The sequence below is a fragment of the Sphingomonas sp. HITSZ_GF genome, from assembly GCF_029543155.1.
In the GTDB taxonomy this organism is placed as follows: Bacteria; Pseudomonadota; Alphaproteobacteria; order Sphingomonadales; family Sphingomonadaceae; genus Sphingomonas.
In genome coordinates this window covers 518,395-629,762 of record NZ_JARQXA010000003.1, presented here as the reverse complement: position 1 = coordinate 629,762, position 111,368 = coordinate 518,395, and the positions used below count along the sequence as shown (strand labels likewise).

The window sequence follows — 111,368 nt, the reverse complement described above, 5'->3', positions numbered from 1 at the left end:
CGGATACTGCGCCGCGAGATATTCGGCGACCAGGCGGCCGGTGAAGCCGGTGGCGCCATAGACGATGATATCGAATTCGCGGTCTGCCATCTGCCGTTTTCCTGCTCCCGACGTTCAACCGACTGGTTGAGCGATTCATTGACTCCGTTGACTCGCTTTTACGTGTGCGCGGGAGAGCGGCAGAACACCGTTCCCGAAGCGACGCGCGTCGCGAGCTGAAACACTGAAGCAGGGAAAATCCAACATTGGAAGAGGCGGTATGGAGATTGGGCGCGATAGCCCGGTAGTTCGGCTGTTCCTCGTCATGCTGAACTGGTTTCAGCATCCAAGGCGCCGCGAGGGGTGGCACCTGGGGAGAGTTGGACCCTGAAACAAGTTCAGGGTGACGAAGGAAATGAGGCTGGCGGCATCCGCTCCCCCGATCAGTCCTTCGGCTCGCGCAGGGCGTTCCACAGCGCCTGGGCCTCGCGGTGGAGAGTGTGGAGACGCTCGACGCTCATCCCCGAGCGGGTGAAGACCTCTTCGCCCAGGCAGCCGCATTCCTCACGCATGGCGCGCCCGCGCTCGGTCAGGCGGACCTGGACCTGGCGCTCGTCCTCCGGGTTGCGTGCGCGGGTGACGAAGCCCGCCGCCTCCAGCCGCTTCACCAGCGGGGTGACCGTGCTCGATTCGAGCGCCAGCCGATCGGCGATCGCGCCGACGGTGCGGCCGTCCTCCTCCCACAACGCATGCAGGACGAGATATTGCGGATAGGTGATCCCCAACCGATCGAGCATCGGCTTGTAGGTGCGCGTGATCGCCATGCTCGCGGCATAGAGCGAGAAGCAGAGCTGATAATCGAGCGGCAGCGCGGCGGACATGGGGTGTTCTCCTTGGCCGAAGCCAATATCATCAAAATCTATATCGCGATAACGAATCTGCTGGACAAGTCCCGGCTCCGTGCTTAGCTAATTAATTATCGCGATAAAGATTATCGCAGAATGAATATGGAGATCGAGCATGTCGGTTGATGTGAAGTACAGCACCCGCGCCACCGCCACGGGCGGCCGCGACGGCGAGGCGCGCAGCGAGGACGGCCGCATCGCGGTGAAGCTTTCGACGCCAAAGGAACTGGGCGGCGCCGGCGGCGAGGGCACCAATCCCGAGCAGCTGTTCGCCGCGGGCTATTCGGCCTGCTTCATCGGCGCGCTGAAGGTTGCCGGCATGCAGCTGAAGATCAAGGTTCCGGCCGAGACGAGCGTGACTGCCACCGTGGGTATCGGCCCGCGTGCCGAAGGCGGCTTCGGCATCGCCGCGGACCTGGAAGTCAGCCTGCCGGGCGTCGATCGCGCCGAGGCCGAGCAGCTTGTCGCCGCCGCGCACCAGATCTGCCCCTATTCGAACGCCACCCGCAACAATGTCGATGTCGGGCTGCGCGTCGCCTGAAACCGCTGCCGCGAAAATGTGCCACTGACCCGTAAAATACGGAACCTCCGCATTTTTCCGGGCTGGTGGTGCATTTGCGCGAGCGTGCAGGGAAGGTGGATGTGGTACATCGCAACGAGCGACTCGGCATGACGGGGGGGACCCGTGGGCTCGGCCGCGGGAAGGAAGCGATGGCCATCGCGATGCGGGAAGGGGGCGAAGCCGAGGACCAGCTTGCCTATCGCTGGGCGACCTGGCTGCTCGTGCTGTCGACCGCGCTTCCCGTCATTCCGCTGATCGGCTGGGTGCTGCAGATTCCGGTCGTACGCGGGATGGGCAATCCCAGCTATGCCATCTCGCCCTTCGCCACCGCGATCTTCCTGCTGATCGCGATCGGCGCGCTGTTCGCCCATCGCTATCGCTACGTACCGGCGCGCGCCTTTGTCGGCGTGGCGATGGTGCCGCTTCTGCTGCTGGCTGTGCAATTCGCCACCGGCCATGACTTCCACCTGGGGCGGCTGCTGTTCGGCCGGCAGGTGGAGGCGCTCCACGTGTTCAACCACGGCGTGCCGGGGACCGGCGCGGTGAGCGTGATGCTGCTCGACTGCGTGGCGATCCTGTTGATGACCATTGCCAGGCCGCTGCCGCGCACCTGGGCAGTGATCCTCGCCAGCACCAGCATCGGCCTGTCGGTGCTGACCGTGACGATGATGCTGATCACGCCGCCCGCGGCGTTCGCGCCGACCTTTATCGGGCGCTCGATCATCTCGTCGCTGCCCAATTTCCTGATGGCGGGGGCGATCCTGCTCCACCTGTTCAACGACCGGCCCGAAGGCGATCTCGGCTTCGAATACCGGCTGCTCCGGCGCCTCTCGCCGGCGATCATCGTGCTGCCGGTCTTTCCCTCGCTGCTGGCGCTGGCGACGGTGGGCGGCGAACTGCTGAACCTCAACGAGGCGCAGTTCATGGTGGTGGCGTGCAACATCCTGATCGTCTCGCTGCTGCTGACCATCGGGCTGCGCAGCGCCCGCCAGCAGAACGAAGTGGTGCGGCTGCGCGAGGACCAGCTGCGCGCGATCCTGGCTGGCGTGCCCGACGCGGTGATCGTCGTCGACCGCACCGGGCTGGTCACCGATTTCAGCCTGGCCGCGGCGCATCTATGGGCCGTGCCGCTCGATGCCCAGGGCTGCAACATGGCCACCTATCTGGGCGAGCGGGAGAAGGCGAAACTCGCTCGCCTGCTCGACGCGGCGGAGCCCGAATTCATGCTGACCGGCGAAGGGGTGCGCACCGACGGATCGCGCTTCCCGCTCGAGCTGCGCGGCGCGGCGTTCCAGGGGATCGACGGCGCGACCTGCTTCACGCTGTTCGCCCGCGACCTTTCCGAGAAGCTCGCCGCCGAGCAGCATGTCGCCCGGCTGGGCGAGCAGCTCGCCCATGTCTCGCGGCACAATGCGATGGGCGAGCTGGCCACCGACCTGGCGCATGAGCTCAACCAGCCGCTGACCGCGGCGAGCAACTATCTCTCGACCGTGGGCTATATGCTCGACCAGCGCGGCGATGACAGCGACGCGCCCGAGCTGGTGGGGCATGCGCGCAACCAGGTGGCGCGGGCGGGCGAGATCATCCGCCGGATGCGCGAGTTCGCCCAGCACCGCGAAGTGGAGAAGCGCGCCGAGCCGCTGGTGCCGATGATCGAGGATGCGATGCAGCTCGTGCTGGCCGGCACCGGTGGGCACGACGTGGAGATCGAGCTGGCGGTGGAGCCGCGCGACGTGCGCGTGTTCGTCGACCGCATCCAGTTCCAGCAAGTGGCGGTGAACCTGCTGCGCAACGCCGTCGAGGCGATCCGCCACTCCGAGCGCGGGCGCGGCAAGATCCTGATCGCGGCGAGCCAGGTCGAGCCCGAATGGGTGGAGCTGCAGTTCATCGACGACGGCCCCGGCGTGCCCGAGCCGATCCTCGACCAGCTGTTCGAGCGCTTTACCTCGACCAAGGCGGGGGTGGGGATGGGGATCGGCCTGTCGATCTCGCGCCGCATCATCGAGGCGCATGGCGGCACGATGAGCGTGGTGAACGGCACAGTGGCGGGCGCGACCTTCCGCTTCACCCTGCCGGCGGTGACGAAGAGCGTGTTCGACTAGGGGGGCATTGCAAGCCCTCCCCCTTGATGGGGGAGGGTTGGGTGGGGGTGACCTATCCGCGAACGACGTCGCTTGAGGCGCGCTCACCCTCATCCTTCCCACCCGCTTCGCGGGCGGGCCCATCATCGGGTAAACAGCGCCCCGCGCTGTTTAGGCTATGCCGGGGGTATAGCCGACCCGATGATCTTCTCCCATCAAGGGAGAAGGGGAGAATGAAGTTACACTACGTCGTGGAACTGCAGCGAGGCGAGGCGGGCGTAGAGGCCGCCGGCGGCGACCAGCTCGGCATGGGTGCCGGTCTCGACGATGCGGCCCTCATCCATCACGATGATCCGGCCGGCGGCGCGCACGGTGGCGAGGCGGTGGGCGATCACCAGCGTGGTGCGGTTCTCCATCAGCCGCTCGAGCGCGTCCTGAACGAGGCGCTCGCTCTCGGCGTCGAGCGCGGAGGTTGCCTCGTCGAGCAGCAGGATCGGCGCATCGCGCAGCAGCGCCCGGGCAATGGCGATGCGCTGGCGCTGGCCGCCGGACAGGCGCGCGCCGCCTTCGCCGAGGAACGTGTCCAGGCCCTGGGGCAGCTCGCGGAGGAACTCGGCGGCGTTGGCGGCTTCGGCGGCGGCCCAGATCTGCGCCTCGCTGGCGTCCCAGGCGCCGTAGCGCAGATTGTCGCGGGCCGAGGCGCCGAAGATCACCGTTTCCTGCGGCACCATTGCCATGCGGGCGCGAATCGCCGCCGGATCGGCGGTCTTGACGGGCACGCCGTCGATGCGGACTTCGCCGGCATCGGGATCGTAGAAGCGCTGGAGCAGCTGGAACAGCGTCGACTTGCCGGCGCCCGAGGGGCCGACCACCGCCACCGTCTCGCCCGGGCGGACGTCGAGCGAGAAATCGCCGAGCGCCGAGACTTCGGGGCGAGTGGGGTAGCGGAAGGTGACATGGTCGAAGGTCAAGGCCCCCTGGGGCGGCTCGGGCAGCGCGGCCGGGTTTTCGGGCGCGGCGATATCCGGCTGCTCCTGGAGCAGCTCGGCAAGGCGGCTGGCGGCGCCCGAGGCGCGCAGCAGGTCGCCATAGACCTCGGTGAGCGTGCTGAACGACCCGGTGACCAGGCCGGCGGTGAGCACGAACGCCATGATCGAGCCACCCGAGGTGTGGCCGGCGGCGACGTCGGCGACCGCGGCCCAGACGATGAGGACGATCGCGGAGAACAGCACGCCGATCACCAGCGCGGTCATGATCGCGCGCAGCCCGAAGCGGCGCTTGCCGGCCTCGAAGGTGCGGATGACGGCGCCTTCGAAGCGCCCGGCTTCGCGCCGTTCCTGTCCGAAGGCCTGGACGATGCGCATCGCGCCCAGCGTCTCGCTGGCGATCGAGCCGACATCGGCGACGCGGTCCTGGCTGGTGCGCGAAAGCTGGCGGACGCGGCTGCCCAGCCAGACGATCGGCAGGACCGCGAGCGGGATGCCGATGATGAGATAGGCGGCGATCTTGGGCGAGAGCGCGAACAGATAGATCACGCCGCCGGTGCCGGTGAGCAGGTTGCGCAGCGCCATCGAGATGGTGGAGCCGACCACCTGCTCGACGATCGCGGTGTCCGCGGTCAGGCGCGAGGCGATTTCGGACGGGCGGTTCTCCTCGAACCATTTGGGCGGCAGGCGCAGCAGGTTGCGGTGCACCGCGACGCGGAGATCGGCGACGGTGCGTTCGGCCAGCCAGGAGACGAAATAGAAGCGCACCGCGGTGAAGATCGCGAGCGCGAGGACGACGAGCAGCAGCCCCTCGAAATAGCCGTTGATCCGGCTGGTGTCGGTGTCGGCGCCGAAGCCCTTGTCGACGATCAGCTGGAGCGTGCGCGGGATCAGCAGCGTCGTCGCCGACGAGCCGATCAGCGCGACGATCGCGATGATCAGCTGCAGCCGGTAGCGCCGGGTGAAGCTCCACACCACGAGCAGGTTCGAGAGCTTGCGCTTCTGCGGCGCATCCGGTGCGGCAGCGGGCGGCGTGGGCGCAGGCGGGACGGGTTCGGCCATGCGCGGCGGACTAGCGCGATTGCGCGGGCAGGGGAACAGGTCCTTTGGTCCAACCCGGCACGCGCAGATTCACCCTAATCCCAGCATGGCGGGTTAATCGAGCAGGCAGAGTGGCTTAGCGGGATTTCAGGGGCGAATTCGTAAACCGGGTATGGCAGTTGCTACTCATTCTGTCGCATTACGCGATATGCCGACGTTGCACCGCAGCACGGGCCGACTATAACGCTGACAAGAGCCGCCGCCATAGGGGAGGGGGACGGCGGAAGGGACGCAATGCTGTACGACGCTTATGAGATTCAGCGCTCGCTTCTCGCAGGTGCGAGCGCGCTGGCCAATTTCTCCGCAGGCCTCCTCAACAATCCGGCCAATCCGTTCGCCTATTTCGGGGGCGGGCCGGTGCTCGCCTCGGCGCTCGAAGTGTTCGCGCACGCCTCCGCCCCGCGCGGCAAGCCCGATTTCGCGCTCGACCATACCGAGATCGACGGCAAGACGATCGACGTCCATGAGGAAGTGGTGCTGCGCAAGCCGTTCGGCCAGCTCAAGCGCTTCGTGCGCGTCAAGGAAGACGGGACGGCCGTGGAGGGCGGCCCCAAGCTGCTGATCGTCGCGCCGATGTCCGGCCATTACGCCACGCTGCTGCGCGGCACGGTCGAGCGGATGCTGCCGGTGGCGGACGTCTATATCACCGACTGGCGCGACGCGAAGCTGGTGCCGCTGGCGGACGGGCGCTTCGACCTGGACGATTATATCGACTATCTGGTCGAGTTCCTGGCGTTCATCGGCAAGGACGGCGAACCGCGCCCGCACGTGCTGGCGGTCTGCCAGCCCTCGGTGCCGGCCTATGCCGCGGTGGCGCTGATGAGCGCCGACAACCACCCCAACCGCCCGGCGACGCTGACCATGATGGGCGGCCCGATCGACACGCGCGAGGCGCCGACCGCGGTCAACACGCTCGCCACCGAGCGCCCGTTCAGCTGGTTCGAGCAGAACGTCATCGCCACCGTTCCGATGACCTATGCCGGCGCTGGCCGGAAGGTCTATCCGGGCTTCCTGCAGCTTGCGGGTTTCATGACGATGAACCTCGGCAACCACATGATCAGCCACTGGGAGATGTTCAAGCATCTCGTCCAGGGCGATGGCGAGGGCGCCGAATCGACGATGAAGTTCTATGAGGAATATCGCTCGGTCTGCGACATGACCGCCGAATTCTACCTGCAGACGATCGACACGGTGTTTCAGGCGCATGCGCTGCCCAAGGGCACGATGGCGCATCGCGGCCGCAAGGTGGACCCCGCGGCGATCAAGGACGTCGCCATCCTCGCGATCGAAGGCGAGAAGGACGACATCTCGGGCATCGGCCAGACCAAGGCGGCGCTGACCATCGCCACCGCGTTGCCCGACGCGATGAAGCAGTATCACCTCGCCGAGAGCGTGGGCCATTACGGCATCTTCAACGGCTCGAAGTGGCGCACCCGCATCGCGCCGATCGTGGAGCAGTGGATGGCGACGCATAGCGGCTGAGCGTCATCCCGGCGAAAGCCGGGATCTCGTGCGGCTCCTGTCCCGCGCCTTCGCCTGAGACCCCGGCTTTCGCCGGGGTGACGGCGTAGCGGTCAATTATACTCGCTGGTGGCGACCACGCCCCAGATCAGCCAGGCGAGGCCGGCCCAGATCGCGAGAATGAGGATCACCCCCGGCCAGCTCACCGGGCGCTGCGTCTCGATCTCGGCGCGGGCGCGGTGCTCGGCGAAGAGCGCGGGCGGGATCAGCTTCTCGAACAGCCAGATGCCGATCGGGATCATGATCGCGTCGTCGACCAGGCCGAGCACCGGGATGAAATCCGGGATCAGGTCGATCGGCGAGAGCGCATAGGCGGCGACGAGCAGGCCGACCAGCTTGGCGAGCAGCGGCGTGCGCGGATCGCGCACCGCGAACCACACGGCGTGCGCTTCGGTGCGGATGCGGTGGGCGAGCGAGGGGCCGGTCATGGCCTTTGGGTGGCGCGGGCGGGCGTGGCGGTCAAGCCCAACCCGGAGCCGCCATCCCGGCGGAAGCTGCGATCTCGTGCGACTCTTGTCCCGCGCCATCGCCTGAGATCCCGGCTTTCGCCGGGATGACGGTGTGGGGCGACGCTGAACTTGGCAGGCCTAGGTCGCGGTCGTCTCGACCACGGCGTGGCTGCCTTCCTGGTCGCCGCGGATCTTGCCGCCGAACAGCAGCTTGACCATGCCGGTGATCGACATGTCGGCCTCCCACAGCTCGGCGCTGTCGATGTCGAAGCGGAGCAGCGCGAGATTGGGATCGTCCTTGCCGCCTGGAAACCAGGCCGCGACATGGCGATTCCACAGCTTGTCGATCATCGCGAAGTCGTTGTCGACGCGGACGGTGCCGTCGAGGCAGGCGAAATAGTCATGCCCCTTGGCGACGAAATGCGCCATCGCCCGGCCGCCTGAGGCAAGGCGATTGTCCTTGCCCGCGAAGAAGAACAGCGTGTCGACCTGATCGGGATCGAGCTGCGCGGTGAGCGGGATATGGTGCTGATCGCTGTCCGTCAGCCCGATCATCAGGAACGGGCTTTCGGCGAGCTTCTTCCAGAGATGCTGCTTGAGTTGGGCGGTGTCGGTCATGGGCTCTCTCCCGGGGCTTGTGGGAGAAGAACAAGCCGGTGGGGTCCGGCGTTCCCGCGGGAGCGGGAGGCGTGTTCAGGCAGGTTCAGACACCTCACGGCCCATGCGCGGATCGGGGCCATATCGGTTGGTGCCGATTGCGCCGGGAATGAGCATCAGGGCAAATGTGCAGAGCAGCCCGAGCAGGTCGAGCGCGACCAGTGCGGCGAGCGTCGGCGTCCAATGCACATCGCCATGCAGATGGACCGACAGGAAGTTTGCCGTCACCCCGGCATCCGGGTGGGCATCGGCATAATAATGGATGCCGGTGACGCTGGCGATCAGCACGCCCAAGAGCAAGGCCATCCACCAGCCACTGTGCCCGATATCGTGCAGGCGGCGCACGAGCAGCGCGATCGTAGCAAGGCCGATGATCAGGTTCGGGATTGCCTCGAGCCAGATCGCTTCCGCAAACATATGGGTGATCGCGGCCAGCAGGCCAAAGAGCACGCCGCCGAGCAGCCACCAGCCAAGCACGTCGGAGCGGGTGGCGCGCCCGGTGAAGACCAGCGCCATGCGCAGCGGATTGAAGATCAGACCCCAGCCCGACCGGCTGCGATACCCTTGCGACATGATGCGAGACTGCGGCTTCGTGCAGGTGCCCGTCAAGATCGCGCTATTGGTGGAGCGAATGGTCGTCGCGGAGATAGCGGGCGAGGAAATCGTCGAAACTGTCGGCGACATAGTGATCGGGGTGGCGATCGCTCCCGGCGATCAGCGCGACCTTGCCGCGGTTTTCGGTGTCGGAGCAGTCGACCGCCCAGGCGTAGCACCACATCAGGAAGTCGGCGAAGACGAGGAGCTTGTCGTTGTCGAGCGTCGACTTGGTTTCCCAACTCGTGGTTTCGTCACCCAGCGACTTGATGTCGGCCAACGGGAACCAGCGCGTGCCCTCGTCATCCCATTCGTTGCCCTGGGGCATGGTGGCCATCAGATAGGCGCGGAAATCATCGGGCAGGCGCAGCGCATAGCGCACTTCGAGCGCGCGGATTTCCGGTTCGGGAGGGCTGGCTACCGGCGGCTGGCCCCACCAGGTCAACAGTGCCGCAAGCGGGGACAATGTGGGGTCGGCAAACGCCCGGGCGCGCCGGGCCTGTGCTGCCTCGACCGCCGCGCGGGTCTCGGGGCTGATATGCGCGCCGAGAAACTCGGATTGCCGGCGCCGGTTGGCGGCCCGTCTGGACAACCAACCGGCGAACCAGCCCATTCAGAGGACCTCGAACAGGCCCGCCGCGCCCATGCCGCCGCCGATGCACATCGTCACGACGACGTACTTGGCGCCGCGGCGCTTGCCTTCGATCAGCGCGTGGCCGGTCATGCGCGCGCCCGACATGCCGTACGGGTGGCCGATCGAGATCGCGCCGCCGTTGACGTTGAGCAGCTCGTTCGGGATGCCGAGCTGGTCCTGGCAATAGAGGACCTGCACCGCAAACGCCTCGTTCAGCTCCCACAGGCCGATATCGTCCATCTTGAGGTTGAAGCGCTCGAGCAGCTTCGGGATGGCATAGACCGGGCCGATGCCCATCTCGTCGGGCTTGGTGCCGGCCACTGCCATGCCGACATAACGGCCGAGCGGCTGGAGGCCGCGCTTCTCGGCGACCTTCTCTTCCATCAGCACGCTGGCCGAGCTGCCGTCCGACAGCTGCGAGGCGTTGCCGGCGGTGACGGTGCCGTTCGGCAGCACCGGGTTGAGCGACTGCAGGCCCTCGAGCGTGGTGTCGGCGCGGTTGCCCTCGTCCTTGGCGAGCGTGATCTCCTTCTGCGAGACTTCCTTGGTCTCCTTGTTGACGACGTTCATCGTCGCAGTGACCGGCACGATCTCGTCATCGAACTTGCCCGCGGCCTGGGCGGCGGCAGTGCGCTGCTGCGACTGGAGGGCATAGGCGTCGCAGCGATCGCGGCCGATGCCGTAGCGCGCGGCGACGACTTCGGCGGTCTGCAGCATCGGCATGTAGATATCGCCGTGCATCGCGAGCAACTCGCGATCGGGCTCGACGCGCAGCGCCGGGGTCTGCACCAGCGAGATCGACTCGACGCCGCCGCCCAGCGCGATGTCCATATTGTCGACGATGATCTCCTTGGCCGCCGTGGCGATCGCCATCAGGCCCGAGGCGCACTGGCGATCGACCGACATGCCGGCGACAGTGACCGGCAGGCCGGCGCGGAGCAGCGCAGTGCGGGCGATGTTACCCGCCTGGCTGCCCTGCTGGAGCGCGGCGCCGAACACCACGTCCTGCACTTCGGCCGGATCGATGCCGGCGCGCTCGACCGCAGCCTTGATCGAATGGGCGCCGAGCGTCGGCGCCGGGGTGGCGTTGAACGCGCCGCGATAGGCGCGGCCGATGCCGGTGCGGGCAGTGGAGACGATGACTGCGGAGCGAGACATGGTGTTTCCTTCCTTCTTGTTCTTCTCCCCTCCCGCTTGCGGGAGGGGTCGGGGGAGGGGCAGGAGCCGCTCCCGGATCGTTTCGAGGGTCTGACAGCCCCTCCCCTAACCCCTCCCGCAAGCGGGAGGGGGATGTGCGTCAAACATAGACCAGCGCGATCCACTCGGCGATCAGCGCGGGCTTTTCCTCGCCCTCGATCTCGAGGGTATATTCCTGGACCTGTTCCCACACGCCGGGCTTGCGCTCGGTGAACTTGAGCAATTTGAAGCGGCCGCGGACGCGCTTGCCCGAGCGGACCGGCTGCATGAAGCGGACTTTGTTGCCGCCGTAATTGACGCCCATCTTCGCGCCCTCGATCGCCGGGGCTCCGGCACGGGCGCCGAGCATCGGCATCAGCGAGAGCGACAGGAAGCCATGCGCGATCGTGCCGCCGAACGGCGTCTGCGCCGCACGGACGGGATCGACATGGATGAATTGGTGATCGCCGGTCGCCTCGGCGAACTGGTCGATCATCGACTGGGTGACCTCGACCCAGTCGGACACGCGCTCGGTGCCGATGCTCTCGGCCATCTGCTGCACCGTAATCGTCGCCAAGGGGCCGTCCTCTCGCCTGTTCTGGCCCCATCTAGTGAACCGGGAGGGGCTACCGCAAGCCTTGGCCGACCGGAAATTTGAAAGACGTGGCAGACGTAGCGTCAGCCTTGGAGATGCGGAGGGCGAATCGACCGAACCCGATGTTCGAAAAGCGCGACTCAGGCCGGTCCGCCGGTCAGGGGTTTGCCGCCACGGCGTTCGAGATCCGCGAGCAGGGTCTCGATCGCCCAGCGACAGGCGGCAGCGGCCTCCGGGCCATCCATGTCCCACTGGTCGCGCATCTCGCGCCAGGCAAAGCCGCTGCCGAGCAGCTGGATGGCGGCGATCGCGCGGGTGCGGTCGGGCTCGGCCAGCGCCTCGACATTCGGCGCCAGCATGGCGCGAAAGGCAGTGACGCGCTCGGGCTTCATCACATTGCGGATGGCGCGGCCTTCGGCGCTGGCCATCACCACGGTCATCGCATCGGCCTTGTCGTCGAAATTGGCGAAGCGCCCGGCCATGTCGCCGACGAACGCGTCGAGCGTCGTCGGGATGCCACCGGCAGGACCGACGCGGGCCCAGGCGGCGGCGCGCAACGCGGCCTGATCGGGATAATAGCGATAGACCGTGCGCCGCGAGACGCCCGAGCGCTCGGCGACCTGATCATGGTTGAGCCGGTCGCCCTCCGCCATCAGCGCCAGGATCGCATCGGCGATCTTCGCGCGGGTATGGGGATTGTCGGAGCCTTCGGGCTTGGCAGGATCGGCGAGCAGGAAATTCCGTTTGGGCATGGTCTTCCCAATAAACGCGACACATTCTGTGTCAAATCTCGATTGACACAGAATGTGCCAAGTGTATTGGAGGTGTCATACACGAGATTCCAGGGAGTGCGCATATGTTATTCCATGTTTCGATCGACGCGGACGATCCGCAGCATGTCGCCGAAGTGATCGCCGAGCTGTGGGGCGGGGTGGCATTGCCCTTTCCCCCGGTGATCGCGGGAAGCTGGATGGCGATGGCGGGCGACGATCGCCGCACCACGGTGGAAGTCTATCCGCGCGGCACCGAGCTGGTCGAGGCGGAGGGCGATGCCGACGCATTCGGCATCATCGGTTTCAACGGCAACCGCTCGGCGACGCATCTGGCGATCGCCACCGACAAGGGCGTGGAAGACGTGCTGGCACTGGCGAAGCGCGAGGGCTGGCCGATCAAGTACCGTAACCGCGGCGGCGTGTTCGGCGTGCTCGAGCTGTGGGTGGAGGGCACGCGGATGATCGAGGTGCTCACCCCCGAGATGCAGGCCGAATATCATGCCGGGCTGACGGTGGAGAACTGGCAGGGGTTCCTGAGCGCGGTCGGCATGGCGCCGGCCTGAGCGGTCAGGCCTCCGGCTCGAGATCGAGCATCGCCTTGCCGCTGCCGTCCATCGCGAAGGGGACGGAGGTGTGGATGTGCGCGATCTTCCACGCGCCATCGATCAGCCGCGCGGCCAGCGTGGTGCGGAACCACAGGCTGGTCCGGCCTTCGCCCTTCTTGGTGCCGTGCATATGCTGGAGGCACCACAGCACCGCCAGATCGCCGTTCTGCACCACCGTCGGCGGACGGTGATCGACACGCAGATCGTCTTCCCAGGTCTCGAACCAGGCATCGAGCTCCGCAAGGTCGACCGTCGCGGCGGCATCGTGCTGGAGCGGCGGCGCAAGGTCATAGGCGAGCGCGCCCGGGGCATAGTCCGCCGCGATCATTCGCGCGTCGCGGGTGCGGATCGCTTCCGAGTAGCGCGACAGCAGGTCCTCGGGCCGAGTGCTCATGCGCCCGCCTCGACCGAATAGGGCATGATCAGCTCGCCGCTTGGATTGGCGGTGAAGGTGGTCTGGGTCGGGTAGGGAATCGAAATGCCCTCCGCGGCGAACTTGCGCAGAACGGCGAAGATGATCTTGTCGCGCACGATCTGGGCATGCGGCACGTCGTCGCCGGCCACGTCGAACTCGATCATGAAATCGATCGAGCTGGCGCCGAAGCCTTCGGTGCTGGCGCGCGAAAGCGTGCCGCCGGCCTGCTCGACGATCTCCTTGAACATCGCGGGCAGCGCCTCGAGCTTTTCGACCGGGGTTTCATAGGCGACGCCGATCGGCAGCTTGGTGCGCGTATGGTGGCGCAGCGACAGGTTCTCGATCAGCTTGTCGAGCAGCTGCTTGTTCGAGAAGACCAGCTCCTCGCCGATGAACGAGCGGATGCGCGTGCTCATCAGTCCGATCGACTGGACGATGCCGCTGTTCTTGTCGAAGCGGATCTTGTCGCCGACGCGGAAGGGGCGATCGAACAGGATGGTCAGCGCGGCGAAGAGATTGGCGAAGATGCCCTGCGCCGCGAGACCGATGGCGATGCCGCCGACGCCGAGGCCGGCGATCAGACCGGTGACGTTCACCCCGAGATTGCCGAGCACCATCACCGCGGCGATCGCGAACAGCACCACGGTGATCAGGATGCGGATGATGCCGAGCGCGCTGGCCAGGCCCGAGCCGTGATAATTGTCGGCGCTGGTCTTGTGCTCGATCGCGCCGAAGATCAGCTCGCGCAGCCAGATCGCGCACTGGAAGGCGGCGGAGATGGTGAAGAGGAACTCTACCGTGCTCTCGACCATGGCGGGAGGGCCGGCATAGCCGGTGACCAGCCGGATCGACGTCATCAGGATGAAGAAATTGCCGGTCTTCGCCACCGCGCGGCCGATGATCGCATACCAGTTGGCGACGCCTTCGCCCTTCTTGCACAGGCGCGCGCCCCAGCCCTTGATCGCGTGGAGCAGGAAGAACACCGCGATGGCGACGCCGGCGGCGATCAGGATCTGGAGCCAGTGGGACTGGGCCCAGGCCCAGCTGTCATTGGCGAAGGTCTCGGCCTGGACCTGGAGGTCCTCGCTCTTGGGGAAGCCGGCGGCGGTGCGATTGGTCGGTGTCGTCATGCAGCTTTCTTGGGTTGGCAGGCGGCAAGGGCTTCGAGATAGCCGATCAGGCCGCGTTCGTAACGATTGAGCCAGCGCGTGGCGCGCGGCAAGTGGAGATCCGTGCGCCACGCCGCCTGGGCGTCGCGATCCTTGGCGAGATCGATCAGCGCGGGGTGGACATAGGATTTGCGGGCGATGGCGGGGGTGTTGCCCAGCGCCTCGGTCACCGGCTCGAGCATTGCCTTGAGCCCGAGATGGCCATCGGCTTCGGCGAGCGCGCGGAAGGCAAGGACACTGGCGCCCCAGGTGCGGAAATGCTTGGCAGTGAAATCCTCGCCCATCGCCTCGCGGATGTAGCAATTGACGTCGGACGAGGTGACCGGATGCGCCTCGCCGGTATCGTCGATCCAGCGAAACAGGTGCTGGCCCGGCAGGTCCTGGCACTTCTTGACGAAGCGGCTGAGCGAGCCGTCGGTGATCGTCATCACGCGCAGCTTGCCCGACTTGGCGCGGAACTGGAGGCGCAGCGTCTGGCCCTTCACCACCACATGGCGCTTGCGCAGCGTGGTCGCGCCGAAGCTCTTGTTCGCCTGGGCATATTGCTCGTTGCCGACGCGGATGCTGCCGAGGTCGAGCAGGCGGACGACCGCGGCGACGGCCTTTTCCTTGCACAGGCCACGCAGCTTCAGATCCTGCTCGACCCTGGCCCGGAGCTTCGCCAGATGCTCGCCGAAATCGGCGCAGCGATCATATTTCGCCGCTTCCTGGGCCTCGCGGAAGGCGGTGTGGTAGCGATATTGCTTGCGGCCCTTCTCGTCATAGCCGGTCGCCTGGATATGCCCGCGCGGATCGGGGCAGAACCAGGCGTTCACATAGGCAGGCGGCAGGCCGATCGCGTTGAGCCGGTCGATCGCATCGCGGTCCTTGATCCGTGCGCCCTCCGCATCCCAATAGCCCCAGCCATGCCGCACCTTGCGGCGGGTGATGCCGGGCTGCTGATCGTCGACATAGACGATGTCGGGACAGGAACTCGTCTGGGACACAGGGCCTCCTCGCTACGCCCCGGTCAATGCGCGGCCCACCGCTTCGTTCCGGAACCGGCGTTGGGGCGACCGGTTGAACCGGCGCAATCCGAGGAGCTTGGCCATGACTTCGACCTCCCCCGATCTTTCCCATGTCCGCGTGCTGATGATGGCGACCAACGGCTTCGAGCAGGACGAACTGATGCTGCCGCGCCAGGCGCTGATCGATGCCGGCGCGCAGGTGACGCTGGCGGCGCTCGATACCGATCCGATCACCGGGGAGAAGGGCGGCGAGAAGGGCGAGAGCATCACCCCGGACACCACGGTGGACGAAGTAGAGACCGAGAATTACGACGCGCTGGTGCTGCCCGGCGGCGTCGCCAATCCGGACAAGCTGAGGATGAACGAGCGTGCGGTGGAGATCGTCGGCGAGTTCATGGACGACGAGAAGATCGTCGCGGCGATCTGCCACGGGCCGTGGCTGCTGGTCGAGGCCGATGTCGTCGACGGGCGCGAAGTGACGAGCTGGCCCTCGATCCGCACCGACCTGGAGAATGCCGGCGCCGACGTGGTCGATCGCGAAGTGGTGGTCGACGAGAATTTGATCACCAGCCGCAAGCCCGACGATATTCCCGCGTTCAATCGCGCGGTGATCGAAGCGCTTCAGAAGGTGCCGTACGAGATCTGAACAAATTCCTCCCCGGAACGGGGAGGGGGACCATCGCGTCAGCGATGGTGGAGGGGGCCCGCTCTCCTCAGATCATGTCGCTGGTGGAGGGTGGGCCCCCTCCACCACGCCGCTGAAGCGGCGCGGTCCCCCTCCCCGTTCCGGGGAGGAGTTTAAGGGCGTTCACCCATTTCTGCGCCGGGCGCTCGACCAGATGGTAGAGCGCCACCGACGCCAGCAGCACGAGCAGCAGGAAGCCGGCGACCATCGGCCAGGGCACGGCATGCTCGTTCTCGACGAACGCCAGCTTGAAGGCGAACCACAGCAGATAGTGGGAGAGATAGGTCGCGTAGCTGATCTCGCCGAGATAGTGGAGCGGCGCGATCTCCAGCGGGTTGCCGCGCTTGGCCGAGGTGAGCGCCAGGCCGAGCAGGAGCGCGGCGAAGGTGGCGGGCGCGGCGAGGGTCTCGGGCAGGCCGAGCGCCCAGCCCGCAGCAAAAGCTAAGGCGAGACCGAAACTCAGCAGCGCGGGCAGGCGCCAATGCTCCCGCCAGCGCAGCCAGAGCGCGCCGATCGCGGTGCCGGCGGCGAACTCGATCAGGCAGCGGATCAGGCCCAGTTGCAGGATCTCCTGGCCCAGCGCCCAGGCACCGCGGCTGGCGAAGATCGCATGGAGCAAAGCGAGCAGCGCGGCGACGGCGGCGATCAGGCCCCAGCTCGGCACCCGGCGCCAGTCCATGGCCAGAGCGAGCAGCGGGAAGAGCAGATAGGCAGCGAGTTCGCACGAGATCGACCAGGCCGGGTCGTTCCAGGTGAGATGCTCGGTGAAGCCCCAGTTCTGGAGCAGCAGGATGTGAAGCGGCAGCTCGTGCCAGGGGAACTGGTCGCTGCCGCGGCCGGTCAGCTCGAGCGTGGCGGCGATCGCCACGCCGAAGGCCAGCAGGACGAGGTGCAGCGGCCAGACCCGGGCGATCCGGCGCCGCAGGAAACCGGGGACCACGGAAAGGCCGCCGGTGCGGATGCGATCGCCCCAGGTCATCCAGATGACGAAGCCCGAGAGCAGGAAGAAGAAGTCGACCGCGAGATAGCCCTTGGCGAGCAGGTGCATCTCGGGATCGGGCAGGCCCAGCGCGAAGCGGATGTGGAAGAGCACGACGAACCAGGCCGCGATGCCGCGGACGCTGGTGAGCGCCTTCAGTTCGGGGCCCCTCATGCCAGCGCCGGCCTGGCCTTGCGGAGTGGCCGCCAGGCGGATTCCTCGCGCTTGCGGGCCATATAGGTGTCGAGCCCGATCTGCGCGCCGATCAGCATATAGACGAAAGGCTGGAAGGCGATCGCGATGAAGGTGGCGCCCAGCATATAGACGATGTGCGCAGTCTGCAGCGCCGAGGCGAGCGGGGCGACCCATTCCTGCCCCGGCTCGGGCTTCCGGTAGCGCTGGCGCAGCACTTCCATGCGGAAGATGCCGAGGATGTTGATCGTCAGCCACAGCGCCAGGCCCGGATAACCCTGCTCGCCGAGCATCTCGAAATAGGCGCTGTGATAGGCGCGCGCCTTGTCGACTTCGAGGCTGCGATCGACCTTTTGCTGGCCGTCGCCTTCGCCTTCGACCGCGACCTTCTCATAGCGGATCTGGTTCTGGCGATAGGCTTCGAAGCCGCCGCCCATCGGATGCGTCTTGGCGTATTCCATCGTCCACTGCCACACCGCTAGGCGGGTGGAGGCCGAGGCATCGGCCTTGTAGGTCTTGATCGTCCCCATGCGCTCGGTGAACGAGGAGGGCAGGAAAGGCACGGCGGCGAGGCCGAGGCAGCCAAGCGCGGTGAGATAGACGACCTTGCGCTTGGTATCGCGGATCATCAGCAGCGCGACCAGGCCGATGCAGAGCAGGCCGGTGCGCGTCGAGGTGCCGACCGGGATGAGCAGGCAGGCGAAGATCAGCGCTAGGCAGAAGCACTTCACCTTCCAGTCGGGCGGGAAGATCGTGCCGAAGCGCATGAACCAGACGATCAGCGGGACAATCGCGATCGCCACGGTGGAGATGGTCGAGCCTTCGTAGAGGCCGGAATTGTTGGCGACCATCAGGTTGAGCTCGCCGTAACCGCCGCCCGAGCCGAGCGTCTTGATCCCGCCGACGATGATGATCGACGAGGCCGAGAGGATCATGAAGAGCAGCAGGCTCTCGATGCGCAGCTTGGTGCGCAAGGTCAGCGGCAGGAAGGCGGCGAAGGCGAGCGCCTTCCAGACCCAGTCCCACTTGTCGAGTGCCTCGACTTTGAAGTCGGCATTGATCGTCGTGTAGAAGCAATAGCCGAGCAGGGCGATGATCATCAGCTGGCGCGGGGCGACGCGGACGTCCTTCTTGTCGTCCATCGCCAGCCAGCCGAGCACCGAGAGGCCGACTGCGATCAGCGAGATCGGGACGGAGTTCAACAGCAGATAGGTCAGCCGCTGCGGCGAGACGATGTCGATATAGGCATAGACCAGCACGAAGATGAACGGCTTGCGGAAGCCCATCCCGAAAAAGGCCAGCAGGAAAGCGACGAAGACGAGATCACGCACCGGGCTTGCCCCATCGGCTGGGCTTGGCCTTGGACTCGGTGTCGTTCGGGCCGGGCTCGGAATCGAGATCGGGACGGCGCAGCAGTAGGAAGGCCGCGAGCAGCATCAGCCCGTGCGAGATCGCGAGCGATAGATTGTCGATCATGGGCCCGTGCCGCTCCTGCTTACGAAGGCCGGTGTAGCGGGATGCGGTTGACGTGGCGTTAAGTGCTCCTGTGCCAATTGGGCGGGCATGCGGATTCTCCACATCCTCGATCACGGCCTGCCGCTGCATAGCGGCTATACCTTCCGTACGCGGGCGATCCTGAAGGCGCAGATGGCGCGGGGGTGGGAAGTCGCGGCGGTGACCAGCCCGCGCCACGGCAAGTTCGACACCGACGAAGAGACGATCGACGGCATCCGCTTCTACCGGACGCCGCGAGTCAATTCCGGGCCGCCGGTGATCGGCGAGCTGCGCGAGGTTTCGGCCTTTGCGAAGCGGATCGAGGCGGTGGCGCGGCAGTGGCAGCCGGACGTGCTCCACGCCCATTCGCCCGTGCTCGGCGCGATGGCGGCACAGCGGGTGGCGAACAAGCTTGGCCTGCCGCTGATCTACGAGATCCGTGCCTTCTGGGAAGACGCCGCCGTGGGCAACGGCACCGGCACCGAGGGCAGCTGGAAATACCGGGCGACGCGCTGGCTGGAGACGCGGGCGGTGCGCAAGGCGGATGCCGTGGCGGTGATCTGCGAAGGGCTGAAGGGCGACCTGGTGGCGCGTGGCGGGATCGATGCGGGCAAGATCATGATCTCGCCCAACGGCGTCGACCTTGGCCTGTTCGGCGCGCCGCTGGCCCATGACGGGGCGCTGGCCAGCGAGCTGGGGATCGAGGGGGCCGAGACGATCGGCTTCATCGGCAGCTTCTACGATTATGAAGGGCTCGACGTGCTGATCGAGGCGATGCCGGGGCTGGTCGCGCTGCGCCCCAAGATGCACCTGGTGCTGGTCGGCGGCGGGCCGTGCGACGCGGCGCTGATGGCGCAGGCGGCGGCATCGCCGGTGGCGGACCGCATCCACTTTGTCGGCCGCGTGCCGCACCAGCAGGTCGAGCGCTACTACAGCGTGATCGACGTGCTGGTCTATCCGCGCAAGCACATGCGGCTGACCGACCTGGTGACGCCCCTCAAGCCGCTGGAGGCGATGGCGCAGCGCCGGCTGGTCGCCGCCTCGGACGTGGGCGGGCACCGCGAGCTGATCCGCGACGGCGACACCGGCACGCTGTTCAGGCCCGACGATCCGCAGGCGCTGGCCGAGGCGGTGGCGCAGCTCTTCGCCGAGCGCGACGGCTGGGATGCGCGGCGCGAGCGCGGCCGGGCGTTCGTCGAGGCCGAGCGGAGCTGGGCGACAAATGTCGGTCGTTATGACTCCGTTTACCAAAGACTCGCCAAAATCGCGGGCATGGAAGACTCGCGGACCCCCGACGCGATGGTGCGTGCATGAACCTGCCGCTGGCGCCCCTGATCGCGCTGGTCGCGGGTGGCCTCGCTGCGCTTGGCGTGGCGATGATCCCCGTGCCTGCGCTCGAGGCGCTGGTGATGGATAGCGGGCTTCCCTCCATTCTCGCCGCGGCCGAACCGCCGCTGGGCATCACCGCCCGGCTGGGCGTGGCGCTGGGCGCGGGCGTGTTTGTCGGCGCCTTCATGTGGCTTTCGGCGTTCATCCTGCTGGGCAGCCGCGGGCTGACGATCGGCGGCGAAGTTGCGCCGACCGACCCCGAGGAAGTCGCCGTGCCGGTGCTGCGCCGCGCCGATGCCCATCCCGATGCGCCGCCGCGTCCGCCGCTCCTCGCCACCCGCGACCTGGGCAGGCCGTTCCTCGAAGTCCGCGCCGCCGCGCCGGTTGCGGAGGCCGAGGAGGAAAAGGTCGATTTCGACGCGATCTTCCCGCCGCGCCCGATGCCGGTGCCGGTCGAAGCGGCGCCCAAAGTACACGAAGTACACGCCCAGGAAGCTATCGAGGCCGAGGCGGAAGCGCCGGAAAGTCACGAAAGTCACGACAGCTACGCGCGCGAGGCCCATGCGCGCGCACCCCTGCCGCCCGTCGAGCAGGACCTGCCGACCGATTTCGACCAGCCGCTCTCGGCCTTCGACCCGCAGGCGATCCCGGCGGTGCCCAAGCCCGCGCCGGTGCCGCTGGCGCCGCTGCGCCGCCAGCCGCGCCCGTCGATCTTCGACGAGGGCGAGCGCTTCGAGATCTTCGAGCTGACGCCGCCGGTGCGCGCGCACGTGCCGCCGCCGGTGGCCGAGCCCGTGCCCGAGCGGATGGTCCGCCGCGATACCGACGCATCGATCCATGCGCTGCTCGACCGGCTCGAGCGCGGCGTCGCCGACAAGACGATCGGCGCGACCCAGACCCCGGCCAAGGCGCAGGAGCGCGGGCTGGAGGAGGCGCTGGTCACGCTGCGCAACCTGGCGCGGCGGACGGCGTAACCCACCCTTCGTCATTCCCGCACAGGCGGGAATCCATTCTTCCTGACCGTCGGAAAGAGCCGCATCGGCAGCGCCAATGGGTCCCCGCCTGTGCGGGGATGACGCTCCTGGTTGCGTTCACTCCCGCTGCTCCACCGTCAGCACCTCCAGCGACACCCGGACGCTATCGCCGGCGCGGCGGACATGTTCGACCACCAGATCCGCGACGAGATGGCCGCGCAGCCGCAGCTCCGCCTCGGGCAGGGCGGCGATCCAGGCATCGAGCGCCGGCGAGGGCGGGGCAGTGAGTGCGAGCAGGTGGCGTGCGCCGGTGAAGGTCGCGCTCGCCCAGCGCGCCCAGTCCGACTCGGCGAGTGTCACCGGGCAACCGGCGGCCTCTGCGCTGGCCTCGAGGGCGCGGCGGAGCAGCGTTTCGGCGTCTGGGCCCCGGCTCATCGGACAGACTCCTGCTGGCGGATGCGCTTCTGCTCGGCGAGGAACGCCTCGACTCGCGCAGTGATCTGCGGGCCCGGCTCGCGGCCGAGGCGCAGGTCGAGCACGAAGCGCGGGTCGCGCACCGCCAGCCGGCCGAACTTGGTGGGCGGCATGCGCGTCGCCCGGAGGAATTTCTCGATCTTGCGATGCACCGTCATGTGCCGTCTCCCGTTCCGAGTCGCTGAAGATCGTTCCTAATTTGTTCCATATTTCCTACTTGTCTAGGAAAATTCCTAGATGTATTGCTCCACTATGGATCCGGATGCGCAACGGGCCGCGCTGGAAGCGCTGATCGCCGAGACGGGCGCGAACCTCTCCGAGCTGTCGCGGCTGCTCGGGCGCAACCTGGCCTATCTCCAGCAATATCTGGTGCGGGGCACGCCGCGGCTGCTGGCCGAGGCCGATCGTGCGCTGCTCGCGCGCTATTTCGGGGTGCCCGAGGCGCAGCTGGGTGGCCCTGAGCCTGACGGGCTGGTCGATGTACCGCGGCTCGATGTCGGGGCTTCGGCGGGGCCGGGCGGGCTGGTCGAAGGCGAGACGCGGCGGCGGCGCGGGATGCAGTTCTCGCCCGAGCTGCTGCGTGCGCTGGGCGTGCGGGCCGAAGCGGCCTCGATGATCCGGGTGAAGGGCGATTCGATGCTGCCGACGCTGGCGGACGGCGACGAGATCCTGGTCGATCGCGACCGGCGCAGCGTCGAGCGGCGCGGCGGGGTGTTCGTGATCCGGCTGGACGGCGAGCTGATGGTCAAGCGGCTGCGCGCCGGGGTGGGCGGGATCGAGGTGATCTCGGACAATCCGGACTGGGAGACGCGGGTGGTTTCCGCGCAGGCGCTGGACGTGGTGGGAAAGGTCGCCTGGCTGGGGCGGGCGATTTGAAAACATAGAATCCTCTCCCGGAGGGAGAGGGGGACCGCCGCCGAAGGCGGTGGTGGAGAGGGGATGCGGCAGGCGGTGTCGCCCGTGGCAGGCCCCCTCCACCAGCTTCGCTGGCCCCCTTCCCCCTTCGGGGGAGGAATTGGAATCAGCGCCCCACGCGGATCCGGTCGATGATCCACACCAGCAGGAGCAGCGCCACGCCCACGCCGAGTCCGACCACGAAGCCGAACGAAGCTTCGCCCCGGGCGATGCCGACGAATACGCCGACGATCAGGCTGAGCGCGAGCAGGAAGCCGCCGGCGACCGGGGTCTTGGAAGGGGTCTTGGTCATGGATGCTGCTCTGCCACGTCCCGGGCCGGGACGCTACCTGTGCCAGGCTGGGTCAGGCGGTACGCGCCGAACGGGATGGTTAGCGGAAATTCAGCATCGTGTGGCGCCGAAACCATTGAATCGCAGCGAGTTGGCACGAAGCGTGGATCATGCGCGCGCATGGATATGATGCCCTATCTCGGCGATCGCCGCGAAATCACCGATGCCAACGAACTCATCGCGCTGTTCGGCGAACTGGCCGGCAGCGAAGCGGCGGCGCGCGCCGACCGCAGCCGCGACCTGGGCGACCACGTGCATTTCTGCCGCTGGCGCCAGATCGAGCGGCTGATCGTGCTTATGTCGGTCGGGCGCGCGGTGGGGACGGTGCACTGACTTCCAGTTCCTCCCCGAGCAAGCTGGGGGAGGAATTAGAAGGGCACGGACCCGAAACCATCCCCTCGCGTTTTCCCCGCGATGAACACGCCCCAATTGCTTTCCGTCGGCGTGCTCGCCGGCATGATGCTGCTCTTCATCTGGGGACGTTTCCGCTACGACATGGTCGCGGTGATCGCGCTGCTTGCGGCGCTGGCGCTGGGCATCGTGAAGCCGAAAGAGGCATTCACCGGCTTTTCCGACGACATCGTGATCATCGTGGCATCGGCGCTGGTGCTGTCCGGCGCGGTGCAGCGCTCCGGCGTGATCGAGCGGGCGATGCTGATGCTGCAGAAGCGCGTGACGCATGTCCGCTCGCAACTGCTGCTGCTCAGCGCCTCGGTCGGCTTCGCCTCGGCGCTGGTCAAGAATATCGGCGCGCTGGCGATGATGATCCCGGTGGCACTGCAGATGGGCAAGAAGGCGGGAGTCTCGCCCGCGGCCTATCTGATGCCGATGAGCTTCGCCTCGCTGCTCGGCGGGCTGATCACGCTGATCGGCACCTCGCCCAACATCATCGTCAGCCGGGTGCGCGAGGAGATGACCGGCGTGCCGTTCGGCATGTTCGACTATGCGCCGGTCGGGCTGGGGCTGACGCTGGTGGGGCTCGTCTTCCTGCGCTTCGGCTACCGGCTGCTGCCGCGCGACCGGCGGGCGGCGCCGACGCTGGGCGAGGCGATCGACATCCAGGACTATGTGACCGAAGCCGAGATCCCCGCCGGATCGCCGGCAGTCGACGAGACGGTGGCGGCGTTCCGCGAGCGGCACGACGGCGAAGTGATGGTCACCGCGATCCTGCGTGCGGGCATTCGCTCGACGCCGTTCCCCGATGCGATCCTGAAGCCCGAAGACGTGCTGATCCTCGCGGGATCGCCCGACAGCCTGGAGCGGGTGATCGCGCGCGACCGGCTCGAGCTCGAAGGCGCGCACCGCGAGGCACCCGAGGGCGCCGAGGGCGAGGTGGGGGTGATCGAGGCAGTGATCGGCACCGAGAGCCCGCTGATCGGGCGCACGGCCGGGCGGCTGGGGCTGCACGAGCGCTTCGGCGTCAACCTGATCGCAGTGTCGCGCCGCGGCGACCGGCTGGCGCGGCGGCTGGGCAACATCGTGCTCGAGGCAGGCGACGTGATCGTGCTGCAGGGGCCGCTCGACCTGCTGTTCGAGCGGCTGGGCGAGCTGGGCTGCCTGCCGCTCGCCGAGCGGACATTGCGGCTGGGCAGCGCGCGCAAGGGGTTGTTGCCGCTCGCCATCCTGGCCGCGGCGATGACCTGCACCGCGCTGGGGCTGGTGCCGGTGGCCGTGGCATTCTTCGCGGCGGCGGGGCTGGTGATCCTCACCGGCGCGCTGCCGGTGCGCGAGGCCTATGACCATATCGAATGGCCGATCCTGGTGATGCTGGGCGCACTGATCCCGGTATCCGATTCGCTGCGGACCACCGGCGCCAGCCAGATCATCGGCGACTCGCTGGGACATCTCGCCGCGACGCTGCCGCCCTGGGGGGCGGTGGCGCTGATCCTGGCGGCGGCGATGGGGGTGACGCCCTTCCTCAACAATGCCGCGACCGTGCTGGTGATGGCGCCGATCGCGGCGACCTTTGCCGGCGAGCTGGGCTATCGGCCCGAGGCGTTCCTGATGGCGACTGCGGTGGGCGCGGGCTGCGACTTCCTCACGCCGATCGGCCACCAATGCAACACGCTGGTGATGGGGCCCGGCGGCTATAAGTTCGGCGACTATGCGCGGCTGGGCGCGCCGCTATCGGTGATCGTGCTGGTGGTGGGAACGCCGCTGATCCTGTGGGTGTGGCCGGTGCATTGAGCTCTAAGCCCTCTCCCCTTTGGGGAGAGGGTTGGGAGAGGGGCAGAACTGGCCGGACGCGCTATCGCCGTCGATTCAGGACACACTGCCCCTCTCCCCGGCCCTCTCCCCAAAGGGGAGAGGGAGAAGGGGGCCGCCCTACCGGCTCGAAAGCACGAAGCTGTTGCCGTCCGGATCGCGGAACTTGGCGAAGTTGCCCCAGGGCTGCTTTTCGGGCGGCCCTTCGAACTCCACGCCGCGCGCGCTGAGCTGGCGCCAGGTATAGTCGACATCGTCGCAGGCGAAGGAGCCGTTGAAGAAGCTGCCGATCCGGTCTTCCTGGCCATCGGGGGTGAACAGCACCACACCGGTCTCGGCACCGGGGATGCCAAGCTCGATCCAGCGCTTGCCGGGGCCCATCGGCTGATCGGTGACGATGCGGAAGCCCATCTTCTCGGTCCAGAAGGCGAGCGCGCGGTCCTGGTCCGAGGTGGGGATGGTCACGAATTTGAGCTGCTTGATCATGGCGCGAGCGTAGCGCGGGGCATTGCGGCGCGGGAGCATGGCAGCTATTGCTATGGTAATGGCTGCGCCGCTCCTTCTCGATCCCTATGTGGTCGACGTGCTGATGCCCGATCTGGTCGGGCATGACCGCAAGCCTTCGGCCTTCCTCATCTATCTGCTCGTCGAGGCGATGGAGACGGCGCGGGTGCCGCTCGGCTATTCGGCGATCGCGGAGCGCACCGGGCTGTCGCGCCGGACCTGCCAGGACGCTATCGCGCATCTCGAGCGGCGCGGTCTGATCGCAGTCGAGCGGCGCGCGGACAATGAAGCGGCGCGGCTGCGGCCGCTGAGACCCTGGATACGGAGGCAATGATGGAACGGATGGCGCGGATCGAGGCAGTGGGCGGGCCCGAGGTCATCCAGTGGGTCGATATCGACCTGCCGCCGCCGGGGCCGGGCGAAGTCCGCATGCGCAACACCGCGGTGGGGCTGAACTTCATCGACACCTATCATCGCTCGGGGCTGTACCCGGTGCCGCTGCCGAGCGGGCTGGGCGGCGAGGCGGCCGGCGTGGTGGAAGCGGTAGGCGAAGGCGTGGACGGCTTCGCGGTCGGCGATCGGGTGGCGACCTTCGGGCCCGGGCTCGGCGCCTATTCGACTGCGCGCAACGTGCCCGCGGCGAACCTGTTCGTGCTGCCCGACGACATCAGCGACGAGACCGCGGCGGCGGCCCTGCTCAAGGGCGGGACGGTGGAATTCCTGGTCGAGCGCTGCGCCCGGGTGGAGCCGGGCTGGACGGTGCTGGTCCATGCCGCGGCGGGCGGCGTCGGCCAGATCGCGGTGCGCTGGCTGAAGGCGATCGGCGCGACGGTGCTGGCGACGGTGGGCAGCGCGGACAAGGTGGCGCTGGCGCGCGAGGCCGGGGCGGACGAGGTGCTGGTTTCGCGCGGCGCGGGCGTGGCCGAATGGGTGCGCGGGCTGACCGGCGGCGCCGGGGTGCAGGTGGTGTTCGACGGCGTCGGCAAGGCGACCTGGGAGGCGTCGCTGGCGAGCGTGCGGCGGCGCGGGCTGGTGGTGAGCTTCGGCAATGCCAGCGGGCCGGTGGAAGGCGTGGCGCTGGGCGCGCTGGCGCGGGCCGGATCGGTCTATGTCACCCGGCCGACGATGTTCGATTACTATGTGACGCCCGAGGAGCGCGCCGCGGGCAGCGCGCGGCTGTTCCAGATGCTGCGATCGGCCGCGGTGCGGGCGGATATCGGGCAGCGCTTTGCACTGGAGGATGCCGCCGATGCGCATCGGGCGCTGGAGGCGGGGAAGACGACGGGATCGACGGTACTGGTGCCCTAGACGCTGAGGGCGAAGATCCAGAACAGCTGATATACGGCGTAGAAGGATACGGCCGTTGCCGCGCTGAGCATGAGGCCCTGGCGCGGATATCCCGTTGCGAAACGCCCGACGAACAGCGTCAGGGCGATCATGCCGAGCGGGATGCCGATCAGGTAATAGAGGTCGGGATAGAAGCCGTCGCGCACCAGGCTCCAGGCGCTCAGGACGAGCACCGGCATCCAGAACAGGCAGAGGAGGAGCGTGAGCCAGCGCGGCATGCAGGGCCTCCTAGATGCTGTTCGGATCGACGCGCTGCTGGATCGGGCGGCGCTCGACCATCTCGGTGGTGGTGCGCGTCTCGGCCTGGTCGCCCTTGCCCAGCGTCAGCGTGGCGATGCGGGTGCGGCGGCGGACCTGGCCGGCGGAATCGGTGTCGATCGTCACCTTGATCGTGCCCGCGATCTGATCCGCGGCATGCGCCTTGCGCGCCGCTTCGAGGCTGAGCTTCTGGCGGTTGATCTGCGCGACGGCGAGATCGGCCTGGGCCAGCTCCTCGCGGACGATCCTGGGATCGATCGCCAGCTCGACCGTGAAGCCCTTGCCCTCGGGACGGGCCTTGAGTGGGGCCGGACGTGCGGCCTGCGGATCGGCATAGGGGGCGCCCTCGGTCGGCTTGAGCGATCCGATCGCGAAGGGCTGGACGGCGGTCAGCGCGCTTTCCGGGTCGCAATCGATGCGGAAGGCATTCCAGGTGAAGATCCACTGGCCGCAGGCGGCGCGCGTCAGCCGGGCGTCCTTGAGCCAGGTGTCGATCCGCGCCTCCAGCTCGGCGCGGTTGCGCAGCTGGAGCGGCCCGGTCGGCGGTTGGAGCACGCGCAGGGGGAAGGTCCAGCCGGCGGACTGGCTGCCGGGCGGCAGGCTGTATTCGAGCTCGACCCCGGCGGGGGTGACCGCGACGACGCGCTCGACCAGGGCATCGCTGTTCTGCGAGTTGCTCATCGAGCCTGCACTGCGCTGCTCGGTGCGGGTGGTGCGCAGGAGCTGGGCCTGGTCGCCCACCGCCTGCGCCGATGCGAGCGACGGCGCCAGCAGCGCGGCGGCGAGGAGCGTGACCCGGATCACGCCAGCGCGCCCACCACCGCCTTCACCTCCATAAACTCGGCCAGGCCGAACTTGCCGTGCTCGCGGCCGTTGCCCGACTGCTTGTAGCCGCCGAAGGGCAGGTTGGGATCGGGCTGGCCGCCATTCACATAGACCATGCCGGCGCGCAGCCGCGGGGCGACGCGCTTGATCGCCGCGGCATCGCCGAACACCACGGCAGAGAGGCCGTAATCGGTGTCGTTGGCGATGCGCACCGCGTCTTCCTCGTCCTGATAGGGGATGATCGTGACGACCGGGCCGAAGATCTCCTCGCGGGCGATCGTCATGTCGTTGGTGACGCCCGAGAAGAGCGTGGGCTTGACGAAATAGCCGGTCTCGACGCCGTCCGGCCGGCCCGGGCCGCCTGCCTCCAGCCTGGCGCCTTCCTCCATGCCCTTGGCGATCAGGCCCTGGACCTTCTCCCACTGAGTCTTGTTGACCAGCGGGCCGATATGGCGACCTTCCTCGGCCGGATCGCCGGTGTGGGTGGCCTTCATCACTTCGGCGGCGGCGGCGGCGACCTGATCCTGCAGCCCCAAGGGGACGAGCAGGCGGGTGGGGGCGATGCAGCTCTGGCCCGAGTTCATCAGCACGCTGAACAAGGTGGTCTGGACCGCGCGGCCGAGATCGGCACCTTCGAGCATCAGCGCGGGCGATTTCCCGCCCAGCTCCTGGTGGACGCGCTTCACCGTCTCCGCGGCATTCTTGGCGACGAGCACGCCGGCGCGGGTGGAGCCAGTGAAGCTCACCATGTCGACGCCCTTGTGGCTGGAGAGCGCGGTGCCGACGCCGGGGCCGTCGCCATTGACCAGGTTGAACACGCCGGCAGGCACGCCCGCGGCGGCGAGCACCTCGGCGAAGATCATCGCGCAGCCGGGCGCCTCTTCGGACGGCTTGAGGATCATCGTGCAGCCGGCGGCGAGCGCGGGGGCGACCTTCGAGACGATCTGGTTGAGCGGCCAGTTCCACGGGGTGATCATCGCGACGACGCCGATCGGCTCGTGCACGACCAGGCTATTGCCGACCTGCTCCTCGAACGCGAAATCCTTGAGCGCCTTGGCCGCGGAGAGGAAATGGCCGATGCCCGAGCCGACCTGCGCAGTCTTGGCCAGGCTGATCGGGGCGCCCATCTCGAGGCTGATCGCCTCGGCCATGTCGGCGGCGCGGGCCTTGTATTCGGTCAGGATGCGCTCGATCAGCCGGGTGCGCTCGTCGACGCTGGTGCGCGAGAAGCTTTCGAACGCGGTGCGCGCGGCGGCGACGGCCTTGTCGACATCAGCCTGCGAGCCCAGCGTGATCTCGGTGACGGCTTCCTCGGTGGCGGGGTTGATCACCTCGTGGCGGGTGCCGCCTTCGCTCTCGACCCACGCTCCGTCGATGAACTGCTTGAGGTAGCTGCGCATCCTTCTCGCCTCTCCGATTCTCGAAAATCCGGTATGGAGGCTAGATGGACAGTTGCCTTTCGCAACGCAAGTTCAGCCCGGCTGGATCATGAAGATTTCGCCGTCCAGATCGACCAGATAGACATTGCCAGCGCCATCCCTGCCGAACGAGGCGAGCTGGTTGATCGTGCCGGCATCGGGCGTGAAATCGAGATTGCGGCGCTCATAGTTGGCATTGGAATAGAGCTGGCCCTGGACGAGCGCGGCATAGGGGACCGTCCAGATGTTGCCGCTGACGAAATCGCCGAAGATGTAGCTGCCCTGGAGCGAGGCGACCGGCCCGCGATAGACATAGCCGCCGATGATCGAGGCGCCCTGCTTGGGGCCGGAGCCATGGTCATATTGGCTGACCGGGGCGGTGAGCCCGGCCGGCGCGGTGCCGCTATAGGCCTGGGTGCCTTCGAGGAAGCGCCAGCCGAAATTGAGCCCGGGGCTGCCGATCGGCGCGAGATCGATCTCCTCGATCGCGCCCTGGCCGACATCGGCGATGACCAGCGTGTTGCCGTCGAAGCTGTTGCGGAACGGGTTCCGCAGGCCATAGGCGAAGATATAGGGATCGCCGCCGCCGCCCGCGAAGGGATTGGCGGGCGCGGGCGCAAAGGGCGTGGCCGAGCCGGGCGTGGTATCGATCCGCAGCCGCAGGATCTTGCCGAGCCGCGAATTGACGTTCTGCGCATTGTTGCTCGGATCGCCGCCGCCCCCGCCATCGCCGGTGGCGTCATAGAGCAGCCCGTCGGGCCCGAAGGCGATCCAGCCGCCATTATGGTTGTCGGCACCCGGATGCGGAGTGGACAGCGCAGTGCGATAGGCGGCGCTGCCGATCGTGTATTCGCGGATCTCGAGCGCGCCATCGGGCGCGACGGCATGGACGAAGACCACGTTGGACGTGGCGAAATCGGGCCGCGGCGCGATGCCGAGCAGGCCGCGCTCGCCGCTGGTCGAGAGGTTGCCGGCCGTGAAGGCGAGCGTCTTGGCGCCCGTCGACGGCGTGAGGAAATAGACGCCGCCGCCCTTCTCGACGACGAAGACGCGGCTATTGTCACCCGGCACCGCGGCGACGAACAGCGGCTGGCTGAAGCCGGTCCCGACGCGCTTCACCGCGATGCCCTCCTTGCTGTCGGTGACGGTGATCGCCACGTCGCGCGTGCTGTTCAGGCTGGCGTCGCTGGCGCGAAGCTGGACCTGATAGACATTGTTGCCGTCCGCATCCCGGGGCGTCTCGAAGCTCGGCGCGGCGAGAAAGCTGAGCGCCCCGCCGGGCGTGATCGCGAACAGCGCAGCATCGGCACCGCCGGCGATCGAGAAGGTGATCGGATTGGCTTCCGCATCGGTGGCGGTCGCCTGATAGGCGAGCGCGGTGTTCTCCGCGACGCTGGCGGCGGTGCCCGAGGTGAATGCGGGCGCGGTGTTCGCCGCAGTGGGGGTGGGCGTCGGGGTGGGCGAGGGGCTGCCCCCCGAACCCTCCGAGCCGGAACAGGCGGCAAGCAGCAACAGGCCGGCGAGCGGGGACGCGATACGCATGGCGGGCTCTCCCAACGAACCACAGCCGCAACGCGGCGCCGGGCAGGCCGTTCCGCTTAACCAACAATGTTTGCAGTCACGCGGAATTCGCTGCATCGCAACATGGCTGTCACGATCCGGGGCCACGGGCGACAGCAAGGGGGTGCGGGATACGCTCCCCCCAAGCAAACAGGGAGCTCATCAATGTCCATCCGCACTGCGCTGCTGGCGCTCGCCAGCCCGATCGCCTTGCTCGCCGCCACCGATGCCGCCGCGCAGGAAGCGGCGCCGGCCCCGGCCGAAGCGCCCGCGGACGGCAAGGACAATGGCGAGATCGTCGTCACTGCGCAGCTGGTCGAGCAGAAGCCGATGGACGTGCCGTTCGCGCTCACCGCGCTGCAGGGCCAGTTCCTCGACGACCTGGGCATCACCGAGTTCGACAAGCTCGGCCAGTTCGTGCCGGGTTTCGACGTACAGAACCAGTCGCCGAACAACCCCGGCTTCGTGATGCGCGGAATTACATCCGATTCGGGCGCGGCGTTCAACGAGCCGCGGGTCTCGGTCTTCCAGGACGGCGTCTCGATCTCGAAGTCGCGCGGTTCCTATGTCGAGCTGTTCGACATGGAGCGTGTCGAGATCGCCAAGGGCCCGCAGTCGACGCTGTACGGCCGCGGCGCGCTGATCGGTGCGGTCAACCTGGTCCAGGCCAAGGCCGATCCGAGCGGCGGCTATGGCTATGTCTATGGCCAGTACGGCAATTACGGCAGCTACCGGATCGACGAGACGGTCAACCTGCCGCTGAGCGACACGCTGGCGGTGCGCGTCGCCAGCCGCTTCAAGGAGCGCCAGGGCACGATCGAGAACCTGCTGGGCGGCGAGGACTATAACGGCGTCAAGTCCGAAGCGGTGCGCGGCTCGCTGCGCTGGGCGCCGGGCGCCTTCACCTTCGACCTGATCGGCAACTATCAGCACGACAAGGCGAGCGGCACCTCGTTCAAGTCGATCGCCTATAACCCGACCGACCCGACCACCGGCGCGGTGATCGGGGACCGGGACCGCAACAGCGGCGCGGCGCTGGCCAGCCCCTCGACCTTCGAGCGCGGCCGGGCGCTGGGCCTCGATCGCGACGTGTGGGGCGTGACCGGCATCGCCAACTACGACTTCTCGCCCAACCTCTCGCTCAACGCGATCGGATCGTACCGCGAGTTCGCCGGCATCGAAGTGTTCGACGCCGACGGCATCTCGCTGCCGGCGCTGACCGCCGCGGAGGACGCGCAGGGCGACCAGACGATGGGCACGCTGCGCCTGACCTGGAAGAACGATCGCTTCACGGCGTTCGCGGGCGGCACCTATTTCCGCGAGAACGGTTTCCAGCGCACTCCGTCGCAGTTCGACGAGCGGGTGGCGCTGGCCCGGCTGACCAACACGCTGAACGGCGGCGGCGCGATCCCGGGCCGCGCCGCGACCGATCCGGCGCCGCTGGCGCTGTTCTCGAACACCGCCTTTACCGGCCAGCTGCTCCAGGGGGTGGCGGGCGCATACGGCGTGGCGCTGTCGAGCGCGCAGGCCCAGGCGATCGCCGCCAACCTGAAGTCAGCGCAGCAGGAGACCAGCACCAATTACGGCCGCACCGAGAGCTGGGACCTGTTCGCCGATGCGACCTTCCACGTCACCGACCGCTTCGAGATCGGCGGCGGCATCCGCTGGAGCCATGACGCGAAGACCACGGGCTTCTCCTCGGCGGTGAGCAACGGCCGCTCGATCCTGGGCGGGTTCATCGGCGCGCTCAGCCAGCCGGCGGCAACCCGCACCGCGCTGCTGACCGCGCTGGCGGTGCCCGGCGCGGCGAACATCCCGACCTCGGCGCTCTATCCGGTGCCGCTGTTCGGCCTGGGCGTGCAGCCGACGGGCACCAACGGCCAGCTCTACAGCGCCGATCACGACGACAGCGGCTTCACCTGGCGTGCCACCGCGAAGTACGCGCTCTCGCCCCAGGCGAACCTCTACGCCACCTATGCGCGCGGCCGCCGCCCCGAGATCCTGAGCGTCAGCGGCCCGGCGGCGCCGGGCGGCGCGGCGCGGTTCAGCGTGCTGCCGTCGGAGACGGTGGACAGCTATGAGGCGGGCGTGAAGACCGCGCTGGCCGATCGCACGCTCTTCGTCGACGGATCGGTGTTCTACTATCGCTACAAGAATTTCCAGACGACCGAGCAGCAGGGCACGACCTTCGTCACGGTCAATGCCGGCCGCGCCGAGAGCTATGGCTTCGAGGGGCAGCTGCGCTGGACGCCGGCCGAATGGATCAACGTGTTCGGCAGCTACGCCTATAATCACAGCCGCTTCGCCAGCGGCGCGCGTGAGGGCAACCAGTTCCGCCTCTCGCCCGATCACAGCGCCGCGCTGGCGGTCCAGCTCAAGGCGCCGGCGGGCCCGGTGAAGATCGACTTCACCCCCAGCGTCACCTGGCAGTCCAAGGTGTTCTTCGACGACGACAACGACCTGCCGGCGCTGCAGGTGAACAACCTGGTGCCCGATACGGTGCAGGACGAAGTGCAGGGCAGCTATGCGCTGGTTGATGCTCGGCTGGGATTCGAAACCGCGAAGGGGCGCTGGCGGATCGAGGGCTTCGTCACCAACATCTTCGACCAGAAGTACATCAAGGACGCGGGCAATACCGGCGACTCGCTGGGCATGCCGACCTTCATCGCCGGCGAGCCGCGCATCTACGGCATCTCGGCGAGCCTCAAGATCGGCAAGCGCTAAGGGGTTAAAGGGGGAGCGCCCGGTATCCGACAGGGGGCCGGGCGCTTAATCCATCCTTCGCTCGCGCCGGGGGAAAGAAAAGGGCGCCCGGGTTTCCCCGGACGCCCCAATTCCTTGCCCGAAGGCCGGTGCGCCTAGGCGCTGTAGTACATGTCGTACTCGACCGGCGACGGCGTCATTTCCCAGCGGGCGACGTCGGCGCGCTTGATCTCGACATAGGCCTCGATCTGGTCCTTGGTGAACACATCGCCCTTGAGCAGGAAGTCCATATCGGCTTCCAGGCTGTCCAGCGCCTCGCGGAGCGAACCGCAGACGGTCGGGACCTGCTCGAGCTCTGCCGGCGGCAGGTCGTACAGGTTCTTGTCCATCGGGTCGCCCGGGTGGATCTTGTTCTGGATGCCGTCGAGGCCGGCCATCAGCAGCGCTGCGTAGCAGAGATACGGATTGGCCAGCGCGTCCGGGAAGCGGAACTCGACGCGCTTCGCCTTGGTGCCCGCACCATAGGGGATGCGGCACGAAGCCGAGCGGTTGCGCGACGAATAGGCGAGCAGCACGGGGGCTTCATAGCCCGGCACCAGGCGCTTGTAGCTGTTGGTGGTCGGGTTGGTGAAGGCGTTGAGCGCCTTGGCGTGCTTGATCACGCCGCCGATGAAGTAGAGGCAGGCTTCCGACAGGCCGGCATAGCCGTTGCCGGCGAAGGTGTTGGCGCCCTTCTCCCAGATCGAGATGTGCGTGTGCATGCCCGAGCCGTTATCTTCCTTGATCGGCTTCGGCATGAAGGTCGCGGTCTTGCCATAGGCATTGGCGACCTGGTGCACGACATACTTGTAGATCTGCATGCGATCGGCGGTCTGGGTCAGCGTGCCGAAGGTCAGGCCGAGCTCGTGCTGCGCGGCGGCCACCTCGTGGTGGTGCTTGTCGCAGGGCAGGCCCATCTCGAGCATCGTGGCGACCATCTCGCCGCGGATGTCGACGGCCGAGTCGACCGGTGCGACGGGGAAGTAGCCACCCTTGGCGCGCGGACGGTGGCCGAGGTTGCCGGCCTCATATTCCTTGCCCGAATTGCCCGGCAGCTCGATGTCGTCGATCGCGTAGTAGCTGGTCGCGTACGAGGTCTCGAAGCGGACGTCGTCGAACATGAAGAACTCGGCTTCCGGACCGACATAGACGGTGTCGCCGATGCCGAGCGACTTGAGATACGCCTCCGAGCGCTTCGCGGTCGAGCGCGGATCGCGGGCATAGAGCTCGCCGGTCGACGGCTCGACGATGTCGCAGACCAGGATCAGCATCGGCGTGGCCGAGAACGGATCGATCCACACTGCGTCCAGATCCGGCTTCAGGATCATGTCGGACTCGTTGATCGCCTTCCAGCCCTCGATCGACGAACCGTCGAACATCAGGCCGTCGGTCAGCTCGTCCTCGCCGATCACCTTGGCGACCATGGTGAGGTGCTGCCACTTGCCCTTGGGGTCGGTGAAACGCAGATCGATCCACTCGATCTCGTTGTCCTTGACCATCTTCAGAACGTCGCTGGCCGAATTCGCCATTGTTAAAGCCCTTTCGCTCTCTTTCGTTGACCCGACGAATCGGGAAAGATTCTTGCCCCGGAAGGGGGTTACATCAACGCTATGTTGCGCTGCGTCAAATGGCGTTTTCGTTGCGCTCGCCGGTGCGGATGCGCAGCGCCGTCTCGACGGGGATCACGAAGATCTTGCCGTCGCCGATCCGGCCGGTCTGCGCCGCGGCGGCGACCGCCTCGACCACGCGATCGGCCAGCGCGTCTTCCACCACGACCTCGAGCTTCACCTTGGGCAGGAAGTCGACGACATATTCGGCGCCGCGATAGAGTTCGGTATGGCCCTTCTGGCGACCGAAGCCCTTGGCTTCGGTGACGGTGATGCCGGAGACGCCCACTTCGTGCAGCGCTTCCTTCACTTCGTCGAGCTTGAACGGCTTGATGATCGCTTCGATCTTTTTCACGGTTTCCCCCGAGGCACATGAGGCTTGCCTATCCGCGCGTCTGGCAAGGTTCGTGCCACAGCGGGACTCGGCTCGCCCTCTCGGATGCACGCCGCCTGACGCTTTAACAAGTGCCTATCATTTGGGCAGCGCGCCGTGCGGTGCCGGATTTGGGGGCAGTGGCGCACCGTTGCAGGAGTGCAACGAAATGACCGCGCGGTCTTTTTGGGAACCGCCAGCGGATGCGCGCGTTGCATGCGCCAGCAAATGCGGGGTTAGCATGCAGGTTTTGCCGATGGACCTGCCCGCCGAACTGCACAGGCGGGGCAGTGACGTGCCCGGCGGCGATGTGATCGTCGCCACGGGGCCGCTCGCCATGATGGCGCGCGGATTGCTCGCGCTTGCGCCGGAGGATCGGGACGCTTTCTGGATACACAGCGAGGCGGGCGACCTGGACGCCGCCGAGGCTGAGGAACAAGTGGCGGGCTGGTCGCAATTTCCGCATTGATCCTGCGCGGTCGATAGTAAATATCATAATTTACAGCAAGATTTCTGTAATATTACGGCGGTCAATAGTATCCGAAACGGGAGAATGTCCCATCGGATTGCATTGACTTCGCGAGGACTCCTGCGAGTATTTGATTACTTGCTCGAATCGGCCCCGCTCAACTGTGATCCGGGCAAGCGAATACCCCCGGCGGCGGTGAGACCCACTCCCTCCAACCGCCGCATGCGCCCGCCCGGCTACCCATCGCCGTTGGCGGGCGCACCCCGTTGCGGGCGTGCCCGGGCTTCAGGCAAAGCGCAGGAAGGCCGGAGCCCTCAATAGGGCGGGTTGTCGAGGCCCTTGGGGCTCTTGGTGAAGATCTCGCAGCCGCTCTCGGTGATGCCGATCGAATGCTCGAACTGCGCCGAGAGCGAGCGGTCGCGGGTGACCGCGGTCCAGCCGTCGTCGAGCAGCTTCACGTCTGCGCGGCCGATGTTGATCATCGGCTCGACGGTGAAGAACATGCCGGGGCGCAGCTCCGGGCCGGTGCCGGGGCGGCCGACATGAACGACCTCGGGCGCATCGTGGAAGATCTGGCCGAGGCCGTGCCCGCAGAAATCGCGAACCACGCCGTAGCGATGCTTCTCGGCATGGCGCTGGATCGCGTGCGCGACGTCGCCCAGATGGTTGCCGGGGCGGGCCTGCTCGAGCCCGAGCATCAGGCATTCATAGGTGACGTCGACCAGGCGGCGCGCCTTGATCCCGACATCGCCGACCAGGAACATGCGGCTGGTATCGCCGTGCCAGCCGTCGAGCATCGGCGTCACGTCGATATTGACGATGTCGCCGTCCTTCAGCGTCTTCTCGCTGGGGATGCCGTGGCAGACGACATGGTTGATCGAGATGCAGCAGCTGTGCGTGTAGCCGCGATAGCCGAGCGTGGCGGGCACGCCGCCGGCGGCGATGGTCATCTCGCGGACGATGTCGTCCAGTTCGGCAGTGGTGACGCCCGGCACGACATGGGGGACGAGCGCATCGAGGATCTCGGCGCCGAGGCGGCCGGCCTTGCGCATGCCCTCGAACCCTTCGGGGCCATGGAGCTTGATCGCGCCATCGCGGGCCTTGGGGCTGTCGGCAGTAACGGTCACATATTCGGTCATCGGGGCGATATAGGCCGGTCGGCACCATTTTTCGAGAGGCAGAAACGCTAGGCGTGCGGCGCGCTTGTGGGTATGCCGGTGCCATGGGCGAACGCATCTGGACGGCTGGGCTGGTGGTGATCGGCGACGAGATCCTCTCGGGCCGCACGCAGGACAAGAATATCGCCCAGATCGCGATCTGGCTGAACGTGCAGGGCATCCGCCTGGCCGAGGTGCGCGTGGTGCCCGATGTCGAGGGCCGGATCGTCGAGGCGGTGAACGCGCTGCGCACCGCCCATGACTATTGCTTCACCACCGGCGGCATCGGGCCGACGCATGACGACATCACCGTCGATGCGATTGCGGTGGCGCTGGGCGTGGGTGTGGTGATCCACCCCGAGGCGCGCGCGGTGCTGGAGCGCTATTACGAGACGCGCGGCGGGCTGACCGATGCGCGGCTGCGCATGGCGCGGGTGCCCGAGGGCGCCGAGCTGATCCCCAACCGCATGTCCGGCGCGCCGGGGATCCGTGCGGGCAATGTCTTCATCCTGGCCGGCGTGCCGCACATCACCGCGGGCATGCTCGATGCGCTGACCGGCACGCTCGAAGGCGGCAGGCCGGTGCTGTCGCGCACGATCGGCGCCTGGGTGGCGGAGAGCGAGATCGCCGACATGCTGGGCGCCACCGAGCGCGCGTTCGAAGGCGTGGCGATCGGCAGCTATCCCTTCTTCCGCGAAGGGAAGACGGGGGCGAATTTCGTGGTGCGCGCGACCGATCCGGCGCTGCTCACCGCCTGTGGCGATGCGTTGATCGAGGGGCTTGCCGCCAAGGGGCTGGAGGCAGTCGAAGGCGGGATCTGATCTGCGGGGGAGCTGGGATGACGGAGACGAAGCGGCCATTCGGCTTCTGGACGGCGACCGCGCTGGTGATCGGCAACATGATCGGATCGGGCTTCTTCGCGCTGCCCGCCCAGCTCGCGCCCTTCGGCTTCACCAGCATCGCGGCCTGGATCGCCGCGATCGCCGGGGCGCTGGTGATCGCCTGGGTGATCGCCGGGCTTTCGCGCGCCATGCCCGAGGCGACCGGCACGCTGGCGATCTGCGCCCGGGCGCTGGGGCCGCTGCCGGGCGTGCTGATCGGCTGGACGATGTGGGTAGGCATCTGGTCCGCCAACGCCTTCATCGCGCTGACCGCGGTGCGCTATCTCGCGGTGTTCTGGCCGCCGCTGGCCGGGTCCGCGGTGACGCTGGTGCTGGGCGCGGTGGCGCTGCTGTGGCTGATCACCTTGCTCAACCTGCGCGGCGCGCCGGTGGCGGGGCGTTTCCAGGTGGCGACGACCTTGGTCAAGCTGGTGCCGATGGCGGCGATCATCCTGCTGCTCGCGCAGCTCGGGCTGGGCGGCGGGCTGGCGCTGGATGCGCATCCGCATGCGCCGTTCGATGCGAAGCAGCTGGCGCCGGCAGTTACGATGGCGTTCTTCGCGATGGTCGGCTTCGAATGCGCCGGCCTCGCCGCCGAGCGGGTCCGCGACCCGGGGCGCACGGTCAGCCGGGCGACGCTGACCGGCGTGGGGGTAACCGGGCTGATCTATCTGATCGCCTGCTCGGGGATCATCTTCGCGATGCCGCAGGACGTGATCGGCGGCGCCAACGCGCCGGTGGCGTTGTTCGTCGAGAGCTTCTGGGGGCGCTGGGCTGGGCTGGCGGTGGCCGGCTTCGCCGCGGTGGCGGCGATCGGCGCGCTCAACGGCTGGGTGCTGCTCCAGGGCGAGACGCCGCTCGGCATGGCGCGGGCCGGGGTGATCCCAGCGGCGATCGGTCGGACCAGCCGGCGTGACGTGCCGGTGGGCGCGCTGCTCGCTTCCACGGCGCTGGCGAGCCTGCTGATCCTCAGCAACGTGACGCGCGATACCTCGGCGATCTACGACTTCATGCTGCGGGTGACCACGGCGGCGACGCTCTGGTTCTATACCGGCGCCTGCCTATCGGCGCTGGCGCTTGGCGTCGCGCGGCCGGCGGCGGCGCTGGGGCTGGTCTTCGCGCTTTGGGCGATCTGGGGCGCGGGATATGAGGCGATCGGGCTCAGCCTGTTGCTGATGGTCACCGCCGTGCCGCTCTATTTGATGCGCGGATCAGCCGAGAAGCCGGCCTAACAGGCTGCGGTCGCGCAGGATCTCGTGCGCGGCATTGTGCCCCGGCGCGCCGGTGACGCCGCCGCCGGGATGGGTGCCCGATCCGCACATGTAGAGCCCGCGGATCGGCCCGCGATAGTCGCCATGCCCCAGCACGGGGCGCGCGGCCCAGTGCTGATCGAGCGACATGTGCCCGTGCATGATGTCGCCGCCGACCAGGCCGAACTTGCGCTCAAGATCGAGCGGGGAGTGGATCTGGCGGGCGATTACCGATGCCTTGAAGTTCGGCGCGTGCGCAGTGACCGTGTCGATGATCCGGTCGGCGGCCTCTTCCCGGCGCGCGTCCCAGTCGAGGCCGGGGGCGAATTGCTGGCAGAACAGCGCTGCGACATGGCAGCCGGGGGGGGCGAGGCTGTCGTCCACCGTTGAGGGGATGGTCATCTCGACGATCGGTTCGTCGGACATGCCGTTGGCGCGTGCGCTGGTATAGGCGCGGTCCATGTAATCGAGCGTCGGGCAGATCATGATCCCGGCGGTGTGATGCTCGCCGGTGCCGGGCAGCACGGTGAAGTCGGGCAGCTCGGACAGCGCGACGTTCATCCGGAAGGTGCCCGATCCGGCCTTGTAGTGGTCCATCCGCCGGGCGAAGTCGGCGGGCAGGTCGGCGCGGTCGACGAGCTGGCGGTAGAGCAGGGCAGGGCCGATATTGGCGGCGACGATCTTCGCCGCGATTTCCTCGCCGCTCTCCAGCCGGACGCCGGCGACCTTGCCACCCCCGGCCTCCGCCGGGGCAGGCGTGACCAGCAGCTTCGCGACCGGCGCCTCCAGGCTGATCTCGACGCCGGCCTCGACGCACGCCTCGGCCATCGCCTGGGTGATCGCGCCCATGCCGCCGATCGAATGGCCCCAGGCGCCCTTCTTGCCGTTCACTTCGCCGAAGACATGGTGGAGCAGCACATAGGCGCTGCCCGGCGTATCGGGGCTGGCATAGTTGCCGACCACCGCATCGAAGCCGAACGCGGCCTTGATGTAATCATTCTCGAACCAGCCATCGAGGAAGTCGCGCGCCGACTTGACGAACAGGTCCATCGTGTCGCGCTGCGCCTCGATCCCCATGCCGGCGAGCTTGCGGCCCTGCGCGGCGGCGGCGAGCAGCGCGCGGATGCCGCCGCCGGCATTGGGCGGGGTCTTGAGCGCCATGTCGCGCAGCACCTGGGCGACGCGCTCCAGCGCTTCCTCGTAGCGGGGGAGGGTCTCGGCATCCTTGGCCGAGAAGCGGGCGAACTCGGCGCGGGTGCGTTCGTGGCCGCCGCCGAGCTTCAGATAGCCGCCGTCATGCGGCAGGAAATTGGAGATCTGCCGCTCGACCACGCGCCAGCCGCGCGCATGCAGCTTCATGTCGGCGATCACCTTGGGGCGGAGCAGGCTGACCGTGTAGCTGGCGGTCGAGTTGCGGAAGCCGGGATGGAACTCCTCGGTCACCGCCGCCCCGCCGACGACATGGCGGCGCTCGAGCACGCGGACCTTGAGGCCCGCGCGTGCGAGGTAGAAGGCGCAGACCAGGCCGTTATGCCCGCCGCCGATGATCAGGGCGTCGTAGTTGCGTGTCACCGGCGTATTAGGTCACCGGTGACACGCCCGCGTCAATTGAGATCCTGGCGCAGGAAGCGGATCTGGGTGGCCAGGGCCGCCGCCAGGATCCACGCCGCGAGCACCGCAAGGGAGGCTCCGAAGGAGAAGCTCACGATCGCATCGGGCGCGAGCGGCAGCGGCATGCCGCCCTTCGCCCAGGCGTTGACATTGCTCATGTGATAGAAGGGCAGCAGCTTCACCAGCCCCTCGGTCAGCGCCGGGGCATATTGGTGGAAGAACATGCCGAGCAGCGGCCAGAGCCCCTCGATCACCACCAGGGCGATCGACAGGATCACCGTGGCGAGGATCGACTGGGTGAGGATCGCGAACAGCCCGGCAAAGGCGATGGTGTAGGCGATCGGCACCAGCGCGTGGATCGCCGACTGCCAGTGCGCGTGGAGGACGGCGCCGAGCGTCACGCCGGCGGGAATCTTGTCGCCCTCGAACGAGCCGAGCCAGCTGCCGAGCAGCACGACCAGGTCGGCGGTGACCAGGGCGAGCATCAGGAAACCGAGCGCGACCACCCATTTGGCGGCGATCAACTGCCAGCGCGCACGCGCCGGGATGATCAGCTTCCAGGTGTTCCAGCCATATTCGCCGGCGAACACCACCGCGGCGAAGCCGGCGATCAGGAAGCGTCCCGGCGGCGAGGTCGGCACCGCCCAGAGGATCACGCTGTCCTTGATCCAGTCGGCAGCGGGCTGCTCGGGACCGGGCACGCCATGCGCCTTGAGCGCGCCGTAGATCAGCACGCCGATGATGATCATCGTGAAGACGATCGGATAGACCCAGACCATCAGCCAGGTCGCCCGATGGCGGCGGAGCTTCAGCGCCTCGGCGCGGACGGCATCAAGCATCGGAGTCCCTCGTCATGGTCAGGAAGATTTCCTCGAGGCTCTGGTCGTCGGGGCCGACGCGGAACACGTCTGCCTTGGCTTCGACCAGCGCGCGGACGATTTCGGGCGCGGCTGTGCGCGGCGCCTGCACCTTGAGCGCGTCGGCGGTGCGCTCGAACGGCCAGCGGCCTTCCAGCGCGGCGGCGGCGGCATCGAGCGGTTCGGCCTCGACGCGCAGCGCTTCGCCCTGATCGAGCAGCTCGCGCACGCTCGCCTCGCGCAGCAGCTTGCCCTTGTGGACCACCGCCACCCGGTCGCAGATCTGCTCGACCTCGTGGAGGAGATGGCTGGAGAGGAACACCGCCTTGCCGTCCGCAGCCAGCCCGCGCAGCAAGGTGCGCATGTCCTGGATGCCGGCGGCGTCGAGGCCGTTGGCCGGCTCGTCGAGGATCACCAGATCGGGATCGTCGAGCAGCGCGGCGGCGACGCCGAGCCGCTGCTTCATGCCGGTGGAATAGCCCTTCACCTTGCGCTTCGCGTCGCGCGCGAGGTCGACGCGCTCGAGCACCGCTTCGATGCGGGCGCCGTCATGGCCCTGGGTGCGGGCGAGCACGCGCAGATTGTCGCGGCCGGAGAGGAAGGGATAGAAGGTGCCGCCGTCGACCAGCGAGCCGACGCGGCGCAGCGCATGCCGGTCCGAGACCGGCTTGCCGAACAGCAGCGCCTCGCCGTCGGTGGGGCGGATCAGGCCCAGCGCCATGCGGATCGTGGTGCTCTTGCCCGCGCCATTGGGGCCGAGAAAGCCATAGACTTCGCCGCCGCGCACGGTGAGCGAGACGTCGTCGACCGCGCGCTTGGCGCCGCTGCCGCGGCCATAGGTCTTGCCGAGCGCACGCAATTCGAGCGCGGGCAGGCCGCTGAGTTCGCTTGTGGGCACTATGATCCCCCTTCGCCACCCGATTGGTGCCGTGGCGGAAGGTTGTGCATCAATGCTTGTGTATTGGCAAGATAATACACGCGGCGCGCGATTCCTTGGTTTCTCCTCCGCGCCTGCACATGCCGGCCATGGCCGCATGCTATCCGTCGGGAAGGCATTGGAGGCGAAGCAGATGACTGGAAGCTGGGGCTATCGTGCAGGCGTCGCGGTTGCGGTGCTGACGTCGTTTCTTACCGTGTGGACCACGATCGTGCGCGACGATGGTAGTGGCGCGGGGTTCTTCCTGGTGATCATGGCAGCGGGCGTCGGTGCGTTCGCGGCCTGGTTTCGGCCGGCGGGGATGGCGCGGACGATGATCGGCGTGGCCTTCATGCAGGCAATGCACGGCATAGCGATCGCGACCGCGCCGGTGACCGCGCAAGTGCCCGACGGGCCGTTTCGTGCGCTGGCGTTCGGCGGCGTGTTCGCGGCGCTGTGGCTGGCGTCGGCGGCGTTCTTCTGGACAGCGGCACGGGGAAAGCCCGAGGCGTATCGCGCCGTCGCCTGAGATCCCGGCGTTCGCCGGGATGACGGGCTTCTATTTGGTCAGGCCCTTGAGCAGGAATTTGTAGTACACGATCGACGGCGCGATCTCGCTGAGCGGGGTGCGCTCGTTGAGGCCATGGGCGAAGCTGTCCGAACCCTTCATGAAGATCGGGCTGACGCCGTAGCTCGGCACGCCCCTGGCGCGGAACCACATCGAATCGCTGGCGCCGGCGGACATGGCGGGGACGATCGGAACGCCCGGGAAGCGGGCATGGATGCCATCCGACACGAGCTTCATCAGGTCCGGGCGGAGCGGCGAGGCGGGGCTGGCGACGGTGCCGCTGTCGAGCGTCTTCAGCTTCAATTCGGGATCGCCGACCACCCTGGTGAGCGTCGCGGCGACCGCCTCGACCGAGGTGCCGGGGAAGATGCGGCAATTGATGTTGGCGGTGGCGCGCTGGGGCAGCGCATTGGTGGCGTGGCCGGCGGTGACCATGGTGGCCACGCAGGTGGTGCCGGTCTGGCCGATCAGTCCCGGCTCGGCGCGCAGCGTCGCGAGCGCCCTGGCATCCTGCGGGTTGGCGAGAAAGGCGCGCATCGCCGCGGCCATCTGCGGATCGGCGGTCTTTGAACCCTGGATAAAGCCGGCGCGGGTGATGTCGTTGATCTCGCCGGGGAAGGAATAGGCCTCGATCTTCGCCAGGGCATGGGCGAGCGAATAGATCGCGTTGCTCTTGCCCGGCGCGCTCGAATGGCCGCCCGGATTGGTGAAGGTCAGCTCGTAATCGGCATAGGTCTTCTCGGCGCCCTGCAGCCCGAAGATCTCGGGCTGGCCGTTCTCGTCGAGCCCGCCGCCGCCGCCGTCGATGTTCAGCAGCAGCTCGGCATCGTGATACTGCTCGGCCATCCGCATGGTGGTCTTCATGCTGGTCTCCTCGTCGCCCGAGGCGAGGAGGACGATGTCGCGGGACGGCTTGTAGCCTTCGCGCTTGAGCTGGATCAGTGTGGCGACCATCGTCGAAAGGTCGTATTTCATGTCGGTCGCGCCGCGGCCGAAGATATAGCCCTTCTCGACGATCGGCGTGAACGGATCGCGGGTCCAGTCCTCGGGCTTGGCCTCGACCACGTCCATATGCCCCGAGATGTAGATCGGCTTGGCCGCCTTGTCGGTGCCCGGATAGCGGGCGACGAGATAGGCGGTGTCCTCCATCTTCTCGATGCGGATGTCGGCGGGATCGAAGCCGCCGGCGACCAGCTGCGCCTTGATATACTCGGCATAGGCCGGCGTCTGGTTGCCCGGGCCGGCGACGGTGCGGAAGGCGATGCCGCGCTTGAGCAGCTCGAGTGCCTGGGCTTCCGCCTGGGGGTTCTGCTGGGCCTTGGCGGCAGTTCCGGTGAACGCCATCGCGACCAGGGCCGCGCCTGCAAGAACCCGCATTACTCGTATCTCCTGTAACCTTCGTCCAACGCTAGCGGGCGGCGAGGGCAGGTCAACGGGCAAACCTGCAGTTGACCGGGGGGCGGGGGCTGTGGCAAGCGCCCGCTATACCCGAGCGGGTATGGTGAAATGGTATCACAGGAGCTTCCCAAGCTTCTAGCGCGGGTTCGATTCCCGCTACCCGCTCCAACTTCCCAAGCGCTTAAATCAGACTATTGTGGCGGCCATGCTCCGCTGGCTCTCCGCGCTCGCCCTGTTCCTCGCCACCCCGGCCCTGGCCCAGGCCCCGCATCTGGAGGGCGGGCGGCTGATCGTCGATGGCAAGCCGTTCCTGATCCGCGGCGGCGAGCTGGGCAATTCCTCGGCCACCGATCGCGCCTGGCTCAAGCCGCATTGGCAGCGGTTGAAGGCGCTGCACCTCAACACCGTGCTGGCGCCGGTGACCTGGGAAGCGATCGAGCCCGAGGAGGGCAGGTTCGATTTCTCCAGCCTCGACTGGCTGATCGAGGACGCCCGGGCCAGTGACATGCGGCTGGTGCTGCTGTGGTTCGGCAGCTGGAAGAACAGCATGTCGACCTATGTGCCCGCCTGGGTGAAGCGTGACGGCAAGCGCTTCCTGCGCTCGACCGGCAAGGACGGGCAGCCGCAGGACATCCTCTCGGTATTCGGCAAGGCGACGCTGGATGCGGACGCGCGGGCGTTCGCGGCGGTGATGAAGCATCTCAAGGCGATCGACGGCGAGCGGCACACGGTGCTGATGGTGCAGGTGGAGAACGAGATCGGCTTCCTGCCGACCGCGCGCGAGCAGGGGCCGCTGGCGGATGCTGCCTTCGCCAAATGGAAGGGCAGCGAGGAAGGCTTCACCGCGCATCATTATGCCCGCTGGGCGAACACGGTCGCCGAGGCGGGGAAGCGCGAGTACCGGCTGCCGATGTACGTCAACGGCGCGCAGGGGCGGCCGGGCAAGCTGCCGGGCGACTATCCGAGCGGCGGGCCGCTGGCGCATCTGATGCGCGAGTGGAAGGGCGCGGGCCCGGCGATCGACATGCTCTCGCCCGACATCTACTTCCCGAACTTCGCCGGGATCGCCGACGGTTATGTCGTGCCCGGCAATGTGCTGTTCGTGCCCGAGGCGAACCAGGCGGGCGATCCGCGCGCACCGGCCAATGCGATGCGCGTGATCGGCAAGCACAAGGCGATCGGGTTCAGCCCCTTCGCGATCGAGAACATCGCTGACAAGGACCGGCTGGGCGGCTTCTACGCGATGCTCGAGCAGCTGACGCCGGCGCTGTTCGCGGCCAAGGCGCAGGATGGCTTTTCGCCGGTGGTGAGCTTCGAGGGCGTGGTCGACAGCAGCCCGCAGGCGGCGCGCATGGGCGGCTACCGGATCACCGCAAACTTCGTCGATCCCTGGACGGCGAAGGACAAGCAGGAGCCGGGCGAGCATGGCGCGATCCTGCTCTGGCTAGGCGGCGAGGATTATCTGGTCGCGGGCAGCGGCGTGACGCTGACCTTCGAGCCGCGTGTCGGCCTGGACCTGGTCGAGGAGGGCCGGTTCGAGGGTGGCAAGTGGATGGCTGGGCGCAGGCTCAACGGCGACGAGACGCATCAGGGCCGCCATGTCCGCCTGCCGCCGGGGCAGTTCGGCATCCAGAAAATTCGGCTCTACCGCTATTGAGCCAAATCGATTCCCGAGCGTTACGACCGGGATGGAAAGACTCTGGTTCATTACAAACCCCGGCTCGGGATCCACCACCAAGGCCAAGTGCGACGCGCTCGAAGCCATATTCGAGGAGCGCGGGCTGACGCTGGTCGGCCGCACCGAATTCCCGGCGGAGGAATTGCCCAAGGGCGCGGCGCTCACGCGCAAGAAGGTGGACACGGTGGTGCTGTTCGCCGGCGACGGGACGATCAACACGACGCTGTGTGCGCTGGCGAACTGGAAGGGCAGCTTCCTGATCCTGCCGGGCGGGACGATGAACTTGCTCGCCAAGTCGCTGCACCCGACGCTCGACCCGAAGAAGATCATCGAGGCCGCGCATGACGAGGCCACGCGGGTGGCGCTGCCCTATATCGAGGCGGGCGAGAACAAGGCGTTCGTCGGGCTGATCCTGGGGCCGGCGACGGCCTGGTTCCGGGCGCGCGAGGCGGCGCGCAAGGGCGCGATCAAGAAGCTGTTCCAGGCCGCGCACGTCGCCTGGAACCGTACCTTCGGCGGCAGCGGCATCCGGATCGCGGGCGTGCCGGCGCTGAAGGACCGCTACCAGGCGGTGTTCGTGCGCCCGGAGGAAGGCGAGCTGCACGTCGCGGCGGTGGACGCCCGCGACTGGGGCGCGATCGTCCAGCTCGGCTGGGAATGGATGACCGGCGACTGGGTCGCCGCGCGCGCGGTGAGCGACAGCCTGACGAGCGAACTCAGCCCGCGCGGCAAGAAGCCGGTGCTCGCGCTGTTCGACGGCGAGCCGGTGTCGCTGCCGCCCGGCACGCCGATCAAGGCGGGGATGAGCCGCAAGGCGTTCATCGCGACGCGGGAGGAACTGGGATGACACGGCTCTTCCACGTCAGCGACGTCCATTTCGGGCGCGAGGACCGCGCCGCGATCGACTGGTTCGGTGCGCGGGTGAAGGAAGAGCAGCCCGATGCCGTGATCATGACCGGCGACCTGACGATGCGGGCGCGCCACGGCGAGTTCGAGGCGGCGGCGAAATGGCTGCAGAGCCTGGGCCGGCCGGTCACGGTGGAGGTAGGCAATCACGACCTGCCCTATTTCAATCCCTGGGCGCGGTTCGTGACGCCCTACAAGCGCTACCGCGCTCTCGAGCACATGATCGAACGGCCGCTCGACGTGAAAGGCGTGGCGGTGGTGCCGCTCAAGACGACGGCGCGCTTCCAGTGGCGGCTCAACTGGTCGAAGGGCTATGTGAGCAATCGGGCGCTGCAGGAATCGCTGGCGCTGGTCGAGGCGGTGCCCAAGGGCGGCCTGGTGTTCGTCGCCTGCCACCATCCGCTGGTCGAAGGCGGCACGCGGATGACCAGCGAGACGCATCGCGGGCCCGAGGCGCTGGGCGCGCTGGCGGCGGCGGGCGCGCATGCGGTGCTGACCGGCCATGTCCATGATCCGTTCGACGTCGAGCGCGAGCTGGACGGGCACAAGGTGCGGCTGATCGGGGCCGGCACGCTTTCCGAGCGCGTGCGGGCGCAGCCGCCCTCGTTCAACGAGATCACCGTGGAGGGGGCAAGCTTCTCTACCCGGGCGCGGTTCCTGGGGGAGGCGAGTGTTCTCCTTTGACCGTCGTCCCGGCGAAAGCCGGGATGACGATTTGAGGCCGGGATGACGTTATCTTTTCGAGATGTCCTGGCCGAACACCACCAGATTGCCGTCGGGCGCCACCACCATCAGCTCGCGCTGGCCGTACATCTGGTCGATCGGGCCGTAGAGGTCGCCGTCGTTGAGCAGGCCTGCCTTGGGCTTGAGCTCCTCGGCCACCGCGTCGACATCCTCGACGTCGATATAATAGCAGAAGCGGCGATTCCCCGGCGGCGCGCCGTCGTCGCCGATATTCTCGAGCAGGCGGAACGCTGCTGCCTCGCGCTGGACATAGGCATAGTTGGACGTGCGGAAATAGAGCGCGAAGCCCAGCACCTCGGTGAAGAACCAGACAGCCTTCTCGATGTCCGGCACGTGCATGAACGGCGTAATGCGGTAGAGATTGGCCATCGTTCGCCTCCCCGAAAGGCGGGCCCCATTACCCGGGGCGAACGATAGCGCAATCCGGATACGCAGTTAAGCGCGGAGGAACCTAAGTCCGGAACAGCCCCAGCGGCCCGAGCCCGGCGCCGCTCCAGGTCGACCAGTTGGGGAAGACATAGGGCATGTCGGCATCGCTGACGCCGTGCCAGCGCGCGATCGCCCCGAGATACTGCTCCTGCGACACTGCGGGGAGGAAGCGGCCCTCGCTGCTCACATCGGTGGCGCCGCCCAGCACCGGATCGGGATAGGCGCCGAAGATTCCGCCGGGCGTGACGTTGCCGCCGACCACAAGATGGTTGCCGCCCCAGGCGTGATCGGTGCCGTTCTGGGCATTGCCGCGATAGGTGCGGCCGAAGTCGCTCATCGTGAAGGCAGTGACGTTCTCGCCCATGCCGATCGACTGCATCGCGCGGTGGAAGCCGGCCAGCGCCATGGCGAGGTCGCCGAGCAGATTGGCATGGGTGCCGGTATCGTTGGTGCCGCCGTTCACCTGGCCCGAGTGATTGTCATAGCCGCCCTGGCTGACGAAGAAGGTCTGGCGGCCATGGCCGAGCGATCCGCGCGCATCGATCATGCGGGCGACGCGCATCAGCTGGCGGGCGACGTCGCTGGTGAGCGCGGCGCCGGTGGTCGGGTTGACGAAATAACCGTCCAGCGCGCTCGCCGCCGAGATGATGCCATTGGCGGTGGTCGCCTGGCTGTAACTGGCATTGATGTCGCGCGCGCTCGCTTCGGAAAGCTCGCCCAGCCCCGTCGCCGACGAGAAGGCAGTGAGCGCGTTGTTCTTGGCGACATTGGCGGCGCCGGTGCCGGTCGAATAGCCCGAGCGGCTGAGCGTGCCCGTGGAGGGCAGGACAAGCGCCGAACTGGTCTTGCCGATCACCGCCAGGTTCGAGCCTGCGATCGAGATCATCGACGGGATTGCGCTGACGCCCATCTTGTCGGTGAGGCGGCCCATGAAGCCGTCGGTCGCGAAATCGCGCGCGCGCAGGCCCTGCCAGTGCGCCTGCTCGTCCGAGTGGCTGAGCAGGTTCATCGGGCGCAGATCGGCGCGCGACTGATAGGTCGACTTGGTCAGCGGCGCATAGAGCGTGCCGGCGTTGAGCACGAGCGCCAGGCTGCCTTCGTCCCAGAGCGGACGGAGCGCCGCCATCGAGGGATGCAGCGCATAGGCGGCGCCGGTGAGCGACGCGAGCTTGCTGGCCGCGATGCCCACGGTGCCGCGCGACGCCAGATACTGGGCGTGCCGGGCGTCGGTGGGGATCACCATGTTCCAGCTGTCATTGCCGCCGAACAGGAACACGCCGACCATCGCGCGGTAGCTGCCGTTCGGGGCGGCCATCGCGGTGGTGCGGCCGAGCTGGCCGATGGCGGCCATGGCGCCGGCGCCGGCGGTGACCTTCATGAAGTCGCGTCGGGAGAAAGTCATGGGTCCGGATCCTCAGCGATCGACCAGGAACATCGGGCTCGATGCCGCGACATAGAGCATCATCTGGGCGCGGCGGCGCGCCTGGATGTTGACGTCGGTATTGGTGATGGGCGTGGCGGCGGCCTTGAGCGCATCCTTCTGCGCCTGGCTCAGCGTGTTGGCGAACAGCACCAGATCGATGCGGGACACCATCGCGTCGAGATCGCTGCCATAGGCTTCCCAGCTCGCCCACAGGGGCTGGGTGAGCGACGACATGGGCAGGCCCGAATCGAGCGCATATTCGCTACGCGTCGCATCGCCCGAGACCGTCCAGTCATAGACGAAATTGTGCCAGCGCAGCACGTTCGAGGTGTTGAGCAGCTTCGAGGCCGGGCTCTTCAGCGTGGTCGAGCCGGGCAGCGGGAAATCGTCCGGATAGAAGTTGAACACCGAAGGCGCGCGGAAGACGGGCTGGCCCAGGCTGGTGTCGCGCGTGGTGAACACATAGCCGTCGGTGGTGAAGCCGATCGCGCGGGCGAGCGCGGTCATCAGCAGCACCGGCTCCTTGAGCTTGCCGGACGTGGTGGTCGGGGCCGAGCGTGCCTCGCTATCGAGCAGGATCGCGCGGACCACCGCCTTCATGTCGCCGCGTTTGCCGCTGCCATTGTCGGCGAACACCGCGGCGATGCGGCCGACATAGGCCGGGCTCGGGTTGGCGGTGACGAGATGGACGATCATGTGCCGCGCGACGAACGGCGCGGTCGACGGATTATTGAAGGCGGCATCGACCACCGCGGCGACGCTCGCATCCTGGGCGGCACCGGCGGCGACGCTGGTGCCGAGGAAGCTCTTCTGCGTGGTATCGTAGCGGGTCGCGACCGTGATCATCGGCTTCGAATAGTCGCGAGCGTTGCCATCGGTGATCGCGGCGCCGCCGACGCGGGCATAGGTCCAGCCGGTGAGCGCCTTGGCGACGCCCTTGATGTCGTCGGTCGTGTAGTTGGGGATGGCGGCGCCGGCACTGTCGCGCTTCAGGCTGCCGTCCATGTTGAGCGCGTCCGGCCCCATCGAGAAGAGCTGGAGCAGCTCGCGGGCATAATTCTCCGACGGGCCCGACTTGTTGCTGTCGGCCATGTCGAGATAGTCGCCCATATAGCCGAGCATCGTCACCTGGCTGAGGATGTCGCGGTAGTTGCCGAAGGCGTTGGTGAGAAAGATCTGGTTGAACGCGGCGATGCCGGCGGTGGAGTTCACCTCGGCTTCCGACGCCACGACCATCTGGCCGAGCGCGAATGCGACGCGCTGGCGCAGCTGGTCCGAGCCGGCGATGGCGTTGGCATAGAAGCGCATCGCCACCGGCGTGCGGCTGAAATGGGCGCGGTTGCAGATCGTGTCGGTGCTCACGCAGAAATCGCGGCGAACCTCGACCGCGAGATCGGCATAGGTGCTGGTGGAGGCGGCGAGCTGCTCATCGACCCAGCCGGTGGCACCGAGCGTCTTGATCCGGCTGACCATATCGGGCGTGGCGCCGAAGCTCGCCTGCTTGGCGAGGCGCACGGCATCGCCATCGGTGAACACCACCGGCGTGGGCGTGGGGCTGGGCGCGGCGACGATGCCGCCGCCGCTGCTCGACGGCGAACCGCCGCCACCGCCGCCATCACAGCCGGCAAGCGCAAGCAGACCAAGCGCCGCGCTGAGCACGGCCATCCTACGTTGTTGGAACACCCCGATATCCCCCGAGACCGCGGAACCGCCGCAACCTGCATATCCTTGAATAGATTATAGCGGAAATTCCGACAACCTGTGGAAATACCTAAGGAAATCTTCACGGCGATTGCGCTGCGCGCACTCGTCGCAGCTTTGGCCGGTGGTTGCGCGATCGCAACGGCGGCCGCGTCGGCAGGGCGGGGGAAATCGGCGGCGGATCGTGGCAGGGATTGACTCCGGCGCAACTGTGTCTCATATTTCTGTTATGACAGAAATTACCGACAATGCTGTTCAGTTGCCGATCGCGGTGCAGCGGTTCGTGCTGCACTGGGGCGAGATGGGCGGGCAATGGGGGGTGAACCGCTCGGTCGCCCAGATCCATGCGCTGCTCTACCTCTCCGACCGGCCGCTCAACGCCGAGGAGATCAGCGACACGCTGCGCATCGCGCGGAGCAACACGTCGAACAGCCTGAAGGAGCTGCTCGGCTGGAAGCTGATCCGGCGCGTGCCGGTGATGGGCGACCGGCGCGACCATTACGAGGCCGAGGTCGACCTGATGCAGATGCTCACGCGCATCGCCCAGGGGCGCAAGGAGCGCGAGATCGATCCGGCGGTGGCAGCGCTGAAGGTCTGCACCGAAGAGGCGAAGCGCGACGCGCGCATCTCCGAGACGGCGCGCGCGCGGATCACCGCGATGCAGGACTTCGTCGTGACGATCGACGACTGGTACCAGCAGATGATGAGCGTGCCCCCCGGGCGGCTGATGATGCTGATCCGGCTCGGCAAGCGGATCCTGACCTTCCTGCCGAAGAGCAAGGCGGAATAGCGGAAAGGAACGGACGATGCGGGCGGTGGCACAGGGTTCGCTGGCGCGATTTGCCGATTGGCACCGTGTCGCGGCGCCGTGCCGCGACGATGGCGACAGCCCGTTCGCCCGGTTGCTCGGCGAGCGCTGGCTGTTCCTGCCGCCCGCCACGCGCCGCCGCTTCCTGCGCAAGATCGCGGCGGGGGCCTGCGTCTCGTATCTCGGCGAAGTCGCCGAATGCCGGATGAGCCGGGCGGGGTGGCTGCTCGCCCAGGCCGCGCGGCTGATCGGCGCGCCGCTGCCGCTGGCTCGCGACGAAGGCGCCGCTGCCTGTGTGAGCGTAACGGCCGATGCCGGGGGGCGGGGACAATATTGGACGCGCCAATATAGCCGCGCACAGGGTTTTCCACAGGTTATCCACAGCGTGAAGCGCTTCGCCGGCCCAACGGGGATCGAGGAATATCTCGGGCTTGGGCTGGGTATCGCGCTGCGTCTCGAGGAAGCGGGCGGAGCGCTGCTGTTCGTCAGCGATCATTATTTCCTCAAGCTGGGCGGCCTCCGCATGAAGCTGCCCGGCTGGGCGATGCCGGGCGCACTGACGGTGGGCCACCATGATATCGGCGGCGGGCGCTTCCTGTTCAGCCTCGATCTGGTCCATCCGCTGCTGGGCGAACTGGTCCACCAGCTCTGCGTATTCGCGGACCCTGCGGAATGAGCGACGTTGTCCCCCGCTGGCTGCGGCCGGCCATCGCGCTTTGCGGCGGCGCAGTTGCCAGTGCGATTGCGATATCCGCCGTTGTCGCGCTGATGCTGATCTGGATGCCTCCGTTGGCGCTGGCACTCGGCGTGCTTGCCTTCATCTACGCGATACCGGTGACGCTCATTCACGCACTTTTGGCAGGCTTGCCCGCCTATTTGATCCTGTCCCGAGTGATATCGTTGTCCAGAGTGGGCGCCGCCGTTGCCGGCTTTGCTATCGGACTGTTGCCAATCGGGCTCGGCATTTATGACGCTGGGCCGGGCCTGTTCCCTTACATGCTTGTGCGGTTCGCGCTTGGCGGCACTGCCGGTGCGGTGGGAGGGCTTGCCTTCTTCTGCGTCATGCAAAAGCTTGCTTCTCCGGCGGAGGGCGAATGAGCCGCATCCTAGTCATCGGCGGCTATGGCGGGTTCGGCGCGCGGTTGAGCCGGCGGCTGATCGGTGCCGGGCACATCGTGCTCGTCGCAGGGCGGCGCTTCGACAAGGCCGCTGCCTTCTGCGTCGCGCATCCCGGCGCCGAGCCGGTGGTCGCGGACCGGACCAATGGCGTCGGCATGGTGCTGGCGCGCGAGCGGCCGGACCTGGTGATCGACGCAGCCGGGCCGTTCCAGGGCAGTGGCACCACCGTGCCCGAGGCGTGCATCGCGATGCGCATTCCCTATCTCGACCTGGCCGATGCGCGCGATTTCGTCACCGGCATCGGTGCGCTGAACAAGGGAGCGAAGATCGCGGTGCCGATCGTCAGCGGCGCCTCGAGCCTGCCGGCGCTGTCGGGGGCGGTGGTGCGCAAGTTGGCCGAAGGGATGGACCGCGTCGAGCGGGTCGAGATCGCGCTCAGCGCCTCGAACCGCGCGGTGGCCGGGCCGGCGGTGGTGGCGGCGATCCTCTCCTATGTCGGCAAGCCGGTGCGGTTGTGGCGCGGGCGGCGCTGGGCGCAGGCGGCGGGCTGGCAGGAATTGCGGCGCGAGCGGTTCGCGATCGGCGGGGTGGCGCCGCTCCGCCGCTGGGTAGCGCTCGCCGAGGTGCCGGACCTGAGCCTGATCCCCGAGGCGCTTCCCGGGCGACCGGCCATGACCTTCCGCGCGGGCACCGAGATGGGCTTCCAGATGCTCGCGCTCTGGCTGCTCAGCTGGCCGGTGCGCTGGGGCTGGATCGGCTCGCTGCGCGGCGCCACGGGCTGGCTGCATCGGCTCCATCAGATGACCGGCCGGATCACCAGCGATCGCTCGGCGATGGCGGTGACGGTGACCGGATCGGGCGTGGAGCGGCGCTGGACGCTGATCGCCGAGCGGGGCGACGGCCCCGAGATCCCGACGCTGGCGGCGCAGCTGCTGGCCGAGGAAGTGCTGGCCGGGCGGGTGGCGCCGGGCGCGCAGGATGCCGGCGGATTGCTGACGCTCGACCAGTTCGAGCCGCTGTTCGCCGGGCTGGCGATTCGCCACGGGATAGTCGAGCGGCCGGTCGCGCCGCTCTATGCCCGGGCGATGGGGAATCGCTTCGAAGCGCTGCCCGGGCGGGTGCGGGCGATGCACGACATGACCGGCGATGCCGGTGCCGACGGCGAGGGGCAGGTGCGGCGGGGCAGGGGGCTGGCCTGGTTGATCGGGCGGATGATGGGCTTCCCGCCGGCCGGCAGCTATCCACTCCATGTTTCCTTCGCCGCGGCGGCGGGCAAGGAGCGCTGGACGCGTGATTTTGGCGGACATGTTTTTTCCAGCGAACTCAGCCTGACGGGGCAGGGCGTTGCCGAGCGCTTCGGGCCGCTGCGCTTTGCCTTCGACCTGCCCTCAGACGGCAAGGGGCTGGCGATGGCGCTGCGCGGCTGGACGGCGTTCGGCGTGCCGATGCCGCGCTTCCTCGGCCCGCGGATCACTGCGCGCGAATGGCAGGAGGATGGGCGCTTCCGCTTCGAAGTGGGTGTGTCGCTGCCGCTGGTCGGCGCGGTGGTGCATTATGCCGGCTGGCTGGCGCGGGCGTGACCCAGGCCCTCCCTTCCGAGAATGTCGCCGGGGCAGGCTGTCTCGCCGTTGTCGCGGCGACGGTGGCGGGCGGGCTGATCTTTTCCTTCGTTATCGGGCGCGATCTGCTGTCCGGTCTCTCCGCAATCCCGTTCGTGCTCACGATGGCACTGCCCGTTGGGATGCCTATCGCCCTGTTCCACGTCTTCCTGATCGGCATCCCTGCCTATTGGCTGATCGGGCGGCATAGCCGCCTGCGCTGGTGGAGCGCTGCGCTGGCCGGGCTGCTTGTCGGCGGGGTGCCTATCCCGGTGCTGATGCTGTTCGGCGGGGTTTCGAACGGGGAACTCGGGGAGGACGCGCTATTCCTGGCGGCGTGCGGCATGGTGGGCGGCCTGACCTTCTGGGCGGTACTGCGGCGCGGGGCGCGCCTAAACGAAAAGGGCGGCCCGTTGCCGGACCGCCCCTTCGAGTAGCGTTTCCGCCCGAAGCTTAGCGCTTCGAGAACTGGAAGCTGCGACGCGCCTTGGCGCGGCCATACTTCTTACGCTCGACCGTGCGGCTGTCGCGGGTCAGGAAGCCCGCGCGCTTCACCGGGGTACGCAGCGCCGGCTCGTACTTGGTGAGCGCCTGGCTGATGCCGTGCTTCACCGCGCCGGCCTGGCCCGAAAGGCCACCGCCCTTGACGGTGCAGACGACGTCATACTGGCCCTCGCGCTCGGTGATGCCGAACACCTGGTTGATGACGAGACGCAGCGTCGGACGCGCGAAATAGACTTCCTGGTCACGACCGTTGATCGTGATCTTGCCGGTGCCCGGCTTCAGCCAGACGCGGGCGACGGCGTCCTTGCGGCGGCCGGTCGCATAGGCGCGGCCGAACTTGTCGAGCTCCTGTGCACGCAGCGGGGCGGTGCTGGTCGGCTCGTCGAGCTGGCCGGCGAGATACGCCTCGGCGCGGGTGTCGGACGAAGCCTGGGCCTCAGCGGCAACGGCCTGCTCGCCGGCGGCGATCGAGCCCAGGTCGGAAAGGGACTGGCGGTTGTCGGACATTATGCGCCCACCTTGTTCTTGCGGCTCATGCCGGCGATGTCGAGGACCTCGGGGTTCTGCGCTTCGTGCGGATGCTCAGCGCCGTTGTAGATGCGCAGGTTGCGCATCTGCTGGCGGCCGAGCGGGCCGCGCGGGATCATGCGCTCAACGGCCTTTTCGAGGACGCGCTCCGGGAAGCGGCCTTCGAGGACCTTGCCGGCGGTGATGCCCTTGATGCCGCCCGCATAGCCGGTGTGCTTGTAGTACACCTTCTGGGCCAGCTTCTTGCCGGTGAAACGGATCTTGTCCGCGTTGATCACGATGACATTGTCACCGCAGTCGACGTGCGGGGTGAAGCTCGTCTTGTGCTTGCCGCGCAGGACGTTGGCGATCACGACGGCAGCGCGGCCGACGATCAGGCCGTCGGCATCGACGATGTGCCACTTCTTCTCCACCTCGGCCGGCTTGGCCGACTTGGTGGTCTTCATCAGCGCCTTCATTGGGCGAGACCTTTCCAGTATGAAACGGAAGCGCGCCACCCTCTCGGGCAGCGCGGTTGCAGGCCCTCTGACGATTCGCTCGTGAAAAGTCAAGAAATGCGTGGGTTTGCTGACGGGTATCTGGATACCATATGTCTAGTGGGGCAGCGGTTCCAGAATGACAAGGGTGGTGCTCAGCTTCTCCAGTCCGCCGGCGCGGATGCGCACCGTCTTGCTGCTGCGCGCGATCAGGCCGGTACGCGGATCGAGTTCGCTGACCTGCTCGAGTGTAACGGTATCGGAGGAGGCACTGGTGCTGCTGCGGAGCAGGCCGCCCGCGATCGGGACGACGATGCGCATGCCGTCGAGCGGCGCGGCGCTGCCATAGGCCGAGCTTGCGGGGAGGTGGACCGGCGCGCTGCCCGGCGCGAGCGGTTCCTCGACGATCACCGCGGAAACGAGCGAGGCGAGCATCGCGCGCTGCTTCTCCGCGGGGAGCGCGCGCAGCGGCGCGGCGATGCGGGCGGCCAGCTTCGCGCGATCGGCGGGTGCGAGGACGCGGCGCCCGGCGGCGACTTCGGCGACACGCGTGCAATAGCGTTCCCACAGCGCCGGCATGTCGTCGATCGCGGCGAGCGCGCCGGCGGCGTCGAGGTGGAAAAGGATCGGCGTGCCGATCAGTGCGGCATAGCCCGCCTCGTAGAGTGCGCCGCTGCCGTCCGGCGTCTCGCCGGTAGCGGTGCGCAGGATCACCTCGGCGCGATAGCCGGTGCCTTCGCGGGCGAAGCGCAGTTCGCGCTCGAGACGGAAGGCGCGAGTGCCGTCGCGGCGCTCGCTGACCACGCGGAGCGGCATGTCGAGCGGCGGGGCGAAACTGACCGCGCTTGCCTGGAGGACAATCGCGGCGAGCAGCATCAGCGCGTCTCGCCCTCGATCCAGGCCCCAACTTCGGGGCTCGCCGTTGCGGCCCAGTTCTCGATCACCGGCAGCTCATAGGGATGCAGCGCGGCGATCCGCTCGCGCAGCCGGGTGACGAGCATCGGACGCGTCTTGAACAGTACCGGCACTTCCTCGGCGCGCTCGAGGCTGCCGTGCCAGAGGTAGAGCGAGGTGCAGGGCGCCAGGATGTTGGCGCAGGCGGCAAGACGCTCGGCGAGGATGGTCTCGGCCACGCGCTCGGCATCCGCGCGGGTGGCGAAGGTGACGTAGAAGAGCGCGAGCTCGCTCAAGCGCCGGCCCGGCTACCGGCGACATGTGCGCCCCATACCGTGGCCATTACCACCAGCGCGCCGGTGAGCTGGTGGAGCGCGGCCAGCCAGATCGGCACGCCGGCCATCACCGTGGCGATGCCGAGCAGGATCTGGCTGCCGAACGCCGCATGGATCGCGATGGAGGCGCGGCGATTGGTGCCGCGTACCTTGCGGGCCAGCACGATCAGCCCGGCCACTGCCACCCAGGCCCACCAGCGATGGATGAAGTGGACAACGGCAGGATCGGAGAGGAGGACATGGCCGAGCGTCTGTCCGGTCTGGCTGACGCCCGGGAAGAAATGGTCGTTCATCAGCGGCCATTGATCGGTCACCAACCCGGCATCGAGCCCGGCGACGAGCGCGCCGTAGAAGAGCTGGACGAACAGGACCACCAGCACGCCGATGCCCAGCGCGGTGAGGTGGGCGGGGCGCGCCCGCGAATTGCGGTTGAGCGCCAGCAGGTCGAGCGCGGTCCAAACGATGCCGCCCAGCGTGAACAACGCGGTGAGCAGGTGTGCGGCGAGCCAGAAATGGTCGACCGAGGTGCGCACCGTGTTGAGGCCTGACTTGACCATCCACCAGCCGAGCGCGCCCTGCAGCCCGCCCAGCGCGAGCAGCGCGATCAGCCGCCAGCCATAACCCTTCGGAATTGCCCGGCGGACCCAGAACCACAGCAGCGGCAATGCGAAGGCAAGGCCGATCACGCGCCCGAGCAGCCGGTGCAGATACTCCCAGAAGAAGATGTTCTTGAACTCGGCCAGCGACATGCCGCGGTTTAGCTGCTGATATTGGCCGATCTGCTGATAGTGGGCGAACTCGGCCTGCCAGGCGGCATCGCTGAGCGGCGGGATCGCGCCCGAAAGCGGCTTCCATTCGGTGATCGAAAGGCCGGACTCGGTCAGCCGGGTGATGCCGCCGATCACCACCATCAGCACGATCAGCGCAGCCACGGCGAACAGCCAGTTGGCAAGCGCGCGGGGGCGGGCGGAGGCGGGAAGCGAAGTCATCTGCAGCACGGCGCCGAGGTTTAGAGCCGATGCACGGCCAAGGCGAGTCCCGCCCCGCGCCGATTTGACCGGCGGCAAATCGACGCGGTCGACGCCTGCGACAGTTTGCGACAACTATGGTATTGATATGATAATTAACGCAGTTGTACGCTTGCGTTGCGCGCTGCACCGATAAGGATCGGGCCGGCGTTTCGGGACAATGAGAGGGGCCCTGCCATGAAGCCTGCGCATATCCGTCATCTGCTCAGCCGCGCCTGTGGCGCTGCGCTTGCCGTCGCCGCCGTGGCGCTGCCGCTCCAGACCGGCGCGCAGACCGCTGCCCGCAGCCCGGCCAAGCTGCAGCCGACCCGGCCCAATGTGGTGGTGATCCTGCTCGACGATGTCGGCTTCTCCGATGTCGGCGCGTTCGGCAGCGAGATTCCGACTCCGAACATCGATGCACTGGCCAAGGGCGGGCTGAGCTTCACCCAATTCTACAACAGCGCCCGGTGCAGCCCGTCGCGCGCCTCGCTGCTCACCGGCACCTATCCGCACCAGGCCGGGCTCGGCCATCTTGAGGGCACCGATTTCCCCGGCGCGCAGGGGCTGCAGAGCCGGCTGCTCGATCGCGTGGTAACGATGGCCGAAGTCGCCAAGTCGGCCGGCTATTACACCGCGATGGCGGGCAAATGGCATGTCGGCATGGGGCATGGCGTGGCGCCTTGGCAGCGGGGATTCGATCACTCGACCGTGACGCCCTATGGCGAGCTCTATTTCCCCAACCAGCCGCAGCCGATGACGCAGAACGTCTATCTCGACGGCGAGAAGGTGCCGACCAACTCCCCGCGGGTGGGAACGGGCAACTGGTACTCGTCGGACATGTTCGTCGACTGGCAGACCAAGTTCTTCAAGCAGGCCGAGAGCGAGCACAAGCCGTTCTTCCTCTACATGCCCTTCACTGCCGCGCACTTCCCGATCATGGCCCCGCCCGAGGACGTCGCGAAGTTCAAGGGCAAGTACATGCGCGGCTGGGACGTGATCCGGCGCGCGCGGTTCGAGAAGCAGAAGAAGCTGGGCATCATCCCCGCCAATGCCGAGCTGCCGCCGGCGCTGGCCAATACCTATGACTGGAACAAGCTCAGCGCCGCGGACAAGGACCGGTTCGACACGATGATGGCGGTCTATGCGGCGGCGATCAGCCGGGTCGACCGCGCGATCGGCACGCTGGTGGCGCGGCTCAAGGCGTCGGGCGAGCTCGACAACACGCTGATCCTGTTCATGTGCGACAATGGCGGCAATGGCGAGAGCGGCCCCGATGGCCGGCTGAACGGCAAGGGCACGCCGGGCAGCGCGCAATCGGTGGTGTGGACTGGCATGAACTGGGCGACGCTGCAGAACACGCCCTTCCAGTATTTCAAGCACTTCACCGAGGAAGGTGGCATCGCCACCCCGCTGATCGCCTATTGGCCCCAGGGAATCGCGGCGAAGCAGCGCGGCACCAAGGTGACGACGCCCGGCCATCTGATCGACGTGATGCCGACGCTGGTAGAGGTGAGCGGCGCCACCTATCCCAAGAGCTTCAACGGCCATGAGATCGTGCCGATGCAGGGCCGCTCGATGGTGCCGGCCTTCACCGGCAAGCCGCTCACGCGTGCCACGCCGATCTTCTGGGAGCATGAGGGCAACCGTGCCGTGCGCGACGGCAAGTGGAAGCTGGTCGCGCGGTTCGAGCAGCCCTGGCAGCTGTTCGACATGGATGCGGATCGCGCCGAGATGCATGATCTTGCCGCGGCCCAGCCGGACCGCGTCAACGCGATGGCGGCGCAATATGATGCCTGGGCCGCGCGCAGCTTCGTCGATCCCTGGCGCGAGGAATATGACCGCAATTCCAAGGGCCGCACCCGCCAGAACTGGGGCGGGTTCGAGCCGCTCAAGCTGCCCGAGGCGGTGCGCGACTAGGCCCGCGCGCCGCGCGACAAGGTTCCCGCTGCGTGCGGATTCTGCTAAGGGGCCGGGCAGGTTCAACCGATCTGCCTGGCTCCGCTGCCATGACGCGATTTGCTGTCCGTCGCCTGTTGCCGATGCTTGTCGTTCCGGTGCTCGCCGGAGCGCAGGACGCGCCTCCGGCACGGGCTGCCAATCCCTTCGCGCGGTTCTTCGGCGAGTGGACGCTGAAGGACGACCGGTTCCAGCAGGTCTGGGACGGCAAAACCGTCGAAACGATTACCATCCCGCGGCACCACACGAAATGCGCGCCGGTGAACACCGATCGCAGCGTGCTATGCGTTGTCGATACGCCCGATCTCGCGGGACATATCCTATGGGTCTTTGATGATGCGCGCGACCATGTGCGCCATCTTTCGCATTTCGGGACTGCCCGCAGCGGCGTGGGCGTGGGCAGTCTCGATGCGGCTTCGAACCTGCGATTGGAGGTGCGCTTTTCCGACGAGCCAGCGGGAAGCTATCGGATCTATGAATATCGCTGGGTCTCGAATGACGAATATTCGATGCTGTCGCGTCAATATGACAGTGCCGGCAAGCCAACCGGAAACTGGTATGGCGGATCCTTTGTTCGCCTGCGCGCTGTGCAGCGCTGAGCCTTCAGGCCCGCGCGCCGCCCGGTACCACGCCTTCGTTCCAGCGCAGCGCCTTGAGCACCGTGTCGACGATGCTCTCGGCGTTGAGGCCGGCCTCGGCATATTGCAGCTCGGGCTTGTCCTGGTCCTGGAACAGGTCGGGCAGGCGCAGCGTGCGCAGCTTGAGGCCGGCATCGATCAGGCCCTGGTCGCTCGCCATGGTCAGCACGTGCGCGCCCAGGCCGCCGATCGCGCCTTCCTCGATGGTCACCGCCACTTCATGGGTGGTGAGCAGGCGGCGGATCAGCGCCTCGTCGAGCGGCTTGGCGAAGCGCAGGTCGGCAACGGTGGTGGAGAGCCCCTTGGCCTCGAGCGTGTCGGCGGCGCGCAGTGCCTCGGCCAGGCGGGTGCCGAGCGACAGGATCGCCACCGTCTTGCCCTCGCGGACGATGCGGCCCTTGCCGATCTCGAGCCGCTGCGGAACTTGCGGAAGCGCGACGCCCGTGCCGCTGCCGCGCGGATAGCGCACTGCGATCGGGCCGCTGTCGTGCAGCGCCGCGGTGTGGGTCATGTGGACCAGCTCGGCCTCGTCGGCGGCGGCCATCACCACGAAATTGGGGAGCGTCGCCAGATAGGTGATGTCGAAGCTGCCGGCATGGGTCGCGCCGTCGGCGCCGACCAGCCCGGCGCGGTCGATCGCGAAGCGGACCGGCAGGTTCTGGATCGCCACGTCGTGGACGACCTGGTCATAGGCGCGCTGGAGGAAGGTCGAATAGATCGCGCAGAAGGGGCGCATGCCCTGCGCGGCAAGCCCGGCGGCGAAGGTCACCGCATGCTGCTCGGCGATGCCCACGTCGAAGGCACGCTCGGGAAAGGCCTTGGCGAAGCGGTCGACGCCGGTGCCCGAGGGCATGGCGGCAGTGATCGCGACGATCTTCGCGTCGCGCTTCGCTTCCTCGATCAGCGCGTCGCCGAACACGTTCTGATAGGCCGGCGGCCCCGGAGGCGCCTTGGCCTGCGCGCCGGTGATCACATCGAACTTCTGGACGCCGTGATATTTGTCCGCCGCCGCCTCGGCCGGGGCATAGCCCTTGCCCTTCTTGGTGACGACATGGACGAGGATCGGGCCTTCGGCGCTGTCGCGGACATTCTCCAGCACCGGGATCAGATGCTCGAGATTATGGCCGTCGATCGGGCCGACATAATAGAAGCCCAGTTCCTCGAACAGCGTGCCGCCGGTGACGAGCCCGCGGGCGAACTCCTCGGTCTTGCCCGCCGCGGTGGTCAGGCGGCGCGAGAACTTGCGGATCGCGCGCTTCGCCAGGCTGCGCAGGCCCATATATTCGGAGGAGGACACCATCCGCGCCAGATAGGCGGAGAGGCCGCCCACCGGCGGCGCGATCGACATGTCGTTGTCGTTGAGGATGACGATCAGCCGGTTGCCGGCCGCCTCGGCATTGTTCATCGCCTCATACGCCATGCCGGCGGACATCGAGCCGTCGCCGATCACCGCGATGGCGCGGCCGGGCGCGTCGGAGAGCTTGTTGGCGATCGCGAAGCCCAGCGCCGCGCTGATCGAGGTCGACGAGTGCGCTGCGCCGAACGGATCGTACTCGCTCTCGCTGCGCTTGGTGAAGCCCGAGAGCCCGCCGCCCTGGCGCAGCGTGCGGATGCGGTTCCGGCGGCCGGTGAGGATCTTGTGCGGATAGCATTGGTGGCCGACGTCCCAGACCAGCTTGTCGCGCGGGGTATCGAACACATAGTGGATCGCAGTGGTCAGCTCGACCACGCCCAGGCCCGAGCCGAGGTGCCCACCGGTGCTGCCCACGGCGGAAATCGTCTCGGCGCGCAGCTCGTCGGCGAGCTGGCGAAGCTGCTTGGGATCGAGCTTGCGGAGGTCGTCGGGAGTGTCGACGGTATCGAGCAGGGGCGTCGTAGGAAGGTCGGCCATCCGACTGCCCTTACTCCTCCGATCTCGCGAAGTCGAACCTTAGCGTTGTGGATTTTCGGTGCAGCCGCGATCAGGGGCGGCTTTGCCGGAGGCGGACATAGGCGTCGAACCAGGCATTCGTCTCCGCGAAGATGCTGCGGATATTGGCCGGCGACTGGGTGAGGCTGTGGCTCTCGCCGCCATAGCGCAGAAGCTTCGCGGTCTTGCCCTGGGCATAGAGCGCATAGAAGAATCGCTCGGCCTGCGAGGGCGCGCCCCGCATGTCGAGATCGCCGTGCACGAGCAGCAATGGCGTGGTGACGCGGTCGACATGGCTGAGCGGCGAGACTGCGGCATAGCCCGCCGGATCCTGCCAGGGCGGTGCGGTGCGGCCGGTGGTGTCGAGCTCGGCCCAATTGTCGCTCTTCTCATGCGCGATGCCGGGATAGCCGGCCGCGCCCGGATCCATCTCGCCGTAGAGGCTGGCAATGTCGCTGAGCCCCGCCATCGCCACCCCAGCCTTGAAGCGGTCGCTCTGGGTGAGCAGGGCGAGGACGCTGTAGCCACCGAAGCTCTGGCCGAAGACGCCGACGCGATCCGGATCGGCGATGCCGAGCGCGGCCAGCCTGTCGATCGCCGGCATCACGCCGTCCCCTATGCGGGTGTAGCTGTTGGCATCCTCGCGGCGGTTGCCCAGCGGCATCGACGGCACCAGCACGACATAGCCGCGCGCAGCATAGAGATGGAGGTTGTAGATGCCCGGCATGAAGACGTCGGTCATGAAGTCGTGGTCGAGGTCGCGGACCATATAGCCGCCATAGACCCAGACCAGCACCGGATAGCGCTGCCCGGCGCGGTAGCCGGGCGGGAGGATTGCCGCGGCCTTGAGCGGTTCGCCGCGCGTGCTGGCATAGTCGATCAGCCGGGTCTCGCCCCAATCGACCGCGGCGAGATGCGTGTCGAGGACAAGGAGGTCGCGAGTCGTATTGGTGGAAGCGCGGGATAGGTGGAGGACCAACCCGGCGCGGCTGGTCTCGCTCCACAGCACCGTGTCGAGATCGGGCCGGTCGTCGAGCAACGTACCGTGCGGCGGCATCGCGATGTTGCGCTCGACGGGGGCGGGCGCCGGGCCTTCGGGCGCGTACGCGCCGCCATTGGGAGAAGCGATGAAGCGGAGGGCCTTTTCCTCGAAGGGAGAGCTGCGCGCGGTGTAGGCGATGCCGCCATCCTCGGTCCAATCGAGCATCTGGACCGGGTGGCGTGCCCTGGGCGAGGCCATCACCCAGCGGACGGCGCTGTTGGGCGCCAGGTCGAGAAAGCCCAGGCGGCGCTCGACCGTCCAATTGTCGTCGGTGTTGTTGGGCAGCGTCTTTCCCGCCTCCGGCTGGAGCGCGCCGAGCGTGGCCATCACCGCCAGGCGCTTGCCGTCTGGCGACACGGAGAGGGTGAGCGCGCTGCGGAAGGGATAGGTGGGGACGGTGCCGATCGTCTGGGCGCGGCGGGTGGTGACGTCGACGATGCGCAGGATCGCATGGCTGGCGTCGTCGCGCGGCAGGCGGGCGGCACCGCTGCCCATCGCCATCACGGTCGGCTCGGTGCCGGCGCGCAGCCGGGCGGCGGTGCGCGCCGCTTCGGCATAGGGGCGGCCATATTGATCGAGCACGCCCGACACCTGGCCCGGGGGCAGCGTGGCGACGAGCAGGCGGTGCGCGTCGAGCCAGAGGAAGGGCGCATTGTCCTCTTCCAGCTGGCAGGCATGCGCCCTGGCGCGCTTGATTGCCCCGCCGCGCAGGTCGAGCTTGTCGAGCGCGCCGCCATAGCGGGTCTGGCTCATCACCGGTGTATCGCCCATCCGCGTCATCGCGCCGGTGGCCCGGTCCCAAACATGGAGGCGGACATTGTCGCCGCCGTGCGGTTCGCCCCTGGCGGGCTGGGTGGAGAGCAGCGCGAGGTGGCGGTTGTCGGGCGACCAACTGGCGCACCAATAGCCGGCGGCCTGCGCCGCGCCATTGGTGATCGCCCGGCGGGCACCGGTGCGGGTATCGATCAGCCAGAGATCGCTGCGCGTGGGATCGGTCTCATAGGGTAGCCGGCCATAGACTTCGCCCGCCCGCGCCGGGCGCTGGACGATCGCCGCGATCCAGTTGCCGTCGGGCGACAGCACTGCCTGATCGATGCGCTGGACATCCAGCACGTCGTCCAGGGTGAGCGGGTGGCGCGGCTGCGCGGTGGCGGGCGGGAACGCGAAGGCGAGAAATCCGGCGAGCGCCGCAAGCCACCGTCGTCCAGCACGCATCCAACCCTCCCTTGTCAGCGGCAAGGGTGGTCAGTGAACTTCTTGGCGAAAGTCAGGCCGCGCTCAGTCGCAATCGGCGCACTTGCCGCGCACTTCGATCACCGGCCGCTCGGGCGAGAAGCCGGTGCCCTTGGCCGCGGCGCGCACCGTCTTGGTGATCGAATCGTCGTCGATATGCGTGGTCTGGCCGCAGCTGTCGCACACCAGGAAGATGCAGTCGTGCAGGCAGTCCGGATGCGTGTTTGCCATATAGGCGTTCGCGCTCTCGACGCGGCGTGCCAGGTTCGAGCCGACGAACAGGTCGAGGATGCGATAGACGCTGTTGGCGGCGACTCGGCGGCCCTCGGCCTTGGAGACCGCCTCGGCGATGTCATAGGCGGAAGCCGGCTTGTCGAAGCCTGCCAGCGCCTCGAACACGCGCTCGCGCATCGCCGTCCATTGTTCGCCGGACTTCTCCAGCGTGCTCTGCGCGACCTTGGTCAGGTCGTTGCCGTGATGCTCATGATGATCGTGCGCGTGCATGCGGATCATGTAGGCCCGCGGGGGCCGCGCGGCAAGATTCAGTAGGTCGCCCGACGGTTCAGATCATGGCCGAGCGCGACCAGGCTCACGCCCACCAGCGTCCAGAAGATCTCGAAATCGCCATGCGGCAGCGAGAGCGCGCCGGCCATGATGCCCAGGCCGAAGGCGCCGACGATCGCCGGGGCCATATAGCCGTGGCTCATCACGCCGCGGGTCAGCGCGAAGCCGCCCATACCGATCGCCAGGACCAGGCCGACCTCGTGGATCGCCGGGTTGAGCAGGCTGCCGGCCGAGGAGATGACGGTGAGCAGGACGGTGGTCGTGATGCAGTGGACCAGGCACAGGCCACTGATCCCCATCGCAATGCGATCGAGACGCGTATCGATACCGGCCCAGAAACGGGCTAGCGGGAGACTCACCGACATGAGCGGCAATATAGGGCAAGCCGGTTAAAGATACAACATAACATCCGCTGCATTTCGGTGCGGATGCGATCAGCCGAGCAGGCCGTGCCCCCTGGCCCAGGCGAGGAACAGCTCGGGCCAGGCATGCGCCGGCTTGCCCTGGGTGAGCCGGCCCCAGCCAAAGCCATGGCCGCCGACCTCGAACAGATGCGTCTCCACCGGCACCTTGGCTGCCTTGAGCGCGGCGCGGAGCGCGAGCGTGTTCTGGACGGGTACCGTCGCATCGTCCTCGGCATGGCAGAGGAAGCAGGGCGGGGTATGCGGGCCGACCTGGCGCTCGGGCGAATGCTCGGCGGCGGTGGCGGCATCGGCGTCCTTGCCGATCAGCTGGGTGCGCGACCCCATATGGGCGAAGGCCGGGTCCATCGAGACGACCGGATAGATCGGTGCCGCGAGCATCGGCCGGGGGTCGAGCGCGTCGGCGGCGTCCACCGGCGCATAGACCTTGCGATCGAAGCGCGTAGCGAGGTCGGCGCAGAGATGCCCGCCTGCAGAGAAGCCCATCGCGCCGACGCGGGCCGGGTCGACCTGCCATTTGGCGGCCTGGTGCCGGATCAGCCGCATCGCGCGCTGCGCATCGGCAAGCGCGACGTTGCTCGCGTCCTTCCACGGGTCGCCAGGCAGGCGGTAGAACAGCACGAAGGCAGTGATCCCGCGTTCGGCGAGCCAGGTGCCCAGCTCATAGCCCTCCTTGTCGACCACGACGCGGGCATAGCCGCCGCCGGGGGTGATCAGCATCGCCGCGCCGTTCGGCTTCTTCGCGCGGAACACGTCGAGCCGCGGCGTGAGGATATGGTCCATCGCGCGATCGGGGAAGGCGGGATCGGGATTGCGGACCACGACATGGTCCCGGAAATTCGGATCGAGCAGCCCGGGCGCGTCGCCCGGCCAGAGCGGGAAGCTCGCATCGGGCTTGGCGGGGCCGGCAGGCGGCGCAGCGGCTGCCCGGGCGGCGAGGGGAAGCAGCGGGCCGGTCAGGCCGGCGGCGGCGAGCAGGTCTCGGCGATCCATGGCGCGGGTCTAGCGGCGCCGGGCGGCTTGCGGAAGCGAGGATGCCGGAAAAGGCGCGGGTAGGCCGGGTGACGCTCTAGGGTACGCCACCCGGCCACGCCCGCATTTCCTATGTAAGGAATTTACGGGCAGTTACCAGAGCCGTGCGCCGATTGGGGCGGGGCGCACGGCAGAAATCACGCATGCCGACCGAGATAGTGGCGCTGCGCGGCCTCGGTGGCGTTGATCGCCAGCAGCGAACGGGCGTCGGCAGCCGAGCGGACGCGCCCGGTGCGGTCCGATGCGGCGTCGAGCACGCGGTCGAGCAGCGCCTGCCCCTCGTGCCACCAGCCGATGCCGCTGGCGGCGTTGAGATGCCCCTGGGGCCCCGCATCGACGAAGAAGCTGCCCCAGCTCTTGGCCAGCTCGCGGGCGCGATCGAGGCTGATCCACGGATCGTCCTGGCTCGCCACGGTGATCGAGGGGAAGGGCAGCGGCTTCGACGGCACCGGCGCGAAGCCGGCCAGTTCGGGCTTCACTTCCGGCCGGTCGACATCGGCCGGGGCGACGAGCAGAGCACCCGCCACCGGCCAGCCGAACGGCTGCGGCGAAAGCGCGGCCCACCAGGCGACGGCGAGACAGCCCAGGCTGTGCGCGGCGAGCACCACCGGTGCCTGCGCGCCGCGGATCGCCTGGTCCAGCCGCGTCACCCAGGCGTTGCGATGCGGCGTGTTCCACATGCCCAGCTCCACCCGGCTGGTGTCGGGGCGGGAATCCTCCCACAAAGTCTGCCAGTGCGAAGGGCCCGAGCCGCCCAGCCCGGGAACGGTGAGGACGATCGGCGAATGGTCGTCGAGGGGAGAGAAGATGCTCATCACTTTGCGCTCCAGGGGAGGGCAGGCCGGAGCGTCGAATTTATTCCCATCTTTTTAGTAGGCAATGGGGATTGCGCCGGGCCGAAGGCCGGCTGCGGCAGCCCGTTTCTCAGCCCCTGGCGTAGAGCGCCTGCTCCGCCGCGCGGCGCTTCTGCAGGCCGGGAAGCACCTTGCCTGCGGCCCGGTCCCACAGCGGGAACTGCGCGGCGGCGCCGGCATAGTTGCCGGCCTTGTGGAGCCGCAGCAGCGTGCTGCCCTCCAGATTGGCGATGCCCAGATTATAGGCGAAGTCGACCATCGCATCGAACTGGTTCTGGCTGGTCGGCGCGTCGCCGATCGCGGTGGAGACCTGCGCGGCGAAGCTGGTCACGTCCTGCTCGAGCCGGGCATCGCACTGCGCCTGGGTCCATACCAGCCCGGGATTGATTCCCGGCCCGGTCGAGCCCCAGCCGATCGTCCAGGGCGCCCCGCCGGTGCCGGGATCGGGATAGGCGGCGAAGCTGCCGTCGGGCTGCTTCCTTGCGCAGCCTTCGAACTGCTGGACGAGCGCGATGCAATTCTGGCTCGGCGTCATGGCCATTCTCCCCCCGTTTCACCTGTTCTGCACCAGCGTGGGTTCCAAGGCGCGCGGCTTTGCAACCGAAGCGGATCGACCCTAAGGGAGCGGCATGCCCAAGCAGCGCGCTGATCAGATGCTCGTGGACCGCGGTCTCGCCGAAAGCCGCACCCGCGCCCAGGCGCTGATCATGGCGGGCCTCGTCTTCGCCGGCGACCGCAAGGTCGAGAAGCCGGGCCAGCAACTGCCCGAGGAAACACAGCTCGACGTGAAGGGGCGCGATCATCCCTGGGTCTCGCGCGGCGGGATCAAGCTGGCGCATGCGCTCGAACATTTCGGCTGGGACGTGACCGGCGTGGTGGCCATCGACGTCGGCTCCTCGACCGGCGGCTTCACCGACGTGCTGCTGAGCAACGGCGCCGCGCGCGTCTATGCGGTGGACAGCGGCACCAACCAGCTCGCCTGGAAGCTGCGCCAGGATCTGCGGGTGATCGTCCATGAGCAGACCAGCGCCCGCATCCTGACCGAGGCGCATATCCCGGAGCCGGTCGACATGATCGTCTGCGACGCCAGCTTCATCGGCCTCGCCAAGGTGCTCGAGGTGCCGTTCCGCTTCGCGAAGCCCGGTGCGCGGCTGGCGGCGCTGATCAAGCCGCAGTTCGAGGCCGGGCGCGACGAAGTGGGCAAGGGCGGGGTGGTGCGCGATGCCGCAGTGCACGAACGCGTCTGCCGCGAAGTCGCCGAATGGGTCGCCGCGCAGGGCTGGAGCGTGCACGGCATCACCACCAGCCCGATCACCGGGCCCGAGGGCAATGTCGAATTCCTGATCGGGGCGACGCGCGGCTGATACGGAAGCTGTGGACACCCCATATGGCAGAGCTTGCGTTTCGGCGCGCTGCAACATAGCCCTTTCGCCCAAGGAATTTCGGAGGTCGTGGGTAGTGAGGGAAATCGCATCGAAGGGGCAGCTGAGGCTCGCCTATCTGCGATGGGCCGTGGTGACGGTGCCGTTCATCCTGCTGCTCGGCTTCACTTCCGCGCGCCTGGCCCCGTCGGGCAATGCCAATCCCTGGTTCGCCCGGCTGGTGAAGCCCGAGATCATGCCCCAGGAATGGGTGTTCCCCGCGGCGTGGAGCGTGCTCTACGTGCTGATGGGCCTGGCGCTGGCGATGATCATCAACGCGCGCGGATCGACATTGCGCGGCCCCGCGCTCGTCGTCTTCGCGGTGCAGATGGTGGTCAACCTGGTCTGGTCGCCGGTGTTCTTCGGCATGCACCAGGTGGTGCCGGCGCTGGCGATCATCGGCGCGCTGTTCGTGCTGGCGCTGATCACCTTCATCCTGTTCGCCCGCATCCGCACCTTCGCGGCGGTGCTGCTGATCCCCTATCTGGCCTGGATCGGCTTTGCCGGCTATCTTCTCTATCAGATCCACCAGCTCAATCCGAACGCGGGAAGCCTTGTATCCGCGCGTCCGGCTGACGAAATACAGATCAAGTGATCGCGTAAGGAAACTCGAAATGCAGACCGACAACCGCCTGTTCGACGATTTCGTGAAGCTCGTGAACGGCGCGGCTGGCACGCTGGCCGGCGTCGCCCGCGAAACCGAGAGCGCCGCGCGCGAGCGCGCCCGCGAATGGATCGGCGGCGTCGACTTCGTCAGCCGCGAGGAATTCGAGGCCGTGAAGGCGATGGCGGTGGCCGCGCGCGACGAGAATGACGCGCTCAAGGCGCGCCTCGCCGCGCTCGAGGCACAGCTGGGCGGAGCGGCCAGGCCGGCAGCTGCCCCCAAGGCACCGAAATCGCCTAAAAAGCCGGCAGGGCAAGCATAAACACCTTGTCCACAGGTTTTGCGCAGGGTTGCGAACCCCGCGCTTGTGCGGGCCCGATGCGGTTGGCAGATTCTGGCCAAGCAATCCGGCCCCAGTGGAGAAACTGATGCTCGACGAAGCGGAATTCGACCGCGACGACGCAGCCCCTATCGACATGCTCGAAAGCTATTTCGCTGCGCATGGCTGGACCCACAGCCGTGACGACGACGAGATCGTGGCAAAGGTCAAGGGAAGCTGGACCGAGTACGAGCTGCGCGCGATCTGGCGTGAGGACGACGGCGTTCTCCAGTTCCTGGCGTTCCCCGATATCCGCGTCGCCGACGAGCGCCGCATGGCGGTCTATGAGACGATTGGGCTGGTCAACGAGCAGCTGTGGATCGGCCATTTCGAGCTCTGGTCGCAGAGCGGCATCCTGCTGTTCCGCCACGCCGCGCTGATCGACGGCGAGGAGCCGACGCTGAGCCTGGCCCAGGCCGAGCTGCTGGTGGAAAGCGCGATCGACGAGTGCGAGCGCTTCTACCCCGTCTTCCAGTTCGTGCTGTGGGGCGGCAAGACCCCGCAGGACGCAATGGCCTCGGCGCTGATCGAAACGCAGGGCGAAGCGTGAAGCCGATCCCACCGGCCAGCATCTGGCTGGTCGGCTGCGGCAACATGGCGGGCGCGATGCTCCGCCGCTGGATCGATGCGGGGACGATCGATCCCCGCGAGGTCTTCGTCGTCAACCGCCAGGATCGCGAACTTCCCGACGGCGTGCGCCAGGGCCGCGAATTCCCCGAAGGTCCGCTGCCTGACGCCGTGATGCTCGGCATGAAGCCGCAGCAGCTCGATCTGATCGCGCAGGCGCATGGCGCCCGCATCGCCGGGGTGAAGCTGCTTATCTCGATCCTCGCCGGGGTCGAAACCGCCACGCTCGCGTCGCGGTTCGAGGCGGAGATGATCGTCCGCGCCATGCCCAACCTGCCGGTCGCGATCGGCAAGGGCGTGGTCGCGCTGCACGGGCCGCACAGCTATCCGGCCGAGGCGCTGATGCGCCCGCTCGGCCTGGTCGAGTGGATCGCCGACGAGAAGCTGTTCGACGTGGTCACTGCGCTCGAAGGCTGCGGCCCCGGCTTCGTCTATCGCTTCATCGATGCGCTCGCGGCCGCGGGCTCGGCGCTCGGCCTGCCCGAGGATCAGGCGCAGCGGCTCGCCATCGCCACGGTCGAGGGCTCGGGCCTGCTCGCCGCGGCGGCGGACGTCTCGCCGGCGGTGCTGGCGGATCGGGTGGCCAGCCCGGGCGGCTCGACCCGGAAGGGGCTCGACGTGCTCGATGCGGACGATGCGCTGAAGCAGCTGATGCTTGCCACGCTCACGGCGTCGGCGCGGCGCAACGCCGAAATGGCCGCGGAGGCGCGCGGCTAGCCCTTGCAGGTTCCCCGGCGAAAGCCGGGGCCCAGGGTAACAGAGCGAGACGGCAGAGAAACCCTGGGCCCCGGCTTTCGCCGGGGAACAGAGAAGGTGCGAATGCTTCGTCCCGGAACGCCCGCCGGCCTGTTCCGTTGATGCGCCGACAGCGCAACAATGGAGTCGAGGCCATGACGACCACCACTGCTACCCGCGACAGCAAGGGCCGCTTCACCGGATCGAAGCGGACGAGCACCACCCATAATCTCGGCGTGATCGCCGGCGCTGCCGCGGGCGGCATGGCGCTGGGCGTGCTGGCGCTGCTCGGGCGCAAGGCGGCGGTGCAGGCGCCGAGCATGCTCGCCGGCAATTGGGACGAGGCGCTCGCTACCGAGCATGAAGCGGTGCGCAAGGTGTTCGACCAGATCGAAGCGACCGACGAGCGCTCCACGACGAAGCGCAACCTGCTGCTCGCGCATCTCAAGCATGCGCTGATGAAGCATGCGGTGGAGGAGGAGAATGTCATCTATCCGGCGCTGCGCGAGGCCGGCCAGCGCGAGAGCGCCGACGAGCTCACCAAGGAGCACGGCTATGTGAAGCAATATCTCTACGAACTGGAGAACATGCCCACCGCCTCGCCCGACTGGATCGCCAAGCTCCGCGAGTTCCGCGCCGCGATCGAGGAGCATATGGCCGAGGAGGAAATGCGCCTCTTCCCGATGCTCCGCGAACGGCTGAGCGACGAGAAGAACAAGGCGCTGACGCTGACGATGAACAAGGAAGGGTTCAAGGTGGCGTGAGGTGCATCAAACCCCTCACCTTCAGGGGAGGGGCAAGGGGTGGGGGAGGTCTCGCCGAGACCGGCACCGGCGGATAGGCCCCACCCCAACCCCTCCCCTGAAGGGGAGGGGCCTATTTCTTTCCCAATCTCTCCAGATACGCACACAGCATATCCGCCACCGCTTCCGAATACGCCACAATCTCCTCCGCCTCGCGCGGCTTCTCGGAGAAGTTGCTGCCCACTTCGCGCAACGTGGTCTTGATCAGGTCGCCGGCCAGCATCCGCTTCGCTTCGTCCACGCTGGGCAAGGCCTCGGCTAGGAATGCCCGGAAGATTCCCGCGCTTTCGCCCTTGGCTTCCACTGCCTCGGGCGCGTCGCGATAGAGTGGGGCGGCGTCGCTCAGCGCGGTGCGCACCGCGGCTTCCTCGCATTCGGACTGGATGAAGGCGTAAACCAGGCGGCGCAGCCGGGCGAGGGGCGGGGTGGCGCGGTCTTCCAGGATGCCGCGCAGCAGCGCCGAGGTGCGCCGCCATTCGTCGCTCTGCAGGCGGAACAGGATCGCCGCCTTGTTGGGGAAATATTGGTAGAGCGAGCCGACGCTCACCCCGGCGCGCTCGGCGACGCGGGCGGTGGTGAAACGCTGCGCGCCTTCCTTCATCAAAACCTGAACAGCGGCGTCGAGCACCGCCTCGACGAGCTGCTGTGCGCGGGCCTGTTTGGGGCTTTTCCGCGAGGCGACGCGGGTGGTTCGGCGATCGGTCATGCAGGCATCCGGCCAATGCGAATAGTCAAAGCTGACGAATTAGTCGTATTTTCCGGGACGGCAGGCAAGCCCCTGCCTCCACATGGAGAAACCCAAAATGACGACGCTTTCGAGCGCTCCCGTGGCGCCCCTGCTCGCGCGCCTGTTCGCCGAGGTCGATGCCAATCCGCCGGCACAGAGCCCGGCCTTTGCAGGCACCACCGCCGAAGACCACCGCGCGATGATGATGAGCAAGACCGACTATCGCAGCTTCTATGCGCGGCTCGCCGAGTTCGCACTGCCGGTCTCGCCCGAGGTCGGCAAGCTGCTCTACATGCTGGTGCGCGCCACCAAAGCGCGCTCGATCGTCGAGTTCGGCACGTCGTTCGGCCTGTCGACGCTCCATCTGGCGGCGGGCCTGCGCGACAATGGCGGCGGCCGGCTGATCACCAGCGAGTTCGAGCCTGCCAAGCTCAGCAAGGCCAAGGCGAACCTGGCCGAAGGCGGCCTGGCCGACCTGGTCGAGTTCCGCGAGGGCGATGCGCTGGAGACGCTGGCACGCGACCTGCCCGAGCATATCGACCTGCTGCTGCTCGATGGCGCCAAGGCGCTCTATTCGGACATTCTCGACCGGGTGGAGAGCCGGTTGCGCCCCGGCGCGATCCTGATCGCCGACAATGCCGATTACTGCCCGGAATATCTGGAGCGGGTGGGCGATGTCGCGAATGGGTACATGTCGATGCCGTTCACCGATGAGGTGGAGCTGTCGATTCGGCTCTGACGGACGTTGAGTCCCACCCGCGTTTCTAAACCCCGTCACCCCGGCCTTGTGCCGGGGTCCACCGGGAGGCGAGCAATGGGGCAGGAGGCTCTTCGGTTTAAACAAGAGGCTTGGTGGACCCCGGCACAAGGCCGGGGTGACGAATTAAGGGGAGCCTACCGCCCCAGCGCCGCCACCACCTGCTTCTCGCTCTCGGGCACCAGCCCCTCGAGCACCGCCCAGAAGCCGCCCACCGCGCCCTGGCCGGCGCTCGAATAGGCATTGGCCATCTTCTCGCGCAGCGCGTCGAACAGCTCGCCTTCGAGCTTGGCGCCGGCGGGGGTGAGGCGGAGCAGGCGCTGGCGCCGGTCCTTCTCGCCGGTGCGCGTCTCGACGAAGCCGCGATCGCCCAGTTCGGTCAGCACGCGGCCGAGCGATTGCTTGGTGATCGAGAGGATCGCCAGCAGCTCGCTCACCGTCAGGTCGGGCTTGCGCGCGATGAAGTAGAGCGCGCGGTGATGGGCGCGGCCCAGCCCCTGTTCGGCCAGCCCGGCATCGATCGAGCGGGTCAGATGCGCATACCCGAAATAGAGCAATTCGACTCCGCGCCGGATCTCGGGCTCGCGCAGGAATAGTGGGGAGGCAGGAATTGGGGCAGCCATGTTGACGCATTCTGCCACCGCGCCTAACCCGCTGCAAGCCAGTCAAGGCTAGAGTCGGGAAGAGTATGATGGACGACACCACGATCCTGGATTTCGAGTTCGAAGCGCACACCAATCCGGTCAGCGACACCGATCGCGCCGCGCTCCTCGCCAATCCGGGCTTCGGCAAGGTGTTCACCGACCATATGGTAGTGATCAAATATTCGGTCGAGAAAGGCTGGCACGACGCCAAGGTCCAGCCGCGCGGGCCGATCCAGGTCGATCCCGCGATGGCCGTGCTCCACTATGCGCAGGAGATCTTCGAGGGGCTCAAGGCCTATCGCACCCCCGATGGCAGCGTCACTTTGTTCCGCGCCGACGAGAATGCCCGTCGTTTCCGCGAATCCGCCGAGCGCATGGCGATGGCGCCGCTGCCCGACGAGCTGTTCCTCCAGTCGATCCGCGAGCTGGTGAAGGTCGACGAGAAGTGGATCCCGGAGATCGAGGGCGGCTCGCTCTACCTGCGCCCCTTCATGTTCGCCAGCGAGGTGTTCCTGGGCGTGAAGCCGGCCAGCGAATATCTCTATATGGTGATCGCCTCGCCGGCGGGCGCCTATTTCAAGGGCGGTGCGCCGTCGGTCACGCTCTGGGTCTCGGAGCATTACACGCGCGCGGCGCCGGGCGGCACGGGCGCTGCCAAGTGCGGCGGCAACTATGCCGCAAGCCTGATCGCGCAGAAGGAAGCGATCGGCCAGGGCTGCGACCAGGTGGTGTTCCTCGATGCGGTCGAGAACCGCTATGTCGAGGAGCTGGGCGGCATGAACGTGATGTTCGTGATGGACGACGGCTCGATCATCACGCCGCCGCTGGGCGGCACGATCCTGCCCGGAATCACCCGCGATTCGCTGCTCACGCTGGCGCGCGACCAAGGGATCACGGTGCGCGAGGAGCGCTATTCGATCGATCAGTGGAAGGCCGATGCCGAGAGCGGCAAGCTGCGCGAGGCGTTCGCCTGCGGCACGGCGGCGGTGCTCACGCCGATCGGCAAGGTGCGCGGCAACGGCTATGAGTTCATGATCGGCAATGGCGGTCCGGGCATCGTGACGGAGAAGCTCCGCGCCGAGCTCGGCGGCATCCAGCGCGGCACGGCGGAAGACCCGCACGGCTGGGTTGAACGGCTGATCTAAGCCCGTATAAGCGCCCGCTCTGCTGGGGCGTCGCCAAGTGGTAAGGCAACGGTTTTTGGTACCGTCATTCGCAGGTTCGAATCCTGCCGCCCCAGCCAGCCGGATCTTCGGATTCGGCTTTAAGATACTGAATCCGATAGCAACGCCGTAGGCCGCTAGCCGGCCTGCGCCCTGCCTCGGATGTCGCCCGTGCGGTCATTTCCCGCCGGTGGTGGCGCCTTCGGACTGCTCCCACCCGCCGCCAAGGCTGAGGAAAATCGCAAGCTGGTCGTCGAGCAGCTGCGCGCGTGCCGCTGCGCTGGAGACTTCGGCGCTCGCATAGCTGCGCTGCGCGTCGAGCAGCGACAGGAAATCGCCGCGACCGAAGCGAAACAGCTTGCCGGCCTGCGCTGCGGATAGCGCGGCGCTGCCGCTGGCCTTGGCCAGCGCATCGGCCTTTTGCGCATCGCGGCGATAGGTCTCCAGCGCCGTCTCGGTCTGGCGCAGCGCCTCGAGCACGCTGCCGTCGAATGCGGCAATATCGGCCTGCACCTGCGCATCGGCCTGGGCGATCCGTGCCTTGACCACCGGCCGGTTGGGGAAGGACCAGCTGAGCAGCGGCCCCAGGCTGAACCCGAAGGCAGTGCCGCCGCCGATGTCCTTGAGCGGCCCCGACAGCCCCAGCGAGCCGCCGATGCTGACCTGCGGATACAGCGCGGCAGTGGCGACTCCGATGCGCGCGGTATCGCCGGCGATCAGGCGCTCTGCCTGGCGGATATCGGGCCGGCGCCGGATCAGCGCTGCGCCGTCGCCGGTCGGCAAGGGCGTGCGCAGGGCGGGCAGGGCAGCGCAGTCGGCGACTTCACGGGGATAGTCCGCGGGCGGCTTTCCGAGCAGGGTGGCGAGCAGGTAGAGCGCCGATTGGCGCTGGCCCTCGAAGGCGGGCAGCGCCGCCTCGCTGGTCTGGACCGCCAGCTGCGCCCGGCTGACATCGAAGGCGGTGCCGCGACCGCCACGGAACAAACGCTGCGTGGCGATCAGCGTGTCGCGCTGGAGCGCGACCACCTTGCGGTTGACGCCAAGCAGGTAGTTGGCGGCGCATACTTGGCCATAGGCTCGCGCGGTTGCGGCGGCGACGCTCACGCGGACATAGTCGCGCGCGGCCTCGACCGCCTGCACATCGGCCTGGCCCGCCTCGATTGCACGGCGAAGCCGGCCGTTGAGATCGATCGGGTAGGCTGCGCTGATTCCGAAATCATAGGCGACACTGCCCGGCAGGGGCGTGCCGGTGGCGGAGGGGCGGGAAAGCGTCGCGCCGCCGCTGATGCTGGTGGTGATGTCGCGCCCCGCATCGGCTTCGCGCAGCACTGCTTCAGCCCGCACGAGGTTGGCCTGGGCGACCCGCAGATCGGTATTGGCGGACAGCGCCTGCTCGATCAGCCCGTCAAGCTGCGGGTCCTGGTAGAGCCGCCACCAGTGATCGGGCAGCGGCGCGGCGCCGTCGACCCCGGGGCCGGTGGCCGACAGGAAGGGGCCGGTGGCGGCAGGCGCCGTGGCGGCCGAGGTTTCGGGCGGATGATAGTCCGGCCCGGCAGTGGCGCAGCCGGCAAGGACCAGCGCGATCAGCGATGCGGCGAGGGGCTTATGCATGGCTGCAGGCCACCGGCTGCTTGCCATCGGTGCTGGCAGGCTGGATCGTAACCGTCGCCGTGCGCCCGGCGATCAGCCGCATGTCCGCCGGCACCTTGTCGAGCCGCACGCGCACCGGGATGCGCTGGGCGAGGCGCACCCAGGAAAAGGTGGGCTGGACGGTCGGCAGCAGGTTGCCGCTGTCGCTGCGGGTGGAATCGTTGATGCCATAGGCGACGCTGTCGACATGGCCGGTCAGGTCGGTGCTCTCGCCCATCAGCCGCACCTGCACCGGCGCACCGATGCAGACCAGCGCGAGCTTGGTCTCCTCGAAATAGCCTTCGATCCGCAGGCTGTCGCGGTCGACCAGCGCCATCGCCTGCTTGCCCGCTGCGACATAGTCGCCCGGATGCAGGTCGAGATTGGTGACGACGCCGTTGACCGAGGCATGGATGCGGGTGCGCTTGAGGTCGAGCGCTGCGGCATCACGGGCGCTGATCGCCTGGGCGAGTGCGGCCTGGGCTGTCGAGACGGCAGCCCCATCCTGTTCGCGCGTCTCGGCGGCGACCAGGTCGCCCAGCGCAAAGTCGCGCCGGGCGGTGCGCCGGGCCTGGCTCAGCGTGGCGCGTGCGCTGGTGACCTTGGCGTTGGCCTGCTCCAGCGCCAGTGCATAGCGGGGGGTGTCGATGACGAAGAGCAGGTCGCCAGCCTTGACCGGCTGGTTGTCGTGCACCGCGACCGAGGTGACCAGCCCGCCGATATCGGGCGTCACCCGGACGACATCGGCGCGCACCCGCCCGTCACGCGTCCAGGGGCTGCGCTCATAATGGTTCCACATCCATATCGCCACGGCGATCGCGGCGGCGACGATGACGAGGGTTGCAGCGCTGCGCGCAAGCGGGAGGGCGAGGTTCTTCATAGACGCAATCCAAACAGCGGGACGAGACAGGCGAGCAGGCCGAGGCTCAGCACGAACAGGCTGAGGTCGACGAGCGCGCGATAGGCGACGAATCGGTAGAGCCCGAAGGCGCCGATCAACCGGGTGAGTACGAAGCTCAGCGCGAGTGCGCCGAGCGCGAGGACGAACAGCGTCGGCAGATAGACGCCGTCGAGCGAGACTTCGCCGGTCATGCGGCCCTCCGGTAGCTGGCTGCTTCAGGGAAAAGGTTGCGGCGCAGGCTGACGAGGCCGAGCGTGCCCTCTCGGCGGAAGTCGGGCCGCGGATAGTCCGCCATCGCGGCGATGGCAGTGTCGATCTGCGCGAGCAGGGCAGGATCGGACGGAGGCGGCCTGTCGGGGTCGAGGCTGCGATAATAGTCGGCGACGCCGGCGAGCACGCTGGTCAGGGCGGTGCCATGGCCGGCGGGCAGATCGAGGCGGAGCTGGCGCAGCTCGCCGATCGCGACGCCGGTGCGCAGGTCGCGCAGCGCGTCGTAGAGCGGGCGGCCGCTGTCCTCGCCGATCGCCGCCAGGCGCGGGGCAAGCAATCCGATCCGGTCGAGCATCCGGTTGATCCAGCCGCGCATGTCGGGCGCGCGCATCAGATTGGCGCGCTGGGCGATGTCGGCCCAGCCGGCGCGGATCGTCCGGCGGATCGCATGGTGCGCGCCGGCAGCCTGCATCAGCGCCGTCATCACGATCGCGAACCAGGTGCCGACCAGCTGGGCGATCGAGCCATTAACGTAGCTGGCGAAATCGCTGCTGTAGCTGGCGGCGAGCAGCGCCGGGCTGCCCATGCCCATCATCGCCGGCAGCGCGATACCGCCATAGCGCGGCGAGGACATCAACGCACCGCCGACCAGCAGCACCGGCGCCAGGGCGAAGGCGAGCATCCAGAAGCCGTCGAGCATCGGCAGGATCGCGAAACCGTAAATCGCGCCGAGCCCGGTGGCGATCAGCGTGCCGATCATGAAGGCCTTGAGCGGCGCCAGCGCATTGTCGAAGGCACAGAACAGCGCGAGGAACACGCCGGCCAGCATCACTGCGGTAGAGCCGTCGGCCCAGCCGCTGCCGATCCACAAGGCGCATCCGAGGAGGATCGTGATGAACGCGCCGAACGCGCCGCGCGCCGCGCCGGCATAGTCGCGGTGCAGCTCGCGGTTGCGGCGGCCGCCGAGCAGCTCGGCGACGCGCGGGGTCACGGGCTGGCGGCTATGGGTGATCAACTGCTCGCGCAGGTCGCGGCAGTCGCGGTGCACGGCGATGAGCGCGGCGAGCCGGGCGAGCAGGCTCAGACGCAACATGTCGGTCCAGCTGCTTTCGGGGCCGGCTTCGGGCTCGAGAGCCGCGCATCGTGCGATCAGCGCCTCGGCGCTTGCGTTGCGTTCGGCCCGGTCGGTTTCCGGCGCCGCCAGCCAGGCGCGGGCATCGTCGATCAGCGCGGTGACCTCGGGCGAGACGCTGCCGCCGGCGCTCTGATAGGTCTCCAGCCGGTCCTGCACTGCCGCGCCGAGCGGCAACAGCATCGAGAGCTGGTCCTGCAGTGCCCGCACGGTGCGGACGCGCGGGGCCAGGCGCGAGGGATCGAAGGGCAGGTGGATCGAGAGCTGGTGCAGCTCGGTCACGTCGAGCGCCAGCCGGCGGCGCTCGGCTTCGAGTTCGGGAACCGGCTCGGGGGCGATCGCGTCGCGCGACCAGCGTTCGGCATCCCCCAGGATTGCGTCGACCCGCGACAGCAGCAGCCGGGTGATCGATCCCGGCATCACCACGCCGTGGATCAGGCTGCTACACAGGATGCCGATGCCGATCTCCTGCACGCGCAGGATCGCTACGGTGAAGATATCGCCCGGCGCGTCGACGCTCGGCAGCGCGATGATGCAGGCGCTGTAGCCGGCGAGCACGAACATGTACGCGCGCGGAGTGCGGTCGAGCAGCGAGACGAACACGCACAGCGCCAGCCAGCTCGCAATCGCAAGCGTGAGCAGCTCAGGCGCATTGACCAGGGGCGGCACCATCGCCACCGCGGCGGCGCCGCCGATAAAGGTGCCGACCAGCCGGAACAGCGCCTTGGAGATCACTGCGCCGGCCAGCGGCTGGGCGACGATGAACGAAGTGAGGAAGGCCCAATAGGGTCGCTCAAGCCCGATGCTCAGCGAGATATACAGCGCGAGCATCGCCGCGATGTAGCATTTGACCGCGAACAGCGCGGTGGGGACGCCGAACTTCTGGCCCATGGCTCAGCCCCGGCGCTCCGCGATCCGCTCGCCGAGCAGCTCGAGCAGGCGGAGCATCGTCGCGATCTCTTCTTCGGGCACGCCGTCGAACAATTCGCGCCGTAGCTGGGCGAAGCGGCTCTCGATCTTGTCGACCAGCGCGGCGCCCGCCTCGGTCAGGACCAGCCGGTTCGAGCGCTTGTCCTCGGGATTGGGCACGCGTTCCACCAATGCGGCCTGCTCGAGCTGGTTGAGCACGGCGACGGTGGAGGGGCCGGTGATCCCGATCTCCTGCGCCAGATCGGTCTGTCGGGCCTCGGGGCCGAGGCGGTGGAGGTGAATCAGGCACCAGCCCATCGAATTGGATACACGGAACTCGGCCAGCGCGGCGTCCGCAAGCTGGCGCCAGCCCCTGCTCACCTGGGGCATGGTGCGGGCGACGTCGCGACGGAGATTGGCTCGAGTCATTTTAGTTAGATAGCTAACTAACAAAATGAGTCAAGCCTGCTTCCCAAACATACGACGCGCCTGGCCGGGGGGAGGCCAGGCGCGTCGCGGGTTCGGGCGATCCTGCTGTCCGATCGGATGGCCCGGAGCCCTCTAGTCGGCCGCCTTCTTCACTTCGCCCTGGCCCATGGCGGAGACCAGGGCGTTGCCCGAGCCGCTGAAGTTCGCAGCGGGCAGAGTGGCCGTCTTGTCCTTCACCTTCACCAGCACCTGCTGGACGACGCCGCGCGAAGTCGAGCGGACGGACTGGACCGTGCCGATCAGCTTGCCCTTGGCATCGGTGACCGGCATGCCGGCCGAGACCGGGAAGGCGGCATCGCCATTGGCCGCGGCCGAGCCGGCCGGCGCCAGCGTGCCGCCGCCGAGCGAGCCGGCGCCGTTTGCGGTGCCCGAGGCCGTGCCGGCGACATCCGCTGCCGGAACGGCGTTGCGGGCACGCGAGGCCGTGTTGCCCGCGGCGTTGCGTGCCCGGCCGACCGTGTTGCCGGCAGCTTCGCGGGTGGTGCTCACGGCGCTGCTGGTGCGGTCGCGCAGGCCCGATGCGGTCTCGCGCGTCCGGCTGACGGCGCTCCCCGCAGTGCTGCGCACCGCATCGGTGCCGACCAGCTGCGCGTCCACGCTGCCGCTGGTGCTGCCCGAGGCCGAGCCGCTGCCGCCGATCGTCCGGTTGCCGGCGCGGGTGGTGTTGGCGATCGTCGAATCGAACGAGCTGTCGTTCGACGCCTTCACACGACCCTTGCGAGTATCGACGCTGCGCTCGGTATTGGTCGAGCCGCGCAACGTGCTGGTGGTATCGGTGGTGGTGGGCAGGCGGCGCATCGAGCCGTCGAGCGAGCCCATGCCCGAGCCGCCAAGGCCGCCGAGCGAACCGCCCAGGCCGCCGCCGAGTCCGCCGCCACCGCCGAGGATCTGCGCCGAAGCCGGCGTGGCCGCCAGGGCGAGGGCGAGCAGGGCGCTGGTGCCGAGAAACTTGATCATCTCCATTCTCCCTTCAAGGTCACTGACCTGAGGAGAACGGTGGCCGGTTGGCGTTTAATCCCGGCCGTGCGGAAAATTATTTCGCCGGGGTTCGGCAGGGCTCGCACAGCACGCCGCGGCCATAGCTGCGATCCGGCCCGCGCGATCCGGCGTCGCGTGCTTCGCGGTCGACCCGTGCGATCGCCGCGCCGATGCTCGCGGGCGCCGGCGCGGGATAGAAGCGCGCGATCACCGCCGCGACGAAGGGCGCGGCGAACGACGTGCCGCGCACGCGCATCGTGCGGCCGCTCCCCGCCATTGCCAGCATGTCTGCGCCGGGGGCGGCATAGTCGAGATGCGCAGCGCGCCCGGCCTCGATCAGCGCACGCCCGCGCCCGTCGATGCCGGTCACGGCGATCACGCCGGGATAGGATGCGGGATAGGCGGGCGGTGCCGCCGGCCCATTGTTGCCCACCGCGGCGACGATCACGACGCCGCGCGCCTGCGCCGCCGCTATCACGCGGGCGAGCAGCGGGTTGGCGGGGCCGGTCAGGCTGATCGTCACCACGCTCACCCGGTTCTGCACCATCCAGCCGATCGCCTTGGCGATTGCGGTGGCGTTGCCGCCGGCGGGATCGGCGCCATAGACGTCGGCGGAGGCGATCCGCGCACCGGGCAGGCCGCCACGCACCGCACCCGCGCCGGCGATCAGCGAAGCGACCGCGGTGCCGTGATCATTGGCGCGCGGCGCGCCGGTCGCGAAGCCGGCGGACAGGCTGGCGCCCGATACGCCGCCGTCGATCACGCCGACCAGCACGCCACTGCCCTGCGCAACGGGGGCAGGCGCGGCGGGCACGCTGCCGCTCTGGGCATGGAGCTGGTCCGCGGTCACCTCGCGTGCGCCCAGCCGGCGCAGCTCGCGGATCGCCTGCTTCAGCGAGCGGCCGCGCGGTGCCTCGAGCCGGGCGAAGCCGACCCCCAGCACGTCCTGGCGTTCGATCAGGCGATAGCCCTTCGCCGCCGCCGCGCCGAGCAGCGCGTCGCTGGGATCGTCGACCACCACTTCGCCTGCGCGCGCGGGAAAGCCTTCGGGATCGAGCGCGATGCGATCGGGGTTCTGGCGAACCAGCGTCGTCACCGCGGCCCGCCGTGCATCCTCGAGCTGGCGTGCGACATTGCCGGCGAGCGTCTCCGCCCGGTCGCCGACAGTCTCCAGCACGCTGGTTGCCCGGCCCGGCAGCGCCGGCAGCTGGGGCAGCAGCTGTGCCCGGGCCGGGGATGCCAGCATCAGGGCCAGGAGCCCGGAAAGCCATAGGCTGCGCATAAGAGCGCCTGTCTTGCACATTTTCGCGGTCATGTGGATTAAACGGTGCACGCCATCCGTTTCATCCTCAGCAAGGGAATTAGGGCTTGGCGGCTTTTGAGGACGAATTGCTGACGCTGCTGCCGCGCCTGCGGCGCTTTGCCCGGGCGCTGGCCCGGGATGCGGCCGATGCAGATGATCTGTGCCAGGTGGCGCTGGAAAAGGCGCTGCGGTCGCGCGCGTCCTGGCAGCCCGGCACCAGAATGGACAGTTGGATGTACCGGATCATGCGAAACAGCTGGATCGATACCGCCCGCAGCCGGTCGCGCGCTGCGCAGACCTTCGTCGATGCGGAGGCCGGGCTGGGCGTCGGGGCCGAGGGCGGTGCCGAAGCGCGGCTGATCCTCGGCGACATCGATGCGGCGATGCAGGCGCTGCCCGACGAGCAGCGCGAGGCGGTGGCGCTCGTGCTGGTCGAAGGGCTTGCCTATAAGGAAGCCGCCGATGTCCTCGAGATTCCGATCGGCACGCTGACCTCGCGCCTCGTGCGCGGGCGCCAGGCGCTGATGACCCGGCTGGGAGAAGCCGCATGAGCATCGATCCCGAAATGCTGATGGCCTATGCCGATGGCGAGCTCGGCCCGATCGAGGCCAAGCGCGTCGAGCGCGCGATCGCCGACGATCCGGCGCTGGGCGAGCAGGTCGCGCAGCACCGCGCGCTGCGCGCCGCGCTGCGGGAACGTTTCGCGCCGGTCGCCGAGGAGCCGGTTCCCGATCGGTTGGCTGCGATGCTCGAGCGGAAAGTCGTGGAGCTGCCGCGACCCAGGCGGAGAACCGTGCTGCCGGGCTGGGCAGGCTGGGGCGGGGCCGTCGCAGCGTCGCTCGCGCTCGGCGTCGCGCTGGGCCTCGGGCTAGGCACGGGTCCCGGCGACCAGGGCTATGTGCGCACCCAGGACGGGCGGCTCTATGCCTCGGGCCCGCTCGCCAGCGCGCTCGATACCAGGCTTGCTGCCGATGCCGGCAGCATCCGGGCGCCGGTCAGCTTCCGCGACGCGCAGGGCCGCTATTGCCGGGTGTTCGTCTCCGCTGCCGCCGACGGCATTGCCTGCCGGGGCGACAAGGGTTGGGCACTCGACCAGACCCGCCCCGGATCGGCGAGGGACAAGGCCGATTATGCCCAGGCAGGATCGTCCGATCCCGCGCTCATGGCCGCGGCGCAGGACATGATGGCCGGCGATCCGCTCGACGCGGCGGCGGAACAGACAGCCCGGGCGGCGGGCTGGCGCTAGGAGGTTATTGCGATAAACTCGCAACAACGATAGGGCCGGCCGCGCAATCAACATGAGCGGGGCATCGGTGTCGCATCTTCGATTCGGCTGTTTTCTTGTCGCGGGCACAGCCGTCACCACGCTTTCCTGCCGGGCAGTGATCGCCAAATGATCCGCCGCGTCCTGTTCCAGATCCACTGGTTGCTGGGGATCACCGCTGGGCTGGTGCTCGCGCTGGTCGGCGTCACCGGGGCCACCATGGCGTTCGAGGACGAGATCATGGCGGCGCTCAGCCCCGGGATCGTCACGCTCGCTCCCTCCCGGGCGCCCGTGCTCGCGCCTGATGCGCTGGCCGCCGCGATCACGCAGCAACGGCCCGATCTCGGCATCCGCCAGCTCGTCATCAACCGCGATCCGGGCCTGGCCGCCGAAGTGACTTTCCTGCCCGAAAAGGGCGTCCGCCGCGGCGAGCATCAGTTCGTCGATCCGCGCACCGGCATCCTGCTCGGGCCAGCCAAGGGCGAGGCGTTCTTCGCCACGGTGATGGACCTACATCGCTGGCTGGCGCTGCCCGGCTCGGGCAATGGCTGGGGCCGCCAGATCACCGGCTTCGCTGCCTTCGCCCTGATCTTCTTCGCGCTGTCCGGCCTCTATCTGCGCTGGCCGCGCCGCGCGCTCGACTGGCGCTCCTGGTTCGTGCTCGATCTGCGCAAGACCGGGCGCAATCTCTATCGCACCCTCCACGCCACGATCGGCACCTGGCTGGCGATCCTCTATCTGTTCAGCGCGACGACCGGCCTCACCTGGTCCTATGCCTGGTACAAGCAGGGCGCAGTCTATCTGCTCACCGGCAAGGCCGGCGGCGCGGGCGAGGGCAGGCGCGAGCCGGCCAAGGACGCGCCGCCCGTCAATCTCGCTGCGGCCTGGGCGCAGCTGCTGCGAAGCGATGGCAGCCGCTATCAGAGGGTCACGATCAACCTGCCCCAGGGCAAGGGGCCGGTCGCGATGCGTATCCTGCCGAAGGGCGCGCGCTTCGACCGGATGACCGACGAGCTGCGCTTCGACGCGACGACCGGCGCGCTGGTCAAGGCTGAGCGCTATGCCGAGCGCGGCACCGGCGCGACGCTCGCCGCCAATTTCTACGCGCTGCATACCGGCTCGTTCTTCGGCACGTTCGGCCGGATCATGCTGATGCTCAGCGCCGGCACGATGCCGCTGTTCACCGTGACCGGCCTGCTGCTCTATTTCGCGCGCCGACGCGCCAAGCGGGCGCTCCAGGCCGTGGCGGCGGCGGATGTGCCGGCTATCGATGCGGGCGGCAGCGACATGCTCGTCATCCACGCCTCGCAGACGGGCAATGCCGAACGGATCGCGCGGATGAGCGCCGCAGCATTCCCCGGCGCGTCCGTCCGGGCGCTTGGCAGTCTCGATCCCGAGGAGCTTCGCCGCGCCGCACGCGCGCTGTTCGTCGTTGCGACCTATGGCCAGGGCGATGCGCCCGATCGCGCCCGCGCTTTCGAAAGCCGCGCCATGGCCGCGCCGGTCGATCTCGCGCAGCTCGATTATGCGGTGCTGGCGCTGGGCGATCACGAATATGAGGATTTCTGCGCCTTCGGCTACCGCGTCGATGCCTGGCTCCATGCCGGCGGTGCGAAGCGGCTGTTCGACCTGGTCGAGATGGACGGCGACGATGCCGATGCCGAGCGGCATTGGCAGCAGCAGCTCGCGGCGATCTCGGGCCATGCGATCGAGCCCGACTGGCGCCCGGCCGCCTATGCCCGCTGGACGCTGACCGGGCGCGAGCAGGTCAATCCCGGCAGCCCCGGCGAGCCCGTCTATCGGGTCACGCTTGCTCCTGAGGAGCCTGCCGACTGGGCGCCCGGTGCCATCGCAGAAGTGATGCCGCGCCACGATCCCGCCCGGATCGCCCGGTGGCTCGAAGCCGCCGGGCGCGGCGAGGATGCAGAATTGCGCGCGGCGCTGGCCGACAAGATATTGCCCGAAGCCCCGCCCGCCGATCTTGCCGCGCTGCGGCCGCTCGCCCATCGCGACTATTCGGTCGCCTCGATCGCTGCGTCGGGCCAGGTCGATTTGCTGGTCCGCCTGGCGCGCGCCGAGGATGGCGGGCCGGGCATCGGCTCGGGCTATCTCTGCACGGTGGCGGCAATCGGAGAGACGGTTTCGATCCGGCTGCGCGACAATCCCGGCTTCGCAGCGCCCGAGGATCGCCGGGTGCCGCTGGTACTGATCGGCAACGGCACCGGCATCGCCGGGCTGATGGGCCATCTGCGCGATCGTGCCCGGGAGGGTGGCGCACCGGCCTGGCTGCTCTTCGGCGAGCGCAGCCGCGCGCATGACCGGCCGTTCGTCGGGGAACTGGATGCGCTGGTGGAGGCGGGGACGCTCGCGCGCCTCGATCTCGCCTTTTCGCGCGAGCCGGATTGCGGCCGCTATGTCCAGCATCTCGTCGCCGAGGCGGCGGACGACATCCAGGCCTGGGCCGATCGCGGCGCCGCCTTCTATGTCTGTGGCAGCCTCGCCGGGATGGCCAGCGGGGTCGATGCGGCGCTGCGCGAAGTGCTGGGCGATGCCCGTGTCGAGGCCATGCTCGCCGACGGGCTCTATCGGCGCGACATCTATTGAGGGCAGAGGCACCGCGCCGCGTTGGGCACGGTGCCTCTGTCGCCGGATCAATCGGGGTTGGTCGGGCCGGGAACGTCGGCCGAATAGTTGCTCACCACGATCCGCTTGCGCGCGATCTGGGTGTGCCCGGACGCGACCGAGACGCGATAGAAGAGATAGCTCTTCCCATTGCTGTAGAGCCGGTCGAAGTTCGAATCCCCATAATCCCCCCCATCCAGGTCGATCGCGACGGGATAATTGGCCTGATCGGTGGTGGAGGTCAGCAGGTTCTGCGGCGTGCTCCAGGTGAGCAGGTCGGTCGAGGTGGTGTAGCGCACCGCCGCGCTGCTGCGGAAGAAGGCGATGTAGCGGCGCGACGGCTTGTGCCACACGACGCTGCGCACATAGGTGTTGAAGGTGCCCGGCTGCACCACGGCGCAGGCGCTGTTGGTATTCGAATAGGGATTGCCCATCGTCTGGGTGAAGCCCGGCGTAGTGGTGCTGCCGTTCCATGCCCGCCACGAGCTGCGGTCGGTCGGATCGCCGCTGCGGAACAGGCAGACGCCCTTGGACTGGCCGGAATAGGCCGCGCTGGCATAGGCGAAGATATAGTAATAGCCGTCCGCCGTACCGTCCGGGTTGCGGCCGCGGATGATGTTCGACGGCGCGCCATAGCCGATCCAGCCTGCGGTCGGCGTGCTCGAATGGCCGGGATACTGGACGTGCGGATAGATGGCGCCGTGATCGGGTGCAGTCGCCGATCGCGCGAAGCTCAGATGCGTCGCCGAGGTCGACGAGGTCCAGAGCGGGATCGAAGCGTACCAGCATTGCGGCAGCCCGTCGCTGGTGCCGGCATCGTGGCAGCCGGTCTCCGCGGTGCGCGTGCCGTAATAATCCTCATGGCCATAGGCATAGACCGTCGAACCCTGGAAGAAGACCGCCTGGATCCAGGTCTTCTGGTCGAACTTGGTGGGATCGTTCATCAACGGGTTCGACGCCGCGACATTGCCGGTCATCACCGAAGTGCAGTCGAGCGTCGCGGTCTTGGGCTCTGCGGTGAAGTCGCTGTTGGCGCCGGTCCATTGCCAGCCTGCGGCATTGGGATCGGAAACGGTCAGGTGGACCGTGCCGTTCTGGTCCTTGAAGGCGCGGGCCGGGCTGTCGATGTGCACCTTCTGGGTGCCGCACTTCATCGTGTCGCTGTCGTGGAAGGTCGTCGCGGCATCCTCGGCCAGCGCCAGCACCGGCGCGTCCGGAATCGTTTCGGCGAGCGTAGTCGCCGCGGCGGCGGTCTTGCTCGCTGCGGCCGGTGTTGCGGTAGCGGCGGGCAGGCGCACCTTGGCCTGGGGCAGCGGCGTGCCGCTGGTGGCGGCGAAGGCGATGCCCGCGGCGGACGCGGACAGGACGAGCAGCAGCTTGGTGGGTCTGGATGCCATCATTCTCTCTCCCAATTGCGCCGGGCTGATCGTGCTGGGGTCATGCCCCCGCCTCGGCAATGTCGCTATATAAGTTACATTAAGCGCGCGGGCAATCGGGTTTGATCGGGTGCGCTTCGAGCAGGACGCCGGCGAGCGTGTCGCCTGGCGCGGCGCCGATGGCGGCGCTGGTGACGAAGAGCTTATCGTGATCCGCGCCACCAAAGGCGGGTCGGGTGGGGCGGCGGACAGGCAAGGCCAGCGTTTCACGCGCCGTGCCGTCCGCGGCGAAGCGGCGCAGGCAAGCACCATCCCATAGGGCGATCCACAGATTGCCCTCGCGGTCGATCGCCATGCCGTCGGGCTTGCCGTCCTCGGGATCGAAGCGGGCGAAGCATTGGCGATCGTCCCAGGCCTGGTCGCCATCGGCATCGAGCGCCCAGAGGACCCGCGCCGCGGTGTCGGCGATCACCACGCGGCCGTCCGGCAGGAAGGCAGGGCCGTTGGGCACGAGGATATCGGGCGCGATGCAGGTGATGCCGCCCCCGGGATCGTAGCGGAGCAACTGCCCGGGGCGGCCGGAGCCGTTCTCGGCCATGGTGCCGAACCAGAAGCTGCCATCGGGCGCTACGGCGCCATCATTGCAGCGCATGCCGGGCGGAAGCGCCAGCGGCGCGAGCGGCGCGAGCCTGCCCGAATCGGGATCGACACGCACCACGCCGGCATCGCCGCAGCCGATCAGCCCGCCATCGGCGCACAGGGCGATCGCGGTGACGCGGGCCGCAAGCGCATGGTGCGTTGCCTGGCGCGTCACCGGATCGAAGCCGTGCAGTATCCTGCCCGGGATATCGAGCCAGTGGACGCGCCCGCGTCCCGCATCCCAGATCGGGCTTTCGCCCAGTTGCGCGCGCATTGGGGAAGCGGGTGCGATATGCCAGCGAGACTGCATCACGCTCGAATAGGCGCTTCGGCGATTGACGTATAGCTATTGCAGCAACATAATTGGCCGGCAACCAGAACAGAGAGACAGGATGAGCAGGCTGAAGGGCAAGGCGCGGGTCGCGCGCCGCGGGGCGATGATTGCCATGTTGATGGCGGGGGCGGCCTGGTGCGCGCCGCTGTCTGCGCAGACTGCGCCGCCCGTGGCAGGGCAGGTCGCGCTCGCCGCCGACGGTGCGGTGACGCTGGGCACGGCCGAGATCGCCGCCCGCTTCGAGCCGAGCTTCACGATCATGATGAGCGATGCCGATCCCAGGCTCGGCCCGTCGGTCACCTTCGAGATCCCGCGCAAGGAATGGCGCACGCTGGCGCCCGAGAACACGCCGCTCCCATCGTGGATCGTGCCCGGCACCGGCAAGCGCAGCGACAACATGTTCGATGTCGCCAGGGCCGTGACCGTCCGCGCCAGCGGCGCCACGCGCGTCGGCGGGCGGATCGAATGGCGCTTCCCGGCCAGCGACGATTTCACGCTGGAGGCCTGGCTGGAGCCGGCGGCCAAGGGCGGCGATCCGGTGATCGGCTTCCGCTTCACGCCCAAGCGGGCGGGCTGGTACAGCATCGGCTATACCGGTGCGCCGACTGCGGATGCCGCCGCGGTCGACGACTTGTGGCAGCCACCGATCTGGCAGGAGAAGCGCTTCCCGCGCGGCCCGATCCTCTCCGCCTCGAACCTCACCATGGTGCCGGCGACCACCGTCACCAGCGGCGGCCGCACGATCGGCGTCACCCCCGATCCGGCCGAGCTGCCCTTCGCCATGCCCAATCGCGACAATGCCGGCTTCGGCGTGATGCTGCGCAACCCCGCGGGCCAGGCCCAGCCGATGCTGTTCGCGCCGGTGCTGGGCGGCAAGGGATCGCGGATGGAGGCCGGGCAGGCGTACAGCTTCCGGCTGCGGCCCTTCGTGGTGAAGGGTGGCTGGTACGACGCCTTCCGCCATCTGGCGCGCGACCTCTATCAGGTGGGCGACGCGCACGAGAATCTCGATATCTCGCTCAACCAGACGCTCGACAACATGGTCGATTTCGCGATGAACGATCGCTGGTCGGGCTGGGAGCAGGACCTCAAGGGCTTCAACTACGACAGCGACGTGCCGGGCACGGTGAAGGTCGTCTCGGCGCTGCAGCCGATCGCGGTGGCGCTGATCCGCGACGATGCCGACATCTATCGCCGCCGCGGCCTGCCGATGGCCGAATATCTGCTGTCGCGCGAGAAGTTCCTGTTCACCACCGATCGCAGCATCAAGACCCAGGCACCCTCGGCCAATATGAACGGTCCGGCGGCGGGGCTGTCGGAGTTGGCGGCGCTCGACGAGCTGACCATGGGGCGCAACTATGCATTCCACCGGCTGGCGAACGACGCGATCGACCTGAACAAGACGACCAATCTCGATCGCCCCGATCCCTCGCGCACTTTCTGGAACTACCTCGCGCTCTACCGGATCAACCGCGATCCCAAGCTGCTGGACGAAGCGAAGAAGCTCGCCGACGCCTATATCGCCCGCCGCATCGACACGCCGCAGACCGACATGCGCGACGCGGGGGTGAGCGCGCAATTCTGGTCGGACTGGGGGCCGCACTGGATCGAACTGCTCCAGCTCTGGGAAGAGACGAAGGAGCCGCGCTATCTCGCCGCGGCGCATCGCGGGGCGGAGCGCTATGCTTCCTATACCTGGATCTGGCCGGTGGCGCCCAAGGGTGCGGTGACCGTCGACAAGGGCGGGAAGGTCGCGATCGGGGCGGATGCGCGCGGCTGGGAACAGGCTCCGATGGACAGCCCCGAGCGCAAATTGCCGTCCTGGACGGTGTCGCAGGTCGGGCTGGTGCCGGAGGCGTCGAACACGCTGTCGGGCAATCCCGCGGTGATGCTGGCGATGCACGCGCCGCACTTCCTCGAGATCGCCGCGGCGACCGGCGACACGCTGCTGCACGATTTTGCCCGCAGCGCGGTGATTGGCCGCTATCGCAACTATCCGGGCTACGACATCAATGTCGACTTCACCGGCGTCTATGCCCGCGCCGACTATCCGCTGCGCTCGCTGCCCGAGCTCAGCTACAACAACATCTACTACAACCATGTCTGGCCGCACATCGCGCTGCTCTACGACTATTTGGTCACGGATACCGAGACGCGCTCCAAGGGAATGATCGCCTTCCCCTCGCGCTATTCGAATGGCTATGCCTATCTGAAGACCCGCGTCTATGGCGACCGCACGGGCGTGTTCATGGGCGAGAAGGACGTGCGGCTGTGGATGCCGCGCGCGCTGGTGACGAGCAGCGATCCGCAGCTCAACTATGTCGCCGGGCACGGCAATCGCAGCGTCTATGCCGCCTTCACCAACCAGGCACCGCATGCGGGGCGCGCCGAGATTGCGTTCAGCCAGGATCAGCTGCTGCTCGAGCCCGGCAGAAGCTACCGCGTCGACATCTGGCAGGACGGCAAGAAGCTCGCGCCGGCCATGCTGGTCGATGGCAAGGTCAGCATTCCCGTCTCGCCGCGCGGCCTCACTGCGATCGCGGTGCGCGGGGTGGAGGTCTATACCCGCTTCCAGCCCGAATTCCTCGATCCCGCCACCGCGGCGCTGGGCGACAAGAGCTACCGCGCCGACGAGACTCCGCTCGGCAAGGTAACCGGCATGCTGCTCACGCTCGGGCGCGGGCATCGCAGCGGCTATGTCTGGCTGGCGGCCTCGGAGGCGCAGGCCAAGGCCGCGAAGCTGGAAGTGACGCTGGACGGCAAGCCGCGCACGTTCACCGACACCAGCTATCCTTTCGAATTCGATTTCCCCGTGGCCGACGCGCAGGCCGAGGTGAACTATACGGTGGAGATCACCCGGATGGACGGCACGACGGTGAAGACCGGGCCGCTGGTGCTGGCGCGGTAGGACCTCCTCCGCGCCCTTCACATCCCATCGTCTCCTCCGTCATCCCCGCGACCTCCTCCGTCATCCCCGCGCAGGCGGGGATCCAGGGTGACGGAGCGATGTCCCGCTTGGCTCTGGATCCCCGCCTGCGCGGGGATGACGATGTGGGTTGGAGGTAGGGCGCCCTCTCAGATCGCCTCGGCGTGCTTCCAGAACGCGGCATTGGGCGTCACGCCCAGGCCGGGACCTTCGGGCAGCGCGTAGCTGCCATTGTCGCACTCCAGCCGGCCGTCGAGCAAAGCCGCGTTCCGGTGGAAGATCGAGTGCTGGTATTCGTGGTACGGCAGCTCGAGCAGCGCCGCCGAGGCCTGGAGGCTGGCGGCCAGGAAGATGCCGGTGCCGATCGTCGCATGCGGCATCGTCGGCACATGATAGGTCTGGGCAAGCCGGGCGATGCGGACGAACTGGGTGATGCCCTTGTGCCCCATCTCGGGCTGGACGATGCCGACCGCGCCGGCGGAGAGCCGGGCCTGGGCGTCGAACACGGTGCGCCATTCCTCGCCGCCGGCGATCGGCACCGGCAGCTGCGCGGCGACGCGGGCCTGGCCGGCAATGTCCTCCGATCGACAGGGCGCCTCGGCAAAGGCGAGGTCGTAGCGCGCCAGCCGGCTGATCAGCGCGGCGGCCTCGCCGGCGCTGAACATCCAGTGGAAGTCGATCATCAGCTTGATGCCCGGCCCCAGCGCCTCGCGCAGCGCCGCCAGCTCGGCCTCGATCCCGTCCGAGCTCACTGCGGCGGCGAACTTGATCGCGCCATATCCGCGATCGACGAAGTCCTTGGCGATCGCCACCTTGTCGGCGATCGTCGCGCCCGGCAGGCCGGAGACATAGGCGGGAATGCGGCTGCGCCGCTCGCCACCCAGCAGCTTGCGCACCGGCAGGCCGGCGAGCTTGCCGCAAATGTCCCACAGCGCGATGTCGACCGCGGCGACGGCGTCCATCCAGAAGCCACCCTGATAGCCGCGCACGCGCAGGATATCGTACAGGTCCTCCCAGATCACCTCGACGTCGAACGGATCGCGGCCCTGGAGCAGCGGCTCGATCAGGTCCTCGACCAGCGCACCGACCGCCTTGGGCGCGGTCAGGCCATAGGTCTCGCCCCAGCCGACCGCGCCCGATGCGGTGGTGACCTTCACCACCACCGAACGGTCGCGATCCGGATAGATGGTCCGGTTCGCCTTGCGCACCAGATAGCCGCGCGCGTTGATGCTCTCGCCTTCCTTGAGCGGGCCGAGATAGGGCGTGTCGCGCGGGATGGTGACGACGAAGGTCTCGATCCGCTCGATCCGGTCTTGCATGGACAGGCTCCGGTGCTTCAGGCGGCGAGGGTGGCCGCGCCGAGCGGCCCGGTCAAATCCTCGAGCGCGGCGAGGATCTCGTCGAGCTCCTGCAGGTCCCAGCGATCGAGCGCCGGCCCCGGCGCGCGGGTATAGGCGCTGGCGATCAGGCCGCGGCGCCGCAGCACTTCCTTGGTCAGCCGCCAGCGGAACACCGCCTGGAAGTTGAGCAGCGGCAGCATCCGCTCGAACAGCGTGCGAACCGTCGCCCAGTCGCCCAGCCGGTGCGCTGCGATCATGCGGGTGTGCAGGTCGGTCAGCTCCGAGGCAGGCATGGTGCCGGTGGCGCCGCGCGCCAGCTCGTCGGTGATGTAGCGCCCGCCGGCGCCGCCGAACACGCCGTCGAGATCGGCACCCGCGGAAAGCAGCGCGGTGATGCGCTGGCCGCAGGGCTGGTTCTCTTCCTTGACGTAACGGATCGCCGGCGCGGCGGCGGCAAGCTTCAGGATCTGCTCGGGCGAGAGGCCGAGGCCCATCGGCTTGGGGGCGTTCTGCAGCATCACCGGCACGTCGGCTGCATCGCCGAGCATGCGGTAGAAGCCGATCAGTGCCTCGGGATCGTCGCCGTGGCGCGCGGGCGTGACCACCATCGCGGCGGCAGCACCGGCCTTGCCCGCCGCCTGGATCAGCGCGGCGCTTTCGGCATCGCTCTGCCCGCCGCAGCCGGCGACGAACGCCACGCGGTCGCGCGTCAGCTCGCCGACCACGCCGATCAGGTGCAGCCGCTCGTCGAGCGAGAGCTGGTCATATTCGCTCGCCAGGCCGGGGAAGACCAGGCCGTCGACTCCGCAGGCGATCGCCCATTCGATGACGCGGCGCAGGCCGCCCTCGTCAATGGCGCCGCGCTCGTCGAAGATCGTCGGCAATACCGGAAACGCGCCGGCAATCGGCATGGCAAACCTCCCCATTCTGGACTGGACGCGATGCTGCGTCGCCCCGGGGATAATCATAGTATTGCTGAATTAGCAATACTCTACCGAAATTCGGGGTCAGTCCGATATCTCTTGTGCCGCCTGCTGCAACGCTTCGACGATCATCGGCATGTTCTGCTCGGGGATCCAGCCGGAGACGGCGACCGCGGCAAAGGCGGGATGGCCGACCCCCACCGCCACGGTGTGGCGATCGTCTTCCTCGCTCACCAGCACACGGGCGTAGCCGAGCGCGCGGATCTCCTCGAGCGCGGCGACCAGATCGTCGACTCCGCCCGGAAAACCCGGGATCTCGCGCTCTTCGTAGAGCTCGCGCACCCAGGCATCGTCATGCTCGGCGAGCAGCGCGATGCCGACGCCGGAGGAGCTGGCGGGGAGCAGGCCGATGCGGCCCAGGCCTTGGGCGGCGTCGAGGCCCGGCGGGGCGTGGAAGAGGTAGGAGACGCTGTCGTTCCACAGCACGCCCAGCGCCACGGTAAGGCCGAAGCGGCGGAGTTTCTCCAGCGCCGGCAAGGCGTTGCGGATCAGGCCCGAGGCGAACAGGCTCTGCGCGGCGAGCACGTGCATGCCCGGGCCCGAGGTGTATTTGCGGTTCGCGGTCTGGCGCGCGATGCCCAGATAGGCGAGCGTCTTGAGCAGCCGGTTCACCCGCGTCGGGTTGAAGCCCAGCTGGCGCGCAAGCTCGCGATTGCCCACCGGCTCGGGCGATGTCGCCAGCGCCTGGAGCGCAGCGATGCCGTCGATAAGGCTCTGGTTGGGCTGGGCATTCGGCTTTACGCGCAATTCTGACTCCCCGGGGCGCGGACGATCCCGCATGAATATCCCGCGCCGCCGCGCGGGCCAAGCGCGTTCGGCGCCAATGGGGTGCAAATCAAGCGATTATCGCAATTGACGTGTCGCTAAATGTGCAACAAAGAGGGTGCGGAGAGGCGGTGGATAGTGCCGCATATATAAGGCGAGACACCGACATGAGCGACGCGCGACCCTTCATCATCGGCGATTGGGGCTCCTCGGCGATGCGGCTCTATCTCTGCCGCAGCACCGCGGTCGGGCCGGAGATCCTCGAGACTGTCTCGGGCCCCGGCATCAAGTTCTGCGCCGATATCGAGGATGCGTTCTTCGCCGCCGCCCAGCCCTGGTTCGATGCGCATGGCCCACTGCCGGTGACGCTCGGCGGGATGATCGGCTCGCCGCTCGGCTGGCGCGACTGTCCCTATGCCGCATGCCCGACCAGCGTTGACAGCCTGCAGCCGCTCGTTACCCGTTTCGAGGCGCGCGGCGTGCCGATCACGATCGCGCCGGGCCTGCGCTGCACCAGCGTGTTCGGCCTTCCCGATGTGATGCGGGGGGAGGAGATGCAGATCTTCGGCTGGCTGGCGGATGCAGAGGTGGCGGCCGACGAGGCACGGCTGCTGTGCCTGCCCGGCACCCACGCCAAATGGGCGATCACCCGCGGCGGCGGCGTGGAGAGCTTCTTCACCTCGATGCAGGGCGAGATGTTCGAAGTGCTGGTGGCGCACAGCCTGCTCGGCCGCGCGATGGAGCTGGGGCCGGATCGCGCCGCGATCACCGATCGCCAGGAGTTCGTCCGCGGCGTGACGCTGATGACGGAACAGCCCGAGCTGGCGCTGGAACATGCGGTGTTCGCCTCGCGCAGCCGAATCGTCACCGGCGGGCTGGCGCCGGCATCGGCCTCGTCCTTCCTCTCCGGCGTGCTGATCGGTGCGGACGTGCGCGACGCGATCCGCGCGCACGCAAACAAGGGGCTGCTCGACAAGCCGGTGGTGCTGATCGGTGCCGAGCGGCTGTGCGAGCTCTATGCCCAGGCGCTGGCGGCGCTCGATGTCGACAGCATCTGCGTCTCGGCGCACGACGCGTCGATCCGCGGGCTTTCGGCGCTCGCCGAAGCGGTGCCGGCCGATGCCTGAGGCGGCGCCCGAAGCGGCCGCGCGGCCCAGCGGCTTTCGCTGGCTGCTGCTCGGCTGCCTGTTCGCGGCGACGGTGCTCAACTATCTCGATCGCCAGACGCTCTCGATCCTCGCCCCGCTGATCCAGCGCGACCTGAAGATGAGCGATGCGGGCTATGCCGGCGTCGTCCAGCTGTTCCTGCTCGCCTATACCTTCGCCTATCTCACCGCCGGCTGGATCACCGATCGGCTGGGCTCGAAGCTGAGCCTGGCGCTGTTCGTCGGCTGGTGGTCGCTCGCCAACATGGCGACCGGGCTGGTGCACAGCGTCATCCAGCTCGGCGCGGCGCGCTTCGCGCTCGGGCTCGGCGAGGCGGGCAACTATACCGCCGCGCCCAAGGCGGTGTCCGAACGCTTCCCGGTGCGCGAGCGCGGGCTGGCGCTCGGCATCTATACCTCGGGCGCAATGATCGGGGCGACGATCGCGCCGCCGCTGATCGGCTGGATCGCGCTGAGCTTCGGCTGGCGCGCGGCCTTCCTCGTCACGGGCGGGGCGGGGCTGGTGTGGCTCGCTGCCTGGCTGATCGTCCACCGCTTCCTGCCGCCGAGCCCCGCCGCCGCGCGCGAGGCGCTGCCCGGGGAGGCCGAGTGGAGCTGGCGCCAGATCCTGTCGAGCCGGCAGATGTGGTCGCTCGCGCTGGCGCGGACGCTCACCGATCCGGTCTGGTATTTCTACCTCTTCTGGTTCCCCAAATATCTGGCGGACGCACGCGGGCTGGGCCTGCTCGCCGTCGCCTCGCTGGCATGGATCGTCTATCTCGCCGCCGATCTGGGCAGCGTTGGCGGCGGCTGGCTCTCGGGCAGGCTCACCCAGCGCGGCTGGAGCCCGGCGCGGGCGCGGCTCGCGGTGATGGGGCTTGCTGCGCTGATCGCGCCGTTCGGGGCGCTGATCGCGACCAGCCCGGCGATCCCGCTGGTGCTCGCGCTCGGCGCGGTGGTGGCGCTCGCGCATATGGGCTTCCTGGTCAATCTGAGCACGCTGATCGTCGACATCTTCCCGCGCCGCCAGATGGCGACGATCTTTGGGATCATCGCCGCGGGCAGCGGCCTCGGCGGCATGGCGTCCACCTGGGTGGTCGGCCAGTTCGCCGGTGGACATAATTATCCGCCATTGTTCCTGGCGATGGCGGTGCTGCACCCGCTCGGCTGGGCAGTGGCGCGGCTGGCATTGCCGAAGGGAGAGAAGCATGCGGCTTGAGGGGCATCGCGCGCTGGTGACCGGCGCGGCCGGCGGGATCGGCGAAGCGGTGTGCGCCCGCTTCCTGGCCGAAGGCGCAGCGGTGGCGGCGCTCGACCTGGAGGCGCCCACGATCGGTGACCTGCGCCTGGCCTGCGATCTTCGCCGCGACAGCGCGGTCGAGCATGCGGCGCGGGCGATCGAGGCATCGATGGGAACGCCGACGATCGTCGTCCATGCCGCGGCGACCACCGAGTTCGCCGGCACGCTCGACAGCTCGCCCGAGGCATTCGCGCGCGTCTATGACGTCAATGTCGGCGGCGCGCTGCGGCTGGCGCAGCGCTTCGCCCCGGCGATGCGCGAAGCGGGGCAGGGGGCGTTCGTCTTCGTCTCCTCGATCAACGCCCGGATGGGTGCGCCGGGCCTTGCCGCCTATGCCGCCTCCAAGGGCGCGCTCGAGACCTTCCTCAAGACCTTCGCGCTCGAGGTCGCGCCGGACGGCGTGCGCGTGAACGGCGTCGCGCCGGCCTCGATCGACACGCCGATGCTGCGCGCCTCGTTCGATCGCCAGCCCGATCCCGCCGCCACGCGCGCCGCCAATGTGCTGCGCCATCCGCTCGGCCGGCTAGGCACGGCAGAGGATGTCGCCAACCTCATCCTGTTCCTCGCCTCGGACGAGGCGAGCTGGATCACCGGCAGCGTCTATGCGATCGACGGCGGCGCCGGGATCACCCGGCGATGAACCCGCGCGAACGGTTCGATGCGGCGGTGGCGGCGCTGCCGCTGGTCGCGATCCTGCGCGGCGTGAAGCCCGATGAAGCCGTGGCGATCGGCGCGGAGCTGGTCGAGGCCGGCTTCACCATGATCGAGGTGCCGCTCAATTCGCCCGATCCCTATGCCAGCATCGCCAGGCTCGCGGAGGCATTCGGCAACCAGGCGGTGATCGGCGCGGGCACGGTGCTCACCCCGGACATGGCCGATGCGGCGCGCGACGCGGGTGCCGCGCTGATCCTTTCGCCCAATTGCGACACTGCGGTGATCGCCCGAGCGGCCGGCCACGGTCTGGCGACGATGCCGGGCGTCGCCACCGCCAGCGAAGCCTTTGCCGCGCTCGCGGCGGGGGCGGACTCGCTCAAGCTGTTCCCTGCGCGCGAACTGGGTGCCGGCACGATCGCTGCCTGGCGCGCGGTGCTGCCTGCCGGAACCCGCATCTTCGGGGTCGGCGGCGTCGACGAGACCGGCTTCGCGCCCTTCGTCGCGGCAGGCGCGGCGGGCTTCGGGCTCGGCTCCAGCCTCTACCGTGCCGGTGCTACCCCGGCCGAGGTGCGCGGCGCCGCGGTGCGTACCGTCGCCGGGTGGCGTTCTGTTCGTCAATAAGTGCTATATTAGTCACATAAATCCAGAGATGGCGCACTTGAACCGTGTATGCTTGCTTGACACATAACTAAATTAGCAACATTGCAGGGGCGTGGAGTCGGTAGCGGTAGAGCTGCCGCCGGTGTGGGAGAGAGATACATGCGGATTCGCCGCCCCTTGGCGCTCGGTGTCGTCAGTCTGGCGCTGAGCACCACTTCGACGCTCTGTTACGCGCAGCAGGCACCCGCCGGCACCGCGCCCGCGCAGCCGACCCCGCCCGCCGCCGCGACGCCCGAGCAGGAAGGGCAGGCGACCGACACGATCGTCGTCACCGGCTTCCGCGCCAGCCTCGACGAAGGCATCGACATCAAGCGCCAGTCGGACCAGATCGTCGACTCGGTGGTGGCCGAGGACATCGGCAAGCTGCCCGACCAGAATGTCGCGGAATCGCTGTCGCGCGTCTCGGGCGTGCAGGTCGAGCAGGGCATCGACGAGGCCAAGGACATCTCGATCCGCGGCCTTCGCCAGAACCGGCTCGAGTTCAACGGCCGCACGCTGATCAGCCCCTATGGCCGCGGTGCCGACGGCCCCGACGAGGGCTCGTACAATGTGATGACGCTGATCCCGTCCGAGCTGGTCTCGCGGCTCGACGTCACCAAGCTGCCCAGCGCCTCGCAGGTCGAAGGCTCGCTCGGCGGCACCGTCAACATCCAGACGCGCCGTCCCTCGCCCAAGAAGCCCTTCTTCTTCGGCGCCTCGGTCGAGGGCGTGTACAAGGACCTGCCCGACAAATGGTCGGGCCGCGCCACCGCGCTGGTCTCCAAGTCGCTGTTCAACGACACGCTCGGCGTGTCGCTGGGCGTGAACTATCAGAAGCTCAACCTGCGCACGGACTCGTTCGACAGCTTCACCGGCTGGCGCCCGTTCGACAGCCGCTTCAACAACAATCCGGCCGGTGTAAATTTCGATCCCAACGGCGACGGCTCGCCGATCTACTGGTTCAACGACATCCGCTACCAGGTGCTTCAGGAGAAGCGCGAGAAGCTGGGCGTCACCGCCGGGCTGAACTGGCAGCCTTCGTCCAAGTTCAGCGGCTATGCCGACTTCCTCTATGCGCACGCCAACACCCGGCGTGACCGCAACTGGCTGTCGGTGCCGCTCGCCGCGACGGGCAACACCTATACCGCCGTCACCATCTCGCCGAACGAGAACCTGATCGCCGGCACGGTGCGCGCCACGCTGCAGGGCAATGGCGAAGTGATCCAGCTGCCGACCGACATCTATTCGGGCGCGGTCGGCGGCACCTGGACGCCCACCGAGCGGCTGACCGTCTCGGGTGAAGTCTCCTATTCGGAAGCGAACCAGGACTATACCCAGTCCTATCTGCGCGCCGATACCCGCACTGCCACGCCGGTGACCTTCGATTTCCGCGGCACCGATGTGCCGTCGATCAGCTATGCCAGCACGGTCGACCTCACCAACCCGGCGAACTTCGTCTTCCGCACCTCCTACGACAATCTCTTCCTCTATCGCTCGAAGGAGAAGCAGGGCCGGCTCGATTTCAAGCAGGAAGTCGATGGCGGGTTCATCCAGAGCGTGCAGGGCGGCATCCGCTACAGCAACATCGTCTCGACGCGCGCCACCTTCCGCAACCAGACGACCTATTCGACCACCCAGGCCCCGGTGGTGAACTATCCGGGCAACTATACCGTGGTCGACTATCCGGACCTGCTGAACGGCGCGACCGGCAGCTTCCCGAACAGCTTCGTCTCGGCGATCCCGCTCGGCACCACCGATTTCGTCTGCAAGGCGATCGTCGCCACCTGCACGCCGCAGCTCTACGACCCCACCTCGTCCTACAAGCTCGAGGAGCCGAACTGGGCGGGCTATGGCCAGGTGAACTTCGGGTCGAGCCTGTTCGGCGCCCGCTTCCGCGGCAATTTCGGCCTGCGCTACGTCCACAGCGAAGTCCATGCCGACGGCTTCATCGGCAGCCGTGCCGACGCGACCAAGGTGGTGCCGAACAATGTCGTCGTCCGCTACGACGACTGGCTGCCCAGCGTCGCCTTCCGCTTCACGCTCAGCCCCAAGCTGCTGCTGCGCTTCGGCGGCGCGCGGGTGATGGCGCGGCCGGACACGGCGGACCTCACCCCGTCCTTCTCGGTGGTGGAGAGCGCGGGCAGCGCCAGCGTCGGCAACCCGGCGCTCAAGCCGTTCCGCGTCAACCAAGCCGATCTCTCGCTCGAATATTATCCGGCCAAGGGCGCGATCTACTCGGTCGCCTTCTTCTACAAGGACGTCGAGAGCTTCCTCTACCAGCAGCTGTTCAACGAGACGATCCCGGGCTTCACCCCCGATCCCTCGACCAGCCCCGACGGTACCTTCCGCGTGACCCGGACGATGAACGGCACCGGCGGCGAGATCAAAGGCTTCGAGGCGCAGCTCACCCAGCCGCTCGATTTCCTGCCCGGCCCGTTCGACGGCTTCGGCGTGAGCGCCACCTATTCGTACATCGACAGCAAGAGCGGCATCACCGACACGCGCACGCATGGCGACCTGCCGATCCCCGGCCTGTCGAAGCAGAACGTCAACCTGGTCGGCTTCTACGAAAAGGGCTGGTTCCAGGCCCGCCTGGCGTGGAACTGGCGCAGCAAGTATCTCTACGGCCTCGGCACCGGCGGCAGCGGCGTCTTCTACCGCCCGTTCGAGAGCCTGTCGGGCTCGGTGCGCTTCAACCTCGACAAGCGCTTCCAGATCTATTTCGAGGGCAGCAACCTCACCAACACGCCGGTGCGCCGCTATGGCGGGTTCGAGGAGGCGACGATGACCTATCGCCTCACCGGCCGCACCTTCACCGGCGGCGTCCGCCTGCGCTTCTGATCGCGCGGTCAGGCCGGTTCGAAAGGCTTCGGCAGCCGCGCTGCCGGGGTCTTTTCACATCCTCAGGCCGCCCGGTCGAACCGCGTCTGGGGCCCGTGTACCAGTGCGTCGGCAGCGAGCCGGGCAAGCGGCAGCGCGTGGTGCACCCCGTCCTCGCCGACATGGCCGAGCAGGCGTGCGGTTTCCGCCAGCCCGAGCACGACCGTCACGACATGCTGTGCGGTCTCGAGCGGATTCTCGCTGGGGCGGCGGCCGGCCCGCGTGCGCAGATAGCCCGCAAAGCTCGCATATAGCGGCGCCAGGATGCGTTGCTCGAAGGCGCGGTGCAGGGCCGGGTGTGCGCTGCCATGGCGCGTCAGCACCAGCTTGGCATCCACGAAGGTCGGGTTGGTGAACAGCCGCAGCAATTCGCGCACGAAGCGGTCGAGCGCGGGGACAGTCGACATCTCGATCGGGGGCGCCGCCGGCAGGCGCCCATGCAGCTGGCGCAGCACTGCCTGGATCGAGGCGACGAAAAGATCGTCCACATTGGCGAAGTGATTGTAGATCGTTCGGCGAGTCAGCCCGGTCTCGCGGGCGACGTCGTCGAAGGTCACGCCGGCCGGGCCGTGGCGCGCGAACAATGTGCGCCCGGCAACCAGGATTGCTTCGCGATTGCCGCGCCGGCTGCGCGAACCGGATGCTTGCGCACAGATACCCATGGCAACTGCCATTGCCGCCCCCCTTTTCAACGCTGGGAGCCGAGCCATGCGATACGCATGCGACAAATGTAGCAGGCCTGCGATGGAACCCGCCCATGTCGCGACGGGCGCCGCGAAATTGCACGGCTCCGGGAAACAATAGCGGCTGCGCGGCCGGGTGGGATGCTTAGTAGCGTTCGGATGCATTTGCTTGCGACATGGGAGCTGGGGCTCGGCTACGGCCATGTCGCGACGCTCGCGCCGATCGGTCGCGTGCTGCGCCGCGCTGGCCATCGCTTGACGCTGGCTGCGCGAACCCCGGAAACCGCGCTGCGGATCGAGCGCGATGCCTTCGATGCCGTGCTGCAGGCGCCCCGTCACATCGGCCCCGCCACCGGCGGCGAGACGCTGACCTATGGCCAGGTGATCGCGGCGGGCGGGATGGGCCATGCCGCCGCGGCTATCCCGCTGGTCGCGCAGTGGCTTGCCCTGTTCGAACGGCGAAACCCCGATGCGCTGATTGCCGAGCATGCCCCGATCTCGATCCTCGCCGCCCATGTCGCCGGGCTGCCCGCGGTGCGCCTCGGTCCCACATTTGTCGCGCCGCCCGCGCGACATGTCGGAACCAGCCTGCTGCCCTGGGCCGGGCACGGCCGTGCCGAGCTCGCCCAGGCGCAGCGGCCGGCAGACCTGGTGGTGCGGACCGTCTGCCGGCATTTCGGCGCGCCGATGCTGGCCGGGCTCGGCGAGTTGCTCGAGGGCGCGCCGGGTCACGCGCTCGCCTGGAGCGAGCTCGATCATTACGGGCCGGGCGCCGCGGACTTCTATTACGGGCCGCTGGTCGGCATCGCGGCCGATGCCCGGCCCGAATGGCCGGCGGGCGAGGGGCCCCGCACATTGGTCTATCTGCCGTTTGACCGCGCGAGTGGCGTGGCGGTCGCGCAGGCGCTGGGGGCGCTTGGCTGGCCGGCGCTGTGGCATGCGGCCGGCGCGCCGCCCGAAGACCTGCCCGCCAATATCCGCTTCAGCGCCGCGCCGATCGACCTTGATGCGGTCGCTCGCGAGGCGGCGCTCTATGTCGGGCGCGGCGGCTATGGCGCCTCGGCGCGGATGCTTGGTGCGGGCGTCCCGCAACTGCTGCTGCCCGATACGCTCGAATCGCTGCTGCTCACCTATCGCCTGCGCCTGGCCGGGGTCGCCCAGTCCCAGGCCGCCTCGGCGGGGCCGGATGCGGTGCGCGATGCGCTGCGCCGCATCGCCGGCAGCGATGCGCTCCGGCTGCACGCCGGCCAGGTCGCTGCGCGCCATGTTGATCATTCGCCCGCCGACATGGCCGATCTGCTTGGCCATGACCTGATCCGAGCCGTCACGCGATGAGAAACTGCACGGCCATGTGAAGTTTCATGCCGGTGTGAAGTTACGGGGTTGGAGCTTCCCGGCGAATATCGGCATCTGCCCGCGCTGTTCAGCCTGGCGCGCATTTTCGCGCCGGCATCATCCGGCTTTGGAGCAGCATATCATGTCGCGTACCGCTTACCCCCTCCGTACCCTTCCCGGCGTGAAGCGTCGCACCGCGCTGTTCGTCGGCGCCGCGACGCTCGCGATCGCGCTGTCGACGACGAGCGCGCAGGCGCAGTGCGCCGCCGAGGGGGCGCAGGTGGTCTGCTCGGGCGCCTCCGATCCGTTCGTGATGACCGTGCCGAACGGCACCGTCACCGTGCAGCCGGGCGCGACCGTCGGCAGCCAGGCGACCGAGGATGCGGCGCTGCGGTTCGACCTCGGCGGCAGGCTGATCGTCAACGGCACGGCCCTGTCGCAAGGCCCCGCCGTGCTGCTCGGCGATGCGCAGCGCCTCGACGTCAAGATCGGCAAGTCCGGCACGCTGGCCGGTGGCAATGCGATCCGCCAGGGCGATGACGACGGCAACTATATCAAGGTCGACAATGCCGGTCTGATGCGCGGGACCGATGGCCCCGCGGTGCGCGCCCGCATGGCGACATTGCAGCTCCAGAACCGCGCCGGCGCCCGCATCGAGGGCGGCATCGACGTCTATCAGTTCGACGGCGCGAATGGCGGCACGATCGAGGCGGGCGATGCCTCGGCGATCCGCAGCACCTATCTCGACCTCGACAATCGCGGCACCATTGCCAACAACTCCGCCACCAGCGCGGCGATCGCCACCGAAAGCGCCGAGATCGACAACAGCGGCGTGATCGAGGCGCGGGGCACCTCCCCGGCGATCGCGGCCGACTATCTCACCCTGAACAACGCGGCGGGCGGCGTGATCCGCAGCGCCGGCGACGTCGCGATCGCAGTCACCGATCACGGCTATGTCGAGAATGCCGGCCGGATCGAGGGCGATGTTGCGCTCGGCCAATATGACGACAGCTTCTACCAGCGTGTCGGCGGCGCCGTCACCGGTGCCGTCAACATGGGCGGCGGCGCCGACCATTTCTGGCGTGAAGCCAATGCCTCGGGCATTGCGGCGCTGCCGGAAGGCGGGATCGACGGCGGCGAAGGCGTCGATACCTACGGCTTCCGCATGACCGGCTCGGGCACGATCGCGTTCGGCGCGCTCCCCACCGGCTTCGAGCGCTACGGGCTCGACCTGTGCGGCTGCAATCTCGAAGTCACCATCGCGCCGGAGCAGCTGACCGCTGGCCTCGATATTTCGGGGCCGGGCACCGTCACCAGCAACGCCGACATCACCTATAGCGGCGACGATGCCGGGCTGACGCTCAGTTCGTTCAGCGAATATGCCGACAATTCCGGCCCGCTGACCTTCATCAACCGCGGCACGCTCAACTTCACCGGCGTGGAGGGCGCTGACAAGCCCTATCTGCTGATCGACGCCACCGACTTCGACAGCCGGTTCGTCAACGATACGGGCGCGACGATCAACCTTTCGGGTACGGTCTCCTACGGCATCGGCGCGAGCGGCTTCACCTTCGCGGAAGGCGAATATGGCTTCGACAATCGCGGGACGATCCACGCGTCCGATGCGGTCGATGTGGCCGTCGTCGTCGAAGGGAGCGGCCACAATAGCGGAACGATCACCAGCGATGTCGAGGACGGTGTCGGCCTGTTCCTGTCGAACCCCTATGCCAGCTTCCTGAACGATACCGGCGGCACCATCCGCGCCGCGCAGGCGGTGCTGATGGAGGGCGGCGCGTCGCTCACCAATCGCGGCTCGATCGCCGGCACGGGCGCCATCGCTGCGGTGCGCGGCCTGAGCAACCCATATTACGGCGCGAGCACCCTGATCAACGAAGGCGACATCCAGGCCGGCACCGGCGCCGCCGTCGAGTTTGCGGGCGAGGCTGGTTACCCGGGCGCCAATATCGCCAACAAGGGCACGATCGTCGGCGACGTCGTCACCGGCGCCGGCAATGACATGGTCTGGCTCGCCGAGGGCAGCACGATCCAGGGCGATCTCTCGACCGGCGCGGGCGACGACAAGCTCGTCGTCGATCTCGGCCGCCTGAAGCAGGACGGCAGCGTCGATACCAGCGGCCTGGTCTCGGGCAGCGTCGACATGGGCGCGGGCAACAACATCCTCCAGGCGCGTGCCGGCAGCACCCAGACCTTCTCGGTGCTCCAGAACAACGCCACCGGCTTCACCGGCGGCACGATCTACGAGGCTGCGGGCGCCGATACGGTGCTCACCCTCCAGGGGCCGCTCGATCGCACCGGCGACGGTCACCAGAGCTATAACGGCCTGCTCCGCCTTGCCGGCGATGGCCGCGTCGTGGTCGACATGACCTTCAACAATGGCGGCTATCACCGGCCGTCGATCGTCGTCGAGCAGAGCTCGACCGCGAGCGAGTTCGGCGACAACAGCAACGGCCTCGATCTCGTGATCGCCGCCAGCGTCCATGGCGGCGGCGCCGATGTCTCGGTCGATGCCACCTATGCTCGTCGCGTCGAGCTGCTCGCCGGCAAGGGCGGCATCGACATCGACAGCGGCACCGCGCTCAAGACCGGCTACGGCACCGAAGTGCTGCTTTCGGCCAGCACCAACCTGCGCAAGGGCGGCACCGGTGCCGGCACGCTGCTCGATGCCACCGGCAGCACGATCCTCAATCGCGCGTCGATCTGGGAAGATTCGAAGGGCGCCAGCTCGGCCAATTTCGGCACCGGCGTCGACATGGTCGACAGCTTCTTCACCAACGACAATTCCGGCTTGGGCAAGGGCATGGTGACCATGCAGGGCACCGGCATCCGGATGGACAATTCGACGGTCTATAACAACGGCATCATCACCAGCGCCCATGGCAATGCGATCGAGACGACCGGCTATGGCGTGAACCGCATCGTCAACGGCGCCACCGGCTCCATCCAGGGCCATGTCAGCAGCAACACGATCGGCACCGCCGGTGCGGCGATCGCCGGCGGCGACGGCAACGACATCGTCGAGAATGCCGGCACGATCACCGGCCATGTCCTGCTCGGCGGCGGCGAGGATCTCTATGTCGCGACCGGCGGCAAGGTCACCGGCAATCTCGACATGGGCGACGGCAATGACACCGTGCTCACCCGCAACGGCGCCGCGCTCGACGTGAGCGGCACGGTGACCGGCGGCGACGGCGTCGATGCCTATGGCCGCTCCTTCACCAGCAGCGGCACCTTCGATCTCGCCACCAACGTGCTCGGCAACAGCTTCGAGATGCACGGTGTCGAGGCGAGCGGCGCGGCCACCGAGGTCACCGTCACGTCCGCCACGACCCAGGCTGCCGGCCTGCGCATCCTCGGCGATGGCAAGGTGACCAACAACGCCAGCTTCGACATCGCCGACGAGGGCGAGGCCTATGCCGCGATCGACGCAACCGATCCGCGCGGCGAAGCCAGCCTCGATTTCGTCAATAACGGCACGATCACCAGCGCGGTCGCGGGCATCTATGGCGCGAACACGCTGAAGAGCTTCCTCAACACCGCGGCGATCACCGCGCGCAACGTCGGCGTCTATATCGACAATTACGGCAACGGCGCGTTCAAGATGACCAACAGCGGCGCCATCACTTCGACCGGCGACCGCGCCGTCGTCATCTTCAACGAAGGTACCGACGAGACCGGCAACAGCATCGATCTGTCGAACACCGGCCAGATCAGCTCGGGCGCCGATGGCTACAACGCAGTCGACCTCTACAGCGAATATGGCACGATCAAGCTCGGCAACAGCGGCACGATCTCGGCGGCCTCCAACTATGCCGCGGGTGCCCAGGTGCGCGGCAACGCCTTCGACGTGACCAACAGCGGCACCATCCAGGCGACGGGCCATGGTGGCACCGGCCTGCTGCTCACGGCGTTCGGCGGCCTCGCTGAAGAGGATTGCATCGATCCCGAGCCGGTGCTGGTCGGCACGCTCACCAATAGCGGCAAGATCAGCGCCAATGGTGGCGGCGACGAATATGGCCTCGCCAGCGGCGCGTTCGTCGGGCTGCTCGGCGATTACGGCCTTGCCCGCTTGACCAATGCGGCGGGCGGCACGATCGAGGCGACCGGTGGCAATTCGGTCGCGCTGCTCGTCGCCGGCCTCGACGACGAAGGCTATGGCAGCACCAGCGTCGACGCGGCGCTGCGCCTGTTCGAGCTCGACAATCTCGGCACGATCCGCGGCGGCGCCGATACGGTGCTGGAGGGCAGCCGCAACTTCGATGCCGGCAATGTCGATCTCGATGCGCCGATCGACGGTGACGAGGAGGGCGACACCTATGTCGTTGCCGGCGGCATCCAGACGATCAACACCACCGACAAGATCCGCAACCTCGCCGGCGGCACGATCATCGGCAATGTCGATCTCGCGGATGGCGATGACGTGTTCGAGAATTACGGCACGCTCCAGGGCGATCTGCGCCTCGGCTCGGGCGACGACACCTTCGTCTATGCCGCGTCGGGCACCTTCACCGGCACCGCCTATGGCGGCACCGGCAACGATACGCTGCTCGTCGATGTGAATGGCGGCGGCACGGTCGATTTCGACCAGTTCCGCCAGTTCGAGACGCTGAGCCAGCGCGGCACGGGCTCGATCACCATCCGCGGCACCACCGATCTCGAGACGCTGGTCATGGCCGGCTCGAACGTGACGGTCGCGGCCGGCACCCGCTTCCAGACCCAGGGTGCGACGGCGCTGTCGGGTTCGGACGCGGCGGAATCGGTCAGCGTGTTCGGCACGATCGGCGGCGGGCTCGACATGGGCGGCGGCAACGACACCGTCACCCTGGGTGCGGGCGGCGTGGTCGAGGGCAATATCAACCTCGGCGCGGGGGATGACCGCCTCGTTCTCACCGGCGGCACCGCCACCGGCCTGATCGACGGCGGCGATGGCAGCGATACCGTCGCTTTCGAGATCACACAGGACAGCAGTGATCTCCCCAACGTCACGAATTTCGAATCCCTCGACATATCCGGCAACGCCCGCCTGACGCTCGCGATGGATCAGGACTTCGACACGGTGACGTTGCGCAATGGCGCGGACCTCACGCTCAATCCGGGCAGCGGTGATCACCATATCGGCAACATCATCGGTGATGACAACTCGCAGTCGGTGATCCTCAACACCGCGCTTACCGGCGGCGTATCGCTCGGCGGCGGCGACGATTCGCTGACGATGAGCCTGAACGGCCTGCTTTCGGGCGGGCTCGACGGCGGCGCCGGCAACGACGTGCTCAACCTCAACCTCACCGGTGACTCGAAGATCGCCGAAGGCATCACCAGCTTCGAGACGATCAACGTCGCGGGCGGTTCGACGCTCACGCTGGGCGCCACGATCGGCGTCGACCAGACGCTCAACTTCGACGAGCATGACAACACGCTGATCGTCGAGGGCGGCTCGATCCTGGGCACCGTCAACGGCGGCGCCGGGCATGACGCGTTGGTGTTCACCACGCTCGCCGACCAGACTTCGACGCTGTCCACTGCCAGGATCCTCAACTTCGAGGACATCGTGGCGAACGGTGCCGGCACGCTGGCGATCAGCGGCAACGGCACCTTCCAGACCATCTCGGTCGAGGACGGTGACCTGACCGTCGCGGCAGGCAGCACGATCACCGCGAACGAGACCAATTTCGGCGCGGCGAACAACGTGCTGACGCTGGCCAGCGGCGCCACGCTGAGCGGCGCGATCGATGGCGGCGACGGCATCGACCGGCTGGTGCTCAACCAGGCAGTGGGCACCACCCGCAAGCTGAGCAGCGTCAACGCCACCGGCTTCGAGGAGCTGGAATCGGGCGATGCCGGCGAGCTGATCGTCGATCGCGATGCCAGCTTCGACGTGGTCGACCTGTTCGGCGCCAAGCTGACGGTCGCTGCCGGCTCGACGCTCACCGTGCCTACGCTCAACGGCAATGACGGCGCCAACATTCTCAACGTGCAGGGCGTGCTGGCGGGCAATGTCGCACTGGGGGCGGGCAATGATCGTCTTACCCTGGGCCATACCGGTGCGATCACCGGCACCGCGAGCGGCGGCACCGGCTATGATACGCTCGAGTTCAACACGGCGGGCACCTATGCTGCGCCGACTGCGTGGAACGGCCAGGGCTATGCCGATTTCGAGGCTCTCAACGTCGCCGGCGGCGTCGTCTCGCTCACCGGCAATGTCAGCTATGACACGATCTCGGTCACCGGCGGCCGCCTGATCGGCCAGGCGAGCACCACGATCACCTCGGCCAAGACGCTGGTGGTCGGCCAGGGCGCAACCTTCGGCACCGCCGGCACCGTCAACGCCAATATCGAAGTGCGCGGCACGCTGTCGCCGGGCGCTTCGCCGGGCACGATGACGGTCAACGGGAACGTCCTGTTCACCAACGGCTCGAACCTGCTGCTGGAAATGTCGCCGACGGTCAGCGACCGCCTGAACATCTCGGGCACGATGACCATCCAGAACGGCGCGACGCTGGACATCACCGGTATCCTCCAGTCCACCCCGGGCGGGGCGCTCGATCTGGTGGTGGCGCAGGGTGGCATCACCGGCGGCTTCACCACGATCAACAAGTCGGAGACGGTATTCGGCTTCGTGGTGACGCGCGGCAACCGCATCCAGCTGGTGGGCGAGTTCCAGAACGGCACCGGGTTCGGCACCAACGTCCAGGACTCGATCCGCTACGCCAATGCCGTGCTCGG

General features: G+C 68.0%; 107 protein-coding genes and 2 tRNA genes (2 of these 109 only partly in view). 48 read left to right on the top strand and 61 right to left on the bottom strand.

The annotated features are described in order from the left end of the window. Together P6144_RS11765 and P6144_RS11760 are read right to left on the bottom strand one after the other, a co-directional pair. On the bottom strand, positions 1–90 hold the 5' end (the start) of the coding sequence (locus tag P6144_RS11765; protein WP_277767946.1) for a saccharopine dehydrogenase NADP-binding domain-containing protein. The gene continues 1,080 nt to the left of window position 1, outside the view; 90 of the gene's 1,170 nt are visible here — the first part of the coding sequence; its start codon is at positions 88–90; the stop codon falls past the left edge of the window. 332 nt (positions 91–422) lie between these two features. Further along, positions 423–860, bottom strand: coding sequence for a MarR family transcriptional regulator (locus P6144_RS11760; protein WP_277767945.1), 438 nt, complete (start codon positions 858–860; stop codon positions 423–425). Positions 861–999: 139 nt separating this feature from the next. On the opposite strand from P6144_RS11760, the gene P6144_RS11755 reads away from it, so the two are divergent. Then, positions 1,000–1,425: an organic hydroperoxide resistance protein gene (locus P6144_RS11755; RefSeq protein WP_277767944.1), complete on the top strand. Its 426-nt coding sequence runs from the start codon at positions 1,000–1,002 to the stop codon at positions 1,423–1,425. 170 nt (positions 1,426–1,595) lie between these two features. Then, positions 1,596–3,548, top strand: a complete 1,953-nt coding sequence (locus P6144_RS11750) for an ATP-binding protein (protein ID WP_277767943.1) — start codon at positions 1,596–1,598, stop codon at positions 3,546–3,548. 218 nt (positions 3,549–3,766) lie between these two features. On the opposite strand, the gene P6144_RS11745 is transcribed toward P6144_RS11750, so the two are convergent. Continuing rightward, positions 3,767–5,575 carry an ABC transporter transmembrane domain-containing protein gene (locus P6144_RS11745; RefSeq protein WP_277767942.1) on the bottom strand — a complete coding sequence of 603 codons (1,809 nt, stop codon included), beginning with the start codon at positions 5,573–5,575 and terminating at the stop codon, positions 3,767–3,769. A gap of 273 nt (positions 5,576–5,848) precedes the next feature. Between P6144_RS11745 and phaZ the strand changes: the two genes are divergently transcribed. Then, positions 5,849–7,096: a polyhydroxyalkanoate depolymerase gene (gene phaZ / locus P6144_RS11740; protein ID WP_277767941.1), complete on the top strand. Its 1,248-nt coding sequence runs from the start codon at positions 5,849–5,851 to the stop codon at positions 7,094–7,096. A gap of 92 nt (positions 7,097–7,188) precedes the next feature. Here phaZ and P6144_RS11735 read toward each other — a convergent pair whose 3' ends face one another. From P6144_RS11735 to P6144_RS11705, 7 genes are all read right to left on the bottom strand, one after another. Next, positions 7,189–7,563, bottom strand: a complete 375-nt coding sequence (locus tag P6144_RS11735; RefSeq protein WP_277767940.1) for a YkvA family protein — start codon at positions 7,561–7,563, stop codon at positions 7,189–7,191. A gap of 159 nt (positions 7,564–7,722) precedes the next feature. Further along, entirely contained in the window at positions 7,723–8,202 is a 480-nt protein-coding gene (locus P6144_RS11730; protein WP_277767939.1) for a pyridoxamine 5'-phosphate oxidase family protein, read from the bottom strand. A gap of 75 nt (positions 8,203–8,277) precedes the next feature. Beyond that, a complete protein-coding gene (locus tag P6144_RS11725; protein ID WP_277767938.1) occupies positions 8,278–8,814 on the bottom strand; it encodes a DUF805 domain-containing protein in 537 nt (178 codons plus the stop codon). Positions 8,815–8,857: 43 nt separating this feature from the next. Next, on the bottom strand, positions 8,858–9,448 hold the full coding sequence (locus P6144_RS11720; protein WP_277767937.1) for an SMI1/KNR4 family protein: 591 nt from the start codon (positions 9,446–9,448) through the stop codon (positions 8,858–8,860). After that, positions 9,449–10,627: an acetyl-CoA C-acyltransferase gene (locus tag P6144_RS11715; RefSeq protein ID WP_277767936.1), complete on the bottom strand. Its 1,179-nt coding sequence runs from the start codon at positions 10,625–10,627 to the stop codon at positions 9,449–9,451. A 139-nt stretch (positions 10,628–10,766) separates the two neighbouring features. Further along, the gene (locus tag P6144_RS11710; protein ID WP_277767965.1) at positions 10,767–11,198 is read right to left on the bottom strand and encodes a MaoC family dehydratase; all 432 of its coding nucleotides are present in this window, start codon (positions 11,196–11,198) and stop codon (positions 10,767–10,769) included. A gap of 182 nt (positions 11,199–11,380) precedes the next feature. Continuing rightward, complete coding sequence (locus tag P6144_RS11705; RefSeq protein WP_277767935.1) at positions 11,381–11,992, bottom strand: helix-turn-helix domain-containing protein; 612 nt, start codon at positions 11,990–11,992, stop codon at positions 11,381–11,383. 104 nt (positions 11,993–12,096) lie between these two features. Between P6144_RS11705 and P6144_RS11700 the strand changes: the two genes are divergently transcribed. Then, positions 12,097–12,576 carry a hypothetical protein gene (locus P6144_RS11700; RefSeq protein WP_277767934.1) on the top strand — a complete coding sequence of 160 codons (480 nt, stop codon included), beginning with the start codon at positions 12,097–12,099 and terminating at the stop codon, positions 12,574–12,576. Positions 12,577–12,580: 4 nt separating this feature from the next. On the opposite strand, the gene P6144_RS11695 is transcribed toward P6144_RS11700, so the two are convergent. The 3 genes from P6144_RS11695 to P6144_RS11685 are packed head-to-tail and all read right to left on the bottom strand — an operon-like array spanning position 12,581 to position 15,188. Continuing rightward, positions 12,581–13,012 carry a nuclear transport factor 2 family protein gene (locus P6144_RS11695; RefSeq protein WP_277767933.1) on the bottom strand — a complete coding sequence of 144 codons (432 nt, stop codon included), beginning with the start codon at positions 13,010–13,012 and terminating at the stop codon, positions 12,581–12,583. Then, positions 13,009–14,163, bottom strand: a complete 1,155-nt coding sequence (locus tag P6144_RS11690; RefSeq protein ID WP_277767932.1) for a mechanosensitive ion channel family protein — start codon at positions 14,161–14,163, stop codon at positions 13,009–13,011. Before P6144_RS11690 ends, P6144_RS11695 begins: the two co-directional genes overlap by 4 nt. After that, positions 14,160–15,188, bottom strand: a complete 1,029-nt coding sequence (locus tag P6144_RS11685; RefSeq protein ID WP_277767931.1) for a DNA topoisomerase IB — start codon at positions 15,186–15,188, stop codon at positions 14,160–14,162. The genes P6144_RS11690 and P6144_RS11685 overlap by 4 nt, the downstream gene beginning before the upstream one ends. Before the next feature lie 103 nt (positions 15,189–15,291). On the opposite strand from P6144_RS11685, the gene P6144_RS11680 reads away from it, so the two are divergent. Then, positions 15,292–15,855 carry a type 1 glutamine amidotransferase domain-containing protein gene (locus P6144_RS11680; RefSeq protein ID WP_277767930.1) on the top strand — a complete coding sequence of 188 codons (564 nt, stop codon included), beginning with the start codon at positions 15,292–15,294 and terminating at the stop codon, positions 15,853–15,855. Between the two features lie 67 nt (positions 15,856–15,922). Here the strand turns inward: P6144_RS11680 and P6144_RS11675 are convergent, their stop codons facing one another. From P6144_RS11675 to P6144_RS11665, 3 genes are read right to left on the bottom strand one after another with little or no spacing between them, the layout of a single operon-like run. Continuing rightward, positions 15,923–17,047 carry an acyltransferase gene (locus P6144_RS11675; protein ID WP_277767929.1) on the bottom strand — a complete coding sequence of 375 codons (1,125 nt, stop codon included), beginning with the start codon at positions 17,045–17,047 and terminating at the stop codon, positions 15,923–15,925. Continuing rightward, the gene (locus P6144_RS11670) at positions 17,044–18,396 is read right to left on the bottom strand and encodes a putative O-glycosylation ligase, exosortase A system-associated (RefSeq protein ID WP_277767928.1); all 1,353 of its coding nucleotides are present in this window, start codon (positions 18,394–18,396) and stop codon (positions 17,044–17,046) included. Before P6144_RS11670 ends, P6144_RS11675 begins: the two co-directional genes overlap by 4 nt. Continuing rightward, positions 18,389–18,541 (bottom strand): hypothetical protein, encoded by a 153-nt coding sequence (locus P6144_RS11665; RefSeq protein ID WP_277767927.1) that lies wholly within the window; start codon positions 18,539–18,541, stop codon positions 18,389–18,391. The genes P6144_RS11670 and P6144_RS11665 overlap by 8 nt, the downstream gene beginning before the upstream one ends. A gap of 87 nt (positions 18,542–18,628) precedes the next feature. Between P6144_RS11665 and P6144_RS11660 the strand changes: the two genes are divergently transcribed. After that, positions 18,629–19,873 carry a TIGR04063 family PEP-CTERM/XrtA system glycosyltransferase gene (locus P6144_RS11660; RefSeq protein WP_277767926.1) on the top strand — a complete coding sequence of 415 codons (1,245 nt, stop codon included), beginning with the start codon at positions 18,629–18,631 and terminating at the stop codon, positions 19,871–19,873. Continuing rightward, positions 19,870–20,862, top strand: coding sequence for a hypothetical protein (locus P6144_RS11655; RefSeq protein WP_277767925.1), 993 nt, complete (start codon positions 19,870–19,872; stop codon positions 20,860–20,862). The genes P6144_RS11660 and P6144_RS11655 overlap by 4 nt, the downstream gene beginning before the upstream one ends. 117 nt (positions 20,863–20,979) lie before the next feature. Here P6144_RS11655 and P6144_RS11650 read toward each other — a convergent pair whose 3' ends face one another. Continuing rightward, positions 20,980–21,297, bottom strand: a complete 318-nt coding sequence (locus tag P6144_RS11650; RefSeq protein WP_277767924.1) for a hypothetical protein — start codon at positions 21,295–21,297, stop codon at positions 20,980–20,982. Then, a complete protein-coding gene (locus P6144_RS11645; protein ID WP_277767923.1) occupies positions 21,294–21,494 on the bottom strand; it encodes a hypothetical protein in 201 nt (66 codons plus the stop codon). Before P6144_RS11645 ends, P6144_RS11650 begins: the two co-directional genes overlap by 4 nt. 94 nt (positions 21,495–21,588) lie before the next feature. Here P6144_RS11645 and P6144_RS11640 point away from each other — a divergent pair, with 94 nt between their 5' ends. Beyond that, the gene (locus P6144_RS11640; RefSeq protein ID WP_277767922.1) at positions 21,589–22,212 is read left to right on the top strand and encodes a S24 family peptidase; all 624 of its coding nucleotides are present in this window, start codon (positions 21,589–21,591) and stop codon (positions 22,210–22,212) included. A 145-nt stretch (positions 22,213–22,357) separates the two neighbouring features. Here P6144_RS11640 and P6144_RS11635 read toward each other — a convergent pair whose 3' ends face one another. Then, positions 22,358–22,543 carry a hypothetical protein gene (locus tag P6144_RS11635; protein WP_277767921.1) on the bottom strand — a complete coding sequence of 62 codons (186 nt, stop codon included), beginning with the start codon at positions 22,541–22,543 and terminating at the stop codon, positions 22,358–22,360. Positions 22,544–22,702: 159 nt separating this feature from the next. On the opposite strand from P6144_RS11635, the gene P6144_RS11630 reads away from it, so the two are divergent. Together P6144_RS11630 and P6144_RS11625 are read left to right on the top strand one after the other, a co-directional pair. Continuing rightward, the gene (locus P6144_RS11630) at positions 22,703–22,915 is read left to right on the top strand and encodes a hypothetical protein (RefSeq protein WP_277767920.1); all 213 of its coding nucleotides are present in this window, start codon (positions 22,703–22,705) and stop codon (positions 22,913–22,915) included. Positions 22,916–22,996: 81 nt separating this feature from the next. Continuing rightward, positions 22,997–24,769 (top strand): SLC13 family permease, encoded by a 1,773-nt coding sequence (locus P6144_RS11625; protein WP_277767919.1) that lies wholly within the window; start codon positions 22,997–22,999, stop codon positions 24,767–24,769. 138 nt (positions 24,770–24,907) lie between these two features. Here P6144_RS11625 and P6144_RS11620 read toward each other — a convergent pair whose 3' ends face one another. Then, on the bottom strand, positions 24,908–25,273 hold the full coding sequence (locus tag P6144_RS11620; RefSeq protein ID WP_277767918.1) for a VOC family protein: 366 nt from the start codon (positions 25,271–25,273) through the stop codon (positions 24,908–24,910). A 58-nt stretch (positions 25,274–25,331) separates the two neighbouring features. Here P6144_RS11620 and P6144_RS11615 point away from each other — a divergent pair, with 58 nt between their 5' ends. Both P6144_RS11615 and P6144_RS11610 read left to right on the top strand, forming a co-directional pair. Next, positions 25,332–25,625, top strand: a complete 294-nt coding sequence (locus P6144_RS11615) for a helix-turn-helix domain-containing protein (protein WP_277767917.1) — start codon at positions 25,332–25,334, stop codon at positions 25,623–25,625. After that, entirely contained in the window at positions 25,625–26,599 is a 975-nt protein-coding gene (locus P6144_RS11610; RefSeq protein ID WP_277767964.1) for a quinone oxidoreductase, read from the top strand. Before P6144_RS11615 ends, P6144_RS11610 begins: the two co-directional genes overlap by 1 nt. On the opposite strand, the gene P6144_RS11605 is transcribed toward P6144_RS11610, so the two are convergent. The 4 genes from P6144_RS11605 to P6144_RS11590 form a co-directional block, all read right to left on the bottom strand. Beyond that, a complete protein-coding gene (locus tag P6144_RS11605; RefSeq protein ID WP_277767916.1) occupies positions 26,596–26,856 on the bottom strand; it encodes a hypothetical protein in 261 nt (86 codons plus the stop codon). The genes P6144_RS11610 and P6144_RS11605 overlap by 4 nt on opposite strands. 10 nt (positions 26,857–26,866) lie before the next feature. Next, positions 26,867–27,700, bottom strand: coding sequence for a hypothetical protein (locus tag P6144_RS11600; RefSeq protein WP_277767915.1), 834 nt, complete (start codon positions 27,698–27,700; stop codon positions 26,867–26,869). Beyond that, the gene (locus P6144_RS11595; RefSeq protein ID WP_277767914.1) at positions 27,697–29,121 is read right to left on the bottom strand and encodes an aldehyde dehydrogenase family protein; all 1,425 of its coding nucleotides are present in this window, start codon (positions 29,119–29,121) and stop codon (positions 27,697–27,699) included. Before P6144_RS11595 ends, P6144_RS11600 begins: the two co-directional genes overlap by 4 nt. A gap of 72 nt (positions 29,122–29,193) precedes the next feature. Beyond that, complete coding sequence (locus P6144_RS11590) at positions 29,194–30,681, bottom strand: PQQ-dependent sugar dehydrogenase (protein WP_277767913.1); 1,488 nt, start codon at positions 30,679–30,681, stop codon at positions 29,194–29,196. Between the two features lie 183 nt (positions 30,682–30,864). Between P6144_RS11590 and P6144_RS11585 the strand changes: the two genes are divergently transcribed. Next, positions 30,865–33,423, top strand: coding sequence for a TonB-dependent receptor (locus tag P6144_RS11585; protein ID WP_277767912.1), 2,559 nt, complete (start codon positions 30,865–30,867; stop codon positions 33,421–33,423). Between the two features lie 134 nt (positions 33,424–33,557). On the opposite strand, the gene glnA is transcribed toward P6144_RS11585, so the two are convergent. Both glnA and P6144_RS11575 read right to left on the bottom strand, forming a co-directional pair. Then, positions 33,558–34,970 (bottom strand): type I glutamate--ammonia ligase, encoded by a 1,413-nt coding sequence (gene glnA / locus P6144_RS11580; protein ID WP_277767911.1) that lies wholly within the window; start codon positions 34,968–34,970, stop codon positions 33,558–33,560. A gap of 94 nt (positions 34,971–35,064) precedes the next feature. Beyond that, complete coding sequence (locus P6144_RS11575) at positions 35,065–35,403, bottom strand: P-II family nitrogen regulator (protein WP_180147861.1); 339 nt, start codon at positions 35,401–35,403, stop codon at positions 35,065–35,067. 259 nt (positions 35,404–35,662) lie between these two features. Between P6144_RS11575 and P6144_RS11570 the strand changes: the two genes are divergently transcribed. Beyond that, on the top strand, positions 35,663–35,890 hold the full coding sequence (locus tag P6144_RS11570; RefSeq protein WP_277767910.1) for a hypothetical protein: 228 nt from the start codon (positions 35,663–35,665) through the stop codon (positions 35,888–35,890). Between the two features lie 314 nt (positions 35,891–36,204). On the opposite strand, the gene map is transcribed toward P6144_RS11570, so the two are convergent. After that, positions 36,205–37,029 carry a type I methionyl aminopeptidase gene (map, locus tag P6144_RS11565; protein WP_277767909.1) on the bottom strand — a complete coding sequence of 275 codons (825 nt, stop codon included), beginning with the start codon at positions 37,027–37,029 and terminating at the stop codon, positions 36,205–36,207. A gap of 83 nt (positions 37,030–37,112) precedes the next feature. On the opposite strand from map, the gene P6144_RS11560 reads away from it, so the two are divergent. Beyond that, positions 37,113–37,868, top strand: a complete 756-nt coding sequence (locus P6144_RS11560; RefSeq protein ID WP_277767908.1) for a molybdopterin-binding protein — start codon at positions 37,113–37,115, stop codon at positions 37,866–37,868. A gap of 17 nt (positions 37,869–37,885) precedes the next feature. Then, complete coding sequence (locus tag P6144_RS11555) at positions 37,886–39,160, top strand: amino acid permease (protein ID WP_277767907.1); 1,275 nt, start codon at positions 37,886–37,888, stop codon at positions 39,158–39,160. Here P6144_RS11555 and P6144_RS11550 read toward each other — a convergent pair. The 3 genes from P6144_RS11550 to P6144_RS11540 are packed head-to-tail and all read right to left on the bottom strand — an operon-like array spanning position 39,140 to position 42,544. After that, positions 39,140–40,750 carry an NAD(P)/FAD-dependent oxidoreductase gene (locus P6144_RS11550; RefSeq protein ID WP_277767906.1) on the bottom strand — a complete coding sequence of 537 codons (1,611 nt, stop codon included), beginning with the start codon at positions 40,748–40,750 and terminating at the stop codon, positions 39,140–39,142. The two genes, P6144_RS11555 and P6144_RS11550, sit on opposite strands and share 21 nt — an antisense overlap. Before the next feature lie 32 nt (positions 40,751–40,782). Next, on the bottom strand, positions 40,783–41,628 hold the full coding sequence (locus tag P6144_RS11545; protein WP_277767905.1) for an ABC transporter permease: 846 nt from the start codon (positions 41,626–41,628) through the stop codon (positions 40,783–40,785). Further along, on the bottom strand, positions 41,621–42,544 hold the full coding sequence (locus P6144_RS11540; protein ID WP_277767904.1) for an ABC transporter ATP-binding protein: 924 nt from the start codon (positions 42,542–42,544) through the stop codon (positions 41,621–41,623). Before P6144_RS11540 ends, P6144_RS11545 begins: the two co-directional genes overlap by 8 nt. Before the next feature lie 136 nt (positions 42,545–42,680). On the opposite strand from P6144_RS11540, the gene P6144_RS11535 reads away from it, so the two are divergent. Then, the gene (locus P6144_RS11535; protein WP_277767903.1) at positions 42,681–43,091 is read left to right on the top strand and encodes a hypothetical protein; all 411 of its coding nucleotides are present in this window, start codon (positions 42,681–42,683) and stop codon (positions 43,089–43,091) included. 30 nt (positions 43,092–43,121) lie between these two features. Here P6144_RS11535 and P6144_RS11530 read toward each other — a convergent pair whose 3' ends face one another. Further along, the gene (locus P6144_RS11530) at positions 43,122–44,507 is read right to left on the bottom strand and encodes a M20/M25/M40 family metallo-hydrolase (protein ID WP_277767902.1); all 1,386 of its coding nucleotides are present in this window, start codon (positions 44,505–44,507) and stop codon (positions 43,122–43,124) included. A 115-nt stretch (positions 44,508–44,622) separates the two neighbouring features. Here P6144_RS11530 and P6144_RS11525 point away from each other — a divergent pair. From P6144_RS11525 to P6144_RS11510, 4 genes are all read left to right on the top strand, one after another. Beyond that, positions 44,623–44,696, top strand: a tRNA-Gly gene (locus P6144_RS11525). 37 nt (positions 44,697–44,733) lie between these two features. Beyond that, complete coding sequence (locus tag P6144_RS11520) at positions 44,734–46,185, top strand: DUF5597 domain-containing protein (RefSeq protein WP_277767901.1); 1,452 nt, start codon at positions 44,734–44,736, stop codon at positions 46,183–46,185. A 31-nt stretch (positions 46,186–46,216) separates the two neighbouring features. Further along, positions 46,217–47,053 (top strand): diacylglycerol kinase family protein, encoded by an 837-nt coding sequence (locus P6144_RS11515; protein WP_277767900.1) that lies wholly within the window; start codon positions 46,217–46,219, stop codon positions 47,051–47,053. After that, the gene (locus P6144_RS11510; protein ID WP_277767899.1) at positions 47,050–47,796 is read left to right on the top strand and encodes a metallophosphoesterase; all 747 of its coding nucleotides are present in this window, start codon (positions 47,050–47,052) and stop codon (positions 47,794–47,796) included. The genes P6144_RS11515 and P6144_RS11510 overlap by 4 nt, the downstream gene beginning before the upstream one ends. 48 nt (positions 47,797–47,844) lie before the next feature. On the opposite strand, the gene P6144_RS11505 is transcribed toward P6144_RS11510, so the two are convergent. From P6144_RS11505 to P6144_RS11495, 3 genes are all read right to left on the bottom strand, one after another. After that, positions 47,845–48,225: a VOC family protein gene (locus P6144_RS11505; protein WP_277767898.1), complete on the bottom strand. Its 381-nt coding sequence runs from the start codon at positions 48,223–48,225 to the stop codon at positions 47,845–47,847. A gap of 82 nt (positions 48,226–48,307) precedes the next feature. Then, on the bottom strand, positions 48,308–49,687 hold the full coding sequence (locus tag P6144_RS11500) for a DUF1501 domain-containing protein (protein WP_277767897.1): 1,380 nt from the start codon (positions 49,685–49,687) through the stop codon (positions 48,308–48,310). Positions 49,688–49,699: 12 nt separating this feature from the next. Continuing rightward, on the bottom strand, positions 49,700–51,373 hold the full coding sequence (locus tag P6144_RS11495) for a DUF1800 family protein (RefSeq protein WP_277767896.1): 1,674 nt from the start codon (positions 51,371–51,373) through the stop codon (positions 49,700–49,702). Between the two features lie 265 nt (positions 51,374–51,638). Between P6144_RS11495 and P6144_RS11490 the strand changes: the two genes are divergently transcribed. Genes P6144_RS11490 through P6144_RS11470 form a run of 5 tightly spaced genes read left to right on the top strand, consistent with a single transcriptional unit; the run spans position 51,639 to position 55,371 of the window. After that, a complete protein-coding gene (locus P6144_RS11490) occupies positions 51,639–52,199 on the top strand; it encodes a MarR family transcriptional regulator (RefSeq protein ID WP_277767895.1) in 561 nt (186 codons plus the stop codon). 16 nt (positions 52,200–52,215) lie between these two features. Beyond that, positions 52,216–52,893, top strand: coding sequence for a DUF4166 domain-containing protein (locus P6144_RS11485; RefSeq protein ID WP_277767894.1), 678 nt, complete (start codon positions 52,216–52,218; stop codon positions 52,891–52,893). Next, complete coding sequence (locus tag P6144_RS11480) at positions 52,890–53,315, top strand: hypothetical protein (RefSeq protein ID WP_277767893.1); 426 nt, start codon at positions 52,890–52,892, stop codon at positions 53,313–53,315. The genes P6144_RS11485 and P6144_RS11480 overlap by 4 nt, the downstream gene beginning before the upstream one ends. Further along, the gene (locus P6144_RS11475) at positions 53,312–54,916 is read left to right on the top strand and encodes an SDR family oxidoreductase (protein ID WP_277767892.1); all 1,605 of its coding nucleotides are present in this window, start codon (positions 53,312–53,314) and stop codon (positions 54,914–54,916) included. The genes P6144_RS11480 and P6144_RS11475 overlap by 4 nt, the downstream gene beginning before the upstream one ends. Next, entirely contained in the window at positions 54,913–55,371 is a 459-nt protein-coding gene (locus tag P6144_RS11470) for a hypothetical protein (protein ID WP_277767891.1), read from the top strand. Before P6144_RS11475 ends, P6144_RS11470 begins: the two co-directional genes overlap by 4 nt. Positions 55,372–55,387: 16 nt before the next feature. On the opposite strand, the gene rpsI is transcribed toward P6144_RS11470, so the two are convergent. The 5 genes from rpsI to P6144_RS11445 all read right to left on the bottom strand — a co-directional run bounded on the left by rpsI (position 55,388) and on the right by P6144_RS11445 (position 58,660). Next, a complete protein-coding gene (gene rpsI, locus P6144_RS11465) occupies positions 55,388–55,945 on the bottom strand; it encodes a 30S ribosomal protein S9 (RefSeq protein ID WP_277767890.1) in 558 nt (185 codons plus the stop codon). Then, positions 55,945–56,424 (bottom strand): 50S ribosomal protein L13, encoded by a 480-nt coding sequence (gene rplM, locus P6144_RS11460; RefSeq protein WP_086131156.1) that lies wholly within the window; start codon positions 56,422–56,424, stop codon positions 55,945–55,947. The genes rpsI and rplM overlap by 1 nt, the downstream gene beginning before the upstream one ends. Before the next feature lie 135 nt (positions 56,425–56,559). Further along, complete coding sequence (locus P6144_RS11455) at positions 56,560–57,318, bottom strand: hypothetical protein (protein WP_277767889.1); 759 nt, start codon at positions 57,316–57,318, stop codon at positions 56,560–56,562. Next, positions 57,318–57,632, bottom strand: coding sequence for a divalent-cation tolerance protein CutA (gene cutA / locus P6144_RS11450; protein WP_277767888.1), 315 nt, complete (start codon positions 57,630–57,632; stop codon positions 57,318–57,320). The genes P6144_RS11455 and cutA overlap by 1 nt, the downstream gene beginning before the upstream one ends. After that, on the bottom strand, positions 57,629–58,660 hold the full coding sequence (locus P6144_RS11445; protein ID WP_277767887.1) for a COX15/CtaA family protein: 1,032 nt from the start codon (positions 58,658–58,660) through the stop codon (positions 57,629–57,631). The genes cutA and P6144_RS11445 overlap by 4 nt, the downstream gene beginning before the upstream one ends. Before the next feature lie 216 nt (positions 58,661–58,876). Between P6144_RS11445 and P6144_RS11440 the strand changes: the two genes are divergently transcribed. Next, on the top strand, positions 58,877–60,598 hold the full coding sequence (locus tag P6144_RS11440) for an arylsulfatase (RefSeq protein ID WP_277767886.1): 1,722 nt from the start codon (positions 58,877–58,879) through the stop codon (positions 60,596–60,598). 89 nt (positions 60,599–60,687) lie between these two features. Further along, positions 60,688–61,236, top strand: coding sequence for a hypothetical protein (locus tag P6144_RS11435; RefSeq protein ID WP_277767885.1), 549 nt, complete (start codon positions 60,688–60,690; stop codon positions 61,234–61,236). A gap of 4 nt (positions 61,237–61,240) precedes the next feature. On the opposite strand, the gene dxs is transcribed toward P6144_RS11435, so the two are convergent. The 7 genes from dxs to P6144_RS11400 form a co-directional block, all read right to left on the bottom strand. Next, positions 61,241–63,166, bottom strand: coding sequence for a 1-deoxy-D-xylulose-5-phosphate synthase (gene dxs, locus P6144_RS11430; RefSeq protein ID WP_277767884.1), 1,926 nt, complete (start codon positions 63,164–63,166; stop codon positions 61,241–61,243). Positions 63,167–63,236: 70 nt separating this feature from the next. Continuing rightward, positions 63,237–65,441, bottom strand: a complete 2,205-nt coding sequence (locus tag P6144_RS11425; RefSeq protein WP_277767883.1) for a prolyl oligopeptidase family serine peptidase — start codon at positions 65,439–65,441, stop codon at positions 63,237–63,239. Between the two features lie 63 nt (positions 65,442–65,504). Beyond that, positions 65,505–65,963 carry a transcriptional repressor gene (locus P6144_RS11420; protein WP_277767963.1) on the bottom strand — a complete coding sequence of 153 codons (459 nt, stop codon included), beginning with the start codon at positions 65,961–65,963 and terminating at the stop codon, positions 65,505–65,507. Between the two features lie 38 nt (positions 65,964–66,001). Continuing rightward, positions 66,002–66,388: a MerC domain-containing protein gene (locus tag P6144_RS11415; protein WP_277767882.1), complete on the bottom strand. Its 387-nt coding sequence runs from the start codon at positions 66,386–66,388 to the stop codon at positions 66,002–66,004. Positions 66,389–66,457: 69 nt separating this feature from the next. Then, the gene (locus P6144_RS11410; RefSeq protein ID WP_277767881.1) at positions 66,458–67,438 is read right to left on the bottom strand and encodes an alpha/beta hydrolase; all 981 of its coding nucleotides are present in this window, start codon (positions 67,436–67,438) and stop codon (positions 66,458–66,460) included. Positions 67,439–67,614: 176 nt separating this feature from the next. Further along, positions 67,615–68,292, bottom strand: coding sequence for an alpha/beta hydrolase (locus tag P6144_RS11405; RefSeq protein ID WP_277767880.1), 678 nt, complete (start codon positions 68,290–68,292; stop codon positions 67,615–67,617). A gap of 109 nt (positions 68,293–68,401) precedes the next feature. After that, positions 68,402–68,866, bottom strand: a complete 465-nt coding sequence (locus P6144_RS11400) for a lysozyme (RefSeq protein WP_277767879.1) — start codon at positions 68,864–68,866, stop codon at positions 68,402–68,404. 94 nt (positions 68,867–68,960) lie between these two features. Between P6144_RS11400 and P6144_RS11395 the strand changes: the two genes are divergently transcribed. From P6144_RS11395 to P6144_RS11370, 6 genes are all read left to right on the top strand, one after another. Further along, a complete protein-coding gene (locus tag P6144_RS11395; RefSeq protein WP_277767878.1) occupies positions 68,961–69,695 on the top strand; it encodes a TlyA family RNA methyltransferase in 735 nt (244 codons plus the stop codon). 94 nt (positions 69,696–69,789) lie between these two features. Next, positions 69,790–70,347, top strand: coding sequence for a TspO/MBR family protein (locus P6144_RS11390; RefSeq protein WP_277767877.1), 558 nt, complete (start codon positions 69,790–69,792; stop codon positions 70,345–70,347). A gap of 19 nt (positions 70,348–70,366) precedes the next feature. Further along, complete coding sequence (locus P6144_RS11385) at positions 70,367–70,678, top strand: accessory factor UbiK family protein (protein WP_277767876.1); 312 nt, start codon at positions 70,367–70,369, stop codon at positions 70,676–70,678. A 106-nt stretch (positions 70,679–70,784) separates the two neighbouring features. Next, positions 70,785–71,285, top strand: coding sequence for a YbjN domain-containing protein (locus P6144_RS11380; RefSeq protein ID WP_277767875.1), 501 nt, complete (start codon positions 70,785–70,787; stop codon positions 71,283–71,285). Positions 71,286–71,290: 5 nt separating this feature from the next. After that, positions 71,291–72,079: a pyrroline-5-carboxylate reductase dimerization domain-containing protein gene (locus tag P6144_RS11375; protein WP_347275765.1), complete on the top strand. Its 789-nt coding sequence runs from the start codon at positions 71,291–71,293 to the stop codon at positions 72,077–72,079. Positions 72,080–72,252: 173 nt separating this feature from the next. Then, the gene (locus P6144_RS11370) at positions 72,253–72,861 is read left to right on the top strand and encodes a hemerythrin domain-containing protein (RefSeq protein ID WP_277767874.1); all 609 of its coding nucleotides are present in this window, start codon (positions 72,253–72,255) and stop codon (positions 72,859–72,861) included. A gap of 112 nt (positions 72,862–72,973) precedes the next feature. On the opposite strand, the gene P6144_RS11365 is transcribed toward P6144_RS11370, so the two are convergent. Further along, positions 72,974–73,606 (bottom strand): TetR family transcriptional regulator, encoded by a 633-nt coding sequence (locus P6144_RS11365; protein WP_277767873.1) that lies wholly within the window; start codon positions 73,604–73,606, stop codon positions 72,974–72,976. Positions 73,607–73,703: 97 nt separating this feature from the next. On the opposite strand from P6144_RS11365, the gene P6144_RS11360 reads away from it, so the two are divergent. Next, positions 73,704–74,366, top strand: a complete 663-nt coding sequence (locus tag P6144_RS11360) for an O-methyltransferase (protein ID WP_277767872.1) — start codon at positions 73,704–73,706, stop codon at positions 74,364–74,366. A 155-nt stretch (positions 74,367–74,521) separates the two neighbouring features. Here P6144_RS11360 and P6144_RS11355 read toward each other — a convergent pair whose 3' ends face one another. After that, complete coding sequence (locus P6144_RS11355) at positions 74,522–75,007, bottom strand: MarR family transcriptional regulator (protein ID WP_277767871.1); 486 nt, start codon at positions 75,005–75,007, stop codon at positions 74,522–74,524. Positions 75,008–75,075: 68 nt separating this feature from the next. Between P6144_RS11355 and P6144_RS11350 the strand changes: the two genes are divergently transcribed. Next, positions 75,076–76,173 carry a branched-chain amino acid aminotransferase gene (locus tag P6144_RS11350; protein ID WP_277767961.1) on the top strand — a complete coding sequence of 366 codons (1,098 nt, stop codon included), beginning with the start codon at positions 75,076–75,078 and terminating at the stop codon, positions 76,171–76,173. A gap of 23 nt (positions 76,174–76,196) precedes the next feature. Beyond that, positions 76,197–76,271: transfer RNA gene (locus P6144_RS11345), tRNA-Gln, on the top strand. A 97-nt stretch (positions 76,272–76,368) separates the two neighbouring features. Here the strand turns inward: P6144_RS11345 and P6144_RS11340 are convergent. The 7 genes from P6144_RS11340 to P6144_RS11310 form a co-directional block, all read right to left on the bottom strand. Continuing rightward, positions 76,369–77,802 (bottom strand): efflux transporter outer membrane subunit, encoded by a 1,434-nt coding sequence (locus P6144_RS11340; RefSeq protein ID WP_277767870.1) that lies wholly within the window; start codon positions 77,800–77,802, stop codon positions 76,369–76,371. Then, positions 77,795–78,700, bottom strand: coding sequence for an efflux RND transporter periplasmic adaptor subunit (locus P6144_RS11335; RefSeq protein WP_277767869.1), 906 nt, complete (start codon positions 78,698–78,700; stop codon positions 77,795–77,797). Before P6144_RS11335 ends, P6144_RS11340 begins: the two co-directional genes overlap by 8 nt. Then, entirely contained in the window at positions 78,697–78,912 is a 216-nt protein-coding gene (locus tag P6144_RS11330) for a DUF1656 domain-containing protein (protein ID WP_277767868.1), read from the bottom strand. The genes P6144_RS11335 and P6144_RS11330 overlap by 4 nt, the downstream gene beginning before the upstream one ends. Continuing rightward, the gene (locus P6144_RS11325) at positions 78,909–80,954 is read right to left on the bottom strand and encodes an FUSC family protein (RefSeq protein ID WP_277767867.1); all 2,046 of its coding nucleotides are present in this window, start codon (positions 80,952–80,954) and stop codon (positions 78,909–78,911) included. Before P6144_RS11325 ends, P6144_RS11330 begins: the two co-directional genes overlap by 4 nt. A 3-nt stretch (positions 80,955–80,957) precedes the next feature. Further along, positions 80,958–81,401: a MarR family transcriptional regulator gene (locus P6144_RS11320; RefSeq protein ID WP_277767866.1), complete on the bottom strand. Its 444-nt coding sequence runs from the start codon at positions 81,399–81,401 to the stop codon at positions 80,958–80,960. A 132-nt stretch (positions 81,402–81,533) separates the two neighbouring features. Beyond that, on the bottom strand, positions 81,534–82,418 hold the full coding sequence (locus P6144_RS11315) for a hypothetical protein (RefSeq protein WP_277767865.1): 885 nt from the start codon (positions 82,416–82,418) through the stop codon (positions 81,534–81,536). Positions 82,419–82,494: 76 nt separating this feature from the next. Then, the gene (locus tag P6144_RS11310) at positions 82,495–83,685 is read right to left on the bottom strand and encodes a S8 family serine peptidase (protein WP_277767864.1); all 1,191 of its coding nucleotides are present in this window, start codon (positions 83,683–83,685) and stop codon (positions 82,495–82,497) included. A gap of 122 nt (positions 83,686–83,807) precedes the next feature. Between P6144_RS11310 and P6144_RS11305 the strand changes: the two genes are divergently transcribed. From P6144_RS11305 to P6144_RS11295, 3 genes are all read left to right on the top strand, one after another. Next, positions 83,808–84,293, top strand: coding sequence for a sigma-70 family RNA polymerase sigma factor (locus P6144_RS11305; protein WP_277767863.1), 486 nt, complete (start codon positions 83,808–83,810; stop codon positions 84,291–84,293). Next, complete coding sequence (locus P6144_RS11300; RefSeq protein WP_277767862.1) at positions 84,290–84,988, top strand: anti-sigma factor; 699 nt, start codon at positions 84,290–84,292, stop codon at positions 84,986–84,988. Before P6144_RS11305 ends, P6144_RS11300 begins: the two co-directional genes overlap by 4 nt. A 147-nt stretch (positions 84,989–85,135) precedes the next feature. After that, positions 85,136–87,610 carry a sulfite reductase flavoprotein subunit alpha gene (locus P6144_RS11295; RefSeq protein WP_277767861.1) on the top strand — a complete coding sequence of 825 codons (2,475 nt, stop codon included), beginning with the start codon at positions 85,136–85,138 and terminating at the stop codon, positions 87,608–87,610. Between the two features lie 47 nt (positions 87,611–87,657). On the opposite strand, the gene P6144_RS11290 is transcribed toward P6144_RS11295, so the two are convergent. Then, positions 87,658–89,028 (bottom strand): hypothetical protein, encoded by a 1,371-nt coding sequence (locus P6144_RS11290; protein WP_277767860.1) that lies wholly within the window; start codon positions 89,026–89,028, stop codon positions 87,658–87,660. A gap of 76 nt (positions 89,029–89,104) precedes the next feature. Next, positions 89,105–89,917 carry an SMP-30/gluconolactonase/LRE family protein gene (locus tag P6144_RS11285; protein WP_277767859.1) on the bottom strand — a complete coding sequence of 271 codons (813 nt, stop codon included), beginning with the start codon at positions 89,915–89,917 and terminating at the stop codon, positions 89,105–89,107. A 118-nt stretch (positions 89,918–90,035) separates the two neighbouring features. Between P6144_RS11285 and P6144_RS11280 the strand changes: the two genes are divergently transcribed. Next, a complete protein-coding gene (locus tag P6144_RS11280) occupies positions 90,036–92,885 on the top strand; it encodes a hypothetical protein (RefSeq protein ID WP_277767858.1) in 2,850 nt (949 codons plus the stop codon). A 167-nt stretch (positions 92,886–93,052) separates the two neighbouring features. On the opposite strand, the gene P6144_RS11275 is transcribed toward P6144_RS11280, so the two are convergent. The 3 genes from P6144_RS11275 to P6144_RS11265 form a co-directional block, all read right to left on the bottom strand. After that, the gene (locus tag P6144_RS11275; RefSeq protein WP_277767857.1) at positions 93,053–94,222 is read right to left on the bottom strand and encodes a mandelate racemase/muconate lactonizing enzyme family protein; all 1,170 of its coding nucleotides are present in this window, start codon (positions 94,220–94,222) and stop codon (positions 93,053–93,055) included. A gap of 17 nt (positions 94,223–94,239) precedes the next feature. Then, entirely contained in the window at positions 94,240–95,154 is a 915-nt protein-coding gene (locus tag P6144_RS11270) for a dihydrodipicolinate synthase family protein (RefSeq protein ID WP_277767856.1), read from the bottom strand. 96 nt (positions 95,155–95,250) lie between these two features. After that, on the bottom strand, positions 95,251–95,973 hold the full coding sequence (locus tag P6144_RS11265; RefSeq protein WP_277767855.1) for a helix-turn-helix domain-containing protein: 723 nt from the start codon (positions 95,971–95,973) through the stop codon (positions 95,251–95,253). Between the two features lie 185 nt (positions 95,974–96,158). Between P6144_RS11265 and P6144_RS11260 the strand changes: the two genes are divergently transcribed. From P6144_RS11260 to P6144_RS11240, 5 genes are all read left to right on the top strand, one after another. Beyond that, positions 96,159–97,118, top strand: a complete 960-nt coding sequence (locus P6144_RS11260) for a 2-dehydro-3-deoxygalactonokinase (RefSeq protein WP_277767854.1) — start codon at positions 96,159–96,161, stop codon at positions 97,116–97,118. Next, on the top strand, positions 97,111–98,355 hold the full coding sequence (locus tag P6144_RS11255; RefSeq protein ID WP_277767853.1) for an MFS transporter: 1,245 nt from the start codon (positions 97,111–97,113) through the stop codon (positions 98,353–98,355). The genes P6144_RS11260 and P6144_RS11255 overlap by 8 nt, the downstream gene beginning before the upstream one ends. Continuing rightward, positions 98,345–99,076 carry an SDR family NAD(P)-dependent oxidoreductase gene (locus P6144_RS11250; RefSeq protein WP_277767852.1) on the top strand — a complete coding sequence of 244 codons (732 nt, stop codon included), beginning with the start codon at positions 98,345–98,347 and terminating at the stop codon, positions 99,074–99,076. The genes P6144_RS11255 and P6144_RS11250 overlap by 11 nt, the downstream gene beginning before the upstream one ends. Beyond that, the gene (locus P6144_RS11245; RefSeq protein WP_277767851.1) at positions 99,073–99,711 is read left to right on the top strand and encodes a 2-dehydro-3-deoxy-6-phosphogalactonate aldolase; all 639 of its coding nucleotides are present in this window, start codon (positions 99,073–99,075) and stop codon (positions 99,709–99,711) included. Before P6144_RS11250 ends, P6144_RS11245 begins: the two co-directional genes overlap by 4 nt. Positions 99,712–99,849: 138 nt before the next feature. Beyond that, positions 99,850–102,570: a TonB-dependent receptor gene (locus tag P6144_RS11240; RefSeq protein WP_277767850.1), complete on the top strand. Its 2,721-nt coding sequence runs from the start codon at positions 99,850–99,852 to the stop codon at positions 102,568–102,570. A 62-nt stretch (positions 102,571–102,632) separates the two neighbouring features. On the opposite strand, the gene P6144_RS11235 is transcribed toward P6144_RS11240, so the two are convergent. Next, the gene (locus P6144_RS11235) at positions 102,633–103,283 is read right to left on the bottom strand and encodes a TetR/AcrR family transcriptional regulator (RefSeq protein ID WP_277767849.1); all 651 of its coding nucleotides are present in this window, start codon (positions 103,281–103,283) and stop codon (positions 102,633–102,635) included. A 168-nt stretch (positions 103,284–103,451) separates the two neighbouring features. Here P6144_RS11235 and P6144_RS11230 point away from each other — a divergent pair, with 168 nt between their 5' ends. Next, the gene (locus tag P6144_RS11230; RefSeq protein WP_277767848.1) at positions 103,452–104,627 is read left to right on the top strand and encodes a nucleotide disphospho-sugar-binding domain-containing protein; all 1,176 of its coding nucleotides are present in this window, start codon (positions 103,452–103,454) and stop codon (positions 104,625–104,627) included. A gap of 181 nt (positions 104,628–104,808) precedes the next feature. Further along, a protein-coding gene (locus P6144_RS11225) for an autotransporter outer membrane beta-barrel domain-containing protein (RefSeq protein ID WP_277767847.1) crosses the window boundary here: on the top strand, positions 104,809–111,368 show its 5' portion. 1,027 nt of this gene lie beyond the right edge of the window; only the first 6,560 of its 7,587 coding nucleotides appear in the window; the start codon lies at positions 104,809–104,811; its stop codon lies beyond the right edge, outside the window.

What these genes read in the sequence shown, in the direction of transcription:
- P6144_RS11760 (WP_277767945.1), bottom strand. Translation starts at nt 860, where the DNA reads ATGTCCGCCGCGCTGCCGCTCGATTATCAGCTCTGCTTCTCGCTCTAT.
- P6144_RS11755 (WP_277767944.1), top strand. Translation starts at nt 1,000, where the DNA reads ATGTCGGTTGATGTGAAGTACAGCACCCGCGCCACCGCCACGGGCGGC.
- P6144_RS11750 (WP_277767943.1), top strand. Translation starts at nt 1,596, where the DNA reads ATGGCCATCGCGATGCGGGAAGGGGGCGAAGCCGAGGACCAGCTTGCC.
- P6144_RS11745 (WP_277767942.1), bottom strand. Translation starts at nt 5,575, where the DNA reads ATGGCCGAACCCGTCCCGCCTGCGCCCACGCCGCCCGCTGCCGCACCG.
- phaZ (WP_277767941.1), top strand. Translation starts at nt 5,849, where the DNA reads ATGCTGTACGACGCTTATGAGATTCAGCGCTCGCTTCTCGCAGGTGCG.
- P6144_RS11735 (WP_277767940.1), bottom strand. Translation starts at nt 7,563, where the DNA reads ATGACCGGCCCCTCGCTCGCCCACCGCATCCGCACCGAAGCGCACGCC.
- P6144_RS11730 (WP_277767939.1), bottom strand. Translation starts at nt 8,202, where the DNA reads ATGACCGACACCGCCCAACTCAAGCAGCATCTCTGGAAGAAGCTCGCC.
- P6144_RS11725 (WP_277767938.1), bottom strand. Translation starts at nt 8,814, where the DNA reads ATGTCGCAAGGGTATCGCAGCCGGTCGGGCTGGGGTCTGATCTTCAAT.
- P6144_RS11720 (WP_277767937.1), bottom strand. Translation starts at nt 9,448, where the DNA reads ATGGGCTGGTTCGCCGGTTGGTTGTCCAGACGGGCCGCCAACCGGCGC.
- P6144_RS11715 (WP_277767936.1), bottom strand. Translation starts at nt 10,627, where the DNA reads ATGTCTCGCTCCGCAGTCATCGTCTCCACTGCCCGCACCGGCATCGGC.
- P6144_RS11710 (WP_277767965.1), bottom strand. Translation starts at nt 11,198, where the DNA reads ATGGCCGAGAGCATCGGCACCGAGCGCGTGTCCGACTGGGTCGAGGTC.
- P6144_RS11705 (WP_277767935.1), bottom strand. Translation starts at nt 11,992, where the DNA reads ATGCCCAAACGGAATTTCCTGCTCGCCGATCCTGCCAAGCCCGAAGGC.
- P6144_RS11700 (WP_277767934.1), top strand. Translation starts at nt 12,097, where the DNA reads ATGTTATTCCATGTTTCGATCGACGCGGACGATCCGCAGCATGTCGCC.
- P6144_RS11695 (WP_277767933.1), bottom strand. Translation starts at nt 13,012, where the DNA reads ATGAGCACTCGGCCCGAGGACCTGCTGTCGCGCTACTCGGAAGCGATC.
- P6144_RS11690 (WP_277767932.1), bottom strand. Translation starts at nt 14,163, where the DNA reads ATGACGACACCGACCAATCGCACCGCCGCCGGCTTCCCCAAGAGCGAG.
- P6144_RS11680 (WP_277767930.1), top strand. Translation starts at nt 15,292, where the DNA reads ATGACTTCGACCTCCCCCGATCTTTCCCATGTCCGCGTGCTGATGATG.
- P6144_RS11675 (WP_277767929.1), bottom strand. Translation starts at nt 17,047, where the DNA reads ATGAGGGGCCCCGAACTGAAGGCGCTCACCAGCGTCCGCGGCATCGCG.
- P6144_RS11665 (WP_277767927.1), bottom strand. Translation starts at nt 18,541, where the DNA reads ATGATCGACAATCTATCGCTCGCGATCTCGCACGGGCTGATGCTGCTC.
- P6144_RS11660 (WP_277767926.1), top strand. Translation starts at nt 18,629, where the DNA reads ATGCGGATTCTCCACATCCTCGATCACGGCCTGCCGCTGCATAGCGGC.
- P6144_RS11655 (WP_277767925.1), top strand. Translation starts at nt 19,870, where the DNA reads ATGAACCTGCCGCTGGCGCCCCTGATCGCGCTGGTCGCGGGTGGCCTC.
- P6144_RS11650 (WP_277767924.1), bottom strand. Translation starts at nt 21,297, where the DNA reads ATGAGCCGGGGCCCAGACGCCGAAACGCTGCTCCGCCGCGCCCTCGAG.
- P6144_RS11645 (WP_277767923.1), bottom strand. Translation starts at nt 21,494, where the DNA reads ATGACGGTGCATCGCAAGATCGAGAAATTCCTCCGGGCGACGCGCATG.
- P6144_RS11640 (WP_277767922.1), top strand. Translation starts at nt 21,589, where the DNA reads ATGGATCCGGATGCGCAACGGGCCGCGCTGGAAGCGCTGATCGCCGAG.
- P6144_RS11635 (WP_277767921.1), bottom strand. Translation starts at nt 22,543, where the DNA reads ATGACCAAGACCCCTTCCAAGACCCCGGTCGCCGGCGGCTTCCTGCTC.
- P6144_RS11630 (WP_277767920.1), top strand. Translation starts at nt 22,703, where the DNA reads ATGGATATGATGCCCTATCTCGGCGATCGCCGCGAAATCACCGATGCC.
- P6144_RS11625 (WP_277767919.1), top strand. Translation starts at nt 22,997, where the DNA reads ATGAACACGCCCCAATTGCTTTCCGTCGGCGTGCTCGCCGGCATGATG.
- P6144_RS11620 (WP_277767918.1), bottom strand. Translation starts at nt 25,273, where the DNA reads ATGATCAAGCAGCTCAAATTCGTGACCATCCCCACCTCGGACCAGGAC.
- P6144_RS11615 (WP_277767917.1), top strand. Translation starts at nt 25,332, where the DNA reads ATGGCTGCGCCGCTCCTTCTCGATCCCTATGTGGTCGACGTGCTGATG.
- P6144_RS11610 (WP_277767964.1), top strand. Translation starts at nt 25,625, where the DNA reads ATGGAACGGATGGCGCGGATCGAGGCAGTGGGCGGGCCCGAGGTCATC.
- P6144_RS11605 (WP_277767916.1), bottom strand. Translation starts at nt 26,856, where the DNA reads ATGCCGCGCTGGCTCACGCTCCTCCTCTGCCTGTTCTGGATGCCGGTG.
- P6144_RS11595 (WP_277767914.1), bottom strand. Translation starts at nt 29,121, where the DNA reads ATGCGCAGCTACCTCAAGCAGTTCATCGACGGAGCGTGGGTCGAGAGC.
- P6144_RS11590 (WP_277767913.1), bottom strand. Translation starts at nt 30,681, where the DNA reads ATGCGTATCGCGTCCCCGCTCGCCGGCCTGTTGCTGCTTGCCGCCTGT.
- P6144_RS11585 (WP_277767912.1), top strand. Translation starts at nt 30,865, where the DNA reads ATGTCCATCCGCACTGCGCTGCTGGCGCTCGCCAGCCCGATCGCCTTG.
- glnA (WP_277767911.1), bottom strand. Translation starts at nt 34,970, where the DNA reads ATGGCGAATTCGGCCAGCGACGTTCTGAAGATGGTCAAGGACAACGAG.
- P6144_RS11570 (WP_277767910.1), top strand. Translation starts at nt 35,663, where the DNA reads ATGCAGGTTTTGCCGATGGACCTGCCCGCCGAACTGCACAGGCGGGGC.
- map (WP_277767909.1), bottom strand. Translation starts at nt 37,029, where the DNA reads ATGACCGAATATGTGACCGTTACTGCCGACAGCCCCAAGGCCCGCGAT.
- P6144_RS11560 (WP_277767908.1), top strand. Translation starts at nt 37,113, where the DNA reads ATGGGCGAACGCATCTGGACGGCTGGGCTGGTGGTGATCGGCGACGAG.
- P6144_RS11555 (WP_277767907.1), top strand. Translation starts at nt 37,886, where the DNA reads ATGACGGAGACGAAGCGGCCATTCGGCTTCTGGACGGCGACCGCGCTG.
- P6144_RS11545 (WP_277767905.1), bottom strand. Translation starts at nt 41,628, where the DNA reads ATGCTTGATGCCGTCCGCGCCGAGGCGCTGAAGCTCCGCCGCCATCGG.
- P6144_RS11535 (WP_277767903.1), top strand. Translation starts at nt 42,681, where the DNA reads ATGCTATCCGTCGGGAAGGCATTGGAGGCGAAGCAGATGACTGGAAGC.
- P6144_RS11530 (WP_277767902.1), bottom strand. Translation starts at nt 44,507, where the DNA reads ATGCGGGTTCTTGCAGGCGCGGCCCTGGTCGCGATGGCGTTCACCGGA.
- P6144_RS11520 (WP_277767901.1), top strand. Translation starts at nt 44,734, where the DNA reads ATGCTCCGCTGGCTCTCCGCGCTCGCCCTGTTCCTCGCCACCCCGGCC.
- P6144_RS11515 (WP_277767900.1), top strand. Translation starts at nt 46,217, where the DNA reads ATGGAAAGACTCTGGTTCATTACAAACCCCGGCTCGGGATCCACCACC.
- P6144_RS11510 (WP_277767899.1), top strand. Translation starts at nt 47,050, where the DNA reads ATGACACGGCTCTTCCACGTCAGCGACGTCCATTTCGGGCGCGAGGAC.
- P6144_RS11505 (WP_277767898.1), bottom strand. Translation starts at nt 48,225, where the DNA reads ATGGCCAATCTCTACCGCATTACGCCGTTCATGCACGTGCCGGACATC.
- P6144_RS11500 (WP_277767897.1), bottom strand. Translation starts at nt 49,687, where the DNA reads ATGACTTTCTCCCGACGCGACTTCATGAAGGTCACCGCCGGCGCCGGC.
- P6144_RS11495 (WP_277767896.1), bottom strand. Translation starts at nt 51,373, where the DNA reads ATGGCCGTGCTCAGCGCGGCGCTTGGTCTGCTTGCGCTTGCCGGCTGT.
- P6144_RS11490 (WP_277767895.1), top strand. Translation starts at nt 51,639, where the DNA reads ATGACAGAAATTACCGACAATGCTGTTCAGTTGCCGATCGCGGTGCAG.
- P6144_RS11485 (WP_277767894.1), top strand. Translation starts at nt 52,216, where the DNA reads ATGCGGGCGGTGGCACAGGGTTCGCTGGCGCGATTTGCCGATTGGCAC.
- P6144_RS11480 (WP_277767893.1), top strand. Translation starts at nt 52,890, where the DNA reads ATGAGCGACGTTGTCCCCCGCTGGCTGCGGCCGGCCATCGCGCTTTGC.
- P6144_RS11475 (WP_277767892.1), top strand. Translation starts at nt 53,312, where the DNA reads ATGAGCCGCATCCTAGTCATCGGCGGCTATGGCGGGTTCGGCGCGCGG.
- rpsI (WP_277767890.1), bottom strand. Translation starts at nt 55,945, where the DNA reads ATGTCCGACAACCGCCAGTCCCTTTCCGACCTGGGCTCGATCGCCGCC.
- rplM (WP_086131156.1), bottom strand. Translation starts at nt 56,424, where the DNA reads ATGAAGGCGCTGATGAAGACCACCAAGTCGGCCAAGCCGGCCGAGGTG.
- P6144_RS11455 (WP_277767889.1), bottom strand. Translation starts at nt 57,318, where the DNA reads ATGCTGCTCGCCGCGATTGTCCTCCAGGCAAGCGCGGTCAGTTTCGCC.
- P6144_RS11445 (WP_277767887.1), bottom strand. Translation starts at nt 58,660, where the DNA reads ATGACTTCGCTTCCCGCCTCCGCCCGCCCCCGCGCGCTTGCCAACTGG.
- P6144_RS11440 (WP_277767886.1), top strand. Translation starts at nt 58,877, where the DNA reads ATGAAGCCTGCGCATATCCGTCATCTGCTCAGCCGCGCCTGTGGCGCT.
- P6144_RS11435 (WP_277767885.1), top strand. Translation starts at nt 60,688, where the DNA reads ATGACGCGATTTGCTGTCCGTCGCCTGTTGCCGATGCTTGTCGTTCCG.
- dxs (WP_277767884.1), bottom strand. Translation starts at nt 63,166, where the DNA reads ATGGCCGACCTTCCTACGACGCCCCTGCTCGATACCGTCGACACTCCC.
- P6144_RS11425 (WP_277767883.1), bottom strand. Translation starts at nt 65,441, where the DNA reads ATGCGTGCTGGACGACGGTGGCTTGCGGCGCTCGCCGGATTTCTCGCC.
- P6144_RS11420 (WP_277767963.1), bottom strand. Translation starts at nt 65,963, where the DNA reads ATGCACGCGCACGATCATCATGAGCATCACGGCAACGACCTGACCAAG.
- P6144_RS11415 (WP_277767882.1), bottom strand. Translation starts at nt 66,388, where the DNA reads ATGTCGGTGAGTCTCCCGCTAGCCCGTTTCTGGGCCGGTATCGATACG.
- P6144_RS11410 (WP_277767881.1), bottom strand. Translation starts at nt 67,438, where the DNA reads ATGGATCGCCGAGACCTGCTCGCCGCCGCCGGCCTGACCGGCCCGCTG.
- P6144_RS11405 (WP_277767880.1), bottom strand. Translation starts at nt 68,292, where the DNA reads ATGAGCATCTTCTCTCCCCTCGACGACCATTCGCCGATCGTCCTCACC.
- P6144_RS11400 (WP_277767879.1), bottom strand. Translation starts at nt 68,866, where the DNA reads ATGACGCCGAGCCAGAATTGCATCGCGCTCGTCCAGCAGTTCGAAGGC.
- P6144_RS11395 (WP_277767878.1), top strand. Translation starts at nt 68,961, where the DNA reads ATGCCCAAGCAGCGCGCTGATCAGATGCTCGTGGACCGCGGTCTCGCC.
- P6144_RS11385 (WP_277767876.1), top strand. Translation starts at nt 70,367, where the DNA reads ATGCAGACCGACAACCGCCTGTTCGACGATTTCGTGAAGCTCGTGAAC.
- P6144_RS11380 (WP_277767875.1), top strand. Translation starts at nt 70,785, where the DNA reads ATGCTCGACGAAGCGGAATTCGACCGCGACGACGCAGCCCCTATCGAC.
- P6144_RS11370 (WP_277767874.1), top strand. Translation starts at nt 72,253, where the DNA reads ATGACGACCACCACTGCTACCCGCGACAGCAAGGGCCGCTTCACCGGA.
- P6144_RS11365 (WP_277767873.1), bottom strand. Translation starts at nt 73,606, where the DNA reads ATGACCGATCGCCGAACCACCCGCGTCGCCTCGCGGAAAAGCCCCAAA.
- P6144_RS11360 (WP_277767872.1), top strand. Translation starts at nt 73,704, where the DNA reads ATGACGACGCTTTCGAGCGCTCCCGTGGCGCCCCTGCTCGCGCGCCTG.
- P6144_RS11355 (WP_277767871.1), bottom strand. Translation starts at nt 75,007, where the DNA reads ATGGCTGCCCCAATTCCTGCCTCCCCACTATTCCTGCGCGAGCCCGAG.
- P6144_RS11350 (WP_277767961.1), top strand. Translation starts at nt 75,076, where the DNA reads ATGGACGACACCACGATCCTGGATTTCGAGTTCGAAGCGCACACCAAT.
- P6144_RS11340 (WP_277767870.1), bottom strand. Translation starts at nt 77,802, where the DNA reads ATGCATAAGCCCCTCGCCGCATCGCTGATCGCGCTGGTCCTTGCCGGC.
- P6144_RS11335 (WP_277767869.1), bottom strand. Translation starts at nt 78,700, where the DNA reads ATGAAGAACCTCGCCCTCCCGCTTGCGCGCAGCGCTGCAACCCTCGTC.
- P6144_RS11330 (WP_277767868.1), bottom strand. Translation starts at nt 78,912, where the DNA reads ATGACCGGCGAAGTCTCGCTCGACGGCGTCTATCTGCCGACGCTGTTC.
- P6144_RS11325 (WP_277767867.1), bottom strand. Translation starts at nt 80,954, where the DNA reads ATGGGCCAGAAGTTCGGCGTCCCCACCGCGCTGTTCGCGGTCAAATGC.
- P6144_RS11320 (WP_277767866.1), bottom strand. Translation starts at nt 81,401, where the DNA reads ATGACTCGAGCCAATCTCCGTCGCGACGTCGCCCGCACCATGCCCCAG.
- P6144_RS11315 (WP_277767865.1), bottom strand. Translation starts at nt 82,418, where the DNA reads ATGATCAAGTTTCTCGGCACCAGCGCCCTGCTCGCCCTCGCCCTGGCG.
- P6144_RS11310 (WP_277767864.1), bottom strand. Translation starts at nt 83,685, where the DNA reads ATGCTGGCATCCCCGGCCCGGGCACAGCTGCTGCCCCAGCTGCCGGCG.
- P6144_RS11300 (WP_277767862.1), top strand. Translation starts at nt 84,290, where the DNA reads ATGAGCATCGATCCCGAAATGCTGATGGCCTATGCCGATGGCGAGCTC.
- P6144_RS11295 (WP_277767861.1), top strand. Translation starts at nt 85,136, where the DNA reads ATGATCCGCCGCGTCCTGTTCCAGATCCACTGGTTGCTGGGGATCACC.
- P6144_RS11290 (WP_277767860.1), bottom strand. Translation starts at nt 89,028, where the DNA reads ATGATGGCATCCAGACCCACCAAGCTGCTGCTCGTCCTGTCCGCGTCC.
- P6144_RS11285 (WP_277767859.1), bottom strand. Translation starts at nt 89,917, where the DNA reads ATGCGCGCGCAACTGGGCGAAAGCCCGATCTGGGATGCGGGACGCGGG.
- P6144_RS11280 (WP_277767858.1), top strand. Translation starts at nt 90,036, where the DNA reads ATGAGCAGGCTGAAGGGCAAGGCGCGGGTCGCGCGCCGCGGGGCGATG.
- P6144_RS11275 (WP_277767857.1), bottom strand. Translation starts at nt 94,222, where the DNA reads ATGCAAGACCGGATCGAGCGGATCGAGACCTTCGTCGTCACCATCCCG.
- P6144_RS11270 (WP_277767856.1), bottom strand. Translation starts at nt 95,154, where the DNA reads ATGCCGATTGCCGGCGCGTTTCCGGTATTGCCGACGATCTTCGACGAG.
- P6144_RS11260 (WP_277767854.1), top strand. Translation starts at nt 96,159, where the DNA reads ATGAGCGACGCGCGACCCTTCATCATCGGCGATTGGGGCTCCTCGGCG.
- P6144_RS11255 (WP_277767853.1), top strand. Translation starts at nt 97,111, where the DNA reads ATGCCTGAGGCGGCGCCCGAAGCGGCCGCGCGGCCCAGCGGCTTTCGC.
- P6144_RS11250 (WP_277767852.1), top strand. Translation starts at nt 98,345, where the DNA reads ATGCGGCTTGAGGGGCATCGCGCGCTGGTGACCGGCGCGGCCGGCGGG.
- P6144_RS11245 (WP_277767851.1), top strand. Translation starts at nt 99,073, where the DNA reads ATGAACCCGCGCGAACGGTTCGATGCGGCGGTGGCGGCGCTGCCGCTG.
- P6144_RS11240 (WP_277767850.1), top strand. Translation starts at nt 99,850, where the DNA reads ATGCGGATTCGCCGCCCCTTGGCGCTCGGTGTCGTCAGTCTGGCGCTG.
- P6144_RS11235 (WP_277767849.1), bottom strand. Translation starts at nt 103,283, where the DNA reads ATGGCAGTTGCCATGGGTATCTGTGCGCAAGCATCCGGTTCGCGCAGC.
- P6144_RS11230 (WP_277767848.1), top strand. Translation starts at nt 103,452, where the DNA reads ATGCATTTGCTTGCGACATGGGAGCTGGGGCTCGGCTACGGCCATGTC.